The sequence below is a fragment of the Bacteroidales bacterium genome, from assembly GCA_023229505.1.
GTDB lineage: Bacteria > Bacteroidota > Bacteroidia > Bacteroidales > JAGOPY01 > JAGOPY01.
Genome location: JALNZD010000001.1, coordinates 115344 through 197293, shown reverse-complemented (window position 1 = coordinate 197293; position 81950 = coordinate 115344). Strand labels below are relative to the sequence as shown.

The 81950-nt window shown below is 43.1% G+C and carries 69 protein-coding genes and 2 pseudogenes (1 of these 71 only partly in view); 28 read left to right on the top strand and 43 right to left on the bottom strand.

Annotated elements, in window-relative coordinates; translation table 11 throughout:
- Positions 1-83 precede the first annotated feature (83 nt).
- From M0Q51_00820 to M0Q51_00745, 16 genes and pseudogenes are all read right to left on the bottom strand, one after another.
- Entirely contained in the window at positions 84-2417 is a 2334-nt protein-coding gene (locus M0Q51_00820) for a hypothetical protein (protein MCK9398521.1), read from the bottom strand.
- Between the two features lie 190 nt (positions 2418-2607).
- Positions 2608-3554, bottom strand: a pseudogene (locus M0Q51_00815) (IS5 family transposase).
- Between the two features lie 112 nt (positions 3555-3666).
- On the bottom strand, positions 3667-4602 hold the full coding sequence (locus M0Q51_00810) for a molybdopterin-binding protein (protein MCK9398520.1): 936 nt from the start codon (positions 4600-4602) through the stop codon (positions 3667-3669).
- Between the two features lie 12 nt (positions 4603-4614).
- Positions 4615-6618 carry a tetratricopeptide repeat protein gene (locus M0Q51_00805; protein ID MCK9398519.1) on the bottom strand — a complete coding sequence of 668 codons (2004 nt, stop codon included), beginning with the start codon at positions 6616-6618 and terminating at the stop codon, positions 4615-4617.
- A gap of 25 nt (positions 6619-6643) precedes the next feature.
- On the bottom strand, positions 6644-7096 hold the full coding sequence (moaC, locus tag M0Q51_00800; GenBank protein ID MCK9398518.1) for a cyclic pyranopterin monophosphate synthase MoaC: 453 nt from the start codon (positions 7094-7096) through the stop codon (positions 6644-6646).
- Positions 7097-7171: 75 nt separating this feature from the next.
- A complete protein-coding gene (locus M0Q51_00795; GenBank protein MCK9398517.1) occupies positions 7172-7972 on the bottom strand; it encodes a radical SAM protein in 801 nt (266 codons plus the stop codon).
- Complete coding sequence (locus tag M0Q51_00790) at positions 7956-9128, bottom strand: molybdopterin molybdotransferase MoeA (GenBank protein ID MCK9398516.1); 1173 nt, start codon at positions 9126-9128, stop codon at positions 7956-7958. Before M0Q51_00790 ends, M0Q51_00795 begins: the two co-directional genes overlap by 17 nt.
- An 85-nt stretch (positions 9129-9213) precedes the next feature.
- The gene (gene ppk1 / locus M0Q51_00785; GenBank protein MCK9398515.1) at positions 9214-11271 is read right to left on the bottom strand and encodes a polyphosphate kinase 1; all 2058 of its coding nucleotides are present in this window, start codon (positions 11269-11271) and stop codon (positions 9214-9216) included.
- Positions 11272-11385: 114 nt separating this feature from the next.
- A complete protein-coding gene (locus M0Q51_00780; GenBank protein ID MCK9398514.1) occupies positions 11386-11886 on the bottom strand; it encodes a histidine phosphatase family protein in 501 nt (166 codons plus the stop codon).
- Between the two features lie 6 nt (positions 11887-11892).
- Positions 11893-13917, bottom strand: a complete 2025-nt coding sequence (locus M0Q51_00775) for a hypothetical protein (GenBank protein ID MCK9398513.1) — start codon at positions 13915-13917, stop codon at positions 11893-11895.
- Between the two features lie 10 nt (positions 13918-13927).
- Positions 13928-14839 carry a S8 family serine peptidase gene (locus tag M0Q51_00770; protein MCK9398512.1) on the bottom strand — a complete coding sequence of 304 codons (912 nt, stop codon included), beginning with the start codon at positions 14837-14839 and terminating at the stop codon, positions 13928-13930.
- Between the two features lie 2 nt (positions 14840-14841).
- Positions 14842-16074, bottom strand: a complete 1233-nt coding sequence (locus M0Q51_00765) for a hypothetical protein (GenBank protein MCK9398511.1) — start codon at positions 16072-16074, stop codon at positions 14842-14844.
- Positions 16075-16212: 138 nt separating this feature from the next.
- Positions 16213-18213, bottom strand: coding sequence for a T9SS type A sorting domain-containing protein (locus M0Q51_00760; protein MCK9398510.1), 2001 nt, complete (start codon positions 18211-18213; stop codon positions 16213-16215).
- Between the two features lie 97 nt (positions 18214-18310).
- Positions 18311-19387, bottom strand: a complete 1077-nt coding sequence (locus M0Q51_00755; GenBank protein MCK9398509.1) for a TIGR04133 family radical SAM/SPASM protein — start codon at positions 19385-19387, stop codon at positions 18311-18313.
- Positions 19388-19753, bottom strand: a complete 366-nt coding sequence (locus tag M0Q51_00750; protein MCK9398508.1) for a carboxypeptidase-like regulatory domain-containing protein — start codon at positions 19751-19753, stop codon at positions 19388-19390.
- A gap of 12 nt (positions 19754-19765) precedes the next feature.
- Positions 19766-21043: a serine hydroxymethyltransferase gene (locus M0Q51_00745; protein MCK9398507.1), complete on the bottom strand. Its 1278-nt coding sequence runs from the start codon at positions 21041-21043 to the stop codon at positions 19766-19768.
- Between the two features lie 132 nt (positions 21044-21175).
- On the opposite strand from M0Q51_00745, the gene M0Q51_00740 reads away from it, so the two are divergent.
- The 10 genes from M0Q51_00740 to M0Q51_00695 all read left to right on the top strand — a co-directional run bounded on the left by M0Q51_00740 (position 21176) and on the right by M0Q51_00695 (position 35125).
- Positions 21176-23230 carry a gliding motility-associated C-terminal domain-containing protein gene (locus M0Q51_00740; GenBank protein MCK9398506.1) on the top strand — a complete coding sequence of 685 codons (2055 nt, stop codon included), beginning with the start codon at positions 21176-21178 and terminating at the stop codon, positions 23228-23230.
- A 102-nt stretch (positions 23231-23332) separates the two neighbouring features.
- Positions 23333-24805 carry an IMP dehydrogenase gene (gene guaB / locus M0Q51_00735; GenBank protein ID MCK9398505.1) on the top strand — a complete coding sequence of 491 codons (1473 nt, stop codon included), beginning with the start codon at positions 23333-23335 and terminating at the stop codon, positions 24803-24805.
- A gap of 45 nt (positions 24806-24850) precedes the next feature.
- Complete coding sequence (locus M0Q51_00730) at positions 24851-26845, top strand: peptidyl-prolyl cis-trans isomerase (GenBank protein MCK9398504.1); 1995 nt, start codon at positions 24851-24853, stop codon at positions 26843-26845.
- A 13-nt stretch (positions 26846-26858) separates the two neighbouring features.
- A complete protein-coding gene (locus M0Q51_00725; GenBank protein MCK9398503.1) occupies positions 26859-27698 on the top strand; it encodes a hypothetical protein in 840 nt (279 codons plus the stop codon).
- A 59-nt stretch (positions 27699-27757) separates the two neighbouring features.
- Positions 27758-29131, top strand: coding sequence for a peptidylprolyl isomerase (locus tag M0Q51_00720; protein ID MCK9398502.1), 1374 nt, complete (start codon positions 27758-27760; stop codon positions 29129-29131).
- A 63-nt stretch (positions 29132-29194) separates the two neighbouring features.
- On the top strand, positions 29195-30163 hold the full coding sequence (locus tag M0Q51_00715) for a MoxR family ATPase (protein MCK9398501.1): 969 nt from the start codon (positions 29195-29197) through the stop codon (positions 30161-30163).
- A gap of 25 nt (positions 30164-30188) precedes the next feature.
- On the top strand, positions 30189-31469 hold the full coding sequence (locus M0Q51_00710; GenBank protein MCK9398500.1) for an efflux RND transporter periplasmic adaptor subunit: 1281 nt from the start codon (positions 30189-30191) through the stop codon (positions 31467-31469).
- Between the two features lie 8 nt (positions 31470-31477).
- Entirely contained in the window at positions 31478-32872 is a 1395-nt protein-coding gene (locus M0Q51_00705) for an ABC transporter permease (protein MCK9398499.1), read from the top strand.
- Positions 32865-34379 carry a TolC family protein gene (locus M0Q51_00700; protein MCK9398498.1) on the top strand — a complete coding sequence of 505 codons (1515 nt, stop codon included), beginning with the start codon at positions 32865-32867 and terminating at the stop codon, positions 34377-34379. Before M0Q51_00705 ends, M0Q51_00700 begins: the two co-directional genes overlap by 8 nt.
- 110 nt (positions 34380-34489) lie before the next feature.
- The gene (locus tag M0Q51_00695) at positions 34490-35125 is read left to right on the top strand and encodes a peroxiredoxin (GenBank protein ID MCK9398497.1); all 636 of its coding nucleotides are present in this window, start codon (positions 34490-34492) and stop codon (positions 35123-35125) included.
- Between the two features lie 99 nt (positions 35126-35224).
- Here the strand turns inward: M0Q51_00695 and M0Q51_00690 are convergent, their stop codons facing one another.
- Together M0Q51_00690 and M0Q51_00685 are read right to left on the bottom strand one after the other, a co-directional pair.
- Entirely contained in the window at positions 35225-35962 is a 738-nt protein-coding gene (locus M0Q51_00690) for a DUF2807 domain-containing protein (GenBank protein MCK9398496.1), read from the bottom strand.
- Between the two features lie 16 nt (positions 35963-35978).
- A complete protein-coding gene (locus M0Q51_00685) occupies positions 35979-37160 on the bottom strand; it encodes an acyloxyacyl hydrolase (GenBank protein ID MCK9398495.1) in 1182 nt (393 codons plus the stop codon).
- A 121-nt stretch (positions 37161-37281) separates the two neighbouring features.
- Here M0Q51_00685 and mazG point away from each other — a divergent pair, with 121 nt between their 5' ends.
- Complete coding sequence (mazG, locus tag M0Q51_00680; protein ID MCK9398494.1) at positions 37282-38064, top strand: nucleoside triphosphate pyrophosphohydrolase; 783 nt, start codon at positions 37282-37284, stop codon at positions 38062-38064.
- Positions 38065-38121: 57 nt separating this feature from the next.
- On the opposite strand, the gene M0Q51_00675 is transcribed toward mazG, so the two are convergent.
- From M0Q51_00675 to M0Q51_00665, 3 genes are read right to left on the bottom strand one after another with little or no spacing between them, the layout of a single operon-like run.
- Complete coding sequence (locus tag M0Q51_00675) at positions 38122-39168, bottom strand: RluA family pseudouridine synthase (protein MCK9398493.1); 1047 nt, start codon at positions 39166-39168, stop codon at positions 38122-38124.
- Between the two features lie 5 nt (positions 39169-39173).
- The gene (locus tag M0Q51_00670; protein MCK9398492.1) at positions 39174-41327 is read right to left on the bottom strand and encodes a T9SS type A sorting domain-containing protein; all 2154 of its coding nucleotides are present in this window, start codon (positions 41325-41327) and stop codon (positions 39174-39176) included.
- Entirely contained in the window at positions 41327-42184 is an 858-nt protein-coding gene (locus M0Q51_00665; protein ID MCK9398491.1) for a PASTA domain-containing protein, read from the bottom strand. Before M0Q51_00665 ends, M0Q51_00670 begins: the two co-directional genes overlap by 1 nt.
- Positions 42185-42320: 136 nt before the next feature.
- On the opposite strand from M0Q51_00665, the gene M0Q51_00660 reads away from it, so the two are divergent.
- Positions 42321-43301, top strand: coding sequence for a D-alanine--D-alanine ligase (locus tag M0Q51_00660; GenBank protein MCK9398490.1), 981 nt, complete (start codon positions 42321-42323; stop codon positions 43299-43301).
- Here the strand turns inward: M0Q51_00660 and M0Q51_00655 are convergent.
- Together M0Q51_00655 and ung are read right to left on the bottom strand one after the other, a co-directional pair.
- A complete protein-coding gene (locus M0Q51_00655; protein ID MCK9398489.1) occupies positions 43246-43854 on the bottom strand; it encodes a non-canonical purine NTP diphosphatase in 609 nt (202 codons plus the stop codon). The two genes, M0Q51_00660 and M0Q51_00655, sit on opposite strands and share 56 nt — an antisense overlap.
- A gap of 22 nt (positions 43855-43876) precedes the next feature.
- Complete coding sequence (gene ung, locus M0Q51_00650) at positions 43877-44548, bottom strand: uracil-DNA glycosylase (GenBank protein ID MCK9398488.1); 672 nt, start codon at positions 44546-44548, stop codon at positions 43877-43879.
- Positions 44549-44931: 383 nt separating this feature from the next.
- Between ung and M0Q51_00645 the strand changes: the two genes are divergently transcribed.
- Positions 44932-45699, top strand: coding sequence for a hypothetical protein (locus M0Q51_00645; protein MCK9398487.1), 768 nt, complete (start codon positions 44932-44934; stop codon positions 45697-45699).
- Between the two features lie 162 nt (positions 45700-45861).
- Here M0Q51_00645 and M0Q51_00640 read toward each other — a convergent pair whose 3' ends face one another.
- From M0Q51_00640 to M0Q51_00595, 10 genes are all read right to left on the bottom strand, one after another.
- Positions 45862-48153 carry a T9SS type A sorting domain-containing protein gene (locus M0Q51_00640; protein MCK9398486.1) on the bottom strand — a complete coding sequence of 764 codons (2292 nt, stop codon included), beginning with the start codon at positions 48151-48153 and terminating at the stop codon, positions 45862-45864.
- Between the two features lie 48 nt (positions 48154-48201).
- Positions 48202-51207, bottom strand: a complete 3006-nt coding sequence (locus M0Q51_00635; GenBank protein ID MCK9398485.1) for a T9SS type A sorting domain-containing protein — start codon at positions 51205-51207, stop codon at positions 48202-48204.
- Positions 51208-51482: 275 nt separating this feature from the next.
- Positions 51483-52244 carry a tetratricopeptide repeat protein gene (locus tag M0Q51_00630; protein MCK9398484.1) on the bottom strand — a complete coding sequence of 254 codons (762 nt, stop codon included), beginning with the start codon at positions 52242-52244 and terminating at the stop codon, positions 51483-51485.
- A gap of 9 nt (positions 52245-52253) precedes the next feature.
- Entirely contained in the window at positions 52254-54107 is a 1854-nt protein-coding gene (locus M0Q51_00625; GenBank protein ID MCK9398483.1) for a BatD family protein, read from the bottom strand.
- Positions 54108-54153: 46 nt separating this feature from the next.
- On the bottom strand, positions 54154-54912 hold the full coding sequence (locus M0Q51_00620) for a hypothetical protein (protein ID MCK9398482.1): 759 nt from the start codon (positions 54910-54912) through the stop codon (positions 54154-54156).
- 8 nt (positions 54913-54920) lie between these two features.
- A complete protein-coding gene (locus M0Q51_00615) occupies positions 54921-55952 on the bottom strand; it encodes a VWA domain-containing protein (protein ID MCK9398481.1) in 1032 nt (343 codons plus the stop codon).
- Entirely contained in the window at positions 55952-56935 is a 984-nt protein-coding gene (locus M0Q51_00610; GenBank protein ID MCK9398480.1) for a VWA domain-containing protein, read from the bottom strand. The genes M0Q51_00615 and M0Q51_00610 overlap by 1 nt, the downstream gene beginning before the upstream one ends.
- Positions 56936-56946: 11 nt before the next feature.
- The gene (locus M0Q51_00605) at positions 56947-57912 is read right to left on the bottom strand and encodes a hypothetical protein (protein MCK9398479.1); all 966 of its coding nucleotides are present in this window, start codon (positions 57910-57912) and stop codon (positions 56947-56949) included.
- Between the two features lie 28 nt (positions 57913-57940).
- Positions 57941-58816, bottom strand: coding sequence for a DUF58 domain-containing protein (locus M0Q51_00600; GenBank protein MCK9398478.1), 876 nt, complete (start codon positions 58814-58816; stop codon positions 57941-57943).
- 93 nt (positions 58817-58909) lie between these two features.
- The gene (locus M0Q51_00595) at positions 58910-59902 is read right to left on the bottom strand and encodes an AAA family ATPase (protein MCK9398477.1); all 993 of its coding nucleotides are present in this window, start codon (positions 59900-59902) and stop codon (positions 58910-58912) included.
- Between the two features lie 269 nt (positions 59903-60171).
- On the opposite strand from M0Q51_00595, the pseudogene M0Q51_00590 reads away from it, so the two are divergent.
- From M0Q51_00590 to M0Q51_00525, 14 genes and pseudogenes are all read left to right on the top strand, one after another.
- A pseudogene (locus M0Q51_00590) lies at positions 60172-60303 on the top strand (IS200/IS605 family transposase).
- Between the two features lie 335 nt (positions 60304-60638).
- Entirely contained in the window at positions 60639-60959 is a 321-nt protein-coding gene (locus M0Q51_00585; protein MCK9398476.1) for a metalloregulator ArsR/SmtB family transcription factor, read from the top strand.
- A gap of 12 nt (positions 60960-60971) precedes the next feature.
- Complete coding sequence (locus M0Q51_00580; protein ID MCK9398475.1) at positions 60972-62126, top strand: NAD(P)/FAD-dependent oxidoreductase; 1155 nt, start codon at positions 60972-60974, stop codon at positions 62124-62126.
- A 294-nt stretch (positions 62127-62420) separates the two neighbouring features.
- Entirely contained in the window at positions 62421-63086 is a 666-nt protein-coding gene (locus M0Q51_00575) for a hypothetical protein (GenBank protein ID MCK9398474.1), read from the top strand.
- Between the two features lie 45 nt (positions 63087-63131).
- Positions 63132-63551: a DsrE family protein gene (locus tag M0Q51_00570; protein ID MCK9398473.1), complete on the top strand. Its 420-nt coding sequence runs from the start codon at positions 63132-63134 to the stop codon at positions 63549-63551.
- Between the two features lie 31 nt (positions 63552-63582).
- Entirely contained in the window at positions 63583-63936 is a 354-nt protein-coding gene (locus M0Q51_00565; protein ID MCK9398472.1) for a DsrE family protein, read from the top strand.
- A 152-nt stretch (positions 63937-64088) separates the two neighbouring features.
- Entirely contained in the window at positions 64089-64466 is a 378-nt protein-coding gene (locus M0Q51_00560) for a hypothetical protein (protein ID MCK9398471.1), read from the top strand.
- A 209-nt stretch (positions 64467-64675) separates the two neighbouring features.
- The gene (locus M0Q51_00555) at positions 64676-65179 is read left to right on the top strand and encodes a hypothetical protein (GenBank protein ID MCK9398470.1); all 504 of its coding nucleotides are present in this window, start codon (positions 64676-64678) and stop codon (positions 65177-65179) included.
- 70 nt (positions 65180-65249) lie between these two features.
- Entirely contained in the window at positions 65250-65681 is a 432-nt protein-coding gene (locus tag M0Q51_00550; protein ID MCK9398469.1) for a hypothetical protein, read from the top strand.
- 111 nt (positions 65682-65792) lie between these two features.
- Positions 65793-69851, top strand: a complete 4059-nt coding sequence (locus tag M0Q51_00545; protein MCK9398468.1) for an efflux RND transporter permease subunit — start codon at positions 65793-65795, stop codon at positions 69849-69851.
- A 60-nt stretch (positions 69852-69911) separates the two neighbouring features.
- Positions 69912-70322: a four helix bundle protein gene (locus M0Q51_00540; GenBank protein MCK9398467.1), complete on the top strand. Its 411-nt coding sequence runs from the start codon at positions 69912-69914 to the stop codon at positions 70320-70322.
- Positions 70306-71769, top strand: a complete 1464-nt coding sequence (locus tag M0Q51_00535; protein ID MCK9398466.1) for a TolC family protein — start codon at positions 70306-70308, stop codon at positions 71767-71769. The genes M0Q51_00540 and M0Q51_00535 overlap by 17 nt, the downstream gene beginning before the upstream one ends.
- Positions 71770-71920: 151 nt before the next feature.
- A complete protein-coding gene (locus tag M0Q51_00530) occupies positions 71921-73513 on the top strand; it encodes an efflux RND transporter periplasmic adaptor subunit (protein ID MCK9398465.1) in 1593 nt (530 codons plus the stop codon).
- 27 nt (positions 73514-73540) lie between these two features.
- On the top strand, positions 73541-73915 hold the full coding sequence (locus M0Q51_00525; protein ID MCK9398464.1) for a heavy-metal-associated domain-containing protein: 375 nt from the start codon (positions 73541-73543) through the stop codon (positions 73913-73915).
- 133 nt (positions 73916-74048) lie between these two features.
- Here M0Q51_00525 and M0Q51_00520 read toward each other — a convergent pair whose 3' ends face one another.
- Positions 74049-74894 (bottom strand): CHAD domain-containing protein, encoded by an 846-nt coding sequence (locus M0Q51_00520; protein MCK9398463.1) that lies wholly within the window; start codon positions 74892-74894, stop codon positions 74049-74051.
- Positions 74895-75065: 171 nt separating this feature from the next.
- Between M0Q51_00520 and M0Q51_00515 the strand changes: the two genes are divergently transcribed.
- Entirely contained in the window at positions 75066-76397 is a 1332-nt protein-coding gene (locus M0Q51_00515; protein MCK9398462.1) for an MATE family efflux transporter, read from the top strand.
- A 74-nt stretch (positions 76398-76471) separates the two neighbouring features.
- On the opposite strand, the gene M0Q51_00510 is transcribed toward M0Q51_00515, so the two are convergent.
- The 9 genes from M0Q51_00510 to M0Q51_00470 all read right to left on the bottom strand — a co-directional run.
- Entirely contained in the window at positions 76472-76690 is a 219-nt protein-coding gene (locus M0Q51_00510) for an OST-HTH/LOTUS domain-containing protein (protein ID MCK9398461.1), read from the bottom strand.
- A 48-nt stretch (positions 76691-76738) separates the two neighbouring features.
- Positions 76739-77335 (bottom strand): ribonuclease HII, encoded by a 597-nt coding sequence (locus M0Q51_00505; protein MCK9398460.1) that lies wholly within the window; start codon positions 77333-77335, stop codon positions 76739-76741.
- The gene (locus M0Q51_00500; GenBank protein ID MCK9398459.1) at positions 77328-78320 is read right to left on the bottom strand and encodes a hypothetical protein; all 993 of its coding nucleotides are present in this window, start codon (positions 78318-78320) and stop codon (positions 77328-77330) included. Before M0Q51_00500 ends, M0Q51_00505 begins: the two co-directional genes overlap by 8 nt.
- Before the next feature lie 59 nt (positions 78321-78379).
- A complete protein-coding gene (locus tag M0Q51_00495; protein ID MCK9398458.1) occupies positions 78380-79483 on the bottom strand; it encodes a 7-cyano-7-deazaguanine synthase in 1104 nt (367 codons plus the stop codon).
- A gap of 86 nt (positions 79484-79569) precedes the next feature.
- Complete coding sequence (locus M0Q51_00490) at positions 79570-80073, bottom strand: hypothetical protein (GenBank protein ID MCK9398457.1); 504 nt, start codon at positions 80071-80073, stop codon at positions 79570-79572.
- A gap of 249 nt (positions 80074-80322) precedes the next feature.
- On the bottom strand, positions 80323-80496 hold the full coding sequence (locus M0Q51_00485) for a hypothetical protein (protein ID MCK9398456.1): 174 nt from the start codon (positions 80494-80496) through the stop codon (positions 80323-80325).
- Between the two features lie 157 nt (positions 80497-80653).
- Positions 80654-80842: a hypothetical protein gene (locus M0Q51_00480; protein ID MCK9398455.1), complete on the bottom strand. Its 189-nt coding sequence runs from the start codon at positions 80840-80842 to the stop codon at positions 80654-80656.
- Positions 80843-81252: 410 nt separating this feature from the next.
- Positions 81253-81654 carry a HEPN domain-containing protein gene (locus M0Q51_00475; protein ID MCK9398454.1) on the bottom strand — a complete coding sequence of 134 codons (402 nt, stop codon included), beginning with the start codon at positions 81652-81654 and terminating at the stop codon, positions 81253-81255.
- Positions 81651-81950: the 3' portion of a nucleotidyltransferase domain-containing protein gene (locus M0Q51_00470; GenBank protein MCK9398453.1), read on the bottom strand. 21 nt of this gene lie beyond the right edge of the window; only the last 300 of its 321 coding nucleotides appear in the window; the start codon falls outside the window, past its right edge; it ends in the stop codon at positions 81651-81653. Before M0Q51_00470 ends, M0Q51_00475 begins: the two co-directional genes overlap by 4 nt.

Below are 81950 nucleotides of genomic sequence, written 5' to 3'. Positions count from 1 at the left end.
AGCTGTTAATATCGAGAATAACTCTTCGAGTTATTTCCCGAAATTAACAGCAATATCAATACAAATAGAGTTAATAAATTCAATTAAGAAAAGCAAAATCGTGGTCTAAAGAATGGGGAGTAGTAAAGTTTAATCAGTCCATAATTATTTTCTGCTTGAAAATTAAAGTATTCTTCACGTAGAACTTTTGATCTTAGATACTGGTAGCTTAAATGAGGGAGATAGGGCATTCCTCCAGTAGGATCATCTTCATATTTAAGAAATGTTGAGACTAATTTGCCATTATTGACCTGAGTGGTCCCATTATACTCAATTACTTTTTCATAAGAGACACTATTTGATGAATTTCCTAAGCCCCCAATAGGGCTAGAATATACCATTATTATGGAGCGATCGTACCACAGAAGACAAGGTGGCTCTGCCCATCTCTTAGTAGTAAGAGTATAATACGAAGGAAAACTTGTATTTAAATAGCCGGACTTGTCATAATCAAAGGTTTTATAAGTTGATTTATTTGTAACATGATCATAATTCTTAATTTCCTTAATCCTCAAACCACCTGCAAGATATTCCCTTTTAATTTGTAATTCATCAGGATCGTATTTTTCGTATGTTATCCAAGCAGTTGCTGTTGTAACGCTCCCATTTGCACATAATTTCAATACACACATATCTGTCAGATCAATATTTTCCAAAGGGACTACTATTGGATTATCTTTGATCAGATCGGCTGTAAAAAGAACTTCACCATTATCCCAAAGAATTTGAACTTTACCTTTATGGTGTGTTGGGTCATAAGTACCATTTATAGAAATTTCAGCATGTAATACGAAATTTATATAATTATAATTAGTATCGAAATGTAAGGGCTCTGTTTCGCAAATCTCTGTATGCTCCTCTATCCCTTTCACGATAAAAAATTCAAATCCTCCTGGACTTGTGATTTCTTCTACTGTCGGTAATCTACCATAGGCATTATTCTCATATTTGAACTCTGATGAACCACCTGTAGGGTAATTAATTTTTGTCAAAACTCCAGCACAAGAATAAGTCGTATCGGGTTCTCTATCAGCATCCCCAAGAAGTAAACCACCATAAAGTACTTTTGGTATTGTATTAACGTTTAGGGTAACACCATTGAAAAAGCCCCAATAATCAATAGCATTTGATGTTTTAGGTGGAAGGTTGATTGGGGAGTAATCAAAAGAATATTTTTTATCATTCTTTAAAGATAAATTTCTTTCTAAGTACGGGTATGTCTCGATGAAGGATAATAATCGTAAACGTAACTCTTCCCTTAAAGTACTATTATAATCTACCTTAAAATAGTCATAATTAAATTTGAATTTTCGTGTACCACTTATTGGCGTAACAAACATGATAGAATCCAATTTTCTGCCTCCATCCTCGGAATCACTTGAATTAAATGTGATTACGCCATTTTTAAAACCTATCAACTTTAAATATTTTGCGTCTATATCAGTATTACATGGATTTATATCTGGAGAATGAGGGATATAATTAAATCCATCGTGTTCGTACATTCTAGTTGCAGAATAATTAATGCCTTGAGAATACGGTTGGGATTCATAGTCAAAATATATATCGGTATTTTTCAAAGGATTAATTATTTGGTGAAGATACCAACTTGAGATATAATCCTGCGGATTTGGTCCCTCAATTTCAACATGCGTTGTTTCTGTATAATCTGTCCCATTTCCAAAAATATACACAATACCATCAGGAGCAGTTAATATAAAGCCTGACAAAATGCCCGAGTCATAAAGCGGTTCAATTATTACATCATCAAAGGGTATATTGATTGGTTGGTTGTGATTCCCGAACATGAATGAGCCGCTTCCTTTTCCGTAATTATAATAAAAGAGATCCGGTTCATAATCTAAATAGCCTTTTGCAATTTCATTAACTCGATTATATGCAGTTGTCGCTATTCCAGGTGTTGAAAGTTCATTATAAATCATGCCAGACGAAGGGACTTTCTCGGCATTTTCAAGAAACCCATTATAGTGGTCATCCGGCAATCCTCTCATCGTTCTTGTAATGACTCCTCCGGCATTTAAAGACCAGCCTAATCCTACCCATGTAGCTTCATCCTGAACCCTTATTCCCCCAGCATGATAACTAAGTGAAACTGAAACATCAATTCCTCCTTCACTTAAATCAAGAATAGGAATAGAAATATTCGGTATCCCTGTTGATTTATCTACCGGAATTTCACCATATTTACCCAAAGCAGCCGCATTAGGTGAGGGAGGAACTGAAACGACATTATACCAGACTTCACCTCCTTCTTGGGAAAATGAAGTTTTATGTAAAAATAGATTTATGGACACTCCTATTAAAACAACACTGAATAGAAATTTTTCATTTTTAATGTTCATAGAGTATGCTTTCATATTATAGGTGGGTTCTAAAAATTCATTTTTAGACTTTTTTCAGACACAAAATAGAACCCATTTAAATCTGTGCTGAAAAAGTAAAGTAATATTACAACTAATTTTCAATTTATGTTCAAAAAATCCAAGTTCTCTTCTATTTTTCTCACAACTAACTAATTAACTAACTAACTAACTAACTAACAGGATATTACACCTTACATAAATTCAGTCTTTGGACTTGTTCAAATCTAAAGAGATTGTATGTGAGATTTATCAGCCCGATTATACCAGTTGCTCTTACTATTCCTACAGATTTCACAACCAATCCGTTCATGCTCTGCTCCATAAAGCCGAATACGTGTTCTACTCTTGCTCTTGTTTTAAATTTTATCTTGTTTTTCGCTTTTTGCTTATCAGTCAATGGTTTGCCTCTATATCCTTTTTCGTGAGCTTTATTTTTAAGTTTATGCTTTTTAATTGCTTTCTTCTGCTTTTCGCCAGTATAAGCACTGTCTGCATATAATGGTTGCCCTTTGTCGCTTTTTTCCAGCAAACCATCTAAAGCCTGTGAGTCATGCACCGAAGCATCTGTAACTACATACGTGTTGATGAATTTGCTTTTGGAATCTGCTTTTGCATGATTTTTATGCCCGTAATATTTCTCGCCATTTTTCTTTGTCCATCGGGCATCAATATCTTTGTGCCTTTTTTTATATTGAATATCAGGTTTTTATCATCTAAATATTGTATAAACTGACTGAACAATAATTCTACAACTCCACTATTTGTTAGGTTTTCTCTAAATGCCCAAACGGTTTTTTCATCAGGAACTTTATCGCCAGACTGCAATCCCAAAAACTTTTTAAAACTTAATCTATCGTTTATCTGATATTCAACCTGTGTATCTCCAAGTCCATAATAGCGTTGTAATATCAAGATTTTAAACATCATCACTACATCAAATGGTTTTGCTCCTGCATTGTTTTTCTTTTCTGTATTTAACAGTTTTGATTCTAATGTGCTGCGAAAAGCCTCAAAATCAATAACATTGCTTATCTTCTCTAAAGGATTGCCAATTGCCGACAAACGTTCAATGGTATATTGCTCGTCAAATAATCCTTTTTCGCCCTTTGTTTTATACACTTGTGATGACATCGTGTTTTCGTATTAAATTATTGGCAAATATACACATAATTATTTGAATAACAATGATTTAATTTATAGAACTCCCCTTTAGTTGATGTGAAATTGAGGTTGGAACCTGGAATCAATGCGCATCCAGTCCATGCAGCATATACAGTGTATGCTTTATCGTCTTGGTTATCTCTGCCATGTATTCGTTCACGGCTTTTACACTGCCCGGCAAAACATAGATGATAGTCTTCCCGGCAACTCCGGCCATGCTGCGGCTTAGCAGCGCATTGGGTTTCTCCTGGCCGTACTTCATCCTGATCATCTCCATGATTCCCGGAATTTCTTTTTCTATTACTGATCGCACCACCTCCGGGGTGATATCTCTTGGCCCGATACCGGTTCCACCGGTAGTGATAACAAAATCAAACTGACCGGCAATAGCATCTTTCAGAAGGTTTTGCAGACTTTTATCATCGTCGGGAATAATATGATGTTTGATTTGGCTTTGCCAATTGAGTTTTTTGAAAAAATCTTCCATGAGGGCTATAACCCGGGGGCCGCTTTTATCTTCATAAATTCCCTGGCTGGCCCGGTCACTTAGCGTGATTACCATTAGCCTGTAAATCCTCGGGGTGAAGGTGATCGTATCACCCGCTTTAACTTTCCCCGGCCGGAGTACCCGGCAGAAAATCCCTTCTTTTGGCATGATACAATTGCCAACTTCACGGTAGATAGCACAATTATCACCATGGCATTCCTTGCCGATCTGCGTCACTTCAAGCTCTGCTTCACCGATAATGAACCTGTCGAACGGATGTGTTTCATAGAGGATGATGCCGTCTGTCGTGATATTTTCAGCGAATTCACCAAAGCGGATTTCCCTGCCGGCAGCGGAAGAGAATTTATCGACACTCTCTTTGGCCAGCAGGCTGACCTGCCGGTGCCAATTGCCGGCATGGGCATCCTGTTTTACGCCCAGTTCGTCCAGTTCGATGAAATCAACCGGTTGTTTGATGGTCCCTTTTTTTTCGGAGATATTGACGGATAAGACTTTAATTTCTTTTGACATAATATCAAAGCATTATGGTGTATTACAATACTGTTTGATGACCCTGTAGGCCTGCTCCAGGCCCAGTTCCCCGGCCTGGCTGAGGTCCCGGCAGGCCGAACGGGTATCATTCAGGAAAATGAGGGTCAGCGCCCGGTTAAAGTAAGCTTCAGCAAGCCCTGGCTCCCTTTCAATAGCCCTGCTGAAATCCTGGATGGCACCGGAATAATCCTTCAACCGGACCTTCACATTAGCCCGGTTAAAATATCCGAAAGCATTTTCAGGTTGCATTTTAACTACTTTGTCATAATCCAGCATAGCCAGCTGGTAGTCGGGTGAAAGAGGGACATCTTTCTGCGTTTCCTTTTCGGCCCCTTCCCAGGTAATGGTAACCGGACCGGAGAATTTGTTCCCCACAAATTCCCTTTCCGCCATTTCGAACAAAACATAACCACGGTTTAAATAGGCAAGCGGCTGTTCCGTGTCCAGCTGGAGCGACTTTTCATAGTCCTGCAGGGCTGTATTGTAATTCTGAACCATGCTGTTAATGACCCCTTTTAAGAAGTATGCCTGCGCGGAAGAAGGATCGTGGCTCAGCATGCTGTCGGTAAGTATCAACCGCTGGTATGCCTGTTCCAGGCCCAGTTCAACATGGTCATTGGAAATAACAAACTGTACTCCGCCGGTATTTTTTTCATTCAATTCTTTAAGTTCATGGAAAGCGTAACCTGTCCGGCTTTGGTCGAAGATCATCTGGTCTTCCAGCGCAAATTGCACCATGAAAGCCAGCTCGAGGTCGACAGACTTATCCGGAGTAACATTATCCAGTTTCACAGCCACAAAATCTGCCTCAAATTCCATGATCTTGTTAAAATAGGCCGAATCGGCAAATTGCTTGACGGTCAGGCTGTCATATCCGTATGTCTTCACTGCATCAATGATTTCAATGGCTTTCTGGTAATCTTTATAGGCGCCCTTTTCATCTTTGAGCGACTTCTTAGCTTCCGACCTGTTCAGGTAAGCGCCGGCGAAATCCGGAAAAAGTTCGATGGACCTGGTATAGTCAGCAATCGCCGCCCGGTAATCCTCCAACATGTGAAAAATTATAGCCCTGTTATAGTAAGTGTAGATGTTATCCGGATTCAGCAATAAAACTTTGTTATAATCATCGAGGGCACCATACAGGTCGTTAAGCTGGGATTTTAGAAGGGCTCTGTTATAAAACGACAATGCATTGTAAGGATCCAGTTCAATGACCCGTGAATAATCCTCCATTGCGCCGAGTGTATCGCTGCTGTGATAACGGGACATGGCCCGGTTAAACCAGGTATAGGGATTATCAGGATTAAGTTTGATGGCGTATTGAAAATCTTCAACCGCACCGGTAAAATCTTTTGTATCATACCGGATTACCCCGCGTCGGAGATAAGCTCCGTCATCGTAAGGATCCAGTTGTATGGCCTTGTTACAGTCCTTGAGTGCGCCATCGTAATCTTTAAGGGAAGTCCTTGCCACTGCACGGTTCATATATGCCAGCGGTTTTTTAGGGTCGATCCTTATGGCCGAATCCAGGTCAATGAGCGACCATAAGTAACTGCCCATGTGAATCTTAACTGTCCCCCGGCTGATGAGCAGGTCAGGATCATAAGGCTCAAGTGAAATGGCCCGGTCGAGGTCCTGCAATGCTTTATAATAATCCTGCAGGTTATCCCTGACCAATCCCCTGTAATGCCAGGCGACGACAAACAGGGGATGCAGTTCGAGGGTACGAGAGAAATCATTTTCCGCACCTATGAAATCGCCGAGGTTGTATTTAGCAATTCCCCTCAGAAAATAGGCTTCAAAATTATCTTTATCAAAACGGACGACGGTATTGAATTTATTGATTGCATCCGCGTAATTGCCCTTGGACAGCTCATTCCGCCCCACGGTCATGAAATACTCTGTGTTTACCTGGGAAAATAGGCTCAGGGAAGAGGAGAAGAGGAGAAGAAGGAGCATCCAGCGCATCGGTAAGGGTGGCTTTTGAATTTTCAATTTTCAACTTTCAACTTTCAATTTCCTAAATGTCTGTCTTGCTCTTTTCCATCAGCTTGACTTCACTTATCACCATCCCTTTATCCACCGCTTTACACATGTCATAAATGGTCAGCAAAGCTACTGAAACCGCGGTGAGCGCTTCCATTTCCACGCCGGTCTGGCCAACGCAGCGGGCTTCGGCCGTGACCGTCACCCCATTCTCCTGCAGATCGGTCAGAACCTCAATTTTTGTGATGGGAAGCGGATGGCAGAGCGGAATCAGTTCGCTGGTCTTCTTCCCTGCCTGTATCCCTGCAATCTGGGCAACAGTGAGCACATCCCCTTTCTTGACCTGGTTTTCCCTGATGAGCCTGATCGTTCCGGGGTCCATCCGGATATGACCTGAGGCTTTTGCAATCCTGAGCTGATCTTTTTTGTGGCTGACATCGACCATTCGCGCTTTGCCACCTTCATCAACATGGGATAGTTCGTTCATCTTAAGTTTCTGGTTTCAAGTTTCAAATTTCAAATTTCAGACTGTTGACAGGGAACTGGGAACTGAGAACTGTTCTCATCCCCCGATCCTGTAAAACTCCTCTTCCCGGTTAAACGTTCCGCACCTGGGTTTGTTGTCCACGGCCTTAAGAATCGCTTCCCTTGCACCAAGTTCCCTGACATTGAATCCCGTTGCATTGAAAAGACAGGGTTTGACCATCCCGTTGGAAGTCAGGCGCAGCCGGTTGCATAAGCGGCAGTTGCCCCCATCTCCTCCTTCAACAACATAGAATTCTCCTACTGCCAGGTCCATTTGACGAATGAACCTCACCTGGTAATTATTTTCTTCCGCAAATCGTTTCATCTGAATGGCATCTTCTTCATCTGTCAGTTCCCCGACTACGCAATTGATCTTGATCGGGGTAAGGTCTGCTTCACTTGCTTTCCTTAATCCTTCAAGCACATTTTCCAATGATCCGCCACGGGTGATATGCTGATATCTGACCGGGTCGAGCGTATCGAGACTGACGTTGATCCGGTGCAGACCGGCTTCTTTGAGAGGGATGGCAAATTTATCCAGTAAGATCCCGTTGGTTGTCATCGAAAGGTCCTCAATCCCTTCGATCCCGGCGATCATCTTCACCAGGTCGGTGATGCCACGGCGCACCAATGGCTCACCGCCCGTCAGCCGGATTTTCCGGACACCCATTTCCACAGCGATACGGGCAACTTCAGTTATTTCATCAAAACTGAGAATGTCCTCATGTTTCAGCAACTGTATCCCTTCTGCCGGCATGCAATACATGCATCGCAGGTTGCAACGGTCGGTCACCGAGATCCGCAGGTAGTCTATATAGCGGTCAAACCGGTCGTACATCGATCAGGTCTCCTACAGACAGTTTCGTGATACCGAGGGGGATGGCAGCAATGGCGTGTGCAGTGGCCAGGGCAAAAATATGGGCTGAACCGTGGTATTCAAGAGGATATACCCGGCCATCCCGGATTTGCACCGGGAGCCATTGCATCCGGTCAGACCTTTTGCGTTGATAATCCAGGCCCAGGGGGAGGCGAAGACTCCGGACAGGTTCCCGCACGCCCATCATCTTCCAAAGCATTGGTTTGACCAGGATTTCAAAGATTGTAAAGCAGGAAACAGGGTTTCCCGGGAGGCCGAAGACCCTCTTATCGCCTATTGTCCCGAAAATGGTCGGTTTCCCGGGTTGAAGGGCGATGGTACTGAAAAGGATATCAATCCCTGCTTTTTCGAAGATTTCCGGAACAAAATCAAAGGTTCCCATGGAAACACCACCGGTGATCAGGACAACGTCAGACTGCGCTAAAGCTTCAGTTATCATCCGGAAAGTGTCCTCTTCACTATCGGATGCAATGCCCAGGTAAGCCGGGATAGCCCCTGCTTTACCGGCTTGTGCCGTCAATTGGTAACCATTGCTGTTCCTGATCTGGGAGATTCCCGGTTTCAGATGGGGTTCCACGATCTCGTCGCCTGTTGCGATCACTGCCACTTTTGGCCTGATGGCAACTTTTGGATTTACATATCCCACGGCTGCCATAATGGCGATGTGCTGGGGGCTTATGAGGGTTCCGGATGCAAGGACGCGTTCGCCTTCCCTGATATCTTCCGCGAAGGGTGAAATGTTGATCTTGGTCTTTTCCCCGGTAAATCTGACTTTGTCTGGTGTAATTTCAGCACTTTCCTCCTCCATAAACACGCAATCTGCTCCTTTTGGGACTGGGGCGCCTGTCATGATGCGCGTGCATTGCCCGGAGTGGATCTTTTTCGTGGGAAACACTCCGGCCCTTACCGTTTCAACTACTTCAAGCGGCTGGCGGATGTCAGTTTTCCGGCAAGCATAACCGTCCACGGCCGAGCGGTTAAAAGGAGGCATATTTATGTCCGAAAACACATCTTCAGCAAGCACCCTTCCGGTTAATTCCTGTAATGAAACTGTTTCATTTCCAGTTGGGTACGTATGAATTAATACGATTTGTAACGCCTCTTCGTAACTGATCATGAATCTTTGAAATTTGATGTGTAAAAGTAGGAATATAATCCCAAAGCCTGGGGCATTTAAATTCTCCTTAGATAGGCCCTAAGCCCTAAAATCCACGCTCCTTGTAGTAATCGTAAATCTCAAACTGCGCCCGGTGGGTCACGCTATCCTGGGTCTTGCGGTACTGGTTGAGGTTATCAGAGCCCAGGTATCGTGATTTGACATTGTCGCGCATCTGAATGTGAAGAACATCCCATAACTCCTGCTGAATATCTTTATCGAAAATGGGGCAGACGACTTCAATGCGATGATCGAAGTTGCGGGGCATCCAGTCGGCCGAAGAGGTGAAATAGCGCGGATCACCACCATTGCAGAAAACGTAAACCCGCGAATGTTCGAGGAATTTATCAACGATGGAAAAAGCGTGGATGTTTTCGCTGATGCCAGGCACTCCCGGCTTGATCACGCAAATCCCCCGGTTGATCAGGTCGATGTGAACCCCTGCCTGGCTGGCTTCATAAAGCCTGGCCGCTATTTTCCGGTCGACTATGCTGTTCAGTTTGATTATGGCCCAGGCATCCTTGCCTTCACTGGCATTTTGAATCTCCCTGTCAAGCAACCCCATGAAGAATTCCCGCACCTGGAAGGGTGATACGATCAATGTCTCGAATGTCGGCAGGATGAACTTGCTTTCAAGCAGCTCGAAAATATTGTATACATCGCAACATATCCGTTCGTCGCAGGTAAGCAGGCTGAAATCGGAAAAGACCTTTGCCGTAGTTTCGTTGTAATTCCCGGTGCTGACATTGGCATAAAGCTGGTTGGAGCCATTTTCATGGCGGCGGATCAGGATCAGTTTGGCATGGACTTTATAACCGGGAATAGTCTGGATAACCTTGACCCCTTCCTCCTGCAAACGTTGGGTCCAGTAAATATTCGCCTCTTCATCGAAACGGGCCTGGATTTCCATGAAAACCGTCACGTATTTCCCGTTGCGGGCAGCGTTAATGAGGGCATTCATCGCGGCGGAATTGCGCGTAGTCCGGTAAAAGACCATCTTGATAGACCTCACCTGCGAATCGATGGATGCTTCCCTCAACAGGTCGATGATATACTGGAACGACTGGTAAGGGAAATTCAGCAGGACATCTTTTTTCCTGATCGCTTCAAACATGCTGTGATGTTCACGGAGATCCCTGTGGGGAAGGGGAGGAGCCGGAGGATACCGCAGTTTGTCATGCCCGACCTTGGGAAATTCCATGAAATCTTTAAAATTATGATACCTTCCACCGCCACGCATAGTATCCTTCTTCGAAATATTGAGCTTCTTGGTCAGCAATTTCAGCAGGTCATCCGGCATGGAATTATCGTAAACGAATCTAACCGCTTCTCCTAATTTTCGTTTCTTGACACTTTCACTCAACAGCTCAAGGAAACTCTTGGAAACATCATTGTCGATTTCCAGTTCAGCGTCACGGGTGAATTTGATCGTATAGGTATCAAACCGGTCGTAACCGAAAGGTGAAAATATATCTTGCAGGCAATAGCGGATGACATCATCCATCAGGATTATGAAACATTTACTTCCATCATCGGGCAATGAAATGAAGCGCCCTGTCACATCGGTCGGTACCTGGATCAGGGCAATTTCCTTGGCTTCAGGATCAAACGATTTCCTCAACCTGATCGTGAGGTAGATGGAAGCGTCTTGCAGGGAAAAAGAACTCCTGCCGCCATTGAGCATAAGTGGGAAAAGATTCGGCCTGACCTTATCGCGGTAAAATTGCATGACAAACGCTCCCTGTATGGGTGTAAGCTGGGTTTCGTCGATCAGATGAATGTTATTTCTGGCCAGTTCTTTCGTGACTTTTGTGTAGGCCCTGGTAAACAGTTTTTCCTGGCTGGAAACAATCTCCAGTACCTGATCCAGGATATTTTTATATTTGGGATCGGGTACAGGCTCATTTTCCTGCAGTTTGATCATCCGCTTAAGCGTTGCCACTCTCACACGGAAAAATTCGTCGCGGTTGTTGGAATAAATACCAAGAAATTTAACCTGCTCAAGAAGTGGTGTCGCCGTGTCCATGGCTTCCTGCAGCACCCGTTCATTGAAATGAAGCCAGCTGATCTCGCGGTTAAAATAATATTGATCGGATTCATCCATAAAAACACAGACATTTTTCAGCCCGAATGGAGGGCTTTGGTTTTGAATTGCAAAGTTAATCAAGTTGCAGTTGGGTGGATAGGAATTCTTCCATCGAACCACCCGGGCTTATTCTTATTTTCCCGGCAATTCTTTAGGAAAGAGAATGAAATTCGTTTTCCGGCCAGCATTAGCCACTTTCTCCCATTTGTCCGTATCAAAAGTAAAGCTGACCACTCCCGAAGTTGGAAGGTTGTCGATAGGGGATTTCAGGAAAATATTTACAAAATCTGTCAATGAAGGGTTATGGCCAACGATCATCACCGAGTCGAAGCGGTCGGGCAGATCATAGAATTGGTTCAGGATATCGTCACCATTGCCATGATAAATCTTTGAATCGATCTTGATGTTTTCGATAGGGTATTTTAAAGCGTGTGCCAGGATTTTAGCCGTTTCATGCGCCCTGACGGCATGGCTGGAAATAATGTAATCAACCTTGATATGTTTTTCATGCAGGTAATCAATGACCTTTTTGATCCTTTTCTTACCTTTCTCCAGCAACGGTCGTTGTTCATCTGGTATATCTATCATATTCCATGATGATTTAGCATGCCTGACGATGTAGATGGTTTTCATTCGTATTTAGTTCTTTGTATAAAGGTTAAAAAATGGAATATCAACAACGATATTTAGCCCAAACCTGAAATAGAAATTTTTATCAACATTTACATCAGTTGCAGTGACTCCCCTTATCTGAGGGCCGACCTGCCCTCCCAATCCAATTGAAACAGGGCACTTGCCAAAACCATAATAAAAATAAACACCAGGTGAAATAATATTTGCCAGCTTGACATCAGATGCTACTTTGCTGCTATCATTTCCCAGTCTGAAACTAGCCAATGAGCCAACGTCGATGACCGGAATAAAAATGGTAAAACTTTTTCCGCCTTTTATCTTTTCAAGACCAATAGTTTTTCCTTTCCCTATATTTCCCCAGCTCAACGCGACTCCGACAGGAGCTGTAATTCCTGTTGTAAACGCCCATTGATCTGTTTTAAGCTTTGGCAGATATTCGGCCCCTCCATATGGGCCGATATATGCGTTTAAAGAAATATTGAAATCCGTTTCTCTTTTGATGGAAGAACTTCCAACAGGCAATACAGCAGCTTCTATGGCAGCGTTGACCTCGTCAGAATTATTTGCTTCGACAACATTCGCCATGAAGATTCCGTATTTAATATAATCGTCTTTAAATGTATAACCGGATTCTAATAATTCCGCAAGTATGGCAGAAGTATGCAGCACTAATGCACCATAATTCTGCGATTTTAAATCATAACAGGCATTGGCTGCATCATCAATAACATTTGTGAATTTCAGCATTTCAGGAACAAGCTTTGATAGTGAAGGATTAATGCCGGCATTGTTTGAAAGGAAGTTGACGGCCTGCTTTAAATAGCTGGAAATGGAAGATGCATAATCAGCATAAACAATAATAGAAGCCTGATCGCCCTGTTGTTTTGCATCAATTACATTTTTGGCATTATCTGCAACTTCGCTCATAGCATCAGCCATTACAGCGAAGTTTTCTTTAAATCTTAATGCTTCTGCAGACGGCCATTTTGTATTTAAATCGGTTAAAAAAGCTTTTAAAGTAACCGATGAGCTATCCAGCATAAATTTAATATGATGGCTGTTTTTCTGATCTGTTGCATAAATCAATCCAAGATAAATATTCAATGCGATATCATCTTTAACCAAAGCGCTTGCCTGCTGTTTGGTAATCCAGACCCTTCCTTCATCATTGCTTCTTAATGAGTGCGATACAAGATCAACAAATTGGATTGTATTGGAAAAGTTATCATCGGGGAATGCTTTGCAGATGTCATCGCCGGCAAGATTGCTTATAATATCTGCTGCATGGTTACCCTTAACAATGCCATTGGCAACAATGAGGGCGCCAATAACAGACCTTCCTCCCGGTGTTTTGAGGAGGTCGGTGATTTCATCAGCTCTTCGCCTGATTTTTTCATCAGTATTATAACCATCATAATCAGAAATTTCACGAAGGTTAAGAAGATTCGTGGTAAATGCGTTCAAGTCCTTTTGAAAAGCGGCTTTTAAGGCAGGAAGCATTGCGGCATACTGGTAGGAATAGATTTCTTTTAAGAAATCATAAGTAGTCGGGAAAATAATCTTCGCTTCAGGATAAGATATGAAAAACTCCTGGAATTTTCGGAAGAAAGCTACATTAAGTTCTTCTTTACTTCGTTCTACAAGGAATTTGGCAAGGTCATCGGCAAAGTCGGTGACATTGAGATTGCTTACAGAGGATATCATGGATTTTACAGAGATGTTTGAAGCGCCTTCCGGGATCACTATATCCAGATAAGGGGCCAGAATAGGATTGTAATTTTTATTAGCGGGATTATCAGTCGTTATAGCACTAATGACATTATGAAAATTTGTCGGGTCAGGGAGATTTTGACAATACTTTAATAGTATTTCAGACACGCTTGTCAATGATGCATTATCATTTTTAAAAACAGGAGGATTAGCATTACGATCAATATACTTTGATAATTCAACAGCATCATAATAGGCTATTTGCGAAAAAGCTCCGATAGAAATGATGGTCAAAATACAGGATATTAATAATTTCTTCATTTTGACAATTTTATTTCGTAGATAATAAGTTGAAAGCTGCAACAGGATCCATGATCCCCCATCCGTAATCGACCAGGTTATAGGTATCCGCAACCTTGATATCAGCAGTCCTTTTAAGGATATCATATATTTCAATATTTGTCAATGAAAGATTTTTACTTTTTGCAAATGACTTTAATAAAGCGATAACACCTGCAACAAAGGGTGTAGAGAAACTTGTCCCGTTTATTTTTATATCAGGACTTAATACCGACATCAAATCCTCCCCTGGTCCCATTAAATCAAGAAAATTACTTTTGGTTGAATATTTACTTCTTTTCCTTGTCCTGTCAATTCCGCCTATTGAAAGACATTCTACAAATGATGCGGGAAAATTATCCACCGGGAAATCCAATGCACCACTATCACCGGCAGCAGCTAAAACAACAATATCCTTCTGATAAGCTTCTTTTATTTTATCATGAATACCATTAAAATTTTCATCCAATTTAGCTATACTAAAGCTTAAAGATATAACATCCGAATTAAGCGCAATTGCTTTTTCCAGGCCTTTTAAAATTGCTTTTGAAGTCCTTTCTCCTGTTTCATTGGTAATTTTTACAGAAAGTAAATTTATGTCAGGAGCAACACCGGAAATAACTTTGCCTTGTGCACATAAAATGCCGGCACAATTAGTTCCATGTCCATAAGAATCATCAAGACAATCAGTTTTATTTTCAGAATCCATAAATGCATTATAATAAGAGATGTTTTTGTTATTTTTAAAGTCATCCATATTATAATTCAATCCCGAATCAAGCACTGCTACTTTAATATCTTTTCCTCTGGATATCTTCCAAAGTTCATCAATCTTAAAATCAATAAATCCCCAGTCTTTATTATCTAAAATATTTATAACCAGTGGTTTTTCTGTTGATGGCATAATCAACCTGCCGCCTCCTCACCGGATCGAGTGTTAATGTTTACGGTCATAGGCTGGGTATTGGCCACAGTTGTTTGGGTCGTGCTATCGGTTCCTTCCTTTTTGGAAGTCCTCAATTTCATCATTTTATTCAGCAAATCAAACCAAAAAGGAGCACCGAGAGATATGGCTATCGCAGTGATGAAAAACCCAAAAAAATGATGATACAACAATCTGAAAAAATAGCCCCATTTTTCCAGTGTGTTAAATGTCAGATTTCCTTTTTCATCAGGTATTTTTTTCTTTAAAATGGAAGCGGCATCTATTGCAGGATAATAGGTCTTTTTATTCGTTTGCGGGTCTGTAATAACTTTTACATTATCCGGCAGCCAGGCGCCTGATCCGAGGATGCTGCCGGCATTGGCTATGTCGGCATCCAATTGTTTTTTTATTGCCAGCAATGAATCAAGTTTTTGCCTGTATTCCTTCAATTCAGAAGTATCTTTAATGGCAATGTTATCAATGAGCGTTTTGTTGTTCTGAACGTAAGCATTTGCCATGCTGACTATTTTCTCCCTGGCATCTTTATCAATAGCGAGTTTATTAATCACTGAAAACGTGTCGGCACAAAAAATCCAGGCAAGAAAAAAGCCCAGTACCAGTAATACAATTTGTATTTTGCGCTTATACCAAACGGTTGTCTGCTCCATAGTGCGGTCGAACCACCCTTCCAATTGTATTTTAAATTTCGCAATATCTCCTTGCGATTGATACCACAAACTCTGAATATAAAATGTAGTTTCCGGATCTAATTTTATTATATCCTTTGCCTCTTTGTTTGTGCCTTCAGCTTTTTTTATAATTCCTTGTAACCTGTTCTCAATTATTTCCCTGTTAACCGAATCGTTGCCAAACATTAAGTTCATCAAAGTTTTGGAAAAACTAACCGCTTTGATGGAGGAAGGCGTTTTAAATATACCGGAACTTCCCAGGTACTTAATTTCCGGATGATTATAAAAAGCGTCGACTATTTTGTTCTTCGGATTCTTCATTAACTTTATGGAATCCCATAACCTGCGCCAAAAGCCGGTTTCCTTTTCATCGTTAAGCATCCTGTCGATTGCTTCTTTCAGGTTCCGGGCCCTCAGGCCCAGTATCGTGGCTATCAGTTCTGAAAGCACCGTTGCTAACAGGCTATACAGAAGGTAAATTAATACCAGGCCTATAACTACATCTAATGCTACTGAATTAAACATGGTTATTATTTTTTGACTATTCTATATTATTGAACAACTGAGAACTCATTTTTGTTTCATGAGACGTGAGAGGTGAAGCGTGAAAAGTGAAGTGTGACTGTAACCAATAACCAATAACTGCCAACCGGTAGTTGCTGTTTATCTCACTACTGCAATCCTCTTCGTGGTGCTGTTGTTGCGGGCGCTCAGGCGGCATAAATAAATTCCTGTCCCGAGCTTTGAAAGATCGGCGGTCAAGACATGCGTGCCACGGTTTTGGTGTCCAGTGACCAGGCTCAGCACTTTCTTGCCGCTCATATCAAAGAGTGCCAGCGACACTTGTACATCTTCCTGAAGAGAGTATGTGAAGGTGGTTTGACCGGTCACCGGGTTTGGATAGTTCTGTTGCAGACTGAATGACTGCTCGCCGATGTTTTCCTCATTGATACCGATCGTCAGCGAAGCTTCTTTCAGCACAATTTCATTCTGCACATCGAAGAACACATTAGACGGTTGCTTGTCGAAAGTGAAGCTAAATACCTGTTGATTTACATCGTTCATCACCCGGATTGTGGTATCCGTTCCACCGACAAAATAAACGTAGATTTCTATCGGGATCGGGAAAAAACCGGTATTGGTCTGTACCTGGTTGGCCAGGAAATTCAGGTTCCAGGTTCCGCTTCCATTGTTATCATTAATATTGTATTCGTTCTCGTAAATGGGATGGTTGGGTTGTTTCACCCAGGATTCGAAGAACCAGTCAAGATCCTGCCCGGTGGATGCTTCAAATTTAGCCTGGAAATCGTCGGTAATGGAGGTTTTATATTTAAAATCTGCCGTATCCGTTGCATAATCATAAAGTGCCGGGAAAAACAGGTCGTCGCCCAGGGAATACCTAAGCAGGTGCAACATACAAGCGCCTTTACAGTAGGTAATTGCATAATTAAAAAGGATGCTGTTATCCGGTGTGTTGATGGCCCATTCAGGTACATAAACGGCCCATCCCGGGTTTGCCGACAGGTAATAACTGGCGTCATATTGGATTTCGCTAATATAAGCGTCATAACCTCCGTCCTTTTCATACCAAAACGCTTCCGACCAGGTGGCAAATCCTTCATTCAGCCAGATATCGGCCCAGGTGCCGGGACTGATCATGTCGCCGAACCATTGATGTGCAAATTCATGGCAGAGGAGGCTTTCATACCAGCAGCCAGGGCAAATGCTGGTAAGTGACTGGTTCTCCATGCCTCCCCAGGCAAATTCATTATTCAGCGCAGCAAAGCCGTCTTTTTCAAAAGGATGCTCCCCGTAGTTATCCGAGAAATAGGATGCCATCTGGGGAACCAGTTGCTCCATGCCATAAGGGTTCTCACCGTTGTTGTAATAAAAGCGGATTGGCATCGGTTCGTTAGGGGTGGAGGGACGATCCCAGTATACGATGTCCAGGTTCCAATTCTTCTTTGCTGACATGACCGTAAGGTAAGTGGCAACGGGGTCGCGGCTGATCCAGTGGAACCAGGTGGTATCGGCTACGGTAACAGAATCAGCCAGGCGGCCGTTTGAGCCAAGCAGAACATCAAAAGGGACCTTTGTTGTGATGTCCACCTTTGCTTTATCGGAAGGCCTGTCATAGCAGGGAAACCATTTGCGGGCGCCTTCCGGCTCGTTATCAGTGAAAACGAATCCACCGCTGGCGTGAAAGCCGCCATCTTCAACATTTTTATGGCTGTATGCAATACCGACATATACGATTTCACCGGCGTTAAAAATCCGGTCAAGGGTAATGGCAAGCGTATCATCAATATGGGTGAAAGTTGAGCCTGAAAGACTTACCGACTGGATCAGAAGAGATGTATTGACCGCATTCAGTTTAATCATATTCAGCGCAGTATCTACCTTAAAAGTGATCACTTCGGTAGCCGTGAAGGTTTGTGGGTAAGGGCTCTGGAAATTATTCCACAGGTCAAAATTCAGTGTATAATTCAAAATGTCAAAAGCATGCCTGGGTGAATTCGGACTGCTGATCTCCCGGAGGCTGTATGATCCGGATGATTTCTTATCAGAACAAGATTTTGATCCTTTTTCGGTCATGACACTTTGTCCATAACTGGCAGAAATTGCAATAAGAGACGCGATGAAGATGGTTGAGAGCTGTTTCATTTTAGTAATACTATAGTTTAGTGTGAAAGATTTTACAAAGTTAAGCATATAAGGGATTTGAATGATTGTCAAATTGTCAAATTGTTAAATTGTCCAACTATCCAACTGTCCAACTGTCCAATTGTTCTTTGTGACAAACCAGCACATTCTCTTTATCCCCATGCCAAAAATGAAGCCCGTTACCCTGGCAATATTTAAAATCCTTGCAGTTTTTGCATCGACCCTTCTTTGCCCAATCCCTGTTGCGAAAATCCTGAAATCCTGTCTGCCATATATGAAAGAAATTATCATGATAAATATTCCCCTGTGAAAAACTTCTGTCAATATTCGGGCAGGCAGAGATGGATCCGTCAATTAAAACAGAACCAATATTTATCCCTGCCCTGCAAAAGAAAAAACCATCCCTTACCAGGTTTTCATAATGACCAACATAGCCTTCGCAGCTGAATTTCATATCCATTACTTTTTCCGATCTTTTGCCTGCGATAAAATCCAATAATAGTTTTAACTGGCCGGGTTTGAGCATCAATTCTTTATTCGTGACAGCCCTTCCAATAGGGGCAATGGTGAATAACCGCCATGCTTTCACCCCTTTTCGAATTAAGTAATCGTAAATATCCGGCAGTTCATTCAAATTCCGCTGGTTGACGCAGGTTACAATGTCAAAATTCAATCTTGAAGAACTGACTGCCAGATCAATTGCTTTATCTACCTTTTTAAAAATCGTCTTTGAATTTCGCAACCAGTTATGATTTTCTTCCATGCCGTCAAGGCTGAAAGTCAATGCACCCATAACCGCATTAAGCAATGAATTGTGTTTATTTTCATTGTACAAATAGGCATTTGAAACCATACTCCACCTGAAGCCTCTTCTTCTCAATTCTTTGCCACAGGTTTCAATATCTTTCCTTAATAATGGTTCTCCACCGGTTAGTACGACTGTGACAGGATAGCGAGCCTGCTTTATTGTATCAATTGCCTTAAAGAAATCTTCCATTGGCATATCGGCATGATGGTTGTCTTTGGAGCAGTCACTGCCACAATGCAGGCAATTCAGGTTGCACCTTGAAGTGCACTCCCAAAATAAGTAGCTGATTTCGTGTATTTTGGATTCCTGTTGTTTGAACTTAAGAAACAGGTTCTGACTTACCTTGGTTCTGAGATGATCGAACATCTATTCTTCTTCCAATTCAATATTCAGATACACGTAGTCGTTAATATTTGTGAGAACTGTGTCTTTGCTGAGAAATGAACCATTTTCTATTGAATCGATGTCTTCAAAATGCATCATTTTGTTTTCAAACGGGTCTGTGTATAAAGAGAACTTTCCATCGACATCACTAAATTGATACTGTGATCCATCAGCTATTGAGATCTTAATGCCCTTAATCGGGTCTCCAGTTGCCGCCGATTTCACCTGGCCTTCAATCAGTATATCAATTCCAACATCCTGTGGAGTCCCGTAGCATGCCTGAAACATAAAAAGTGCGGAGGTGAAACTTAATCCACCTAATACTTTACGGATCATGTTTCTTTTCATACTATTTTAGTTTTAAGAGAACAGGGGATAACTTTCCATCATCTGGTTGACTTTTTGCCTCACGCTGATAATGGTTTGCTCGTCTTCGATCTTTTGAAGGACTTCATCGATCAGGTCGACAATGAGGGTCATGTGCTTTTCTTTCAGGCCGCGGGTAGTAACGGCCGGGGTGCCGATGCGAAGGCCGGAGGTCTGGAAAGGCGAACGGCTGTCGAATGGAACCATATTTTTATTCACGGTGATATCGGCCCGCACCAGGGTGTTTTCCGCCAGGCGTCCGGTCAGTTCGGGAAACTTATTACGCAGGTCGATCAGCATCAGGTGATTATCGGTACCGCCGGAAATCACGTGATAGCCTTTGTCGACAAAAGCTTTCGCCATGACGGTGGCGTTCTTCTTAACCTGGAGGATGTATTCGAAGTATTCATCGGTTAAAGCTTCGCCGAAAGCGACCGCTTTAGAGGCGATGACATGCTCGAGCGGGCCGCCCTGGATTCCGGGGAATACGGCAGAGTTGATGAGTTGCGACATCATTTTGATCTCACCTTTGGGTGTAGCCCATCCCCAGGGATTTTCAAAATCCTTACCCATCAGGATCATCCCGCCGCGTGGCCCGCGGAGGGTCTTATGTGTGGTTGTAGTTACCACGTGGCAGTAGGGGAGCGGGTCGTTGAGGAGGCCTCGTGCAATCAGGCCGGCGGGGTGCGAAATGTCGGCCATCAGCAGGGCGCCAACCTTATCAGCTATGCTGCGCATCCGAACATAGTCCCAGTCGCGCGAATATGCAGAGGCACCGGCAATAATGATCTTCGGCATTTCCCGCAGGGCAGTTTCTTCCATCTTGTCGTAATCTACAGTCCCGGTAACCTGGCTGACGCCATAAGCGAATGGCTTATAAAGAATGCCCGAACTGTTGACGGGCGATCCGTGCGACAGGTGGCCCCCATGCGACAGATCAAGCCCCATGAACTTGTCGCCCGGCTTCAGGAAAGCAAGAAAAACAGCCATGTTGGCCTGGGCTCCTGAATGGGGCTGAACGTTGGCAAACTCACAATTGAAAAGCTCCTTTGCCCGGTCAATGGCCAGTTGCTCAGTCTCATCCACAAACTGGCAGCCGCCATAATATCTTTTACCAGGGTAGCCTTCGGCGTATTTGTTGGTCATCACCGAACCCATGGCCTTTAAAACCTGGTCACTGACGAAATTCTCCGATGCAATCAATTCCAATCCGTGTAATTGTCTTTTCTTTTCCTTTGCCAGAATACGAAATACCTGATTGTCCCGTTTCATAATCGAATTAATATAAATAATTGTGTCAGATGTATAAAAACTCCCGCAAAGTTAATGATTTCACGGGAATTAAGAAGGGTCATATCATAAACTCTTCAAATTTATGTAATTTTGCTGTCGACCGAAACGGTTATGAATAAAAGGCTGGCATCGATACTGATCATCATTCTGTTTTTTTTTCAGATTACCTCACAAGGCCAAACTGTCAGGCTCAGGTGCACTGAAGTGATGCCCAACGGAGATGCGGTGATTCAATGGAACCCGGTACTGATCGGCACGGGTTTTTATAATTATACTATTTATTTTTCACTGGTACGGTCAGGTTTTTATACTGAATTGACCGTGATTACAAATATTACACAGGCTAGTTATCTTCATGTTGGTGCAGACGCCAATACGACACCGGGATATTACTATTTGATCATCAATAAAAATTCAGGCCCATTTCCAACGGATACCCTGGCGACAATGCTACTTACAGGCACCACCACTGATTTTGAGGTCATCGACTTTAACTGGACACCGCTGCATACCCCTTTGCTCGCAGCTATGCATCCCTGGTACCTTTTATACCGGGAATACCCGCCCGGGACCTGGGCTGTAGTCGATTCCACGCAGGATCTGAGCCTGACCCATCATTTCTGGGCTTGTAACGGTAATAGTGATACGGTCCGTTTCCGGATCGGGGTACGAGACATTCAAACCGGGTGCATTTCACTTTCAAACCAAAATGGGGCGGTGCTGAGAAACTTATCCAATCGTTACCCACCGGTCATCGATTCAGTCAGCATAGGCCCTGACGGGAAAGCTGTGGTGGGCTGGGAGGCCGGACTGGAACCGGATATCCAGGGATATACCATATTCAGGGTCACAACAACCAACGACTCGATCGATTATGTTGACGGGAGTTCTGCTACTTATTACCGGCACGAAGATTCCAATCCCTGTGAAGGCCCGCTGCGTTATATCCTTTTGTCGATCGACTCTTGTGGTAACGAAAGTCCTTTCCCTTTCGACACCAGTACTTTTCAGGACAAGCCCCACAGTACGATTTTTTTAGCGGATGTCGCATACGATCCCTGCACGATGACTAATACCCTGAGCTGGAACGAATATGTGAACTTCGAACCACCACTTCAGGGTTACAGGATTTACATGAGTGAAAATAACGGCCCTTTCCAGTTGCTGGAGACACTAAATCCCGGCCAGACAAGCTATACCCACGCTGATCTTCAGCCCAACACTACTTATGCATATTACATCAGGGCTTTTAACCAGGACGGCCTGAAAACATCTACCTCCTGCAGGAAGGAAGTCACCACCTACAATTCGCCTCGTCCGTTGTTCATGTATACGCGATTTGTTTCAGTGGAAGATAATGAACGGGTGAACATCCTGTTTTACACCGATACCGCGGCACATGTACAATTTTACCGTATCCTCCGGAGCACAAATGCCGGCGGACCCTATACTGAAACCGGAACAGTCCTCAACCAGGGGCAGGAATTTGTTTCTTTTTCTGACGCTGCAGCAGATGTCACGGTTGAAAGCTACTATTACCAGGTCGAAGTGGTCGACAGTTGCGGGATGGCATCGGTTATCACTAATACAGCCCGGACCATTTTCCTGCAAGCGGAAGCTTTACCTGACCTGACCAACCGTTTGAGCTGGAATGCTTATGAATCATGGTACGGACGCATACTGGGCTATAAAGTTTATCGCCGCCTCGATAATTCTTCGCTAACCATGTTGGCTGATGTCGACTCCCTCACACTGACTTATTCCGATAATGTTTCTGACCTGACAGGCACCATCAGCAGGATCACTTATCTCGTCGAAGCTTATGAAGGCTCTGCTAACCCGCTTGGTTTCCAGGAGCAAAGCTTTTCAAACGAGGTATTGTCGGAGCAGGAACCAAAGGTTTACCTTCCTAATGCCTTCATGCCCCGTGGACTCAACAATACGCTCAAACCTGTTATTGTGTTCGTTGGCAGTGAAGGATATGAGTTCCTCGTTTACAATCGCTGGGGGCAATTGATATACCGGACCAATGATCCCAATGACGCATGGAACGGCACCTACAATGGCGAATACGTACCCCAGGGGGTTTATGTCTATTTGTTACGTTTCCGCAATGCACTTAATCAACCCAGGCAAATAAAAGGAAACATAGCTGTAATTTATTGAGAATATTTACGTTGGCTTATACAGCCACAACCGCGGTATTAACAATTTTTAAGAGTTGTTAAAGGGTTTTTTCATACATTTGCAAATCAAATTTTTCAGGTCATGACGCTGGATAACAATAAATTTCTTGGTGAAGCCCTCACTTATGATGATGTTCTGCTTGTTCCGGCCTATTCTGATGTGATGCCCCGGGAGGCTGATATCTGTTCCTTTTTTTCCAGGAATATCCACTTAAACATTCCGATCGTCTCGGCTGCTATGGATACTGTGACAGAGGCCATGATGGCCATTGCCATAGCCCAGGAGGGTGGCATCGGGGTGATCCACAAGAATATGTCGATCGAGGAACAGGCCAATCAGGTCAGGAAAGTAAAAAGGGCCGAGAACGGCATGATCCTTGACCCGGTGACCTTACCGGTAGATGCTATAGTCTGGGATGCGCTTATGCTGATGAAAGAATATGGTATTGGCGGGATTCCCGTGGTAAAGAACAACAAGGAACTGGTAGGGATTGTTACCCACCGCGACCTTCGTTTTGAGCGCAACACTAACCGGCCTATAGCCGAAGTAATGACCAAAGACAACCTGATCACCACCCGTGAGTTCATTTCATTTGAAATAGCAGCGGAAATCCTTCAGAAGCACCGGATTGAAAAGCTCCCTGTCGTGGATGACCATAACCGTCTCGTGGGGCTGATCACTTATAAAGACATTATCAAGATACAGGCGCATCCCAATGCTTACAAAGATGGCCAGGGCAGGTTGCGGGTAGCTGCCGCTGTCGGCATTGCTTCCAACACGTTGCAGCGGGCCGAAGCGTTGGTAGATGCTAATGTTGACGCCATCGTGGTAGACACGGCCCACGGGCATACCCGCAGTGTCATTGAAATTGCCCGCAAAATCAAACAGCAGTTCCCAAATATCGACCTGGTGGTGGGCAATATTGGCACGGCAGAAGCTGCCCTGGCACTTGCAGAAGCAGGCGCAGATGCCATCAAGATAGGTATTGGCCCCGGCTCTATCTGCACGACAAGGGTTATCGCAGGGGTAGGCGTACCGCAGTTGTCTGCTATTTATTCCGTCAGCCAGGTTCTTAAAGGCACAGGCATACCGGTCATTGCCGATGGAGGGATCCGCTACTCAGGTGATATAGCCAAAGCATTGGCGGCCGGAGCTGATACCATCATGGCTGGCTCCCTGTTTGCCGGTGTGGATGAGTCACCAGGTGAAACCATCATTTTCGATGGCAGGAAATATAAAACGTACAGGGGCATGGGCTCAATCGAAGCCATGCAGAAGGGATCAAAGGACCGTTATTTCCAGGATGTGGAAGATGATATCCGCAAATTAGTACCGGAAGGAATCGTAGGCCGGGTGCCATTTAAAGGGACCCTGTCGGAAGTCATCCTTCAGCTGGTAGGCGGTTTGCGGGCCGGAATGGGGTACGTCGGTGCAAAGAATATTGAAGCACTCAAACAGGCCCGTTTCATCAAGATCACCCACGCAGGTGTCATCGAAGGTCATCCCCATGATGTCTCCATTACCAGCGAAGCGCCCAACTATAGCCGTTTGTAATGGATTTTAAAAGAGCAAATTATTAACTTAAAATTGAGATAAACCATGAGAAAATTCGGGTTCGCAGTGTCCTTATTAACTGTTATTACTTTATATTCGAACTTACTGATTGCCCAGAAGACAGACGACCGGGTGCTATTGAATATAGCCGGGGAAGATGTCACCGCCGGCGACTTTATGTACGTTTACAACAAAAATAATTTAAACCGGGAGGAACAGGGTCCTGACGCCATCAAAGAATATCTCGACCTGTATATCAATTTTCGTCTTAAGGTAAGAGAAGCTGAGGAGCTTGGGATGGACACACTCCAGACATTCCGCAAGGAACTGGAAGGCTATCGCAAACAGCTGGCGCAGCCTTATTTTGTTGACGCCTCGGTCGGTGAATATCTACTGAAGGAAGCTTATGAACGGAAAAACTGGGACATCAGGGCCAGCCATATCCTTATTCGCCTGGATAAGAATGCATCTCCTGAAGATACATTGAAAGCATACAAAAAAGCGCTGGCTACCCGCGAAAGACTCCTAATGGGAGAAGATTTCGGAAAAGTGGCGGTGGAGATTTCGGAAGATCCTTCAGCCCGGGATACTGAAGCAAGCCAATACCGGCCTGCCCGCAAGGGAAATCTGGGTGACCTGGGATATTTCACCGTTTTCGATATGGTATACCCATTTGAAACGGGCGCTTATATTACCGAAGTAGGGAAAATTTCTCAACCATTAAGGACTGATTACGGATATCACCTGATCAAGGTAACCGACAAACAGCCTGCATTCGGGCAGGCGCAGGTTGAACACATCTTTGTGGCCTTGCCTCCCAATGCCAACGCAAAGGATTCTTTACAGAAAAAAATGAAGATCGATGGGGCTTATGAAAAGATAACTTCGGGGGTTAAATTTGAAGATGTTGTGCTTGAATATTCAGAAGATAAAGGATCTGCCGGAAACGGGGGTAAACTACCCTGGTTTGGAAGCAACCGGATGGTACCTGAATTTATTATAGCTACACGCAACCTGAAAGATACAGGCAGCATAAGTGCACCTTTTTCCACTCCTTTTGGCTACCATATTATTAAACTGATAGGCCGAAAACCGGTTGGGACCTTCGAAGAAGAAGAGTTCAACCTGAAAAGCCGCCTGGAAAAAGACCTTCGCAACAAACTTAGCCAGGAAACCGTGATCAACAGGATCAAGCAGGAAAATGGATTTAAAGAATACCCCAAAGCCAAAGAGGCAGTATTGGCTACGCTCGACACCAGCCTGATGAAAGGGGAATGGGATGTAAATAAAGCCAAAGGACTTGATAAAGTTGTGTTTTCCCTGAGAGATGTAAAATACACCCAGCATGACCTGGCGCAATACATTGCCATGAAACAAACAAAAAGGATTACAGATATTCCGGCATTCTTCAATGAAACGTACAATACATTCGTCGTTGATAAATGCGTTGCTTATGAAGACAGTAAGCTGGAAGGAAAATATCCCGATTTCCGGATGCTGGTGCAGGAATATCATGATGGTATCCTTTTATTTGACCTGACAGATAAGAATGTCTGGTCGAAAGCTGTTAAGGATACAGCCGGCCTGGCTGAATTCTTTGCTGCCAACCCGGGAAAATACATGTGGGATAAGCGTTTCCATGCTACGGTCGTGACTATCCTCAAACCGGCCCAGGTTAACACGGATGAGGTCAGGAATATGTTTTCCACCGGTAAAACTCCGGAAGAGGTTTTGAATTACTTTAATACTGATACTACCCTTAATATTCTTGTGGAAACGGCTCATTTTTCCATGAGCGATTCACCAGTGGTAGATAAGGTCAAATGGAAAGCCGGACTTTCACCAATAGTGGATTCACCTTCAGGTCCTTCTTTTGTTTATGGGTACGAAGTGCTGAAACCAGAGCCGAAGATCCTGCAGGAAGCAAGGGGGCTCGTGACAGCCGACTATCAGACCTTTCTCGAAGAGCAATGGGTCAGGGAACTCAGAGCTAAATATAATGTAATCATCTATGAAGATGTTCTGTCGACATTAAAATAAAAAGCCCTTTGAATTGAAAAAGCCGATCCTGTTCCTATTGGTTGTTTTAAGTGCCTGTACAAACCTGTTCCAGTCGGAACCGGAGGATCGCATTGTTGCCAGGGCAAATGACAAATACCTGCGTATTTCAGAGTTGGCGGACCGGATACCTGATGGCCTCTCAGAGCGTGACAGCATAACCCTGGCTGAGAATTATATTACTAAATGGATACAACAGGAGATACTCACCCAAAAAGCCAAGGAAAGCCTTAAATCCGACGAACAGGATTTTTCCAAGCAATTGGATGAATACCGGAATTCCCTGCTTCTTTTTACCCTGGAGCAAAAACTGGTCAGTCAATATCTGGATACTAATGTTACACCAGAGCAAATCGAGGCGTATTACTCGGAGAACCGCAGCCAGTTTGAGTTGAAGGGAAATATCGTAAAGTTTGATTTTGTTAAAATTAATAAAAGATCAAGGCACCTGAGAGAATTCCGCAAGCTGCTTAAATCACCTGAATCCGGGAATGTATTAGAGTTGGCCGGATATGCAGAAAAGAATGCCACCGATTACTGGTTTGCCAGGGAGTGGGTTTCTATGAGTGATTTACTCGATGAAATGCCGCTTGAGGTTGATAATCAGGCCCTTTTCCTGCGCAGGACGAATTATGCCGAAGCTGAGGATTCCGTTTATATTTACCTTGTGAGGATCAATGATTTTAAAACCGCCGACAGCATCTCCCCCATTGAGTTTGAAAGGGAAAAGATCAGGAACATTATCCTGAACGGCAGAAAAATAAACCTGATTGAAATGAAAAGGCAGGAGTTTATCGACCAGGCATTTAAGGATGATAAAGCGAAGATCTATTAATCTTTGAATCAAACAATAAATAAGCTCCACGGTTGTTTTAATTTCTAACGGACCCATTTATGAGAGATAAGAATATACTGCTTTTTAATTACAGGTTCCTTTACCTTATCGTCCTGTTTTTATTGCTGGGTAAACTCCAGGCGCAGGAAAAAGTGGTCGACCGGATCATTGCCGTAGTTGGACAGAATATGGTCCTGGAGTCTGAGGTTGAAGCACAATATTTACAAGCCAAGATGCAGGGAACTATTGAGGGTTCTGCACGTTCGGTCAAATGCCAGATCCTTGAAAATATGCTTTTGGAGAATCTATTGCTGAACCAGGCAGAGCTCGACAGCGTGCAGGTATCCGACAGCGAAGTAGAGCAATCCCTTGACCAGCGTCTCCGGTATTTCATCTCCCAGTTCGGTTCCCAGGAAAAACTGGAAGAGTATTACGGAAAATCGATAATAGAGATTAAAGAGGAATTCCGTGATCTGGTCAAAAACAATATGCTGGTGCAGGAGGTTCAGACCAGCATCACAAAGAATGTTTTTGTCACACCCAGCGAGGTTAAGGAATTTTACCGGAATATCCCTACTGACAGTATCCCTCTTATAAGTGCCCAGGTTGAGATGAGGCAGATCATCAAAATCCCGCCTGTAAGTTTAGAGCAAAAAGTGATGATCAAGGAGAAATTAAGGGATCTGAGAAGAAGAGTGGTTGAAGGGGAAAATTTCGCGACCCTGGCCATCCTTTATTCTGATGATCCCGGATCTGCCGCCAAAGGAGGAGAGATCGGTTTCTTTGGCCGGGGAGAGTTATATCCCGAATTTGAAGCTGTGGCTTTTAAGTTGAAAGAAGGCGAAATATCAGAAATTGTTGAAACCAAGGCAGGTTTCCATATCATCCAACTCATTGAAAGAAAAGGAGATTATATCAATACCCGTCATATTCTCCTGCAGACCAAACCTTCACCCATCGACCTGGAAAACGCCAGAAATAAATTGGATAGCGTACTGGTACAAATCCGTGACGGCGAAATCACTTTTGAAGACGCTGCGATAAAATATTCTGATGACCCCGGAAAGTCCGGCGGTGGATATATCATCAATCCATACACCGGGACTACCTGGTTTGAAATGGACCAACTGGAACCCCAGGTTTCATTTGTCATTAACAAGCTCGAGGTCGGCCAGATATCTTCCCCGGTACCCACCCAGACTGAAGATGGAAAAGAAGCCTTCAGGCTGGTGAAACTTCAAGCGAGAACCGAGCCTCACCGGGCTAACTTAACCGATGATTACAGTTATTTACAGGAATTGGCCTTACAGTACAAAAAGCAACAAAAGCTTATGGGGTGGGTGAATAAAAACGTCGATAATGCATATATCATGGTGATCGATGATTATAAAAACTGTGGATTCAATTATAATTTTTTCCCTGTGGATAATTAATAAGCAAATTATCTCAATCCATAAAATATTAGTTATCAAACAATCCAGGATAAATATATTTCAATGATATCGTATAAATCTGATGTTGAAGCCGTTGATGTTTTTGTAGAAAAATATTCCACCCTGAAGGCGGAGATAGCCAAGGTTATTGTCGGGCAGGATGAGGTTGTCAAAAAAGTACTGATCTCTATATTCAGTCGTGGTCATGGATTGCTTGTCGGTGTTCCGGGCCTCGCCAAAACCTTAATGGTCAACACGATCTCACAAGCACTCGGGTTAAAATACAGCCGGATCCAGTTTACACCCGATCTGATGCCTTCGGATATCATCGGTACTGAGATCCTGGATGAAGAGAGGAAATTCAAATTCATACATGGTCCTGTTTTTGCCAACATTATCCTTGCGGATGAGATAAACCGGACGCCACCCAAAACCCAATCAGCTTTGCTTGAGGCCATGCAGGAGAAGGCAATTACCGTTGCCGGCAAGAACTACAAGCTTTCCGATCCCTTTTTTGTGCTGGCAACCCAGAACCCGATTGAACAAGAAGGTACCTATCCATTGCCCGAAGCACAACTCGACCGCTTTATGTTCAACATCTGGCTGGATTATCCTTCATTTGACCAGGAAATTGAAGTTGTAAAGAGCACCACACAGGATAAGCAGGTAGATTTGAAGGTAGTGCTCAGCGCCGAAGAGATCCTGTTCTTCCAGGGGCTTATCCGCAGGATCCCGGTACCGGACAATGTTTATAAATATGCAGTTTCATTGTCAGCTAAAACGCGCCCGGGCACTCCGGCGGCCCATGCACTGGCTAATGATTTCATCACCTGGGGGGCTGGTCCGAGAGCATCGCAATACCTCATCATCGGGGCGAAATGCCATGCCGCCATTCAGGGAAAATATTCTCCTGATATCGAAGATGTAAAGGCAATCGCCACCTCCATCCTGCGCCACCGGATTGTCAGGAACTATAAGGCAGAAGCCGAAGGATTTACCATAGAAAAGATCATCCAGGAATTCCTTAAATAACATAGTCATATCAACACTGGCCATTATGAAAAAAAGTAAGATTTATCTGATCAGCCTGGCCGCCGTATTATTGATAGTCATCATCTGGATGGTCGCCGGAAGCGGCCCGGATAAAGAAACGACGGTTAAGGTCCCTGTTAAATTTGGTAAATTTGATGTAACGGTTACGACAACGGGGGAACTGGAGGCTAAAAGCTCAGAAAAGATTAACGGTCCTGTTAACCTGCGTGATTTCCGCATCTGGCAGATCAAGATCGAAGATATTATCCCGGACGGAACAGTGGTCGATTCGGGAGAATACATTGCCACGCTGGACCGCACCGAACTGGTGAATAAGATGAAAGACCAGGAGCTTGAGATAGAGAAACTGGAAACCCAGTTTACCAAAACCCAGCTAGATACGACCCTTGAGCTTAGAACGAACAGGGATAACCTGGTTAACCTGAAGTATGCCCTCGAAGAGAAACAGATCGTGGTCGACCAGTCGATCTATGAACCGCCGGCAACGCAGCGACAGGCAAAGATTGAACTCGAAAGAGCCCAGCGGAATTATGAACAAGCTGTCGAAAATTACGAAGTAAAGCTCAGGAAGTCCGAGGCTGACATGCAGGAGATCAATACTTCCAAGAAGAAAGTCCAGTCGGATTATGCCAAGATGGTGGCGTTGCTGAACGAGTTTACCATATTTGCTCCTAAATCAGGCATGGTGATCTATCGCCGGGGCTGGGATGGCCAGAAGCAGGGGATTGGATCACAAATCAGTGTCTGGGATCCGATTGTTGCCGAACTTCCCAATCTCAAAGAAATGAAATCCAAGACTTATGTGAACGAGATTGATATCAGCAAAGTCAAGGTCAACCAGGAGGTACGCATAGGTGTAGACGCGTTTCCCGACAAGAAATTTACCGGGACTGTGACTGAAGTGGCTAACATCGGGCAGCAACTGCCGAATTCAAACGCCAAAGTCTTTGAGGTCAGTATTGAAGTGAACGAATTTGACTCAATTCTCAGACCAGCGATGACGACCAAGAATGAGGTCCTGACGTCGAGTGTCGACAGCGTACTTTTTATTCCGCTTGATTGCGTGCAATCGAATGATAGTATGAGCTATGTTTATGTTGGAAATTCACGCAAACAGGTTATTCCGGGCCTTTCTAATGAAAATGAAGTGATTATCAGGGCCGGGCTGGAGGCGGGTGAAGAGGTCTACCTGGTTCCCCCGACAGATGCGGAGAAGAGCAAGCTAATCAGGCTTGATCCCGAGGTGATCGGGAAATTCCGCCAGGAAAGCGACAAGGCCCATTAGCCATTAAGATGAAAAATATCCGGAAAACAACCTACCAGCGTTATTTCCACTCGCTCAATATTGCGGTGGAAGCAGTGATCGCCAACCGTTTCAGATCAATGCTCACCGCACTGGGCGTCATATTTGGGGTAGCAGCAGTAATCTCCATGATGGCCATTGGAAATGGCGCCAGGAAAGAAATCCTCGACCAGATCAAACTGGTCGGGGTGAACAACATCGTCGTCACCCCACTGCTCGAACTGAACGGTAAAAGTGGGGGAGGATCAGCTGAAGAAAGCAGCGGGCAGAAGATGCAGAAAAAATATTCCCCTGGCCTTACCCTGGAAGACGCTGAAAGCATAAAAGACATTATTCCGACCGTCACGAGGGTCAGTGCTGAAGTTAGTTATGACTCTTTCATTATTAAAGGCGGCAAACGTTCAGCAGCCAAGTTGATCGGGGTGACCAACGATTTTTTCGAAGTTTATAACCTGAAACTATTTGCGGGACAGTATTTCCAGGAACAGCAGGTAATATCAGGCAGCCCGGTTTGTATTATCGGCCCCAGCGTAAAATCAAGGTTCTTCTCACAGGAAGACCCATTGGGTAAAACCATCAAATGTGGCGGGATCTGGCTTACCGTGATCGGTGTATTAGAAAACCGGGCTTTCCAGGTTGATGAATCAAAAGACATTGGCATCAGTGATTACAATGACCATATCTATGCGCCCATCCACACGGTACTGCTCAGGTACAGGGACCGTGCTTATGTAAATGATGCCTCGCTGCGGCAGGGGGGGAGTTCGATGATGTTTATAGATGGAGGCATGGCTTCCTTTTCAAGCAGTTCTTCGGGTTCAATGGATGACAATTATAACCAGCTGGATAAGGTCGTGGTACAGGTGTCCGACAGCAAATACCTGGATGCTACCACAAAAGCCCTTACAGCCATGCTGAAAAGGCGGCATCAGCAGGTTGATGATTTTCAGATTAGTGTTCCTGAGTTATTACTTAAACAGGAACAAAAAACAAAAGACATTTTCAACATCGTCCTGGGTTTCATTGCAGGTATTTCATTGGTAGTAGGGGGCATTGGCATCATGAACATCATGCTGGCGTCAGTCATGGAACGGACCAAAGAGATCGGCATCCGCCGGGCATCAGGGGCTACCCGGAGAGATGTCATTTTCCAGTTTCTTTCTGAAGCCATCATCATCAGCATCTCCGGCGGGGTGATCGGCATTGCCCTTGGCGTCATTTTTGCCATAATGATCCACCGCACCACAGGGATCCTGACGATAGTCAAACCGATATCAATCGTGGTATCATTCGGGGTTTCAGCTTTTATAGGAATCCTCTTCGGATACATGCCGGCAAAAAGGGCCTCGGACCAGGATCCGGTTGAATCTTTAAGATATGAATAGAATAAAATCATATTCCATCAAGAGGTCAAAGATCATTTTTTCTGTTGCTTTTGTCCTGATGATCAACCTGTCATCTGCATTTTCCCAGAATGACACCCTGGTGCTGAACCTCAGCGATGCCCTGGCCATTGCCCAGACTAAATCTTCAGATGCCATGATCGCCAAGCATCGTTTCAGGATTAACTATTGGCAGTATCGCTCTTTCAAAGCCGACTATCTCCCTTCCGTTAATCTGGATGCTAATCTTCCCAGTTTCAGCCGTTCATTCCGTACGATTTCCGTCCCGGACGGACCGGATATCTTCCAATATAACACGCTTGGCAATTATTCAGCCGGGATGACGATTAATCAGAAAATCGGTTTCACCGGTGGGTCAGTTTTCCTTGAATCACGGCTTCAACGTTTGGATAATTTTTATCCGGACAGCACGTACTCCAATTATCAATCGACACCAATAATCATAGGATATCGCCAGCCTGTTTTCCAGTATAACGAATACCGCTGGGCGAAGCAACTGGAGCCGCTCAAGTATGAGAAAGCCAAACGGCAGTATATGGAAGATGTTGAGCAGGTTTCTATCACGACGATCAATCATTTTTTTAATTTGTTACTGGCGCAGATCGAGAAGTTAATTGCCGAAAAGAACCTGAACAATTATGATACCCTTTACAAGATCGCCCGGGGGAGGTACCAACTGGGAAAGATTGCTGAAAACGACCTCTTGCAACTTGAGCTCAACTTTCTCAGGGCGAAAGCTTCAGTGGATAATGCAAGCCTTGATTATGAGAATATGTTGTTCCGCCTCAAGTCTTATCTGAGGATAAAAGATGCCGGTGCAATTAAACTATTGCCGCCGGCGGAAACCCGGTATGATATGATCAGTGCAGCAAAAGCATTGGATGAAGCCAGAAGAAACACCGCTGCTTCAATAGACTTCCAGGAACGGCTGATCACTGCTGAAAGCGATGTCAGAAGAGCTAAAATGAACGGAAGGTTTGATGCAGACCTTTACGTTGAATACGGACTGACGCAAAGTACCGGATTATTATCCAATGTATACAAGAACCCTGTAGATCAGCAGCAGCTGAATGTCGGAATGAACATACCTATCCTCGATTGGGGGAAGGCAAGAGGACAAATCAGGGTAGCGGAATCAAACTTCGAACTTGAACAAACATCTGTTGAGCAGGAAATTATAGATTTTGAACAAAATGTATTTCTGACCGTTATGCAGTTTAATATGCAGAAGAATCAGCTGTTTATTGCGGCCAAAGCCGATACGGTGGCACAGAAAAGATACGATGTGACTCAGAAACGTTACATGATCGGCCAGGTTAATGACGTGCTCGAACTCAACAATGCGCAGATCGACAATGATAATGCCCGGAAAGGTTATTATTCAGCCCTTCGCAGTTACTGGGTAAATTATTATCAGCTGCGTAAAATGACCCTGTACGATTTCCTCGATGATAAAATGCTGATCTTTGATATCAGGGAGATTATGTGAGTTGTTGAATATCTGGAGGAATGGATTACCTTTGTAATTTATTAGAAGACAGAATATAGAATACAGAATTAACTTAAAATTTAAAATTTAAAACTTAAAATTAATATTGTATGGCAGTTTTAGTTGGTAAAAAGGCTCCGTTATTCGAAGCTGACGCCGTGATAAATGGTGGTGAATTTGTCGGGAAATTTTCCCTTGAACAATTCATTGGGAAAAAATATGTTGTTTTCTTTTTTTACCCTTTGGATTTTACTTTTGTGTGCCCGACTGAGATCCTGGCATTCCAGGATAAACTTGCAGAGTTTGAGCAAAGAAATGTAGCAGTGGTCGGATGTTCGATAGATAGTAAATTTTCTCACTGGGCATGGCTGAATACTGAGTTGAAAGATGGCGGCATAAAAGGTGTTACTTTCCCATTGGTATCTGATCTTTCCAAAACCATCTCGGAAAACTATGATGTGCTTGCCGGTGAATATGATTATACGGAAGATGGCGAGTTGGATTTCGAAGGTGAAGCCGTAGCTTACCGTGGATTATTTCTGATCGATAAGCAGGGTGTAGTGCGTCACCAATTGGTCAACGACCTGCCGCTTGGCCGCAGCATTGACGAAGCTCTCCGCATGGTCGATGCACTTCAGTTCTTCGAAGAAAATGGCGAGGTTTGCCCGGCCAACTGGCACGCAGGTGAGACAGCCATGAAGGCCACTGCCGAGGGTGTAGCAGATTACCTTGCGCACAGGCATTAAGAAGTTGACAGTTGACAGTTGACAGTTGACAGTTGACAGTTAGAAGTAAGCAGTTTAATAATCCTGCCAACTGTCAACTGTCAACTGTCAACAGCCTACTCATAGTTTAATAAGCTTCCCTTCACCAGTAATGTTGGTGCTAACTTCCGGCGGGTCGCCACGGTAATAAACGTTGCCGATATTGCCGATCTCTGCGCCCAGCTCATTCTTGGCATAAACAAACACATCATTCGGGCTGTAAGTGTAAATGTAAGTATACATTGAGTAAAGATTTTCAGCGTGAAAGGGGCCATATCCCTGGCTTGAAATGAAGGTGACCTGCGAAAACCCTGTGACATTGACGGTAACTGTTCCGTACAGGACAGATAAATAAGATTTAAATACATTCAGTTTCAGGTCAATTTGTCCTCCTCCCCCGATCACATCAAAATAGACGGAATCATTCGTCCATTCATTGGTGCAGGTAATTTTTCCGGCTGCACGAAAAATAAGGGTGTCCAGTTGGGTAAATGTCAGGTAAACATTCACCGGTACTTCGAAGCTCCGCAGCCAGTTACATGAATTACAATTCCTAAGCACGAGCTTCCCGCTGTCAATCTCAGTTGTGATGCCATCAATGAGATTCTCACCGGCTTCCACTTTTATGCCGGTAAAGGCGCTATCCTGGGTCAGAATAAGATTGATGTTATCGTAAACTTCAACATAATGATACGGAAGACCTGTGCGATCCTGCGTGATAGTTTTCCCGGTTGAACTGACGCATATGCCATCATCTTTGCTACATTGGGTAAGTAATAGCGCCATTACAGTGAAAAATAATTTGATCAGTCTTTTCATCTTCATCTTTTCTTTATCAGTAATATTTGACAGGTATCCTGTAACCCAATCCGAATGTGATATAATCGGCCTTGCCATAATAAGCTTTCAGCGTAAGGCTGCCGAAAAGGTTTTTTGTAATCCTGTAGCGGAGGGCAAGCTTTTCATAGACATAACCATCGCTTTTATCGGCACCTGAAATATTTATACCCAGGTTCATCATAATTGCCATCCTGGAGAAAGCAAGCTCATAGCTTCCTGTCACGCCGGTTTTGACAATATTGATCCGGTGTTTTGGAACGTTACCCCTGACTTCAAGCAGTTTCTCATCCGAACCATCATACGAGATATCGAAGCCAAAACCGATTCTGCTCTTGAAACGCACAGGCCAGAGCAGGTTACCATAAACCACAGCCACAACATATTGGTTCCCATTACCAAGAGTGGCATGTAAGTCTTTGATACCGAATCCTGCATTCAAGTCGAGTTGAAGAAACTTCTTTCCATCGAATTCAAAGGGGACGAGTTCCGGAAGCAGTTTCTGCCTCTGATAAGGGTTTTCCCGGCTCAGCCTGTAGGCCAGGGAAAAGCTAACCCCGGGCATATTCAGGCCATAGTTTGGTTGTTTGATGGCCCCATTGGAAAAATGCATTAACGATACTCCCCCGGCTGCCATGAACCTTTTGCCCAATCGCAGGCGGGCTTCAAGAAGAAGATTGACGGCGCCATTGAGATGAGAGCCAATGGCCAGGTTCTCGAAATTATCATAGCGGTCGTATTTTTGGGTAAGGTAACCGATGCCCACACCAAGCCGGAAATAGACATTAAATCCTTTCTTCTGTAGTAATGGAAAATTAATGTAGGGGAAAATTGCATGAGCCGCCCCCAGGGGCTTGGTGCGACCAAGGTCGGAATACCAATATGAAATCCCGATCAGAGGATAATTGTACATGTATTCCCAACGTGTGCGGCCATAAGTGGCCTTGAGAACGCTTATTTCATAAGCAGGGTAGTGCCGTTTATAAGGCGTTATTTCAATATGATGGTCAAGTGTCCAGCCATAGTAAACCCTGCCTTCCAATACAATGCCATGACTCCGGAGCTTGTGACGGAATTCTTGTTGTGCATTGACAGGACCTGCCAAAAAGAACAGAACCAAAAGCCCGATTGTGCCCCGCAGGGTAAAACCACCGGGTAATGTTCTGAATAGCTTATGCATGACAGGGACTGACCATGAAATAACTCCGAGAATAAAGGTGTGGACAAAATTAGTAAAATACAATCCAGTTAAAGGTAAACCCATAGGTCATTTAACCTTACTTTTGCGTAAAATAAGATTTATGGATCCCCGGATACAATCTTTTGCAAACCTTCTCAATATTATGGATGAATTAAGGGAGAAATGCCCCTGGGATCGTGAGCAGACTTTCGACAGCCTCCGGCACCTGACATTGGAGGAAACTTATGAGCTGTCAGATTCAATCATGGAAAAGGACCCGGATGGAATCAAAAATGAACTTGGCGACCTGATGCTGCATATCGTTTTTTACGCGAAAATTGGAAGTGAAAAGAATGCGTTTGATATCAGGGATGTACTTGACTCGATATGTGAGAAACTGATCAGGCGGCACCCTCATATATACGGCAATGTGCAGGTGAAAAATGCAGGCGAGGTCAGGGACAACTGGGAGAAAATCAAAATGACAGAAGGCCGTGAGTCAGTGTTGGGGGGTGTTCCTCATTCACTTCCTGCACTGGTTAAAGCTTACCGCATCCAGGAAAAGGCCGGCGGTGTCGGTTTCGACTGGGATAAAATCTCGCAGGTATGGGATAAGGTAGTTGAGGAAATGCACGAGTTCAGAAGAGAAGTCGAATGTGCTGAAGAAGATTTTGACAAGCAAAAGCTTGAGATGGAATTTGGCGACCTGTTATTTGCTCTGGTCAATTATGCCCGTTTTATCGATATCAATCCTGAAGATGCCCTTGAACGGACTAACAGAAAATTCATCAAGAGGTTTCAATATGTTGAGAAAGGTGCCAGGAACACGGGCAAGGCCCTTCACCAGATGTCGCTGGAGGAAATGGATGCTTTCTGGAATGAAGCAAAGAGGGCAGGAAATTAAGTCAGCAGTCAACAGTCAGCAGTCAGCAATTTGGAATTTGGAATTTGGAATTTGGAATTATTCTTTCCTGTACCGCCTCCACCTCTCAATCACCGTAGCCATATCTTCGGGCGGTTCGGACTCAAACTGGATCCATTGTTTGGTAGTGGGGTGGATAAAGGCTAGTAAGCGTGCATGCAGGGCCTGGCGTGGGAGGATCGCAAAGCAGTTATTCACGAATTGCTTATATTTTGTGAAGGTGGTGCCTTTCAGGATCACATTGCCCCCATAAGTTTCATCGCCAAAAAGGGGATGCCGGATATGCTGGAAATGTACCCGGATCTGGTGTGTACGGCCGGTTTCGAGCTTGCAGTCCAGCAAAGTCACATATCCGAATCTTTCGATAACAGTGTAATGTGTCACGGCATGCCTGCCCTGGCTACCATCTGAAAATACGGCAAAAACCTTGCGGTCGCGGATGCTTCGCCCGATATGACCGGTAATGGTGCCCTTATCATCTTCAAAATCACCCCAGACCAGTGCAAGATAATGCCGGTCGATCGTGTGATGAAAGAACTGTGCCGCCAGCCTGGCCTGGGCAAGTTCGTTCTTGGCTGCAATCATCACCCCCGAGGTGTCCTTATCAATCCGGTGAACCAGGAAAGGGGTCCGGCCAGGTTCTTTGTCCGGCGAGATCTCCTGGAGATGGAAAGCCAGGGCATTGACCAGTGTGCCCGTATAATTCCCGTAAGCCGGATGCACGACCATTCCTGCCTGTTTGTTAACCACCAGCAAGTCGCTGTCTTCGTATAATATCTCCACCGGGATATTTTCAGCGATGATCTCAATTTCCCTGGGAGGATGTGAAAGAACGATGGAGATCACATCCAACGGTTTTACCCGGTAGTTGGGTTTGACCGGAAGGCCGTTCACCAGTATGTTGCCGGCATGGGCCGCTTGCTGGATCTTATTTCGTGTGGCATTTTCAATGCGGAGCATCAGGAATTTGTCGATACGCAGCAGCCCCTGTCCCTTATCGGCTACAAAGCGATAATGTTCGTAAAGGTCCTGGCTTTCTTCCAGCACCTCCTGGTCTTCATTCATTTCCGGGAGGTCAGCAGACATCTGGATTAATTTTTTATCAGCTTGGAAACAGAAATGATCTGTCCATTCTCGTCCCTTACAGAGATGATATAGAGACCCGGACTGAACCGGGGGATATCGATTGATTGACGAAAGGATCCGGAGAATAATTCTTCACCCGGAAGGCTGTGGATTGAGACACTGAAATTGCCGGTTTCGGTAGTATTTTCATATTTCCCCGTGCATCTGAAATTGATCCGGCTGCCGTTTAAAGGATTGGGGTAGGGGATTATAGACCCTGCATCATAAGTGGGTTCATCTAACCCTGAAACCTGGAATGCCTTACCCAAAACCGGACGCATTAACAGCGCTCCCTGGTAAGTCGACTGGAACCACTGACCTGTGGAGTTGTAGAAGATGTTCTGTTGCGCGTTATTATAACGGTCAAAGCCAAGGTTCAGGTTATTCCCGGTCTGTTGTTCCCAGCCAATATAGAATGTTCCGTTCACAGGCAGCGGCTCATCAAGCATATAGGTATGAAAGCCAAGCAGGCCGGAGGAAAATTCCACTTTCTCGTTAAGCTGGGAATAAAGCACATTTCCCGGTTTCCCGTTTTCGTCCTGCCAGACCATTATGTTAAAAAAATCTGCGTTGGCATCATTCAGTGTATGGTTAAAAAACATCTGAACCGCCCTGAGTGTGTCTTTCATGTTCAGCTTAAAACGGTAAGCTAATTTGGATCCTGCCGGTGTCAACCCGTAACCCTCTTCGGGAGTGCCGTCATCATAAGCATAATAATTAAAGAATTTTTGCCTGAAGGTCAGTGTATCACCCACCGTATCGGTTGGGGTAATATCACCGATAATATAATGCCTAACTTCGAATTCAGCGCTGTCTGTGGAGGATAACGTGGGGAATATAAAGTTCACCGGTGGGCAGGCGTGTGCTGCACAGGAAATGCAATTCTGATAACCGTTTAGGTTGAAAGGGAAGAGATTGCAGTTCCCGCCCGGGTATAGATACTGGAAAGGGCCGTCAACCTGGTAAACCACATAATAATAAGTAGAATTGAAGATGGTCGAATCGAGATTGGTGATCAGCAGATCCAGGTTCTCTTTCATTTCATTGGTGGGGTTGTTGACATATTGGCTGAAAGGCATCGACTCATAATTCTTCAATAAGGAAGGGGCGCGTTCCGCAAAGGTCACATCACGGTAAACCGTGTCTTTGTAGGATCTTCCCATATTGAGGTAGACGTAGTCGACATTCCACTGGTCGCAGTTGCTCCTCCAGCTCGCATTGAAATCGCTGGCCAGGCTTGCAATATTGATAAACCTGAACTGGAAATCTTTCCTGAAATATTTGACGCTGTCAAGAATAGGGATCATGACCTGCCTGCTGTAAGTGCCATATTCCTGGTAAAATTCTGCCAGAGTCATTCCGCTGGAACTCCAGACCCGTTTCCATTTAAATTCAGGGCTGAAGATCGAATCGCAAGGCAGCTGGATCATATCTTCATAAAAATAATAATCACCGGCGATAACGAAAAGCCCGTTTCCGCAAAGCCCGAACGGGCTGTAAACAGTGTCACCAGGGAAAATAGTATCACCCAGATGGATATAATCACTCAGTGGCACCCAGATAGAATCATACGTATTTGTGAAAACAGAGTCACCGGTAAAATAGCCAAATTGCAGGATCAGCGAGTCAGGGCCTTCCGGCGGGTTTGCCCTGCCTTGCGGCTGATAGAAGAAGCTGAGATAAATTGAATCGGCCAGGGTGGTATTCCGGGGTACAGGATTGAAGATGGAATCCAGCCTGATCGGCCTTGAGGTGAGGGAATCTGCCTGGAACGGGAACTGGCTGGCATTGGCATGTAATTTACCTTTGCCGCTGATGGCATCGAGGGTAGCCACACCCACATTGACTGACCGGTATCCGAAGTTGGAGTTGACATAAACTTCTTCATCCATCCAGCGGGAATTGTCAGGGTAAATCCATGTTTGGGAGAAATCATCGAAAAACGGAAGATGGACGGATGCCTCTTCTTCACTGTTGTTTCTGATGCCGGGCCCTGATTGCAGCCTTTCATATTCTGCCCGGATGACCGGATTTTCAAATAGACCCGAGACCACTTCCTGGGCAATGGGATTCAGCCGGATACCGGCTATAATGATGATAAAAAGAATGATTTTCTTCATTATTCTTCTTCAAGTTCATCTGAATTCTCATCAAGATCTATCGGCTGGTCCACTATGACAGCTGTATCAGGATTATTTGATCTTAAGAGGGAATCAAAGTTGAATGTTAAATCAGACCGGAGATACAAGGTGATGGAGTCACCTGGAAGCATTTCGATATTCCACGGGGGATATTGCCGGTAAACCCTGCTGTGAATAGGATTTGCCTGGTCAAAGTAATGCATCCTCCCGGCATTAAAAGAAGCCATTTGAAGGGACCCGCTGGCTTCATCGCGGGTAAGCCCTACAACAAACGGAACCCTTGATCTTTGGTTTTCACTCAGCCCTACCAGCAGATCAATTTCACTTCCTTCAAGGATTTCGGTGCCTGCAATGAGGGTGTCACCATTGAAATATTGTCCAAGTACCGAATTCCCGGCAAAATAAGGTGTGAACAATAATCTCCTGATTTTTAAACCGCTAGTCCTTAATGTCGTGACTGCCTGCCTGACAGTTAAATCTTTCAACTCCGGCATGATGCTCATTTTAGGCGTATAGGAAACCACAGTCATATAAACGGTTCTTCCTTCTTTTGCTTTCGACCCGGCAGAGGGATTCTGCTTAATTACTGAACCGGGGATAAGGCTGTTGTCGTATACAGAATCAGTTACAAGGAAATGAAAAGCCCGGGTCGCTTCATTTTCATGCAGTTGGTCAAGCGTTAATCCTTCCAGGTCTGGCACAACATAAGCCTCACCATGCCGTGTATAGGTTTTGAGCAAACCGATCACAATCAGTAACAGAATGAACGTAAGAATAACTGATATCCCCAGGTGGATATAAAAATTCTTTTTAAAGAGAAAACCGAGGAAGCTCATTTTTACTAATTTTATCCCGGACAGGTATGGACCTGGTTAGACTTATTATAACGTAAAACTTACCTGTTATTGCGTTTAAAGCGACAAAGATATGAATTTTATTGTGTGATCTCCTGACTGATAAACCACCTGAAAGATGAAGCAGAAAATTGCAATCATAGCCGGAGGCGACTCCGGTGAATATGAAATTTCGATCAAGAGTGCCGGTGTTGTGAAAAAACACCTCGACAGCGCGAAATTCGAGTGTTTCATTATAGTTATCAGAGGAAGGAACTGGTTTTGCCACGACAATGACGGAACTGTTTTCCCTGTAAATAAAGAGGATTTTTCTGTTAGCCTGCCCGGGAGAGCGCTTTCATTTGACGCAGTTTTCGTGGCCATTCACGGAACGCCCGGGGAAGATGGCAAGATCCAGGGGTATTTTGACCTGCTTGGTATCCCTTATACTTCCTGCGATCAGGCCACTTCAGCCCTGACTTTCGATAAATTTTTCTGCAATCACTATGTGAGCAGTTTCGGTGTGAAAATATCCAGGTCTATAGTTCTGAATAAAAATGAAAAGATCAGTGAAGATGAAATCCTAAAGCGGATCAGCCTTCCCTTTTTTGTTAAACCGAACTGCGGAGGTTCCAGCGTGGGGACATCCAAGGTGAAAAAGCGGGAGGAATTAATTCCCGCATTAACGCTGGCATTCCATGAGGATAGCCGGGTCTTGCTGGAAGAGCACATCCCCGGCCGTGAATTATCCTGCGGCACGATCAAATATAAGGGGGCGATCAGGACTTTGCCTATAACCGAGATTCTCAGCAAAAAGGAATTCTTTGATTATGAGGCGAAGTACGAGGGAATGTCTGATGAGGTCACCCCTGCAGATGTGCCGGGTGAAATAGCCCGGATGATCAGCGATACATCGTTAAAGTTATACAAATTGCTGAATTGCAAAGGAATTGTCAGGTTCGATTTTATTTTGAATGATAAGGAATTATACTTTCTGGAAGTAAATACTGTTCCCGGTTTATCGGAACTGAGCATTGTGCCGCAGCAGGCGCTCAGGGCAGGGATCAGCCTGCAGGATTTGTTTTCGGAAGCTGTGATGAACGCTTTAAATGATCGATAAGCTTCTGGGTAGCCCGCGCACGATGGCTGATATTGTTTTTTTCTTCCGGGGACATTTCTGCAAAGCTCAGGTTAAATCCATCAGGTAAAAAAACGGGATCGTAACCAAACCCTTCTTTTCCCCGCTTTTCATGAAGAATAGTGCCTTCCACGGTTCCCTCGAACTGCACTTCTATGCCATTGATTATTAATGATATCACAGTCCGGAACCTCGCCTTACGATCAATCTTACCTTCCAGTTCATCCAGAACCTTGAGTATATTGTTCGCCGGGATACAATCTTCTCCGGCATACCTGGCCGATTTAACGCCCGGCTTTCCTTCCAGTGTTTCTATCTCCAGCCCGGTGTCATCTGCAAAGCAATCCTTCCCGTATTTATTCCAGACATACCATGACTTGAGGGATGCATTCCCCTCAAGTGTCGCGGCATCTTCCGGGATCTCCTCATTGCATCCTATATCGACAAGGTTGAGAATCTGGAATTTATTGCCAATGATTTCCCTGATTTCCTTAAGTTTATGAGGATTATTTGTAGCGAAAACGAGCTCTTTCATGGTAGTTAATTCTGATTAATAATCACTCCAGGCTCCAATCAATCTCATTCACTCCCTGTTCCGAAAGGATCTGGTTGGTACGGGAAAAATGCCTGCAACCGAAAAATCCCCTGTTTGCAGATAGAGGAGAGGGGTGGGCTGCTTTCAGGATATAATGCCTGCCGCTGTCGATCAGGCTTTCTTTTGCCTGGGCATAGTTTCCCCATAACAGAAAGACCAGGTTTTTCCTTTTTTCGCTCAGATTCCTGATGACTGCATTGGTAAATGTTTCCCAGCCTTTATTCTGGTGGGAGGTGGGCTCGTTGGCCCTGACAGTCAGGATCGCATTGACAAGCAATACTCCCTGGCTGGCCCATTTCGTGAGGTTACTGCTTTTCGGGACCGGAATACCGAGGTCGGATTCGATCTCCTTGAATATATTTACCAGCGAAGGGGGATGAGGCACCCCATCGGGAACGGAGAAACACAGGCCATGTGCCTGCCCGGGGCCATGATACGGATCCTGTCCAAGAATTACCACCTTTACCCGGTTGAATGGAGTATGGTTAAAAGCGGAGAAAATCAGTGGACCGGGAGGATAAATGATGTGCTTTTTTTTCTCTTCCCGGAGAAATTCCGTTAATCCCTGGAAGTAAGGTGCATCGAATTCTTCCTGGAGGACATGCTTCCAGCTTTCTTCTATTTGCGGGTTGATTGATTGCATATTGCCGGTTTCTTTGTTATTAATGCCCGGAAATTTTCTCTGGTAAAAGTTTTATTTTCTTACAATATATTTGAATCTTTAATGTTTTTAAAAGTAAATAAATTTATCTTTGTGACGATAAAGGTTTGTTAAACCACATCATTTCACCCTTGAACCTATGAAAAAACTGTTGATTACTATCATTGCGTTAGGACTATACGCCCTGGCCATGACTTCGTGCTCGTCATCAATGGATTGCCCTGCCTATGGTGAAGTCCATAAATATCAGATAGAACAAAGATATTAATCACTTGTTCTGCCGACAGACGGAGATTCTGGCATAATCGTTGTAAAGTTTACAAAGAGATACGCGGATTTCTGTAGTTTCAATTTTTATGAAAAATTCCCCGGTCATATTATCTTTTTGCATGCTATTCATGCTGGTCATGATAAATAATGTTTTTTCCCAGGATGAAGAGCTGGAAGGATATGATAGTATTGCCGACAGGGTACTACTTAAAAAGGAATTAACAGGTGGTGTGACAATTCATATTTTAGGAATGGGTGCGAATTTCCGGAAAGGGATCAACAAGACCTTTTTCAATTCCCGTATTTTTGAGATCGAATTTGTCAGCATGAAACATCCCAAGCAGATCCGTGTAATCAATCCGTATTATTATGACGCGAAGAGTTATGTTTATGGCAAGCTCAATCATGTTTATATTCTCCGGGCCGGCTATGGATTTAAGAAACTATTAAACCGCAAGCCTTACTGGGGAGGCGTTGAATTAAGGGTTTTATACATGGGCGGACTGTCTGTGGCTTTTGCCAAGCCTGTCTACCTTTATTTCTGGGATGAAACTTACACTTATGTAAAAGAAGAGAAATATAATCCCGACAATTACTATCATAACAGCGAATACATATATGGACGTGCACCTTTCACGGATGGGCTCGGTGAATTGAAGGTTTACCCTGGCGTTTATGCCAAAGCCGGCCTGAATTTTGAGTTTGGCGCATTGAACAGCAAGATCCGCGCCCTTGAAGCTGGCGGGGTGGTGGAGTACTTCCCGATTGCCATACCTATTATGGCTTTTAACCCGGCTCAGAATTTCCTGGTTACCTTTTATCTTAATTTTTCTTTCGGGAAAAGATATAATTAATCAAAAGAAAACAGGCTGCCTGAGCTATTGACACTGACAGGTCTAACGACGCTGTCAGGTCGGCATTTAACCTGTCAGCGTGCGTAGCACCTGACAGTGTTAATAAAAAAACAGGCTGCCTGAGCATTTCCGGACAGCCTGTCAGAGTTAATTGAAGAAATTTTATCTTTTTATGACCAGTTTTTTGGTAAAGACGCTTTCCTGGTCAGACATTCTAAACAAATAAATGCCATCCCGGAGGAAAGAAACATCAACCGGAACGGTTTTATTTCCTGAATCGAAGCGAATATCCTGTTTTAGTACCGTTTTTCCCACCAGATCAGTGATAGTGAGCTGGAAAGAAATTCTTTGCTTATCCAGAAGCTGGATGTAGATTGTATTTATAGCCGGATTAGGATAAACAGCCAGTTTTCCACCAAGGCCGGGTTCACCTATACCCACCGGCGGCAAAGTGGTGAATGACCAGGTACTGCTCCATCCTGAAGTATCCAAACCATTGATGGCCCTTACACGCCAGAAATATTCGGCATCTTTCTCAAGGACAATCGGCACGATGAAGCTATTTTCAGCCACAGGTACGATCGCACTGACCATGGGGTCAACAAATGTGTTATTATCATTAAATTGGACCTCATAGCCTGCAATGCCTGTTAATGCTTTCCAATTCAAAGGAGGGGAAAGTTTGACATCAGTAGCCCCATTAGCTGGTGTTTCCAGCACAACAGTATTAACAGTGGTAAACGTCCAAGAAGCTGACCAGTCGGAAATGTCAAAAGCATGAAGAGCCCTGGCCCTCCAGTAATAAAGTGTCCCAAACTTCAACAATTCTGCGCTGATCTGGATTTCAGTAGTAGCAAGAAATATCGGGGACCCATAGGCAGGGTCATCATCAACATGGACCTCATAACTTACCAGGGTTGAAATTTTTTTCCATTTCAGCAGCACATCAAGGTTCAGATCCGTTGAATTATCATTGGGTTTATCGAGTTCCACCGTTGCAATGGTGGTAAATGAACGTGCCCCTGACCATTCAGAGATGGCAAGGTCATGTTTGGTTCTCATTCTCCAGAAATACTGGGTGCCGAATAAAAGATCTTTGATTTGAACAGTAATGATATCACCGGGTACATGTTGTATAGTTGCAAGCGGACTGCTGAAAGCATCATCATTATAGCTGATCACGGCGCCGGCTTCACCAGCAATGAAACCAATTGAGCCAGTCAGGCCAACTGCGTTCAGGGTAGTGGCCGTCCCACCTGATTGACTGAACCATTCGATCCCGTCAAATTGGAGAACAGCACCGGTTTTACCAACGGCCCATGCATTATCCGGGCTGGTGAAATAAACTGCATTCAGGTCTTTTGTTGTAAAGTTATGTTCAAGCTTTTCCCAGGTTCCGGTATTGAATTCCAGAAGGAGCCCGCTTTTACCAACAGCCCATCCATGATCGGCAGAAGTAAAGCCCACGCTGAAAATATCCTTTGTAGTGCCAGTTTCCTGCACTGACCAGGATGAGCCGTTATAAAAAACGGCTAAGCCGGTTTTCCCGACGGCCCAGACATGTGTCGCATCAAAAGCGAATACTTTAGTCAGGTCTTTGGGCGCGTCATATTGCAATGACCATTCGCTGCCATTATAATAAAACAGGTATCCCTCTTTACCGACTGCCCAGCCATTGTTGGCATCCAACATATGGACTCCATTAAGGTCCCTTATGGAATCATTGGCTTGTGCGACCCAGGCAGTACCATCGTAATGAATGATTTTACCGTTTTTTCCAACAGCCCAGCCATTGTTTGCATCCAGGAAATGTACGCAGTACAGGTCTGTGGAAAGATTGCTTTCCTGCTCCACCCAGGAAGTTCCGTCAAAGAAAAGGACAACTCCACCGGCGCCCACAATCCAAACATGGTTCTCATCCAGCGCAGCTATTCCGTAAAGGATTCCGCTCTGGCCCGAATTAACCGGCTTCCAGAAGTATGTTGTGTCGAACTGGTAATCATACTCTGTAATCCCTGTAATAGCATTCCAAACGAGAAACAGATCCGTGTTTTGTTCCAAAGCATCAGTGGGCTTGTTCAGGATTACTCTGCGGATGACCCTGAAAGACCAGGTTTCTGACCAGCCTGATACATCATTCCCATCGACGGCACGCACGTGCCAGTAATAAGTTTGACCGAAAAGGAGCATTGATGTTTTGTAACCAGTAAGGAATTCAGTCTGAAAATTCACCGGGTTGGCGAAAGCCGGGTCGGTATCAAGCTGGATATCGTATGTAATAATGCCTGTATTCCCTCCTGTAACTGCATCCCAGTCAAGTACCACATCGGGCATCTGATCAACAGCACCATTTACCGGAATTTTGAGTTCCGGGGTGTAAATTCGTTCCTGAGCTGTGAGATTAAGTAATCCAATCAGGCTGATGAGCAATGTGGTTATAAATATTCTTTTCATCTCTTTACTTTTTATTTAGGTGAAAATGAGATCCTTGATAATTGATGATTATTGAACGATAAATTTTGAAGATGAACGCTGGTCTCCCATCGTCAGGCGTATGATATAGGTGCCTGCACTCAGGTTGGCAATATTAATGATAGCATCATGCCTGCCTTCAGGCCTTATGCCCAGGTCGACACTTATAACAAGATTTCCCGTGAGATTGTAAATTCTGATCTCAACATTACCCGTTGTCACCGTTTCAAAAGCAACGGTCACCCTGTCATCGGCGGGATTCGGGTAAATCATGAAACCATTTTTATTATCAATTTTACCGGGTTCTGAAATGCCTACCGGCTTCTGGAAATTATCGAGTGAGATGAGGCCCCTTCCGTATGTTGCTCCGTAAATCACCCCATAATTATTGACCCCGTAATAGATGACATAAGTCGTGTCGATATTCACAAAAGCCAGCGTATCATTGCCTTTTCTGACATTCTGCTGCTTCAGCATAAATACCGGTACGCCTCCCAGGTTATTGTTTTCAGCCACCCAGGTCGGGTTGCCAGATCCTATGTTATTTGTAACATAAATGCCATTTTCTGTTCCGACAAAGACCAGGTTGTTATCAGGATCCATTTCGAAAAGTGAAGAATAAGCCGGTGCCTGCGGGAGGCCACCGTTACCGGGGTCGCCTTGAGCCGAGATGAATACCGGGTTTTCAGCAAGGGCATTATTTGAATAAAAAACATAGTGCTCATTACCATAGTTGCCAAGGGTGATCATGACCCTGCTGTCATTATTTGGATCTACAGAAACGGATGTTATAACCTGTGAAATTTCCGTTGTCGTGCCTGGCAGATAAACAGGTATCTGTTTGGTGGAGATCACACAATAAGCGCTGTTTACATCGGCCGTTTCATAATTATAAGCATACTTTATATTCGAAATCCTGTAAAGCTTTCCTTTATCTGTGCCGACAAAAAGGTGGTTTGCATCAGATGAATAAGCCATGCACTGCGGTTTATCTGCGACACCATCATGTGCCGTGTCGCTGATGACAAACCATTCAGGATTAACATTGAATTGAATCATTTGTTTGGTCATTAACACACGGTTATCGCCGCCGATGAAAAACCTTGCAGTGATAATATCCGGCACACCGATCGAATCGCCTGGTGTGAGAGCAACAGGGGTGATATATTTAAAAGGCCGTTTGCCATTATTGCTTTCAATCCAAATTACTGATCCTGCAGCGAAATGCCTGGTAATTTTATATTCAACGGTATCTTTTGTGTTGAAATCTTCGAAGTTTTCATAGAGCAGGAAGGGTGAAAGAAAGGCTGTGCTTGCATAGATAGTAGTAGCTGGGAGCATACTAGCCGCCCAGTCGGGTCCACCGCCGAACTCATTACGTCTGAACTCTGGGGGGGGAAGGGGGGTTGCCACAGATTGAATACGCCTTGAATAGATAACAGCTGTCGGATAGATTAAAGACATTGCACAATAACCGCCGGTTTTGCCGTCAGGCACATCACTCTGAGTGGTCCAGATATCCTCGCCTCTTTTACTATCGGAGGGATTGGCAGCGCCGTTAATAAAGATAGTGCCGATATCCTGTGCGCCTCCCAGTACATTTTTCTTTTCCAACGTCGGGCTGACAGTATAGAACTGGCTGGCGATATAATCCTTGTTCATGAATTGGAATACATAGAGTTGCGGATTAACCGTGCCCATTGATATACCTCCGTTGGTGCCTGCAAAGAAATTGTTTGGAGAACCGGGCATAAATTGATAGGTGTGATGCCCTTGCCACAGGAATGGCTCGTCTAACCAAAAAAGGACTGCAGATGAGCGTGAAATCCACTGGTAGAATCCTTCATCAAGGATTTTTTTGCCTTCCCACATATCCTGCCCACCGATGAGAATGTGATAAGGATCATCCGGGAACACTTCGATAGTCGCGGCAAATAACCCGATGCCCTGGCTGATGTTACTTCCCGTATTAAAGATATTGAAATTCGAACTACCGCCGGGCCCGACTACTACCCAATTCATACCTTTATCATCTGACCGGTAAATATTCTTTAGTGCCCCGCTGGAAGTGACTACCAGTGCATAAATAATATCGTTATCAGCAGGTGCGATTGAAAATTCAATCCTTCCAACACCGGTAACAGGAATATTATAAGTAGAATCGCCTGAACGCAGTATAAAGTTGCTAGGGTCACCGTTTTCCGAAACATAGCAAAGATTATTGACTTCTGCTACGACCATGCCGTTAGCAGCCATTTTAACATCTTTAGAGTTCAGGGACAATTCAGCACCTTCGGAATTTTTTGCAACCTGCCAGTTGTTTCCGCCATCACCCGAGAATTTCAAACCCGTGTTTGTAGCGGCAAACAATGCTCCGTTGGCGGGATGGGCAGCCAATTCATTGATAAAGCCCCATTCAAGTTCACTATTGCCATTCAGGATGGGTTTTGTGGCAGGCAGAAGGTTGAAATTCAAACCATCAGTGGATTTGAATATCCCTTGCCCCATTAAACCGCCTGTATAGCCCCACTCTTTGAGAACCGTATATTCCTGGACGTTAAAGCCTTCCCCGGTACTCACAAAAATATCACCGTTACCGGCCTGGGTAATGCAGGTCACATTCAGGTTTCCATCCTGCACGATCTTGGACCAATTCTCACCGCCGTTTTCTGATCTGAATATGCCTCCTGTGACACTGCCGGCATACATAATTTTTCCGCTGGCATCACGGTTATCAAATAAGATAGCACGGGTCCGGCCACCAATGTTATTCGGTCCGAGAAGATCCCAATCAAAATCATACTCATTGCCGGTTCTGATCCCTTCCTGCATTTTAACCTGCTGAATGGCCTTCAGGTAATCTGCCGGACTGATTTGCCCGGTTACCTGGTTGTTCTTTATTTTGGAAATGTAGTCCGCTGCCGTTTCTTTTTGGGTAACAGATTTATCATCGCCGGTAAAAGCTGCAGATATTAAAAGAGAGGAAACAAAGATGGCAGAAATTAAATAGCCCAGGGGTAAAGGTCTTTTATTCATATAAATAGAATTTGATTTTTACAACATATCGTCTTATCAGAAACAGACGCCCAATTTACACTATTTTTATATACACTCAAATCTGCTATAGTTAAAATTTTAACAAAGATATTGATAAAATCCGGGTACTGTTCGATGTTACAAATTTAAAATTAAATAGATAAGTTTCAAACCGTAATCAGTTAGCGGTCAGGCAAAATCAGTAAACGGCAGGAGGTCAACTTGCTCCGTTATCGACCTTTTATACTGATTATCAGAGTATTTATTATGAAATATTAAATAAGGCGGAAGGCTTCGGTCTTTACCCAGCCGACATGACCGTTGGCCAGACGCACTTCGCTCCAACCTTCTACCAGGTCTGTAATAAGCACTTTTGTCCCCTCATGAATGACAAATAAGTCAACGCTGGCATCATTCGGGGAGCTTTTTACCGTAACGGTCGGGGTGAAAATAATAGCTGAATTATGCCGGCTATAGTCCCTGTATCCTTCGATGCTGAAGATAAGTGACACTAACATCAGGACCAGGAGCAGGATTCCCGACCAAAATGATATCTTCCTCAGAAATATCGAAACCGAGACAATAAATAAGGTTAATGCAACCAGTGCCAGGATAAAACCAATCACTCCGATTTTAGCCCAACGGTCTGAGGAAAATGTATCCCTTGCCGATTTCCACCAGGTTCTCAGGAAAAACTCAGGCAATGGCTCCATCTTGTCAATAATCCTGCTATTGGCCAGGTCAAGATTGAATTGGATATTTTCATCAGTGGGATCCAGTTTTCTCGCTTTTTCATAATAAAGGATGGCGGCCGGGATATTGTTCAGTTTAAAGTATGCATTGCCGAGGTTGAAATATAAACTCGAAGACTCCATACCTGATTCGAGGACACTTTCATATTGAGAAATGGCTGAAGTATAGTCTGTTGATGAATAGGACTGGTTACCTGCCTCGATGAGGCTTTCAAGGTTTGTCATCTGGGCCGGAAGATTCATGGCCAGTAGGAAAAGACAAAAGATAATCACCAGGTTCTTCATGGATTCGATTTATTTCAATTCCTGTTCAATTTTGCTGATAACTTCAAGAGCCTCGTTATAAATACCTTGCATTTTCTCAGATTTATCGCCCGGTGCAAACCTGGCGTATTCGCAATTTTCAAGTACTCCGGTAAATTTACGAATGCTTTCTTCACTGATACTTTTATCAGATAACCGCTGATTGACGCTTTCAATCGATAAATCAGAAAGCGGGATGTTGAACTTATTACTTATGTAACCCCATAATGCACGGGAAATTTCTTCAAAAAATGCCCCGGTCGAATTGCTTTGGAGGTATTCACCGGCTTTTTGAAGGTTTTTCCTGGCGACTTTATTGGCTTTCCTGTTCCTTACAAGGGCAATATTTCCGCTTCTCTTTTTATTTTTTGACCATAGAATGATGATCGTGATAAAAAGCAACGCCGGGATGATCAGCCAGAATATAAAAGATGATGATGCTATGAAAAATGAATTGATACGATAAAGCTGGATATGTCCCGTCTTTATGTGCCTGATGTCGGATCCGATGAACTGTATATTTTTCTGACTTACACCACTGTAAGTTATACCGCTTGATTCATCCTCACCTTTATTTACTTTGATATTGTAAAGGGGGGTTGAAAGAGTAGTGTAAGATTGTTTGACAGGATCAAAAAATGAAAATTCGACCGGTTTGATTTGAAATTCTCCCGGATTGCGCGGTATGATAAGGTATTCAAAGGTTATGCTGCCGGAGATACCGTTGGAATTTTTCGTAAGATCATTGGTGATCTTCGGATCGTAGGTTTCAAAATCAGGAGGAAACGACAGAGGCATGGCTTCGATCAGTTCAAGGTTGCCTTTTCCTGATATGGTAAACTTTAATGTTATGGGCTCATTTGATTTTAATTCAGTCCGGTCGATTTCCGAAGAAATATTGAACGACCCTACGGCCCCGCTGAAATCCAGCGGCTTACCGCTGGCAGGTAAGGGTTTTACATTGATGGACAGCGGATTGGACTCCACTTTAAGTTCGACATTTTGAAAATTCCGGTTAAAGAAAGGGTCGTTAAAAAAGCTGTCGAAAAAAGGGTCCCGGGTTCGTGAATTTTCGACTTTGACCTGCGCCACACATTGCAGCTCCATGGGTTCGATTTTGATCTCCCCGCTTCGCTGGGCATACAGGGCGATTTTCCGCAGATCAGCTACAACATACTCTTTCCCGTTAACTACTTCATTTGATTGTTTTAAAGGATCATTGTCGTTCAACAGGCTTTTATTCCAAAACCCGGGGAAAGAAGAGATCTTGCTGATATTGATCTGGGAGATCGGTATGGTTGTGTAGATTTTATAAGTGACGATTACCTGTTCGCCCTGGAAAGGCTGGGACCGGTCGACCGTTGCTTTGATAAAAATATCATTTTTATTGACACTTTCCTGCCTTGCCTGGGCAGGCCGCTGGTTTCCCTGCTGAGTAGGCGTCTGGGAAGAGGCCGATTGAGAAACATTGATTGTCAGGGAATTGGATTCGTAAGTTTTTCCTTCAGTGGTGACTTTAGCTGGGTTAATGTTAAAAGTGCCTTCTTTGGTTGCCTGTAGATAATAAGTGTAGGAAACCTGGAAAGATTGTGAGACTTTACCATTGATAAACTGATAACTCTGGTTCGTTGACTGGTTCGGACCACTCAGCACGCTGAACCCCTCAAAATCTGGTCCTTCAAAACGATCCACCTGTTTATTGACCGTATAAACCACCCTTAATTGTTCCCCAACCTGGACACTGCTCTTTGCCGAAGCCGTGAATTCAACTGCCTGGCCAAGGATATCATCCGTTACCCCTTCCAGGATAGCCAAAACAAATAATATTCTGAGGATTCTTATCATTTTTTGACCGTGCTGATATTTCGTTGTTTCTTTTTCATAAAAAACTCTACCAGTCCTTTTCGGATTTGACAACCCTTATCGTTTTTATTTTTGCCTCTTTTAGCTTTTCCAGGGTCTGTTTTTCATCATTTTTTAATGCTTCCAGTATCCGTTCAGCATCTTCCTTGGATATCTGCTGGGGCTGGGCCTGTTGTTGCTGCTGATCCTGCTGTTGCTGGTCCTGCTTCGCATCGTCCTCTTTCTGCTGATCTTGTTGATCCTGGTTCTGCTGCTGATCTTGCTTTTTCTGATCCTGTTGCTGGTCCTTTTGGTCTTGCTGATCCTGCTTTTGTTGCTGTTGCTGAGATTTATCAAGCAGTCGCTGAGCATAGGCCAGGTTGTATTTGGCGTCAGCATCCGCTGGATTCAGGCGTAAAGACTGTTTGTAAGCCTCAATGCCCGGTGGGAGAACCTGCTGGGCCAGCTGTGCACTGTCGAGAGCTGCTTTTAACAAGGAATTACCCAGGTTATAGTAAGATTTGGAACGGGTTTCGTCATCCATTTTAAATGTCCGGAGCGTGTCGAAAGCAGCGGAAGCCTGCAGATAATTTTTCTGCATGTACCAGGCATCCCCCAGGTTGTAGAAACCTTTGTGCGAAGCTTTGCCCGACTGGGTGGATTTGAGATAATCAATTTCGGCTTTTTTGTAATCACCATCTTCATATTGCTTATTCCCCTGCCGTATATACCGGTTCTCCTGTTGCGACCAGGAGAGCAGAGTCATGGTCATGAAAAGCAAAAATATATAGGAACGTTTATTTTTCATTTCTCTTATTAACGGTTAAATAGTCTGATTTTGTCTGCCCATTTACTTTTTCTTTCCGGGATAAGAAATTCAATGATCAACAATAGCAAGCTGACCGCCAGGAAATATTGGAATCGGCCTTCATATTCAGAAAACATCTTGGTCTCAATTTCCTGCTTTTCCAACGCATTTATTTCGTCGAGAATTTTGGTCAGGCCATCCTGCCCGGTCGATGCCCTCACATAGATACCATTTCCGGCTGAAGCGATCTGCTGGAGCGTAGTTTCGTCAAGTTTTGATACGATGGTCTGTCCCTCCCGGTCAGTCTTATAGCCGGTTTGCCTGCCGTAGGAGTCATAAACAGGTATAGGTGAACCTTCCGGGGAACCCATTCCTATCGTAAAAATTTTGATGCCTTTGGCGGTGGCAGCCTGGGCGGATTCGACAGCATTGCCTTCGTGGTTTTCTCCGTCGGTGATGATGATGATTGCCTTGCTCCTTTCGTCTGCTTTGAAAGATTCGACTGACAGATCGATAGCATCGCCGATAGCGGTTCCCTGCGAAGGGACCATCTGGGTGGAAATTGTCGAAAGAAACATTTTTGCCGCTGAATAATCAGTAGTGATAGGGAGCTGCACATAGGCCTTTCCTGCAAAGACCACAATGCCGATGCGGTCGCCTTCAAGGCGGTCAACCAGTTTGGAGATGCCCTGCACGGCCCGGGTTAGCCGGTCTGGCCGGATATCCTGTGATAGCATGCTGTTTGATACATCCAGCGCGATGACCAGGTCAGCCCCTTTTCGCTGGATCTTTTCAAGTTTGGAGCCTATCTGCGGATTGGCCAGCCCGATGATCAGGAAAGCAAAAGCGAGCATGGTCAGGATAAATTTAAACACCAGCCTCCTGCCGGAAAAAAGTGGCATAAGCTGGGCGATGACATCCAGATCCCCGAACCTTTTAATGGCCCTTTTCTTCCAAATCCCGTAAAGGATGAATAACAAGCTGAAGAAGGGGATCAGCAGCAGGGCGTACAGGTATTCTATGTGTTCAAAGCGGAACATCAGGGTATACTTCTGAATAAGGTTAATCTTGATAAAATTTCCAGCGCCAGTAAAATAAGCGCAAATATCGCCAGATTAAGAAATTCTTCGTGTTTTTTTCTGAATTCGGTCACATCTATTTTGGATTTCTCCAGTTGGTCTATTTCCCGGTAAACTTCCTTGAGTTTTGTATTATCAGTCGCCCTGAAGTACCTGCCATCAGTCATATTGGCCACTTTCTTCAGGAGGTCCTCATCGATTTTAACTTCCATATTCTGGTATTGCGTGCCAAAAGGGGTCTGTACGGGATAAGGGGCATAGCCAATTGTCCCGACACCGATGGTATAAATCCGGATACCATAAATTTTTGCAATTTCTGCAGCCGAAAGCGGGGCAATAGATCCGGCATTGTTCTGGCCATCGGTCAGAAGGATGATGACTTTACTGACAGCCTGGCTTTCTTTCAGCCGGTTGATGGCAGTGGCCAAACCATCGCCAATGGCGGTTCCGTCCTGGATGATCCCGCTCTTGATATCATCCAGCATATCTTCAATGATTACGTGGTCAGTCGTAAGCGGGCATTGTGTGAAAGCCTCCCCGGCAAAGACAACCAGGCCGATACGGTCATTCGGACGGCCCGTAAAAAAGTCCTGGCTCACCTTTTTGGCAGCTTCCAGCCGGTCTGGTTTCAGGTCCTGGGCGAGCATGCTGCCCGAGATATCCAGTCCCAGCACAATATCAATACCTTCGATGCTGACATTCTGCCTTTTCAGGGATGTCTGGGGCCTGGCAAAAGCCACGATCAGAAGTGAAACGGCGATAATCCGGAAGAGAAACATGCCATGGTACAGGTAATGGCGAATGCTCCTGGGAGTGTTCTCGAATACCTCGGTGGCGGATACCTGCACCGTCGGGATGCTTTTTCCGCGCCTGAACCAATACCAGGCCACCAGCAGGGGCATCAGCACGAGCAGGAATAAATATCCGGGATTGGCAAATTCAATATTCGAAAACATTATTTCATAATATTCTGTTCAACATTTTCAGCCTTTTCAGCTTGTAAGGGCTCAGTTTCCTTACGTGGCCTGGTTTCCCTTACAAAATCCACGCTTTGGCTAAAGCTGAGATCGTTTTCCAACGGTAAGGGCTGTTCTTTGGCAAACTTGACCAGGTCAGCCAGGACAAGCGTTTGATGCAACTTTTCTCTCGCACTGCTGTTGACATCAGTCTGGCGCAGCGCGGCATCGATTTCACTGGTCGTCATTTCAAGAGCCCTCACCGGAAATCTCAGTTCTATATATTCACGGACAATATCCGTCATCTCTGAATAATACTCTTTTACCCTTCCTGCCTGCCATAGCTTTTTCAGCCGAAGGCTTTCCAGCGCTTCCATAGCGGCCTCATAAGGCGGTATGCTTGTCTTAAGCCGTGATGTAAAAACAGGCACTTTTTGTTTTCGCTTCTTCAGAAAAAAATAAATCAGGAATGCAAGAGCTAGGATGATCACCCCCAGGCCGATCCAGGGCAATAGCTCACGAAAAGTTACCGGGGCAGCGAGGGGCGGCTTGATGGGTTTGATATCCTTTGCAGGATCAGTTTTGATGGTTTGTACATCGAGATTTACAGGCGATGTCTGCGTATAATAAGTGACAGTATCGCCTTTTTGGGTATATTTAAAGGGAATCGGTGGAATAATATAAGATCCGGAATCAAATGAGGTTATGATAAGTTTCTGTTTCAGTGTAAACTGTTCTTTGTTAGATGTAATAGTATCGAGTCCGGATTTTCTCAGGATTTCGATATTCCTTACCAGTGTATCCAACAGCATGGGCCATTGGACAAGGCTCCCGGCAGGAACTGTGACGGTGAGCTCAAGTGTTACCTGGTCGCCGATCTGTAAATTGTCCTTTTCCAGCCTGGCGTTTGCGCCGGTATATTGGCCTTGCATGGTGAAGGTCAGCCCTGCAAACATGAAAAGCATAATTATGTATTTCCATTGCACCATCATCCTAAAACCTTGATTCTCTTAATTTAAACAGGTTCATTAATGGTTTAACATAATTTTCGCCTGTCGGGATTGTGGCGGAATCAACCCCAAGCCTCTTGAAGAGCAGGTTCAACGATTGGTCATGGCGGTTCCAATGGCTGCTGTAGTTACTCCTCAGGCCCGGGTCGTTTGTATCAATCCACATAGCTTTGCCGGTTTCCTTATTAAATACATTCACCATGCCCATTTTTGGTATTTCGGTTTCACGTTTGTCGAAAACCCTGACGGCCACGATATCATGTTTCCGGCTGGCAATCCTGAGGGCCTGCTCGAAGCCTTTATCCATAAAATCGGATATTACGAAGGCAATGCATTTTTTCTTGATGGCATTCGAAAGAAAACGCAGCCCTTCGGAAATATTGGTTTGCTGGCTCTGCGGCTGAAAGTCGATCAGCTCACGGATAATCCTCAGGATATGCGATTTACCCTTCTTGGGAGGGATGAATTTCTCAACCCTGTCGCTGAAAAAGACCACCCCGACTTTGTCGTTGTTTTGAATGGCTGAAAAGGCGAGAACGGCGGCGATTTCCGTCATCAGATCTTCTTTCAGCTGCTGCCGGGTGCCAAATTCATTCGAACCACTGACATCAATGACAAGCATAACGGTCAGTTCCCTTTCTTCATCGAAGATCTTGACATACGGATGGTTGAACCTTGCAGTGACATTCCAGTCGATGCTCCTGATATCATCACCATACTGATACTCGCGGACTTCGCTGAAAGTCATACCTTTCCCCTTGAAAGCAGAATGATAATGACCTGAGAACACCTGGTGCGACAACCCCCGTGTCTTGATCTCTATCTTTCTTACTTTTTTGAGTATTTCAGCAGTCTCCATCTTCGATTAGTTCAAAGTGCAAAGTTCAAAGTGCAAAGTTGAAGGTTCAATGTGAAAAGTTTATTGTCAAAGTAATGTCACTTTTCACTGATTTTATGGTACTTCAACCGTATTAAGTATCTCGTTTATAATGTCTTCCGTAGTGACATTTTCTGCTTCGGCTTCGTAAGTCAGCCCGATGCGGTGACGCATGACGTCATGTGCCACGGCCCTGACATCCTCGGGTATAACATATCCCCTCCGTTTGATAAAGGCAAAAGCTTTGGCGGCAAGGGCCAGGTTGATGCTGGCGCGAGGCGAGGCACCCCATTGAATCAGGGGCTCAAACCGGCTCAGCTTATATTCAGTGGGATACCTGGAAGAGAAAACGATATCGGTAATATAATTTTCGATCTTTTCATCCAGGTAGACATCCCTGACCACATCCCGTGCTTTGGTGATATCAGCGGGTTTAATGATTGTCTGGGTGGTTGGAAAGGTCCTGGCGATATTTTGCCGCAGGATGCGTTTTTCCTCATCCTTATCCGGGTAACCAATCACCACTTTCAGCATAAACCGGTCGACCTGTGCTTCCGGCAGGGGATAAGTACCTTCCTGCTCGATAGGGTTCTGGGTAGCAAGAACCATAAAGGGTTCCTGCAGCGGGTAAGTATGCTCCCCGATGGTTACCTGCCTTTCCTGCATGGCCTCCAGTAAAGCGCTCTGCACTTTAGCCGGAGACCGGTTTATTTCATCAGCCAGGATGAAATTGGCGAAGATGGGGCCTTTCCTGACAACAAATTCTTCTTTTTTCTGGCTGTAGATCATTGTGCCGGTAAGGTCGGCCGGCAGCAGGTCAGGCGTGAATTGGATCCGGCTGAAATGAGCATCAATTACGTTAGCAAGTGATTTGATCGCTAAAGTCTTGGCCAGGCCGGGAACTCCTTCAAGGAGTATATGCCCGTTTGATAAAAGACCTATCAGCAGCCGCTCTACCATGTGTTTCTGCCCGATGATCACCTTTCCCATTTCCATGCTGATCATATCCACGAATGCGCTTTCCTGCTGGATGCGTTCGTTCAATGCCTTGATATCTGTTTCCATCATAGTTGATTGAATTTAAAGCGGCACAAATGTAAGGCTTGCTGCGCTAATGCCTGATAATGATTTTGTTAAAAGTTGTTAAAGAGTGAGGAATGAGGAAGACCAGGAAAGGAATTTGAAGTTCAGATATTTGATCAATTAATGATTTATAAAATAGTACCTAATGAAACAATTATATTCTATTCACGTTTTGATTTCATTAATAAGCACATTACAAAGTTTAAATTTCATACTATTTTAACTGACAAAAATTACAATAATGCAAAGTTTTGATGATATATTACAAAATAGAAACATCAAACCAACTGCCATACAATTTTGTTTGTCCGGCCAAGTATAGGAGAGTGGTATTTAGCAAAGCAGTTGATCAGACCTTGAAAGAAACTTGTTTGGAGATCGAAAAGTAGTTACAAATCTGTTTTCACACCACCACGCTCATAGCCATGATTCAATGGATCATGCACATTACCACAAGCATGATGATGAGTAACCACAACCATGAACATGAAGGCGAATCAGAACCGCCGGGGAAAGTGCATTCACATTTCCATCAACACGAACCGACAAAACACCACCATTCCCATTTTCCCGATTTACATCACAGGCACATCCATGGCAAGAGATAAACTTCATTTATTCCAAATTTGGTTAGTGAGATTAAAAAAATCACAGCCCGCAAGAAAGATTTAGTGGTTTAATAAATAGTTCATATATTTGTGAACTGTTAAACAATAAAACAATGAATGGAAAGAAGATTTTTGAACTACACGCTGATGTTTGCAAGGCCTTAGGCCATCCATTGCGAATTGAGGTTATCGACTTGTTACAGGAAAATGAACTTTGCTTTTCTGACATTCTTGAAGTAACAGGCGGACTAAAATCCAATCTATCGCAACATCTTTCGATAATGACAAAAAAAGGCATCTTAAAAATGAGGCGAGACGGACAATGCAATTATTATTCACTTTCTACTAAAAAGGTGGCTCAAGCTTGCCAACTAATGCGTGAGGTTCTTATTGACAACCTCAACAAACATAAAGAACTTCTTGAAAATCTTTAAAAAGCAAATAGTATGAGTAAAACAATATTAGTATTAGGAGCGGGAACAGGCGGAATTATCACAGCTAAAGAATTGAGCAAAAAAGTGGGTAATGACAGAGAACCTGATCCTGTAAAAATTCTTGTCTTTGAAAAGGAAGAAAAAAATGTTTTCGCCCCTTCGCTCCTTTGGTTAATGGTCGGTAAAAGAAAACCGGAACAAGTTTACAGAAACACTCAAAAAATTGCAGGAGCAGGTATTGAGGTTGTAATCGGAGAAATTGAAAAAGTAAATCCCGAACAAATCTCAGTTACTGTAAAAGGCAAAGAATACAGGGGCGGCTATATGGTGGTTTCTCTTGGAGCTGAGCAGGTTTCAGAACATAATCTGAATAATTACGGATACGATTTTTACACACTTGAAGGAGCTACAAAATTTAATGAGCTATTGCAAAATTTCAGAGGCGGGAAAATTACCGTTTTAATTCCTTCACTTCCTTTTAAATGTCCTGCCGCACCTTACGAAGCAGCCATGCTTATTGACAGCTTTATCCGGAAAAAAGGGTTGAGCAGCAAAACTGAAATTTCACTTTATACACCCGAACAGGGACCAATGGGAGTAGCTGGAAAAGAATTATCAGGAGCAGTGAGACAAATGGTGGAAATGAAAGGAATAAAATATTTTCCGGAACACCAAACAACATCAGCAACCGAAAAAACTTTGACTTTCAGCAACGGAATAACCGCTGAATATGATTTGTTGGCTTACACGCCAAAACATCAATGTCCATCGGTAATTAAAGAAACTTCTTTGGTGGGAAAATCGAGTTGGATTGAAGTTAACCGCAACACAATGGAAACAAATTTCCAAAATGTTTATGCCGTCGGAGATATAACATTTATTCCGCTTGAAATGGGCAGACCATTACCTAAAGCTGGAGTTTTTGCACATTATCAGGCAGAAGCAGTTGCTCATAGTATTGCTTATAAAATTGCTGGTAAAACACCCAACAAAACATTTAACGGTGACGGACATTGCTTTTTAGAAATGGGTAACGGCAAAGCGGGATACGCAGGTGGAAATTTTTATGGTTCGCCTCTTCCTGTTGTGAAGATGAAAAATCCTGGATTTTTCTGGCATTGGACAAAAGTTTGGTTTGAAAAACATTGGTTCTTTAAATATTTCTAACAAACATTAATTTTAAAAGTGCGGAGTCAGCACTATAAACACTGACAACAAAAAAATGAATACTATGTGGCACGAATGTTATTGGGGAATGCCTATGATGTAGTTCATCTGGCTTCCAATCCTTGTAGTTGCGATAATAGTAATTGTAAAATTGCGGTCCGGTAATAAAGAGAAATCGTCTCAAAAAGAATCTCCTATGGAAATTTTAAGAAAAAGATTTGCCTCAGGTGAAATCAAAAAAGAAGAATACGAAGAACGAAAAAAAATATTAGAAAAAGTTTAAACTCTACAAAAATGAAAACAAAAGCAGTCATTCTCACGACCATTTTGATAGTCATCATTACTATCACCCAGTTTATCGGGACGGAGAATCTTTATCATCCCGAATTTCGTAAAAAACAAAACAGCAGCGGTATGGCTTATGCCTATCCGCCGGCAGTCGGCATTTTGACCAATTCCAAAAATTGCCTTTCCTGCCACACCAACAACGGACAGTGGAATGACGATGAAAAAACCATTATTGACATTCTTGACAAAGACACCAAAAAATCATTTAAGCAACCAGACGGAACATTTTTAATTGAAACAAAACGATGGGAACAGAAAACAGTACTCACCGTGATCGGAAGAAAAAAAGACAATGCCATTCCCGTACCATACCGCAATGCCTGGCTCTATATTGACCCGACAACTATCGGAACAAATTCACTTTCAAAATTTGCTCCCGGTTGGGATGTAAATCTGCCAATATCGTGTCGCCTGGTTGGTGATAAACTTCCGGGATATGAAAATGCCGATATTACAAGTTTACCTATGACTATACAGCCATTAAGCAATGCAAAGGATGCTGAAATGCAATTGCAGGTAATGCTGACTAAAGGTGAAAGCATGAAAGGCAATGCACAGGAAGGAATGAGCGGAAATTATTTTGAACGAAAAGTAATATTGCGAATAAAATGAAAGACACTCCAACAGTAAAAAACCTCATTATTAAACGATTGCGACATGAAAAAAATCTTTTTTATCCTGGTGATGATTATCCCTCTTTATTCGGTAAGTCAAAACTCCGATCAATACAATAAGGATTCAAAAAACGACCTTAAGATGAAGATCGGAATGGTCATTTATTCAAATGATGCCGAAACGGTTTGGAATGCCTTCAGGTTTGGCAATTTTGCCATTGGTGAGGGAGATTCGGTGAAAGTTTTTCTACTGGCCAAAGGGGTTGAAGTTGAGTCACTGGATTCTGATAAATTTAAGGTAACCGACCAGATAAAGCGTTTTGTCGAAAATGGTGGAAAAATATTTGCCTGCGGAACATGTCTGACCATCCGAAAAAAGGAAGGTTCAGAAATGTGTCCTCTCTCAACTATGCAGGACATGTATGAAATTATTAAGTGGAGCAACAAAATCATCACCTTTTAGAACCCGGCATAACTTTGTAGATCTTACATAAATGAAAATTCTATTCATCATCAACGACACCCCTTACGGAACTGAAAAGGCATACAATGCACTGAGGCTGGGTATCCAAATCCTAAAAGATAATCCCGGAACAGAGTTAAACATTTTTTTGCTTGCAGATGCGATAGGTTGTGGGGTTGCGGAACAGAAAACACCTGACGGCTACTACAATATTGGGCGAATGATGAAAATAATTACACGTGAAGGTGGTAAAATTAAGGTGTGCGGTACTTGTATGGATGCAAGAGGTATAAATGAACAGATGTTACAATCTGGTGTTCAACGGAGTAATTTGAAAGAATTCGCCGAGTGGACCGTTGAAGCAGATAAAATATTAAGCTTTTAATAGGTGTAGCCTACTTTTAAAGAACGGATCTCCCACTAATATTTGGACAACTTTTAAGTGGAAATATTCTAATCTTGTTGTTAAATCTTGTTAAACTTTATTCTTTGCAAAACAATTTCTGCATATCTTCGTTTAACATTTGTTTTAATAAAATGATGAAAAGGGCCGGTAATTTAATTGTGATTTTACTCCTGTTAACAGCAACAGGAGGATTATCAATTACCAGGCATTATTGCGGACAATCGATCGTATCCTTTTCTTTATTTTCGACTCCTAAACCATGCTGTGGCAGTGATTGCGACAAGTGTCACAACGAATTCAGTTTTAATAAAGTGACGGATGATTTCACAGTATCATCATCTGATGAGGTGAAGTCACTAATTACTATTAATCCTGTCCAGGCCAGCTTTATTATTGATTTATCCGGATCATTGCCTGTGGCCCCATTTACCGCAACCATAACACCAAGAAAATTTCTTTTTCGAAAAACCGGTGATTTTCCGGTATCTTTTGGCAATTTCCGTTGCTGATATCCATTTCGTGGGATAAGTTCTGTGTAATGGCAACTACTGTTTGCCTTTAAGTTATAACAATGCTTTTATTACAAGGAACTCATGGCATTTCTTGCCTCTCTTCCCTCATTTCACAATTTATTTTTTAATACAAATGACCAACTACTATTTTGTGGTGGCAAGCAATTCAAAACAATCTAATCTATAAATTACTTAAAATGAAAAAAATGAAACAGATCTTAATGATTATAGCTATGATCATAGCTATCGCAGCAATCACATACAGTTGCAAAGATGAAAACAGGCAAGACGAACTCAATGGCAGTTTGAATGATACTGAATCAAATTTAATAAAAGCTTTCCAGGAAGCTAAATCAAATGATGATCTGGTTATAAATCACTATGATCCGGATGGCCAGTACTTAAGTCCTCTGATTTTTTTGGAGGACAGTCTTTATCACATGAACGATTCGCTATGTAACATATATTATCTTACCTATTGCCAGGAAATGATGGAAGGGGATAGTATGATGAACGGCAACATGATGGATAGCAATATGATGGGTGGCGGTATGATGGGTGGTGATATGATGGGCGATGATACTTTGCACGGTAGTGGCATGATGGCCATGCATTCTTTCATGGGTGATACGGCCAGAGTAAATCAAACCTATCGCGAACTAATTGCGATCAGGCAAGCTCACCCCTCTCATCACCCGGTAAAACAATAGGGTCATGAATCACTTTATCAGTAAATTTTCTTAAACACATAATTTATCTAACTAAATAAATATAAAGATTATGTCAAAATACATTATCCTTGCATGCCTCATGCTGATCAGTATGGGGTATGCGGTTGCTCAAAACAGCGACACCAATTCAATTAATCGGATTAATCCTGTCAATACAGAGAATCTTGTATCATATACATGTTCCATGCACCCTGAAATTAAAAGTGACAAGCCAGGAAAATGCCCCGTTTGTGGTATGGATCTCATTCAAAAAATGGCTCCTCAATATACCTGCCCCATGCATCCTGAGGTGATGAGTTCATCACCCGGTAAATGTCCAAAATGCGGGATGGATTTAGAACTGAAATCTTCAGCTCCTTATTCCTGCCCCATGCACCCGGAAATTACCTCAATGGAACCTGGCAAATGCTCTATATGTGGTATGAAGCTCCAAAAGGAAAAAGCACAAAAACATGACATGCATGGTTGCTGTGGCATGTAATTCTAAATCAATCATTTAATTGATAATTGTTTAAAAAGAATAATTTTGTTAAACATTGATTCAGGTTATAATAAATAACAAATTAAATTAAACTGCTAAAATCATTAGCTCATGTTTAATCGTCTGGTAAAATATTTCCTTGAAAACCGGCTGATCACCTTTATTTTTCTGATCACTTTTGTGGTGCTGGGTATTGTTTATATGCCATTCAACCTGAAAACGGGTTTCATACCCCGCGATCCTGTTCCGGTGGACGCTATCCCCGATATTGGCGAAAATCAGCAGATCGTGGCTACCGAATGGATGGGACGTTCTCCCAGGGACATCCAGGACCAGGTAACTTACCCTTTAACTACTGCATTGTTGGGTATTCCAGGGGTGCAGAACGTTAGAAGCACTTCGATGTTCGGTATGTCATTTATCTACATTATTTTTAAAGATAACGTCGAATTTTACTGGAGCAGGTCACGCATTCTCGAAAAGCTCAACTCCCTGCCTTCCGGAACATTACCTGCCGGGGTTCAACCCACTCTTGGCCCTGATGCTACTGCACTGGGACAAATTTTCTGGTACACTCTTGAAGGCCGGGACCCTGCAACAGGACAGCCAAACGGGGGATGGAATCCGCAGGAGCTCAGGACCATCCAGGATTTTTACGTTAAATACGGACTTACTATAGCAGAAGGTGTTTCCGAAGTGGCATCAGTGGGTGGTTTCATAAAGGAATACCAGATCGACTTGAATCCTGAAGCGCTAAAAGCATTCAATGTATCAGTGATGGATGTAATGAATGCCGTGCGCAAAAGCAACCTCGACATCGGTGCGGAAACTATAGAAATTAACAATGTGGAATACATTATCCGCGGTTTAGGCTATGTAAAGAATTTGGAAGACCTTGAAATCTCTGTCGTAGCTGTAAGAAACAATGTACCGGTGCGCATTAAAGATGTTGCCCGCGTTGCATTTGGACCGGCTACCCGCCGCGGTGGACTCGATAAGTCGGGTTCCGAAGCAGTAGGCGCGGTAGTAGTTGCCCGCTTTGGGTCAAATCCCATGGAAGTCATCAATAATGTAAAAGATAAAATAAAAGAGATAGAAGCCGGTTTGCCGCAAAAAACCCTGCCCGATGGTTCAGTTTCCAAAGTGACGATTGTTCCATTCTACGACCGTACCGGGCTGATTAAAGAAACCATCGGAACGCTTGAATATGCCCTATCGCATGAAATCCTTATCAGTATTATTGTGATTATTATCCTGGTGATGAACCTGAGAGCATCCCTCATTGTAGCGGGCCTTCTGCCCATTGGCGTATTAATGACTTTCATCCTCATGCGACTATTCGGCATCGAAGCCAATATCGTTGCCTTATCGGGTATTGCAATTGCCATTGGCGTAATGGTCGACATTGGGATTGTGGATGTGGAGAACATTCTCCGGCATTTGGAAATGCCCGAAAATTTAGGCATCCGTGGGAAGAAATTGCTCCAGGTTATATACCTGGCCACTACCGAAGTGCGTGCAGCGGTGGTTACTTCCATTGCAACTACCATTGTCAGCTTTCTGCCCGTTTTTGCCATGCAGGCCGCCGAAGGTAAATTATTTCACCCCCTGGCTTTTACGAAAACCTTCGCCCTGATCGCTGCATTTATCCTCGGAATCGTGGTTTTGCCAACACTGGTGCATATATTCTTCAATATCCGCTTTGATAAAAAGAAAATCCGAATGGTGTGGAACGGAAGCCTTATCATAGCAGGGATAGCGTTTATAATTTTCTGGCATACCTGGCCGGCATTGGCTTTAATTGCTGTAGGTATAAATAATTTGCTCGATTACCGCTGGCCTGAATACCGGAAAGAATTTCCTAACTATATCAACATTGCCATTACCGTGCTTGCAGCAGCCTGGTATCTCTCAGTTGAGTGGCTTCCCCTAGGCGCTCATAACAGTACTTTCATCAATTTCATTTTTGTGAGTGGTATCATTGCTGTGATTCTTGCTGCCCTGATGTCCATGGTGCATTATTATGAAGATATTATTCGTTGGGCGTTGGCACATAAAAGTAAGTTCCTGATCATACCGGCAGTCACTTTATTTTTTGGTCTGTTAGCCTGGCAGGGTTTTGATAAAATATTCGGTTTTGTTGCATCAGGTATAGAAAGTGTGGGTTGGAAAAATTTCAGGCAAACAGCAATCTGGCAGGCTCCTGTAAAGACGTTTCCGGGAATTGGCAAGGAGTTTATGCCTTCATTAAACGAAGGTTCTTTCTTGCTCATGCCCACCAGTATGCCACATTCAAGCATTGAGAAGAACCTTGAATACATTGAAACGCTCGACAAACGGCTTTCTGCTATTCCCGAAGTCGAAATTGCCGTGGGTAAATGGGGCCGCGTTAATTCTGCCCTTGATCCGGCCCCGGTGCAAATGTTTGAGAATACTATCAATTACCGGCCTGAGTACATCCTTAACGAAAATGGGCATAGACAAAGGTTTAAGGCAGATAAGAATGTGAATTTTATTTTGAACTTGTCGGAATTCAGAAATACAATAGAAATAAATAGAAATGCGGTTGAAATAGATGGAAATACAATAGAAATAGATGGAAATACAATAGAAATAGATGGAAATACAATAGAAATAGATGGAAATACAATAGAAATAGATGGAAATAAAGTTACAGTCGATAATATTGAGGAAATAAAGTATAATAAAGAAAGTGGAACATTTTTAGTTTTAGTCAAAGGTCAGTGGATAAAATCTGAAATACGGGATTCTAATATTTCAACGTATTTCAATGTATTTCAATATATTTCGAAAAATATAGATAGTTTTCTGATAAAAGATGAAAATGGAGAGTATTTCCGCCAGTGGCGTCCGCAGATTAAAAAGCCTCTGGATATCTGGAACGAAATAGTCAAGGTAACTGACATCCCTGGTCTGACTTCCGCTCCAAAGCTGCAACCGATTGAGACCCGGCTGGTGATGCTTTCAACCGGTATGCGCGCCCCGATGGGTTTAAAAGTTTACGGGCCCGATCTCAACTCCATCGAGCTGGCTGGTATGCAGTTTGAGCAAGCGCTGAAAGATGTGCCGTCAGTCAAAGCATCATCCGTGTTCTACGACCGGGCCGTAGGGGCGCCTTACCTCGAAATCAACCTCAATCGCGAAGCGATGGCCCGTTATGGGATGAGTATCAGCGATGTCCAGGAAGTGCTGCAGGTGGCTGTCGGAGGCATGAGCCTTTCCACATCGGTCGAAGGCCGCGAAAGGTTCCCAATCAGGGTCCGTTATGCCCGTGAGTTGCGCGATAATCCTGATGACCTGAAACGCATCCTGATCCCGGCAATGAATGGCGTCCAGGTTCCTTTGGGCGAAATCGCCGATATTGATTACACCCGCGGAGCTCAAATGATCCGGAGTGAAAACACCTTCCTTGTCGGATATGTTATATTCGATAAGATAGAAGGAAAAGCAGAAGTTGATGTAGTGGAAGAAGCAGCTAAAATAATCCAACAGAAGCTGAATACAGGATCTCTTACCCTTCCTGCCGGAGTGTCTTATAAATTCGCTGGCAATTATGAACATCAGCTGAGGGCTACAAAAAGACTGGCTATTGTCATACCCATAAGCTTATTATTGATATTGTTATTGTTGTACTTCCAATTCCGCACTGTTACGGCCTCATTTATTCATTTTTCCGGCGTATTCGTCGCATTTGCCGGTGGATTTATCATGCTCTGGTTATATGGTCAGGGTTGGTTTCTTAATTTTTCCGTTGCTGGCATAAACCTGCGGGATATGTTCCAGATGCACACGATAAATCTGAGCGTGGCAGTCTGGGTTGGTTTTATTGCTTTATTCGGTATAGCCACTAATGATGGCGTAATCATGGGGACTTATATTCACCAGGTATTTGAAGCGCGGCATCCTGCAACTGTTCATGAAGTGCGTGAAGCCGTAGTGTCTGCCGGGCTGAAACGTGTAAGGCCAGCTATGATGACCACAGCCGTTGCTGTCATTGCTTTATTACCTGTCTTATCATCTAACGGCAAAGGAGCTGATATTATGGTCCCAATGGCAATACCCATGTTTGGTGGTATGGTTATCCAGGTAATGACAGTCTTCGTGGTTCCTTTGTTTCAGGCGATGTGGAGGGAAAGGAAATTGAAATAAATAGAAATACATAGAAATACTTAGAAATAAATAGAAATACGTTGAAATACATAGAAATACATGGAAATAAATGAAATTAATGAAATAAATGGAAGTAGAAACTACATACAAGTTAAGGATTTGAAGGTATATCAATTAGCCAGGAAACTTTCAGTTATTGCTTGGAACATTTATTCAAAAATGAGTTTTGAAGAAAAAAAAGTCATTGGTGATCAGTTTATCCGTTCAACCGATTCTATTGGAGCGAACATCGCAGAAGGTTATAGCCGATTTCATTATTTGCATAAGGTTCGGTTTTATTATAATGCGAGGGCATCCCAGTCTGAAGCCACCGATCATTGGCTTGAGCTATTATTTGAACGAGGTAAAATCTCCCAAGAAATTTTTGATGATTATAAAACTGTTTCTAAAGATCTTCAAATCAGATTAAACAATTTCATCAAACTGACCAAAGATGAAAAACAACAATAAATTCAAATTCTCCACGAATTATATCATTGCATGTATTTCCATGTATTTCTATTTATTTCTATGTATATCAGCATATTCCCAAACCGACTCATTGCTGAACTATCTTGAAATTGCTGCTCAAAACAACCCAACAGTACTTCAGCGATATTTTGAATATGAGGCAGCTTTGCAAAAGGTACCGCAGGTTGGCAGCTTACCCGATCCTGACTTTAGTCTCGGAGTCTTCCTCAGCCCCATGGAACTTATTGGTGGTAACCAGGTGGCTGATATAAGGCTGATGCAAATGTTCCCATGGTTCGGTGTGATAAAATCGGCTAAGGATGAAATGAGCCTGATGGCAAAAGCAAAATACGGATCATTTCGCGATGCCAAATTGCAGGTCTTTTATGATGTACAACGCAAATGGTACGATTTGCATAAAGTTAAACAGAATATCCGCATTTCGGAGAAAAATATCGAGATTCTTCGCACGATTGAAAGATTGGCCATCGTCAGGTTCAAAGCCGCTCCGACAGGGAATGGCACCGCAACACCTAACAGGAGAATGTCCCCGGCTTCCACTCAAAGTGCTACTTCCGGATCCTCCGGTATGCAAAGTATGGGAGGAATTTCGGGCAATACTGCCGGGTCTGTTTCAAATCAGGCAGCATCAACAATGCAGGACAACTCAATGGGTTCATCTTCCGGTAGTTCAGGGCTTTCTGATGTGTATAGGATCCAAATTGAAATCGGTGACCTTCTGAACAATATAGAACTGTTAAAAAACCAATGGAATACCACTGTTGCCGAATTTAACAGCTATCTGAACAGGCCACCTGATTCGCCGGTTTCGCTGCCTGATACTTTAATTGCCGAAAACTTTTTACCGTCGATGATTGCTGTATCGGATAGTATTTTAAGTAACAATCCGATGCTGGGGATGATTCAATATGAGCAGCAATCGCTCGAAGCCCGTAAAAAAATGGTTACACGCATGGGCTATCCTATGTTCGGTTTAGGTTTAAATTATTCGATTATCAGTAAAAGTGATATGTCCACTTCCTCAATGAATGGAAAAGATATGATTATGCCGATGGTAACGGCTACTTTACCCATTTACCGCAAAAAATATAAAGCTATGCAAACCGAAGCCGACTTTTTGAAATCGACTAATAAACAATATTACAAAGCAACGGCTAATTCATTGCAAACGGAGTATTATCAGGCCATGCAATTATACCAGGATGCTCAGCGCCGTACAAAACTCTATGCTGAACAATATCAGCTAGCTTTGAGATCGCTCGATATTATGCTTAAAAGTTATGCATCGTCCGGTTCAGATCTCACTGATATTTTACGCATTCGCCAGCAAACCCTCGATTACGAATACAAGCAAATAGAAGCTATTGCCGATTTCAACACTTCCATTGCATGGCTCAAAAGATTAGGAAATTTTGAAATACATTGAAATACATGGAAATATGTTGAAATACATGGAAATACGTTGAAAACTTGGAAATATGATTCTATTGTATTTATGCTTTATTTCCATTATATTTCCATTGTATTTCCATTGTATTTCCATTATATTTCTATTTATATCTTTTAAAATAAAATTTATGAAAAGAAAAAAAATATTTTATATCATCACCTTGATAATAGGTATTTTTCTCGGTTGGTTATTTTTCCATTCCCCGGATCAAAAAGAAGAAAAGCAAGACCTCACGGTTGAAACTGTTAAAAGCACGATTTGGACTTGCGCCATGCACCCGCAGATACGAATGCACGAACCGGGCAAATGCCCTATCTGTGGCATGGATTTAATTCCACTCAATCAAAGCAATACCTCCACAGACCCTGATGCCATTCACCTGAGCAAGGAAGCTGCTCAGTTGGCTAACGTCCTGACATCAACAGTATCTAGACAAAAACCTGTAAAAGAAGTACGTCTATATGGCAAAGTACAGGCGGATGAACGAATGTTACAAAGCCAGGTGTCTTATCTGCCAGGCCGTATTGAAAAATTGTTTGTAAACTATACAGGTGAAACAGTCGGAAAAGGACAAAAGCTGGCCGTAATATATTCACCCGATTTGATAACAGCCCAGCAGGAACTGCTTGAAACAGCCAAAACAAAATCATCGCAACCTATCCTTTATGAGGCAGCAAAAGATAAACTTCGCCAGTGGAAACTGACCGATAATCAGATTGCCGGCATTGAGAGCTCAGGCATTGCCAAATCTGATTTTGAAGTATATGCCAATACAACCGGTATTGTTACTGCAAGAAGGGTCAATAATGGCGATTATATTTCCCCCGGCACGGTACTATTTGATGTGGCAGATCTTTCGCATGTATGGGTGATGTTCGATGCCTATGAAAGCGACCTTCCTTTTCTGGCAAAAGGTGATCATCTTACTTTCACTGTTCAGGCTATGCCTGGAGTCAATTTTTCAGACAATATTTCCTTTATTGATCCGGTGCTCGATCCCGTTACCCGCGTCGCAAAAGTCCGGGTAGAAATCAACAACCAGGCCGGAAAATTAAAGCCCGAAATGTTTGCAACCGGCCTTGTTGAGGCAAACCTCAATCAATACAATGACAATTTAATCATTCCCGGCACTGCGGTATTATGGACGGGCAAACGCTCTGTTGTATATGTGAAACAAACGGAAACTGATGAGCCGGTGTTTAAAATGCGCGAGATAGAAGTCGGTCCCATGTTGGGAAGCAGCTATGTAGTGATGAATGGATTGAATGAAGGGGAGGAAATTGTCACGCAGGGCGTATTCAGCGTTGATGCCGCCGCACAGTTGGAAGGTAAGCCCAGCATGATGAACCGTCAGGGCGGACAAACATCCACCATGCCGGGAATGAATATGCCTGCTGCTCCAGAGTTAAATAAAAACCTAAATAATGTTTCTGCAGGGAATACCTCAACTCAGACCTTTCAGCATGCCATGTTTGGCGTTTCAGGCAACTGCGATATGTGCAAGGAACGTATTGAGAAAGCCGCCAAATCTGTTCAGGGAGTCTCATCTGCTGATTGGGACGTTAAAACTAAAAAAATCCATGTGGAATACGATAACGCCTTGGCTGATCTTAACACCATCCATATGGCCATAGCTCAAGCCGGGCATGATACAGAAAAGTTTAAGGCCAGTGATGAAGTTTACAACAATCTGCCTGAATGTTGCTTATATCGTAATTAAATGTTTAATCACTTAAATAATAGAAACATGAAAGTAAAAATGGTAAGTTTTGGATGTCTGTTCCTGTTAGGAACAATGACACTTTTCGCTCAAAGCAAAACGGAAGAGTTTAAAGTGTACGGAAATTGCGGCATGTGCGAAAAACGTATCGAAACCGCTGCAAAGTCGGTCAAAGGTGTAGCCGCTGCTGATTGGAACAAAGAGACAAAAATGATCGATGTGTCTTATGATTCCACTAAAACTGATGTGGATAAAATAAATATCACCATTGCAAAAGTAGGACATGATACTGATATGTACCGGGCTGATGATAAGGTTTATGATGAATTACCCGGCTGCTGCCATTACGATCGTCCTGCTGCAAAAGAGCCGGAAAAAGACCATGAAATGCACAATCATTAGGAGACATCTTTTTCATTAGGGGGATTGGCAAACCTTAAATCATAGAATGTGTGAATAAAAACAACAATCCAAAGTAAACTTTTTGGATTGGTTTAGACTGGCTGCAATATAAGTATCCTTTTTCCCTGTTTTATCAAACAGAAAAAATACTGTCGTCCCTTTTAATCAGGTGAAGTATTTCCTGGAATAGCTTATCGTGGATGGGTGTAATAAATTTCCTCAATTCAAATGCCTCTTCCAGCAGGTCAAAGTTCCGGGATTCCTGGAAGATGAGCGCTGTTTTAGACCAGAGCTGGTAATGATCATGCCAGTTACCGAGCTCCTGGCCAAAATTTTTCATACGGTTATATGCCGTCTTTGAGATCTTGTTACTGTATCTGGATTGAAAGATCATCTCCGCGACATACCCGTTTTCCTTGAAACGGGTGCGGAAACGGTGCAATTTATCAGGTTTTTCAAGGTCATACCTTTTTCTTTTCAGTTTCTCCATAGATTCATGGAGCCAGTTGTAGAGATTTGTTTCCAGTGAATTATCATCCAGCGGATCAAGAATGTTTTCGATCTGCCGGGAAATGGAATCAATGGATTTATATTCGAAATCAATCGATTTTAAAAAGAAGGAATCCCTTTGATTCTCTATTCTTTTAAAATAATAATCTTTGATAAGAGGGAAAGCATGGCCGAATTCTTTCTCTATATTTTCGACCAGCCCGATCTGCACCTGGTCATCGCGGATCGTTCCGCCGGCTTTGAACATCAGCCGCAAAGGCTGGATCATTTTTCCGGAAAACAGCGGATTATCATAAACCCGGTCCAATGCGCGGATAATAGCGCGAATCCTTTTAACTGATACCCTGTATTCGTGGATAGCTTCCGGATCGTATTCCTCCATCGCCTTTTCCAGGTTTATCCTGAAGTGCTCAAGATACCTTGAAAAGTAATTTCTGATGACGCACTTGAACGACTCTTCCTGAATCATGCTTTCTTGATTATCTGTTGGATCAGATAATATCGTGTAAAGTTAAAAAAGATGTCAGGATGAGCGATCATTCAATAAAAATTAAAATTCTAATTACCCAATGCCCTACGCCCTGCGCTTTTCGTCAAAAAATGTAAATTTACCAAAATTTCCATTAGTCTTTAAAGTCTGGTGAAAACCTCAATCACATACCGTGAGATCTGGTTCATTGCTTATCCGATTATTATTGGCAGCGTAGCACAGAACTTACTGAACATCACTGACACTGCTTTTTTGGGCAGGGTCGGGCAGGTTGAACTTGGCGCAGGTGCTATCGGCGGGATTTTTTATTTTATAGCGGTGATGCTGGCGTGGGGTTTCGGGACCGGGACACAGATCATTATTGCCAGAAGGAAAGGTGAGCAGGCCTATGCCGAGATCGGACGGACTTTTCAGCATGGGTTCTATTTCCAGCTTCCACTAGCCCTTTCCCTCTTTAGCCTGATGCAGTTTTTTTCGGGTGACATCCTGAAACATATTATACAGTCGGAAGATGTCAATGCATATACCCAGGAATATATCAGGTACCGTTCTTATGGTATTTTCTTTGCCAGCGTTAATATGCTTTTCCGCGGGCTCTATATCGGGATTACCCGGACAAAGGTCATTATCTGGACTACCTTGCTCATGGCACTAGTTAATATGGTACTTGATTATGGCCTCATTTTCGGGAACCTCGGTTTACCTGAAATGGGGATCGGCGGTGCTGCGCTGGCTTCTGTGATTGCTGAATTTTCAGCAACAGTATTTTTTACGGTTTTCACGATGATGAATCAGGATGGAAAAAAATTCAATTTATTTCATCGTGCAAGGTTCGATGAAGTATTATATAAGAGGATCATAAAAGTGGCATTTCCGGTCATGCTGCAGAACTTCTTTTCCATGTCTGCCTGGCTCGTTTTTTTTCTTTTTATCGAAAAACTTGGCGAACGTGCCCTTGCCGTATCAAATATTATCCGCAGCTTCTACGTGATCATGATGATCCCGATGTTTGGATTTGGTTCCGCCACCAACACCCTGGTCAGTAATCTGATCGGCAAGGACAGGCAGGAAGAAGTCATGCCGCTGGTTATGAAAGTCGCCAGGCTCTGTGCCATAGGAGTATTGTTCATTGTAATCCTGGGATTGATCTTTCCTGGTCTGGCACTGAAAATTTATACCAACGACCCGGAACTGATAAGCGTTTCGTTACCTGCACTTTATGTTGTAAATGTGGCTGCATTATTCCTGGCGGTGGGTTATGTTTTTTTCAATGCGGTTTCCGGTACAGGTAAAACCCAGGTTTCCTTCCTTATCGAACTGGTTGTCATTTTCTTTTATCTGGCCGCAGCCTTTATATTAGCTGAAATTTTACGGCAGGAAGTTTATATCGTCTGGATGACAGAGTACTTTTATGCCTTTCTTCTGGGTGGAATGTCATATTTTTACCTTAAAAGCGGTAAATGGAAGACATCCAGGGTCTGATTCATTTGCAGGCATGTTGTTCACCTCTAAGGCGGTGATGGGAAGCCCTGATCAGCAAACAGCTTACCAGCAGGTCAGCGCAATCTTGCGTAAACGGCAGGAGGAGTTATAGAGTCGTCAACCCGGATTTCAATGATATTCTGATAGTCCTGAAGAAAGCGTGAGAGTTTGCCGTACTGCAGACCTCTTTGCCTGAGATAGGTACCTAGCTCAGCTAAGTTGACCCATCCCTGGTCATTGGCACAACTGTTAACTCCTTCTTTTATAATAATTTCAAATTCGGAGTGAGTCATGGATTAAATTTTAAAGAGTTGTTAACTGGGGGTACAAATATACAAAAATCAGGGGTAAAAATCCAGAGTCAGTTTACAATGGAAACTTTTCCTGTGAAAGCTGGTTATTCCCCATTGATCAATTGCCTTCCGATGTGCTTCCGTTGGATAGCCTTTGTTGGTTTTCCAGCCATATTGGGGGAATACCCGGTCCAAATTCAACATAAAATCATCCCGGTATGTTTTAGCCAGGATGGATGCAGCGGCAATGCTCAGGTAAGTGGCATCTCCTTTTATGATGCAGCGGTGCGGTATGCCGGGATAGGGATGAAACCGGTTACCATCAGCAAGGATCAGTTGTGGTTGTATTGTTAATTTTTTTATTGCCTGATGCATGGCCAGGATGGAGGCATTCAGGATATTTATCTGGTCAATGGTTTGGTGATCCACTGATTCAACTGCCCAGGCCACGGCGTCCTTTTCGATAATTTGTCTCATATTTTCCCTTTGCCTTGCCGACATCTTTTTAGAATCATTAATAGCCGGATTTGTATATCCTGGCGGTAAGATCACTGCAGCAGCAAATACAGGACCAGCCAGGCATCCCCGGCCGGCTTCATCGCAACCAGCTTCGATCAGGTTATCAGTTAAGGAGGACTTAAGCATTAAACAGCTGTAAATAGTTGTGTGTAAGGATCAGCAGCAGGAATATCAGCAAGGCGATTTCATTCCAGACAGATTTTTTAAAGAGATGGTAATAATGGGCAATCATGATAGTGGCCGGTAAAAATATGAGGGAATTATAATCTACCTGCCCATGGAAAATAATGATAGGGAAGGTGAATGCCAGGAGCCATCCGGTAGCGGACATTTTTTTCCGGAAATTAATGCTGAACGTGCTCAGGGTGCCGGTGATCCGCAAAAAAGCCGGTAATAGCATGAATACGATAAAAATACCCCAAATACATAGCTGCCATATTTCGAAATTGATCCGGAAGTGAAAAATTTCAAAGAAATAAACCCGGTATGCATTCAATGCTTCACCGAGCTGGTCGGTCCAGAAGAAATACAGGAACAGGTATATATATGGGAGCAACAGGGCGATGAACGAAATGATGAGGTTTCTTCCGGTAAAAGTGCCGAAAACGAGTAAGATCAGCCATATACAGGCATAGATGATAATGGCTGCCGGATAGATCATCGAAATGACTGAAATCAGGATGCTGGCATTAAACACTGCCATATTATTCTCGGGTTCATCATTGATTCTGAAGATAGTATGAAGAAACCAGGTGAAAAATGGTAAAGAAAGAACTACCGGATAGGTGCATAAAGTAAGGGGGTTGCTACCCATAAGGACGATGAAAAGAAAAGCAGGCAGCAGGTCGTTTTTGGGCGTAAGATCATGAAAGATGAGGATATTATTGAGTGTCAGGGCCGAAAGAAGAATGATCACCATGGCTAAAGCAGGACTGGCGGCCTCAAAAAGTTTCAGGAGATGATGGGCAAGGTTGTATAAAGGGGTGATAAGGCTGGGTTCGACCGGCAACCCCTGGTTTGCAAAGAAACCGGGTATCCAGATCCCGGCGGTGACAAGGATAAGTAAAAAATACTGTATAAGGAAACTCGACCGGAAAAATTTGATCAGCATAATGGTCTTAAATTATTGAATCTTAGTTAAGTAAATGATAAAAAATCACAACATCTATTTTAATGAACATTTTTCTTGATCAAGTTTCTTGTTTTAGCAAATATTATGTTAGCCGGTGATTTCTTATCATTAAATACATTCACGGGAATTTTTTCAATTTCCTCAATATCATTTTCTTTCAAATTTAAAGATGACATCACAAATTCATAATTGTTCGGTAAAGGATTCTTATTGTCATCGATATAAATTTTCAAGGCTTCTTCTCTTGTTATTTCTTTGTTCCGGATCATATTACTGAGCTGGGGCAACCGTCTTGAATAACCAAAACGTTTATCCCTTATGTAGTTGGAGAAAGGCTCTGCCAAACAATCAAAATGCCTGGTGTATTCTGACTGATCTGATTCTTTCCAGTCCATTTCTTTCTTTATTATATTTCCGATTTCCTTATCAGAAGGGTTGTTTAAATAGAATAGTATATTGACCTTCTTTCCAAAACGTCCTGATTTTGTATATAAATAACTTGTAATAAAATTCAGTTTTGGATAGATAAGGAAGCGGTTGATCATTTCATTATTTATATTCCGGTTCTTCTGAATGATTGCTTTTAATCTCGACTGATCATAAATATTTTCAGATGTAAAAGAATTGGCTTCCGTCGGTGAATGACCTAATAAAATCACCGGCACTTTCCACACTTCAGAAATTTTCAACATACTCCTTTCTATTCCGGTCCCGCAAATACCGCATATCTCACCCGAATGCACGAGAGCAGTGCGGTATAGTTCATGGATTAATTTCAAGTCATGTTTTACCCAAACATGATCAACTCCACACTTTTTAACAGCTCTTTCAATATTCTCTTTAGCCAGATCATTCATAAACCCATTGTCAAAAGTGTAGGTCAATACATTTAGTTTGTACTTATTGACAGCTAAATATAAAACATAAGTGCTGTCTTTACCTCCACTGATGGGAACAAGCGCATCATATATCCTTTTCTTTTTTCGTGCTTTTTTAAATATCTTCAGTAATTCACTTTCTTTATAAGGACTAAACGGTACATATTCTTTACAGTAATTACAAATACCATCGTCACCGATTATAACGCCATCTATCTTCTCATTCAGAATGCATTTACTGCACGTTTTTATAGTTGTTGCCATAATTAATTATGTTTGTTTTTAATAGTGTCAAGTAACTCCCTAAACCCGCTATCCCAGCTTTCCTTTAAACTATTGTGCCCGGCAAATCAATCTCCATCTTCTTTTTTGAATTCAACCATAAAATCATCAGGTAGTTTAGGCACTAAAATTAAATTCGCATCATATCTCTCTTTTTCACAGGAACCACAGTCCTTTACAATTATTTTATATATATATTTCCTAAGTTCTTCATCTTTAATAACATCTCTTATAAATTTTGTTTCGCATTGTCCGGTTACCCAAAATCCGAGTAAACTAAAATTATTAAAATCAATTTCAGGTGGATTTAAAGCATACCCGGCTTCAGGCAAATTATAACAATTCGAATCGGTAATATTTAAAAGCTCATTCATGTTCCTGACAATCAAATATTCGTTTTCCTGTATATATCCTTCAACACACATGGGAAAATCATGCGTGTTATAATACTTTTCAATGATGCTCTTATTTGCATCATCTCCCCAGCAAACCGGAGATTTACTGCAAGAATCAGCGAACAATAAACATATTAAAGCAAATAAGAATGTAAACCTGGACTTCATATCTTTCATTATTGGGTACAACGGTCAAGAGCAAATGCCGGCCTGTGTTTTTGACCGGGTAAATTTAATAATTAAAGATGCAGTTTGCAAATAGATGAGGGTTTCTCATAAGTTATAATTATTATCTAAACCACGGAGACGCTGTTATAAATCCGCTGGAGGGTAGCTTTCAGAAAAACTTTGCAAACTTTCCTTTCGAAGTTTTCTGTAGCGACAACATTAAATTTCATCCAAAAGCTGATTTGCAGATTTTAGTGCTTATTTCCCTTCCTCATGAAGCTTCACATCATTGAAAGCGTCAACGATATCCTGAATTGCACGGCTTTTACGCTTATCTTTTATTTGTTTTATAATTCGCACATATTTCAATCCATTGACCAATTCCATGAAAAATGTCGCCTTGCTTTCTTGTATATCAAGTATTACTTTCATTTTCAAAATCTTTAATAACCAAGATGCAAAATTATATGATATCCGTCTGTTTTGTCTTTTTGTTTTTAATTATTCTTCTATAATCCCAAAATACCCCATTATGTGGTGACAAAGGGCGAAAACCCGACCCCGCCGTGGGTGGCGGAGGGATCTGCTCTTATGATCCCTCAACTATCTTAATCTCCTCCTCCGTCAGCCCATACAAAGCATACACCATCCGGTCTATCTCTTTATCGGTGGTTTCAATTTTAGCTTTCAGTTCAAGCGCTTTTTTACTTTCCTGTAAGAAGTAACCTTCCCATTCGGCTTCTTCTGAAAGGGATAGCTTTATTTTCTTTTTACCCAATTCCGTGATAAACGCAGCATAAGAAAGCAGATAACAGTTTTGCAGCTTGCCAGGTAGTTCAACTCCCTCATACCCGCTATCCCAGTAAGTCCTATTAACACACCAATAGGGGTGGGGATAGGCAATAAAATGTAGCGGATTGAATGAGTTGCTATTTTTTGGTTGATATAAAGATTGAAATCATTCATTTCCTGGCTTAGCCTTAGAAAAGCAGTTCTTATAATGAACCTTAAAGGTATTAATAATTATCACTCATATTATGAATCCGAAAGATAAGGAAATTTCCGCCACAATTTCAAACTTGAAATTACTTCAAATGCGAGCTGACGTAATCCCATCTTCAGAACTGTAACCTGATAAGCGGAGCCGGTAAAAAGGGCAGTTGATAAAAGGCGTTGCAGGTCGGCTGTTTAATGAATTTTAAGGTATGATTTGATTTCCGATATAAAATCTTGCATTTCTTTAAACATCTCAAGTACAATGTTCTTTTCAAATTCAACATAGGTATCATAATCTCCTTTAGTCCTTCTGTTAAATGCTTTATTGATTATTTTGCCATATTTTGAATTAATTAAACCCTCGTTTATGAAGTTTTTATTGAACCAACCAATAAGTTGGGCATGTTTCGAGGCCTCATATTGGTTCGCTAATCCCAACGCTAAAAGAGAATAGAACATTCCATAATAAATCCGGTTAACTGCTGATCGTAATCTGTTGTTCTCGATAAGAAGTTGAACATCTGATATTGTTTCTTCTGCTTGCTCCAGCCGATATTTAATTAAGTTTTCTCTATCGTTGCTTTCAATTGTCATGCGTGTATCCCGGATTTAATAGCATTAACAAAGACAGGTTGTCTCCCACGAATAGAAGTCAATTCTTTAATTGAAATTAGATGAACATCTAAGAGGATGTCATATTTTAAATCAATATCATAACACAAATCCAGAATTTGATTTTCATCCCTTCCCGAATAATCATTTTCTAAAACAATTAAAACATCAAAATCAGAATATTCATTGGAATCGCCACGTGCCTGAGAACCAAACAAAACGACATCATTTACAGATTTACCATAGTTTTTAAGCAAGTGGCTTTTCAAGTCAGATAT

Excerpts from the sequence above, each read along its gene's own strand:
- M0Q51_00695 (MCK9398497.1), top strand. The coding sequence starts at position 34,490 with ATGGCAGTTTTAGTTGGTAAAAAGGCTCCGTTATTCGAAGCTGACGCC.
- M0Q51_00620 (MCK9398482.1), bottom strand. The coding sequence starts at position 54,912 with ATGAAAAATAAACGTTCCTATATATTTTTGCTTTTCATGACCATGACT.
- M0Q51_00500 (MCK9398459.1), bottom strand. The coding sequence starts at position 78,320 with ATGCTGATCAAATTTTTCCGGTCGAGTTTCCTTATACAGTATTTTTTA.
- M0Q51_00585 (MCK9398476.1), top strand. The coding sequence starts at position 60,639 with ATGAATGGAAAGAAGATTTTTGAACTACACGCTGATGTTTGCAAGGCC.
- M0Q51_00525 (MCK9398464.1), top strand. The coding sequence starts at position 73,541 with ATGAAAGTAAAAATGGTAAGTTTTGGATGTCTGTTCCTGTTAGGAACA.
- M0Q51_00660 (MCK9398490.1), top strand. The coding sequence starts at position 42,321 with ATGAAGCAGAAAATTGCAATCATAGCCGGAGGCGACTCCGGTGAATAT.
- M0Q51_00520 (MCK9398463.1), bottom strand. The coding sequence starts at position 74,894 with ATGATTCAGGAAGAGTCGTTCAAGTGCGTCATCAGAAATTACTTTTCA.
- M0Q51_00730 (MCK9398504.1), top strand. The coding sequence starts at position 24,851 with ATGAGAAAATTCGGGTTCGCAGTGTCCTTATTAACTGTTATTACTTTA.
- M0Q51_00820 (MCK9398521.1), bottom strand. The coding sequence starts at position 2,417 with ATGAAAGCATACTCTATGAACATTAAAAATGAAAAATTTCTATTCAGT.
- M0Q51_00565 (MCK9398472.1), top strand. The coding sequence starts at position 63,583 with ATGAAAATTCTATTCATCATCAACGACACCCCTTACGGAACTGAAAAG.
- M0Q51_00775 (MCK9398513.1), bottom strand. The coding sequence starts at position 13,917 with ATGAAGAAATTATTAATATCCTGTATTTTGACCATCATTTCTATCGGA.
- M0Q51_00545 (MCK9398468.1), top strand. The coding sequence starts at position 65,793 with ATGTTTAATCGTCTGGTAAAATATTTCCTTGAAAACCGGCTGATCACC.
- M0Q51_00495 (MCK9398458.1), bottom strand. The coding sequence starts at position 79,483 with ATGGCAACAACTATAAAAACGTGCAGTAAATGCATTCTGAATGAGAAG.
- M0Q51_00510 (MCK9398461.1), bottom strand. The coding sequence starts at position 76,690 with ATGACTCACTCCGAATTTGAAATTATTATAAAAGAAGGAGTTAACAGT.
- M0Q51_00550 (MCK9398469.1), top strand. The coding sequence starts at position 65,250 with ATGTCAAAATACATTATCCTTGCATGCCTCATGCTGATCAGTATGGGG.
- M0Q51_00795 (MCK9398517.1), bottom strand. The coding sequence starts at position 7,972 with ATGTACGACCGGTTTGACCGCTATATAGACTACCTGCGGATCTCGGTG.
- M0Q51_00675 (MCK9398493.1), bottom strand. The coding sequence starts at position 39,168 with ATGTCTGCTGACCTCCCGGAAATGAATGAAGACCAGGAGGTGCTGGAA.
- moaC (MCK9398518.1), bottom strand. The coding sequence starts at position 7,096 with ATGAACGAACTATCCCATGTTGATGAAGGTGGCAAAGCGCGAATGGTC.
- M0Q51_00745 (MCK9398507.1), bottom strand. The coding sequence starts at position 21,043 with ATGAAACGGGACAATCAGGTATTTCGTATTCTGGCAAAGGAAAAGAAA.
- M0Q51_00570 (MCK9398473.1), top strand. The coding sequence starts at position 63,132 with ATGAAAAAAATCTTTTTTATCCTGGTGATGATTATCCCTCTTTATTCG.
- M0Q51_00615 (MCK9398481.1), bottom strand. The coding sequence starts at position 55,952 with ATGTTCCGCTTTGAACACATAGAATACCTGTACGCCCTGCTGCTGATC.
- M0Q51_00750 (MCK9398508.1), bottom strand. The coding sequence starts at position 19,753 with ATGAAAAGAAACATGATCCGTAAAGTATTAGGTGGATTAAGTTTCACC.
- M0Q51_00625 (MCK9398483.1), bottom strand. The coding sequence starts at position 54,107 with ATGATAAGAATCCTCAGAATATTATTTGTTTTGGCTATCCTGGAAGGG.
- M0Q51_00535 (MCK9398466.1), top strand. The coding sequence starts at position 70,306 with ATGAAAAACAACAATAAATTCAAATTCTCCACGAATTATATCATTGCA.
- M0Q51_00770 (MCK9398512.1), bottom strand. The coding sequence starts at position 14,839 with ATGCCATCAACAGAAAAACCACTGGTTATAAATATTTTAGATAATAAA.
- M0Q51_00685 (MCK9398495.1), bottom strand. The coding sequence starts at position 37,160 with ATGCATAAGCTATTCAGAACATTACCCGGTGGTTTTACCCTGCGGGGC.
- guaB (MCK9398505.1), top strand. The coding sequence starts at position 23,333 with ATGACGCTGGATAACAATAAATTTCTTGGTGAAGCCCTCACTTATGAT.
- M0Q51_00665 (MCK9398491.1), bottom strand. The coding sequence starts at position 42,184 with ATGAGCTTCCTCGGTTTTCTCTTTAAAAAGAATTTTTATATCCACCTG.
- M0Q51_00580 (MCK9398475.1), top strand. The coding sequence starts at position 60,972 with ATGAGTAAAACAATATTAGTATTAGGAGCGGGAACAGGCGGAATTATC.
- M0Q51_00605 (MCK9398479.1), bottom strand. The coding sequence starts at position 57,912 with ATGCTTTTCATGTTTGCAGGGCTGACCTTCACCATGCAAGGCCAATAT.
- M0Q51_00760 (MCK9398510.1), bottom strand. The coding sequence starts at position 18,213 with ATGAAACAGCTCTCAACCATCTTCATCGCGTCTCTTATTGCAATTTCT.
- M0Q51_00505 (MCK9398460.1), bottom strand. The coding sequence starts at position 77,335 with ATGCTTAAGTCCTCCTTAACTGATAACCTGATCGAAGCTGGTTGCGAT.
- M0Q51_00490 (MCK9398457.1), bottom strand. The coding sequence starts at position 80,073 with ATGAAAGATATGAAGTCCAGGTTTACATTCTTATTTGCTTTAATATGT.
- M0Q51_00670 (MCK9398492.1), bottom strand. The coding sequence starts at position 41,327 with ATGAAGAAAATCATTCTTTTTATCATCATTATAGCCGGTATCCGGCTG.
- M0Q51_00640 (MCK9398486.1), bottom strand. The coding sequence starts at position 48,153 with ATGAAAAGAATATTTATAACCACATTGCTCATCAGCCTGATTGGATTA.
- M0Q51_00575 (MCK9398474.1), top strand. The coding sequence starts at position 62,421 with ATGAAAACAAAAGCAGTCATTCTCACGACCATTTTGATAGTCATCATT.
- M0Q51_00715 (MCK9398501.1), top strand. The coding sequence starts at position 29,195 with ATGATATCGTATAAATCTGATGTTGAAGCCGTTGATGTTTTTGTAGAA.
- M0Q51_00780 (MCK9398514.1), bottom strand. The coding sequence starts at position 11,886 with ATGAAAACCATCTACATCGTCAGGCATGCTAAATCATCATGGAATATG.
- M0Q51_00540 (MCK9398467.1), top strand. The coding sequence starts at position 69,912 with ATGGAAATAAATGAAATTAATGAAATAAATGGAAGTAGAAACTACATA.
- ppk1 (MCK9398515.1), bottom strand. The coding sequence starts at position 11,271 with ATGGATGAATCCGATCAATATTATTTTAACCGCGAGATCAGCTGGCTT.
- M0Q51_00790 (MCK9398516.1), bottom strand. The coding sequence starts at position 9,128 with ATGATCAGTTACGAAGAGGCGTTACAAATCGTATTAATTCATACGTAC.
- M0Q51_00690 (MCK9398496.1), bottom strand. The coding sequence starts at position 35,962 with ATGAAAAGACTGATCAAATTATTTTTCACTGTAATGGCGCTATTACTT.
- M0Q51_00635 (MCK9398485.1), bottom strand. The coding sequence starts at position 51,207 with ATGAATAAAAGACCTTTACCCCTGGGCTATTTAATTTCTGCCATCTTT.
- M0Q51_00810 (MCK9398520.1), bottom strand. The coding sequence starts at position 4,602 with ATGTCAAAAGAAATTAAAGTCTTATCCGTCAATATCTCCGAAAAAAAA.
- M0Q51_00555 (MCK9398470.1), top strand. The coding sequence starts at position 64,676 with ATGAAACAGATCTTAATGATTATAGCTATGATCATAGCTATCGCAGCA.
- M0Q51_00560 (MCK9398471.1), top strand. The coding sequence starts at position 64,089 with ATGATGAAAAGGGCCGGTAATTTAATTGTGATTTTACTCCTGTTAACA.
- M0Q51_00705 (MCK9398499.1), top strand. The coding sequence starts at position 31,478 with ATGAAAAATATCCGGAAAACAACCTACCAGCGTTATTTCCACTCGCTC.
- M0Q51_00530 (MCK9398465.1), top strand. The coding sequence starts at position 71,921 with ATGAAAAGAAAAAAAATATTTTATATCATCACCTTGATAATAGGTATT.
- M0Q51_00700 (MCK9398498.1), top strand. The coding sequence starts at position 32,865 with ATGAATAGAATAAAATCATATTCCATCAAGAGGTCAAAGATCATTTTT.
- M0Q51_00600 (MCK9398478.1), bottom strand. The coding sequence starts at position 58,816 with ATGGAGACTGCTGAAATACTCAAAAAAGTAAGAAAGATAGAGATCAAG.
- M0Q51_00755 (MCK9398509.1), bottom strand. The coding sequence starts at position 19,387 with ATGTTCGATCATCTCAGAACCAAGGTAAGTCAGAACCTGTTTCTTAAG.
- M0Q51_00710 (MCK9398500.1), top strand. The coding sequence starts at position 30,189 with ATGAAAAAAAGTAAGATTTATCTGATCAGCCTGGCCGCCGTATTATTG.
- M0Q51_00740 (MCK9398506.1), top strand. The coding sequence starts at position 21,176 with ATGAATAAAAGGCTGGCATCGATACTGATCATCATTCTGTTTTTTTTT.
- M0Q51_00485 (MCK9398456.1), bottom strand. The coding sequence starts at position 80,496 with ATGAAAGTAATACTTGATATACAAGAAAGCAAGGCGACATTTTTCATG.
- M0Q51_00720 (MCK9398502.1), top strand. The coding sequence starts at position 27,758 with ATGAGAGATAAGAATATACTGCTTTTTAATTACAGGTTCCTTTACCTT.
- M0Q51_00475 (MCK9398454.1), bottom strand. The coding sequence starts at position 81,654 with ATGACAATTGAAAGCAACGATAGAGAAAACTTAATTAAATATCGGCTG.
- M0Q51_00655 (MCK9398489.1), bottom strand. The coding sequence starts at position 43,854 with ATGAAAGAGCTCGTTTTCGCTACAAATAATCCTCATAAACTTAAGGAA.
- M0Q51_00595 (MCK9398477.1), bottom strand. The coding sequence starts at position 59,902 with ATGATGGAAACAGATATCAAGGCATTGAACGAACGCATCCAGCAGGAA.
- M0Q51_00630 (MCK9398484.1), bottom strand. The coding sequence starts at position 52,244 with ATGAAGAACCTGGTGATTATCTTTTGTCTTTTCCTACTGGCCATGAAT.
- M0Q51_00645 (MCK9398487.1), top strand. The coding sequence starts at position 44,932 with ATGAAAAATTCCCCGGTCATATTATCTTTTTGCATGCTATTCATGCTG.
- mazG (MCK9398494.1), top strand. The coding sequence starts at position 37,282 with ATGGATCCCCGGATACAATCTTTTGCAAACCTTCTCAATATTATGGAT.
- M0Q51_00765 (MCK9398511.1), bottom strand. The coding sequence starts at position 16,074 with ATGTTTAATTCAGTAGCATTAGATGTAGTTATAGGCCTGGTATTAATT.